Source organism: Sporomusa acidovorans (assembly GCF_900101845.1).
Taxonomy (GTDB): domain Bacteria; phylum Bacillota; class Negativicutes; order Sporomusales; family Sporomusaceae; genus Sporomusa; species Sporomusa acidovorans.
The window spans coordinates 57,672-147,047 of sequence record NZ_FNAM01000007.1 but is presented as its reverse complement, the minus strand read 5'-3'; the positions used below and the strand labels follow the sequence as shown (position 1 = coordinate 147,047).

Genomic DNA, 89,376 nt, shown 5'->3' with positions numbered 1-89,376 from the left:
GGAGCCGACCGTGCTGCCGATTTCGTCTTTGACTTGTTCGTTCAGGGTCGTTTTGGTCGACTGCGTGCCGATCGTAAAACCCAGGCCGCCGCCACTGAAGAGGCCGGATTTTTTTACTTTCTTGTAATGCTCGTCGGCGCCGGTTTCCTGGGTGGAGGTAATGGTTACGTCGTTATCCGCTTGGAGATTGACATCGTTGGTGGCGACAACGTTGCTGCCCTTAACCGTAAGATCTTTGCCGCTGGTAACATGGACTGCTTCACCGGAGATGGTGCTGCCTTTTACTTCGTTGGTTAAGGAATAGTCGAGCTTATCTGTGGTTTTCGATGATAAGAAGCCGCTTTTTTTCTTATGGGATTGCACGAGGGATTCGTGTTTTTCGGTGACGGCGGTAACGGCGACATCGTTGTCGGCCACAAGCGTCACAGTGCCTTTATCGCTGGTAAGGCTGCTGCCGGCAATGGTAATGCTGCCGCTATTGGGATTGGCTGTACTGCTGTTTGCCGGATTTACAGCCGCAACAGTAATATTGTTGCCGGCCTGCAGGCTGCTGCCGATCACGGTTTCATCGTCCGTGCGGGTGCGTTTCCAATTGCTGCCGGAACCTACCTTTTTATCTTCCAGGGTTTCGTCTTTGACGGCGGTAAGGTTAATATTGCCGGCGGTCGATTGGAGCGTAAGATTCTGCCCGGCCGCTACCTGGGCACCACTTAGGTTGAGATCCTGCTGGCTTGTCAACGTTACGTTGTTGCCGGCTGTAATGCTGCTAACAACATTGGCCGTTGTTTCTTTTTGGTAAAAATTTTTCCTCCAGAAGCCGGTCTTTTGGTCTACGCTCTCTTTATCTTGCACTGAGTTCATGTTAATGTTTCCCAGCGAAGAGGTAATGGTAACATCTTTGCCCGCTGCCACTTGAACGCCGCTCAGATTGGCATCCTGTCGGCTTGTCAGGCTTAGATTGTTGCCGGCTTGAATGCTGCTGGCTATGTTGGTAGTTGCGTCATATAGATAGTTTTTCGCCGTAGTTGTATCGGTTGTGACGGTGGCACCGGCGGTTAAGCTGCGGCCGGCGTCGAGAGTTAGATCTGTTCCTGCCGAGATTTTTGCACCGGTGATGGCTATGTCCCGGCCGGCAGTAATGTTTACATTGCCGAGCGAACTGATTGTCGCCATTTGCCCGGCTATTGTCCGGATGTCGTTACCGGCTGCTACGTTTTCGCCGGTTTTGGCGACATAGGTGGTTGTCTCATTTTTGATATCGCGGCCGGCAACAAGATTAACCTGTCCACCGCTGATGGTACTGTTTTGATTGACAATATCCTGATCGGCCGTGATGCTGACGTTATCGCCCGTAATAATTGCGCCGCCCGCAGTGAGACTGCCCGTATGGTTGGGGGCCAGATAGACGACCGGCACAAGCACTTTCTGCCCCTGGACTTCCTGTTCCACCAGCCAGACCATATCGGAAGTAAGCTGGGCCATTTGCTCAGCCGATAGGGCCACGCCGACCTGGAGGTTGAACTTTTGGGCGTAGGTAACGCCACTTTCCAGCAATGCTTTGTATTGATCCTGAGCAGAGGAATAACCGTTCAATACTTGTTTTCCCGTCAACTCGCTAATTTGATCACGAACCAATTTCTGCTGATAAAAGCCATCGCCGATTTGCTTCAGTGTTTTGCTTGGGTCTAGGCCCAGCCGCTGCAACATATAATCGCTGGAAATAAAGCTTTGATAATTGGCAAAACGGGGATCTGTTTCTACTAAATATTTACTGCCCGGTTCGCTGTGAATTGTATAAAGGCCGTTAGTAGGCAGGGTAATATTCATGCTCGGTTGCTTCGCTACCTCTGCTACCGTGGCGGCGTGCCCGGCGTCTCCCACCGTTGCCTGGGTATTTACAGGCGTATTACCTGGCTTCACGCTTACTCCATTTTGTTCCAAGGCCGTACTGCCTGGTAAAGCGGCATTGCCGCCTGTTTCTTTCTCAATAGTAGAAAGCGGGCTATGCTGGCCTGTTTCACCTACTGTTGTCTGGTTACTGACAGGCGCACTGCTTGGCTTCACGCTGACTCCGCTCTGTCCCAGGGCCGTACTGCCCGGTAAACCTGTATTGCCGCCTGTATCCTTCTGAATTTCAGATAGAGTGCCATACTTTCCGGCTTCGCCTACGGTTGCCGGGTTGTTTACGGGCGTATTGCTTGGCCTCACGGAAGTACCGGTACTCTGACCTAAATTGCTGCCACCCTGTAAATTGGCATTGCCTAATACGGTTTGAATCTTGGACACGTTGGACTGCTGGGTAGTTTGTAAAGTGGAAAAATTGCCGCCGGTAACGTTGGTGGGATTCTTCGTGATGTTATTGACGCTTGGCCCGTTAATGATGACCTGTTGGCCACCGCCGAAGATGGAGGAGTAGCCGGATAGCTGTTCGTATACCGAGTCATCATATTGCCGAAGAATTTTATTGTAATATGTCCCATCCGTTATCCAATCCTTGGAACCTTCAAAAGCACCCTTCGGACCTGTACCACTAGTATTGCCAACGCGATTATCCCAATAGGTATCAGCTAAATGACGGGTTGTTATTCTTACTCGTCCCTGTGATAGATTATTGAGGATACCGCTAGCTTCAAGTGTCCCTGCAGCAATGATTGTACTATTGTTATTGTTCACCGTTACGCCTTGCAATAAAATGTTTCGACCTGCTCTTATCTCACCTGCAGGCGAGTCATCTATGAAGTATGTTTCGGTAGTGGTTTCTCCAAGTAACCATGTAGGTGCTCTGTTTCCGTATTGGTCTAATGCTCCAGTATTATTATTACTAATTTTTTTTGCAGCAGTCGAATCTAATAAATCAGTACATAATTCTTCCTTGACATCGTTATTATTGCCCCCCAGGTGGTAGGCAACTAACACCACTTTATCAACAGCTGACGCGTATATTATCTTAGATACAACCTTTTCCCCCACTTCCAAAACTCGCTTCTTATTCGTAATATCATTCGCATAGATTGATATATTCCCGTCAGCTTCAATCGTAGCCGACTGATTAAGTACTGAGTTAGTTCTATCCAGCGGTTGTCCGTTGCTATCGCGTCGCGCACTGCCGGCGATGGTGATATTGCCCATGCTGTAGATATTCGCCCCGTCCTTATTTTCCACAGAACCAGCGGCGTTCAGGTTCATCTCGCCGGTAGTAGCCAGAATGGCCGCATCGCCGGTATTTTTGATGGTGTTAGCTTGTACGGTCAGGTCATTGGCCGTTACCGTACCGGTATTGTTGACATTCTGGGCCTGTACCACTACCGTGTTCCCGTCAAACCGGCCACTGTTATTGACATCGCCTGTTGCGGCAATCGTTAATCCCGTTCCGGCCGACAGGGTAGCGCCCGCATTGTTGGTAACCGCAGCGGCGTTCAGGCTGGCATTGCGTACCGCCGTAATCGTACCTTGATTGGTCAGCGTACCGGTAACGGCTAGATGCACATCCCGGTTGGCCTGCAGTTGGCTGCCGGCTTCCTGGGTAAAATCACTGTTTACCGTAAGATTCACGTCCTGCCCGGCCGTTAGCTTGCGGTTGGACCCGGTCAGATTTTGGGTAGTAAGGTTCATATCCTTGCTGGCGGACAGGGTGCCGTTAGCGGTTTGAATCGTCTTGGCCTCCACGGTAAGGTTCCCGGTAGCCCTAATGTTGCCGTCGGTGTTGTTTAACGTTGAACTACTTTGCTTGAGCTTCAGATCCTGCTGGGCCAATAATTTGCCGCCGGTATTGTCAATTCCCTGACCGGCGTTCACGGTTAAGGTTCCTTGGGCTAAGACCTGACCATTCTGATTGGTTAGGCTAGCAGCGGTTAGGCTGAGATCGCCGTTAGCGCCAATCAGTCCGTTGGTGTTGTCAATGGCCTGGTCAACGCCAATGGTTGCCCCGCTCTGATCCAGGCTTAGGATGCTGCCGTTTTGGTTAGCCAGTGCTCGGGCTGTAAGGTTCAAGCCTTTCGTGGCCTGAATCAGCCCCCGGTTGTTGGTAAGTGTTGCCTGAGAAGCAATGTCGACCGTATCCCCGGCAAGAAAGCCCCGGGTATTGGTGATGGCCGCTGCCTGCAGCGCCAGTTGTCGCTGGGCGATGATCGAGCCTTGGGTATTGTCAAAAAACCCCTGGCTCTTAATATCTGCCCGGCCGTTGCCGGCAATCGTACCATTACTATTATCCAAGCCATTGGCAGCGATGATGGTAAGAAGACCGGTGCCGGCATGTTGGAGCTGACCACTGCTATTCAGCAGCGACTTGCCTTGCAGGGTTACTGCATCGCCGTTGGTAGCTATGGTGCCGCCGGTATTGTCAATGGTGTCGGCGGCAATCAGGTTGGTGGCGCCGGCGCCGGTCTGGGCAATATGGCCGTCATGGTTATCGATGGTATTGGCCGTAATCGACACAGTGCCAGCCACAATCCGGCCTTTATTGCCGGTTGCGTCCGCAGCGTTTTGGACATTGCCGGCGGCCTTCATGGTTAAAGCATTTCCGGTTTCGATGGTGCCGCCGCTATTGTTGATATCACCGGTTGTAGCTGTAATACCGGCGCTGCCGCCGGCGTAGGTTCTACTGCCGGTAAGCTCTAAGGCCTCACCGGTAATGGTCAGATTGCCGCCAGCCAGGGCCTGTCCCCGGCTGGCAACGGCACCGGCAGCCGTAATGGTGAGATCGCCGGCGTCGCCAACGCTGCCATTGCTGTTAATCCCAGCCCCCAGCGCGCCGGTCGAGGCCACTTCGTTGGCCGCGATCGTTGTATTGTGGCCGGCAGCCACTATGCCGCTGTTTGTAAGCATCTGTACAGCCTGAATGCCCACATTTCCCTGCGCGTAGATAGTTCCCTGATTGCTGAGGTCGCCGTGAACCAAAAGGTTTATATCGCCCGTACTGTTCAGTTGACCGCTGTTTGTAAGGCTATTGGTTTCTACTTTTACTACATCGGCATTCACACTGCCGCTGCTGATTACCTGTAACGCGCTTACAGAAACATCTTTGCCGGCTAGCTGACCGCGGTTAGCTACCTTGCCGGCCGTCGAAAGGGTCAACGTACTTCCTGTCGCTAGGGCGGCATTCGTGTCATTGGTAAGAGAACTGCCTACTAGTGTGGCGTTTCTGACCGCTATCATGTTCCCCTGATTGATCAGCGCACCGCCAGCAGTTACGTTCAAGTCGCGGTTGGCCTTAAACTGACCGCCGGCACTGTTGGTCAGACTGCCGGTCACGGTTATGGCTATATCCTCACCGGCCAGTGTCTGACCGTTGCCGTTCAGACTTTGCGCGGTGAGAATGATATCCTGGTTTGCCGCCAGATTACCGGCGGTATTATCGACGGCCGCCGCCTGAATTGCCAAATTTCTGCCGGCAGTGATTGTCCCTGCCGTATTGCTCAGATTAGCCCCAGCCTGTTTAAGACTTAGATCCTGCCCGGAAAGAATGGTGCCGCCGGTATTGTCGGTGTATTGTTCACTGGTGAGTATCAGGTTATTTTTGGCAGTGATCCAGCCGCCCTGGTTGCTCAGGCTTTGGCTTGTAATGTCGACATCGCCGTTGCCGCCCAGCAGACCGGAATCATTTTGCAGACTCTCTGTTACCTGGATTTGGGTGTGACTGGTATCCAGGTTAATGATTTTGCCACCGGTATTGTTGAGTGACCGGGAACTCAGATTCAAGCCTTTGCCTGCCTGCAGAATGCCCTGCCGGTTGTTCACGGCGCCGGCGGCTGTCAGGGTTACTTGATCGGCGCCGGACAAGGTGCCTTGTTCATTGTTGACGGCGCCGGCCGTGATCTTCATTGCTTTTTGAGCGATAACCGTGCCCTGGGTATTGTCTATGGTTTGCCCTTCCAGGCTGGCGCTGCCGTTGCCGGCGATGAGGCCGTTTTTGTTTTCCAGGGCACCGGTTGTTTTGATGACCAAAGCCCCGGTGCCGGCGTGCTGGATTTGTCCCCCGTTATTTTTGATTTCATTGGCTGCCAGTGTCAGGGACGCGCCGTTGGTGGCCAGGGTACCGCCGGTGTTGTCGATGCTGGTTACCTTCAGGCTGGTAGCTTCCGCACCAAGCTGCTTCATGCTGCCGCCTCTATTGCTGATACTCTTGGCGGTAACAGCCACTTTTTCGGCAATGATCTGGCCCTGGCTGCCATTGGCCGCCGCATCATTCTTTATGGCGAAGCCGGCGTTTACGGTTAAGGTACGGCCAACTTTTATGCTGCCGCCGGTATTGTTGATGTCGCCGGCTGTGGCCGTGATGTCGGCTAGGCCGCCGGCGGAGGTTCTGCCGCCGCTCAGATCCAGGCTGCCGCCGCTCAGGGTGAGGTTGCCGCCGGCCAAGGTCTGCCCCTGGCTGGCAACAACGCCGCCAGCGGTAACGGTGAGATTGCCCGCGTCGCCAACGCTGCCGTCACTGGTAATCCCGGCACCCAGCGAGCCGGTCGACGCCACTTCGCTGGCCGCGATAGTTAGGTTGTGGGCAGCGGCCAGCACGCCGCTATTGGTAAGGGTATGTACATCCGTAATATTCGTATTTTCTTGCGCGTACATGACGCCTTGGTTAACGAGGTCCCACTGAACCTGCAGGTTCATAGCGGTGGTACTATTCATTCGGCCACTGTTTTTCAGGCCGTTAACCGCTATTGTTAACGCAGCGGCACTCACGGTGCCAGCGTTAGTTGCCTGTAAGGCACTTACTGAAACATCATGTCCCGCTAACTGGCCGCTGTTATCGATAGTGCCGGCAGCGGCAAGGGTCAGGCTGTCGCCGGACGCCAGGACGGCGTCGGCCTCATTCGTGATAGAACCGCCCATCAGAGCAGCGTTCCTAACGGCCGTGATGCTTCCCCGGTTTGTCACCGCACCGCCGGCATTAATGTTCAGGTCGCGGTTGGCTTGGAACTGGCCGCCGACGCTATTGGTCAGACTGCCGGTTACGGTTATGGCTAAGTCCCCGCCGGCCAGCGTCTGGCCGTTACCGTTCAGGCTTTGGGCTGTGAGGGTGACATCGTTATTGGCCGCGATATTCCCCTTGGTATTATCCACGGCCGCCGCCTGGATTTGCAGAATGCCGCCGGCGCTGATTGTGCCGTCCTGATTGGTCAGGTTAGCCCCACTTTGCCAGAGGGTGATATTCTGACCGGCAGCGATGGTGCCGCCAGTATTATCGGTGGTTTGTTCACTGGTGAGGGTTAGGCTCTTTTGGGCAGTAATCCGGCCGCCCTGGTTGCTCAGGCTTTGGCCCGTAATGTCGACATCACCGTTGCCGCCTATGAGGCCGGAACCATTTTGCAGGCTTTCCGTTACTGTTATTTTCGTATGACCAGTGTCGAGATTAATGACTTTGCCGCCGGTATTAGCGAGTGACCGGGAACTAATAGCCAAGCCTTTGCCTGCCTGCAGAATGCCCTGCCGGTTGTTCACGGCTCCGGCGGCTGTCAGGGTTACTTGATCGGCGCCGGTCAAGGTGCCTTGCTCATTGTTAACGGCGCCGGCCGTGATCTTCATTGCTTTTTGAACGATAACCGTGCCCTGGCTATTATCAATGGTTTGCCCTTCCAGGCTGGCGCTGCCGTTGCCGGCGATGAGACCGTTTTTGTTTTCAATATCACCGCTTGTTTTTATGACCAAAGCCCCGGTGCCGGCGTGCTGGATTTGTCCCCCGTTATTTTTGATTTCCGCCGCTGCCAGTGTCAGGGATTCGCCGTTGGTGGCCAGGGTGCCGCCGGTGTTGTCGATGCTGGTTACCTTCAGGCTGGTTGCTGCCGCACCAAGCTGCTTAATGCTGCCGCCTCTATTGCTGACGTTCTTGGCAGTGACGGCCACTTTTTCGGCAACGATCTGGCCCTGGCTGCCATTGGCCGCCGCATCATTCTTTAGGGCGACGCCGGCGTTTACGGTTAAGGTACGGCCAACTTTTATACTGCCGCCGGTATTGTTGATGTCGCCGGCGATGGCCGTGATGCCGGCTAGGCCGCCGGCGGAGGTTTTGCCGCCGCTCAGATCCAGGCTGCCGCCAGTAAGGGTGAGGTTGCCGCCGGCCAAGGTCTGCCCCTGACTGCTAAGGGTGCCGCTAGCAGTAACGGTGAGGTTACCTACGTCACCAACACTGCCGTCACTGGCAATCCCTGCACCCAGCGAGCCGGTCGACGCCACTTCGCTGGCCGCGATGGTTAGGTTGTGGGCAGCAGCCAGCACACCGCTGTTAGTAAGGGTATGTACATCCGTAATGTTGGTATTTCCCTGCGCATACATGACTCCCTGGTTAACGAGGTCCCCCTGAACCAGCAGGTTCATATTGTTGGTGCTGGTTATCCGCCCGCTGTTTGCCAGGCTGTTGGCCACTGTTTGTAACGTAGCGGCACTCACGCTGCCGGTGTTGGTTACATGTAAGGCACTTACAGCAACCGCCTTGCCGGCTAGCTGACCACTGTTAGCGATAGTGCCGGCAGCGGCAAGGGTCAGGCTGTCGCCGGACGCCAGGACGGCGTCGGCCTCATTGGTGATAGAACCGCTTGCTATGTTGGCGTTTCCGACAGCTGTGATGCTTCCCTGATTCGTCACCATACCGCCGGCATTAATGTTCAGGTCGCGGTTAGCTTTGAGCTGGCCGCCGCTGCTATTTACCAGATCGCCGGTCAGAGCTAGGGTAATATCCTGGCCGGCGACCGTCTGGCCGCTGCCGGTTAGGTTTTGGGCAGTGAGGGTAACATCTTGGTTGGCCGCCAGTTTGCCGCCGGTATTGTCCACGGTCGCCGCCTGGATTTGTAAAGCCCCGCCGGCAGTTATTGTGCCGCCGCCATTGGTCAGGCTGGCCTTACTTTGGTTGAAATGAATAGCTTGCCCGGCAGAGATTGTGCCCCGGGTATTGTCGGTGCTTTGCCCGCTTGTAATCGTAAGGTTGTTGTGGGCGATAATCCGGCCGCCTTGGCTTGCTACGTCGTGCGCTGTAACGTGTACATCGCCGTTGCCGCCGATGAGGCCGGATTGGTTTTGCAAACTGTCCTTCACCGTTATAGTGGTGTCACTTGCGTCAAGGTTGATGATTTGACCGCTCGTGTTATTTAAGGCCTGGGAGCTGACGGATAGGCTTTTACCCGCCTGGATGATGCCTTGTTGATTATGAATAGCGCCGGTGGCTGAGAGGCTCAGGGCATCAGCAGCGGCTAGGGTTCCCTGGGTATTGTCCACAGCAGCGGCGGTGATTGCCAGCTCTTTTTGGGCGGCAACCGTACCCTGGGTATTGTCGAGGTTCTGGCTGCTAACGCTGGTTTGGCCATTGCTCCGGATGGTACCGTTATGGTTGGTCATGTCACCGCCGGTGTTGATCATCAGCTTGTCGGTCCCGGCATGCTGTATTTTCCCCTGGTTATTTGTCACGGTATTGGCTTTAAGGCTAAGGGAGGAACCGTTGGTGGCGACGGTGCCTTCGGTATTGTCGATCGTATTGGCGGCAATAAGGTAGGTGGCACCGGCACCGGTCTGGGCAATACTCCCGCCCTTATTGCTAATGCCAGCGGCCGTTATGGCGATGTTGCCGGCCGTAATTTGACCGGCGGTGCCGTTCACGCTTTTATCGTTGGTGACCGAACCGGCAGCGCTCATGGTTAAGGCCCCGCCGGCCTGTAAGGCCGCACCGGTATGGTTGATATTCCCGCTGGTTGCGGTGACGGCAGCCGCCTGGCCGGCGTAGGTGTTTGCGCCGCGGTGGTCGATTGCCGCCCCGGTTTCGGTGAGGTTGCCGGCGGCGATGTTGTTGCCAGTGGCACTTACTGTGCCGGTGGCAGCAAGATTCAGGTCACCGCTGGTGCCGACGGTGCCGTCGCTACGGAGGCCGGCGGCCAAGGTGCCGGTGGACTGCATGGTTTGCGCTGAGATTTGGGTGTTTTGCCCGGCAGCCAGTACGCCGGTATTGGTTACGGTACTGCCGGTAACGCGGGTGTTGCCCTGGGCGTAGGTTGTCCCCTGGTTCGTGAGGGTGTCGGTTGTATTTATCGTGAGGTTGCCAGTGGTGTTAGTGGGGCCGCTGAGGGTGATTTTGCCTTCGTTGGTGAGGATAAGGTCGCCCGCAGCCGATAGCGTTCCCCGGCTGTTGACGCCCACACCCCGTTCGGTGCCCACGAGTTTGATTTTGTTGGCGTACATGCCGCCTAAGGCGCTGACGTCAAGGGCCACTTGGGGCTGGTCCCCTTCGCCGGCAACCGTTTGGGGCTTTAGGGTGTTATAGGCTACGTTGTTGCTGCCGGTCACAACGTTAAGTTCTTTGGCCCAGATGCCGGCGTTGAAGTTGACGGCCCGGCTGATGAGGTCAACCCGGTCGGCGCCGGTGGCGTCGATGCCGGTGCCTTGAACGCTGATCTGGCCCCTGGTAACACGAAAGGCGTCCAGACTGCCGCTGCCGCCAAAGACGGGCACACCGGTGGTCAGGACGCCTCGGTTAGTATTAATGAAGCCAAAGCCATTGCCGACGATGCCGCTCCGGTTGGCGATGATGACATCGGCCCGCTGGCCGGCGACTTCGAGATAACCGCGCAGGTTACTGATGTGATTGCCGGTGACTTCGTTAAGGATGAGGCGGGCGGCGCCGCCGGCCAGGTTAGGGTTGCCCTGGATGTAGCCGGCGAGCTGGGTTGTGGTTAGTTTGAAGGAGTTATTGAGAATAAGGCCTTTCGCTGTTATATCAAATTGTTGATACAGATTGCGCGAGACGCCGGCCGCGGAAGGCGTGTTGATCTGTATGACAGGCGTTCCGTTCGGCGCACTGTCTACTACCGGCCGGTTATTGGCCGGCGCCTGGGGATCGGCTGCAACCTGCGCGGCCGCACCGACGGGCTGCAGGCTGAATACGGCCAAGGTGAACCAAGCGATGAATTTGTTTAAATTTCTCTTCCCTGATGAAAAACCAATCATATGATCTCCTCCATGAGATATGATTTCCCGCTATTTATAGCTGATATATGAATTGGAAGCCGCAAACATGGTGCGGAACGTCGAGGCCGGACGGCCGTTTAAGGGGAACGCCGAGGAATACATCGTATTGGGCGCCGCCCAGCTGGCCGCGAAGGCCCAGGCTGGAGCCAATCAGGCTTTTACCGGGGGCTTGACCGGCAGAGGTCCCGCTGATCTGTCCGATGTCTAAGGCCAGGTAGACTTCCTGGCCGGTTTGCTTTACGGGCACACTCAGTTCGTTGCGCAGATACCAGCCGTTTTCGGCGGCCAGGGTCTGTTCGCCGTTAAAACCCCTTACGGTGTAGCGGTTGCCGATGCTGAGGAATTCGGCGGCATACAGCCTGTCTTTGGTGTATTGCCCGTGCAAGCTGGCGGTGTAGCTGGCTTGGGTCTGGCCGAGGGTAACGGGGGTGGTCAGACTGGCATCCAGGGTCCAGATGTTGTAACGGGTGGTTGGCTCGCCGGGATCACTGGCATAGGGGTCGTCCTGGGCCCCCAGCCAGGGCACGCCCCGCTTGTAGGCTACTGTGTAGTCGAGCACGGCCTGGCCGTTGTACTGCTTATGGTTGAAGGCGAACTGAGCCGCGGTGGTTCGGCGCCGCTGAATTTCGATTTCGGTATCGTCAATGAAGGAGTTGCTTATGGATTTGATCAGGCTGACGGCCAGTGTGTTTTTCTGGGTCTGGTCGCGGTAGATTAATTTTTCGGCTTTGATTTCAAGGTTGCGGCTACGGCCGGAGGACACGAAGGTCGTTCCCTGGCTCTCAATAGTCTGGTGGTATTTATAGGCGTAACCGGTCACGGAATAGGTCCAGTAGCCCTGGGGAAAGGAATAGCTGAAGCTGTCGCCCCGGGTGCCGTACCGGTCGCCTTTGTTTTCGGCGTCATGGTTCAAGGAAATGTTGAATAGGTCGTTGCTGCCCAAGAGGTTATCCAGAGAAAAGGTTGCTGCGGCTTGCAGCTTGCCGGTGGCTTTGCTGCCGGAATCGTCTAAGGAAAGCGCTATTTTCCACGGCTTTTTCCGTTTGACGGTGATTTGCACAATGGATTCGCCAGGCTTGTCCCCGGGCAAGAGCTGCATTTCCGCGTCTTGCGAGGGAAGGCGCTTCAATTGTTCGAGTCCCTGTTCCAGGTCGCGCAGGTTGAGAATATCGCCCGGTCTTGCCGGAAAGGCGCTTTTCCAATCCACCCGAATCGTGGGATCAGCTAGCTTGAAGTCCTTTATGGTCCCGGGAACTACCTGCAGAGTGAGTACACCAGATGATATATCCTGTTGCGGGATCAGTACCCTTGTTGTAACATAGCCGCGGTCAATGAAGGCGTTGGTCAGGTTTTTGACAATGATGTTGATCCCCTGCCAGCCAATTTTCTGACCCTGATACTTGCCGGTGAGTTCTTTTATCCAGGGAAACTTCCCCGTTTCGTCGCCCGCGATATTAATGGTATGAATCAGGAAGCTGGGCGTTTCCACCGGCAAAACGACGGCGGCTGGGCCTGTTTTTTCTTTTTGCAGGAAAACATCTTTTTTTTGCTGGCGCAGGCTGCGTTCCTGGTCTGCCTGACGCGCCTTGCGGTTTTGATCTTCGATATCGGTTCGAGTAGGCGGTGCCGCCCAGGTGAGGTTTGTGGCGGTAATGAGGATAAGTAGAATCCCCAGGCCTAGCTTGATGCATTGTTTATACCGGGAATCATTCATTTGGCACACCAGATTTCCTAGATGAAATCCAATAAAGATCCCCAGCTGTCAGGGTGTTCGTAACGCTCCACTGCTGGCGCCCTTGACTTGTGCTTTTACTAACACCCTGCCTGTAAACCTTTATTGGCTACTATATGTTTCGAAAAGAAAAAAGTAGTGATTATTGATTGCAATTAATAAATTCCATAAAGCTCACTATATGTATATATTTCCCTATAAGTCCATAAATTCCCTCCGATTTTTTGCTAATTTTATAATAAATTCTTTATATTTCCATGACTACTGCTATTCATACGCGTCTCACGTACCAAGCTAAGCCAAAACAAAATCCGTATTCCACTAATCGGGAAATACGCGGATTGATTATTCACCTTCGGTTACACCCGGCTTGTCCGATAATTGACTCAGCCCTCTCTCCCAGTCGAATTTCCGGGTAAAAACTTGGTAAGCATAAGAAAATCCGCTTGCTAAACACAATAATAACGGCCTATACTATTCTAGCAGACTTATAAGATAATGTTACGATAACGCGAGGTAAAATAGATGAGCAACCATCCCGATTTTCCCTGGGAACAACAACACTTAGCCGAAACCATCCAAGCTATGAAACAAATCATTAACGATCTTGAAAACGACATGGAGGACCGTGTCCATAAAATCAACCAGTCGCTCTCCAAAAAAGATGAGGTGAGCGCCTATGTTCACTCGCTGATGAAAAGCGACCATGCCGTTAAAGCCGCCGATATCGCCAAGGCAATGGACACGCCTTATTTTGGCCGGGTAGATTTCCGGGAGGATGGGGCTGAAGACTTTGATCAATACTACATTGGCCGGACGAAAGTAGCGAAACTGGATATTGAAAGTGTCAAAGATATTTTGGTATTTGACTGGCGTGACCCGGTGTCCACCATTTTTTATGAATGCCAGGACGGACGGGCCAGCTACGAAGTGCTGGACCGCTACACCTACACCGGTGATGTCAGGCTGAAACGACAGTATAAAATTGAAGACGGCTCGCTGCTCTCCATGTCGGAGGACAATCTGTTGAGCAAAATCATGTCCCGCCAACAGGAATCGCTTATCGCCGACCCTTTTCTCTTGGAGCGGCTGTTAACCGGGGCCGGTGACAAGCTTAAGGATATTGTGACTTCCATCCGTGCCGAACAAAACCAGATTATCCGGGAACCGCTCAATCAAGTGACCATCATTCAGGGGGTAGCCGGCTCCGGCAAAAGTACGATCGGGCTGCACCGCTTATCCTACCTGCTCTATAATGAAAAACTCAATCCGGCAAAACTGGTCATTGTCGCGCCAAACAAGATCTTTCTTGACTACATCTCAGAATTGCTGCCGGAAATCGACGCGCAGGACGTCAGACAAACGACTTTTGCCGATCTGGCAGCAACCATTATGCAAATTGAGCCGGTTATCAGCCGCACGGCAACACCAACAGCCACTCAGGCCGCCCTGGCGAAATGGAAAGGCACCCCGGAATTAATTAAAGTCATGGAAGCATTTTTGGACAAAAAGCTGGAAAAGTTTTGTGTACAACTAAAAGAAATCCGGCTGTTTGACGATCAGTTGATTATTACCAGGGAGCAGCAGTTGGCAAAGGTGCTTGAGGGGGCGACCGTACCCTATAACGAACGGCTGGGATCATTGCAAAAATACATCCGGTTCCGGGTTAAAAACTTTATCGAAGTCTACGAAACCAAAACCAGGCGCGGCCAGGCAAGGGCAGATGAAAAAACGGCAGCCCGCTATGCTGCCGAAGGCGAGAAGTTTATTGCGCAACAGTTTGCCAAATGGCCGGTGCTGGACCTATTGACCGGCTATAAGGAACTGTTTCGCGACAAACAGGCGTGGCGCAAGGTTAAGCCCCACGGCGTCCCAGTAGAGGCTCTCTTGTCCCATACACTGGCGTTACTCGCAACCGGGCATATCGAGCGGGACGATTTAGCGCCCCTTTGCTATCTCAAATACCTGCTTGACGGCTTTGCCCATGTCGAAAAGTTCGATCATATTGCCGTAGACGAAGGCCAGGACAGCAATCTGTTGGAATACATCATCCTCTCCCGTCTGTCCCGCAACAGTTCCTTTACCATCATGGGGGACATGTCCCAGGCCATTCACACCGACCGGGGACTTGCCAGCTGGCAGGAATTGCTGAAAGAAGTGTTCGCCACAGCCAAATGCCGCTATTATGAAGTAAATTTCAGCTACCGGTCAGCGAAAGAAATCGTCGATTTATTTAATAAGGTTCTCCCTACCGGCCGGTCAAAAGCTATCCCCGTCTATGAAATTGGCCGGCAGCCGGTCATTGAACAAGCTTCTTCACCGCTTACAGCCCTTAAGCGTCTTCCTGAAGTTATCGAAGAATATCAAAACTTGGGTTGCAAATCCATTGGCCTTTTAACCAAGCTGGAAAGCGACAGTCAGAAGCTCTATGAAAGCCTGCAACAGACCGCTCCCCATCTTACCAGCCTGAATCTGATCACCGGCAACGCTCTCAATTACCAGGGCGGCATCACCGTGGCTCCTATCCTGCTGGCCAAGGGCCTCGAATTTGACGGTGTTATCATCTGGAACGCTTCCGCTAAGAAATTCACTGCCGATTTTCATGATGCCAAACTCCTGTATGTGGCCTTGTCCCGCGCTATGTATTACCTTCATATCCTCTATCAGGGAAACCTTTCCCCGCTGCTTACATAAAAGCAGTTATAACGAGAAGACATGCAAGCGGTTACCCGAACCGTTTACATGTCTTCTTGTTTGTTGAGTCTGCCGGCAATATACGCTTGCATGTTTGCCTTGATCTCGCTACATTCTGCCGTATCAGGCAAGGCTGCCAGTTGTCTGTTCAGCTGTCCCTCTGCCACCAGTTGCCGTAAGGTCCAGTCAAAATTAATATCATAAAACCAGCTCAGACGAATCAGACGTTTGTCAGCCATGGTCTTTACGTCCGTATAGGACAGGCAGCCACCGATCTTTAGCTGTTCCAGCATTTTAGGAGAATAATCATGATTGGCTGCCACCGGCGGTAAAATCCGGAAGATGTCCAATTTATCGGCATCACGGATGATCTTTGCCATTAATTCATTCTCCGGCGTTGTCGACGGAATGAGCATTTTGTTATGAATTCTAATGGCAAAATCGACAGTGGCTTGCTCGGGTTCTGAAAAATCCTTTATTATTCCCGTTTCAGCCAGCAATGCCGCACCGACGTCCCCATGATCAAAGGAATCGGAATCCACAAAGGTACGGTATTCCGTAACCTGCCGGAAGCGGGCCAGATCGTGGAATAGCCCAATAACTTCGGCCACCTTCCTTTGCCTGCCGGTAAGAGCAAGCCAGTCGGCGAGTTGAACGCTATTTTCCGCCACAGCGCGGCTGTGTTTTTCCTTCAGCAGTACGCGCTCCATGATGTATGTGTCGTCTGTGTAGTAACCTTTGATATATTTTCCCAACCATTCATATAAATAGCAAAGATCATTCACGCTAAGCTCTCCTCCAATATTATCCGACCTTAAAGCATATAAACTTCTATTATACTATAGCATACTTGTTGACAAAAAATCCCGCCGGTGCGGGATTTTTACCGTTAAATCACGTTCAGATTGCGCATAACTTCAATAAATTTTGTCGTATCGATCGGTTTGGCGGCGTAGGCTTCACAACCGGTGTTAAACGAGTCGTGCACCATTTCCGTGTCATTCAGTGCTGTCGTCATAATTATTTTTGCCCGCCGGTCCCCGGGAATATTCTGTTGGTCTTCAAGCTGCCTGATTACTTTAAGAGCTTTTATCCCATCAACTTTCGGCATCATGATGTCCAGACAAATTAAATCATAGGGCTGCTGCAAACTGTGAGCCATCATAAAGGCCTCAATTGCCTCCATGCCGTCAACCGTTAAATCGCACTCGCCATATTCTGAAAGAAACTTATACATAAACGTTCTGCTGGCTAAGTCATCTTCAGCTATTAATATTCTCATGGCCATCCCCCCCTTATAGTTTATATGCCGCTTAGTTTTTGCAGAGAATTCACTTCCTGCATCATCTTCTCCGCCAATACTCCCGCTTGTTCCAAATGCCCCCTTCTAAGATCAAGGGCAATCCGGAAAGCCAAATTTTTGATAGCATCCAGGCTGTATTGACTGGCCAGAGCTTTGATTTCCAGAGCATAGGCTTCCACTGCCTGGACATCGCTAAACATAGCCGCAGCCTGCAAGCCGGATATTTTTTTCGTCAGTTCGCTGAGAGCGGCCGGTGCAAGCGGCATGGCATCCGCTTTATGTAGCAGGGCGTTAATTTCATCATCTGCTGCTTCACCGGCTGTGTCAATTCTTTCAATAATCGCAAACAGATCATCAAATTGCACCGGTTTGGCAATATAGTCATCCACGCCCAGCGCGATAAACCGCTCTCTGTCGCCGGGTAAAGCATGGGCAGTAATCGCAATAATATGAATATGCCGGCCTGTTTCCGCTTCCAGGCGGCGAATGGCTGCCGTGGCTTCCAAGCCGTCCATATCCGGCATTTGGATATCCATCAAGATCAAATCGAAGGTCAGCCGCTCATACAATTTTACAGTGGCAGTGCCGGTATTGGCAATGGTAAAGGTATGCCCCATCTCTTTAAGCAGCAAGCCGATGACGGCCTGGTTCAGTTCGTGATCTTCCGCCAGCAAAATTTTGCGCGGCTTTTTCGTCCGGCGCTTTTGCACCGGTTTGTTGACTTGCGGTTTAAAGTCGTTCTTATGGCAGCTTTCAAATTCTATCGTAAAATTAAATATGCTCCCCTGTCCTTTTTGGCTTTCCACCCAAATCTTTCCCCCCATAATGTCTACCAGTTGTTTGGATATGGCTAATCCCAGACCAGTCCCGCCGTATTTTCTGGTATGAGAGCTATCGACCTGACTAAAACTGCGAAATAAGAGTTTCGTCTCTGCCGGCGAAATCCCAATCCCCGTGTCCGCAACACTAAACAAAATCTTAACCTTGTCATTATCCCCAAGGTTGCTAACAGTCATATCAATAGAGCCTTTATTGGTAAACTTAATGGCATTACTAACCAGATTATTGATGATTTGCTGCAAGCGCAGCGGATCCCCGATAACCAGGAAAGGAACATTATAGGCGATTTGGCAGGTAAGTGTAAGCCCTTTGCCCGCAGCCCGCACCTTGTGCGGCTTAAGAGTCTGTTCAATAACTTCCCGCAAATTAAAGCCGACTTTTTTCAGCGCTACTTTGCCTGCTTCGATTTTGGAAAACTCTAATATGTCGCTGATAATATTCAGCAATGAGTCCGCACATGATTTGGAAATCAGCAGGTTCTCACGCTGGCCGGGAGTAAGTTCACTCATCAAAGTTAAATCAATCATGCCGATAATGCCGTTTAGGGGAGTTCTGATCTCGTGGCTCATATTGGCCAAAAACTCGCTTTTGGCCCGATTGGCCGCATAGGCTGCCTCGGCAGCCTCCTTCAGGCTCTGCTCCAATTCTTTATATTTCGTTATATCATCAATAATAATAACCGCCCGTTGTTCGTTGTCAATAAAAGCGGGAACAATGTTAATCCGGAACCACATCGTTTCCTGACCGTGTGTCGCCAGCGTCAGCTTGGCGTCAAAATCACCCGCGGCCCGGCCTGTGGCAAATACTTCTCTCAATGCCCTGCGAATCGGGCAAAATTCGCAATCAGGGCTATAGCCGCAGCCGCGTTCATCCATATAGCTATTACTGCATTTCAGACTTCTGCCAATTTGGCCACCTGATTCAACCCAGTTAAACTGCCGGGCAAAAGCCGGGTTGACTTCCTCAATTTGGGCTTGTTCGTCTACAATCAGCATGCATGACGGCACAGCATCAAAGATGGTTTTGAGCTTTCGCCTTTCCTCTGTCAGTTTTTGTTCCACCTGCTTAAGGCGGGTAATATCCCGGAAGACGACAACGGCCCCCTGCAGTTCGTCCTGGCTGTCTTTGACCGGAGCCGTATTGGCCGATACATACCATTCGCAGCCGTCTTTAGCGACTAAAACAATGTTATTTATCAAGCCTACCGGCCCATCCGCACAAATGGCCCTGGCAAACGGATCGTCAAACTGCTCCCTGGTTTCCCTATTGATTAATTGGAACACTTCTGTCAGTGAACGCCCGACAGCTTCTTTTTCCTGCCAGCCAGTCAGCCTTTCCGCTGCCTTATTAATAAAAGTGATTGTGCTATCCTTACCCGTAACAATTACGCCATCGCCGATACTGGCTAAGGCAGCGGCCAAATCCCGCATAAACCTGCACCTCCTCCGTTACGGCAAGAATGAATAAATAAGTTGGGGAATAGCGGACAATGCGCCTTGCTTCTCCACTGCCCCCAGTTCCCATGCAACCTTCGGCATCCCGTATACTACCGAAGTTTGTTCATCCTGCCCAATAGTCCGGGCACCGCCTTGGCGCATCTTTAAAAGGCCTTTAGCGCCATCCTGCCCCATTCCCGTCAGCAACACCCCAATAGCGTTCTTCCCGGCTTCCCGGGCCACCGATTCAAACAGTACATCCACTGAAGGGCAATGCCCGCTCACCTTGTCACCGGCCGCACACTCCACCCCGAAGCCGCCACTGACTTTGACAAGACGCATATGTTTATCCCCCGGCGCAATTAAAACCCGGCCGCGGCCGAGCCGGTCGCCGCTTTGCGCCTCCTTCACGTCCAGCAGCGTTAAGGCATTCATGCGTTCGGCAAACAACCGGGTAAATACCGGCGGCATATGCTGCACAATCACCATTCCCGGCATATCGGCCGGCAACTTTTTTAAAATACTGAAAATCGCTTCTGTTCCGCCGGTAGAAGCCCCCAGCGCAATGATGCGGTCGGAACTGCCTGCCTGCACCGGTTTGGCGGCCGGTTGAGCCGGCAAAGCAGGCTTCTTGCATTGGGCTACTTTGGCAATCGAGGCCACTTTAATTTTCGTTTTCAGTTCATTAATGACCACAGCCGGAGCCCGGCCGCCCTTGGGGTCAGGCTTTACGACAAAATCCACGGCCCCGGCCGCCATGGCTTCAAAGACCTTATCGCTGATCGCACTGATCATCACCACCGGCAGCGGGTACTGCGGCAGCAACCGCTGCAAAAACTCCACGCCGCTCATGCGTGGCATTTCCACATCCAGTGTCATAACATCCGGCTCAAACTCAATAATTTTATCTCTGGCGTCATACGCGTCAACCGCCGTAGCCACTACCTCAATTCCCGGGTCGGCAGCCAGACTGCGCGCCAAAAACTCCCGAAAAACCAGCGAATCATCGACAATTAAAACTTTTATCTTTTTTCGGATCACAATACCCACCTCCACCAGGCTTGCGGTATATCCCGGGAGCAATATAGTCATATCCGCTTTCCCCACGGTGCAGCGATTCAGAATGACCCACAAACAAATATCCGCCCGGCTCGGTGAAGTTAAAAAACTTACCAATAAGCTCACGTTTGGTTTGGTGATCAAAATAAATCATGACATTCCGGCAAAAGATTACATGAAACTTTTTCTTAAAGGGAAATACCGGCTCCATCAGGTTGAATTTGCGGAAAATAATCTCGCTTTGGATGCTGCGGCGAACTGTTCGTTCGCTTTCATTACGTTTTTCAAAATATTTTTTCTCCCAGGCCGGCGGCAATCCGGTCAGCTCATTGTTCTGGTAAATACCGCTTACGGCTTTTTCCAAAACCCGGCTTGCAATATCTGTCGCGAGAATGACTTTATTCCAGCCCGGAGTGCCGTCAAACGCGTCGGCCAGCAGCATGGCAATCGTATAGGCCTCCTGGCCGCTGGCGCAGCCGGCACTCCAGATCCGTAAATCCTTATCCCTGACAGTGGCTGACAGATAGGGAAGCACTTGGCTGCGCAGGTACTCAAAGTGCTGGTTTTCCCGCAGGAAAAAGGTATGGTTGGTCGTAATCCGGTCAAGCAGTGTCGCCACCTCGCTGCCGCTTTTATCGGCCATGATTTGCTGATAGTACTCGGTAAAACTGCCGATATTCTTTTTCACCAATACCCCTTGCAGCCGCCCCAGCAGCAATTGTTTTTTCTCATTTCCTAAGTTTATCCCATAATTGGCATGAATAAAATCGGCCAATTGGCGGAATTCCTGTTCATCAATTCCTATCATTGTCAGTACTTGCCAAACTCGTTATCACTTAATACAATTTTGACTTTCGATTTGGGCATGTCCGTCTGCCCGCCCGCCTTTTGTTTATCCAGCATATCCTGGATCAATTTCAGGGTTGCCGGGTCTACCGGACCAAGGCCACCGGCCACTGCCGTTCTTTTCACTTTAAACTTACCGACTAAATCTTTAAGAGTATCGGCCTGAGCCGACAATTCCTCGCTGGCGGCGGCACTTTCCTCGGCGGTAGCCGAATTGCTTTGTACAACCTGGGAGACCTGGTTGATAGCCTGGTTAACCTGGGAAATACCGCTGGCCTGCTCATTAGAAGCGGCGGCAATCTGCCCGACAAGCTCGGCAACCTGCTCAATATCATGAACAATTTTGTTTAAAGATGCCGCTGTTTCTTGCGCAATTTGGGTTCCCAGATTGGCCTTTTGGATTGAACCTTCAATCATAACAGTCGTTTCTTTGGCGGCATTGGCACTTCTGGCGGCAAGATTCCGCACTTCCTCGGCAACAACAGCAAATCCTTTGCCGTGTTGACCGGCACGAGCGGCCTCCACGGCGGCATTGAGCGCCAGGATATTGGTCTGAAAGGCTATCTCGTCAATAACCTTAATAATTTTGGAAATACTGGCGGCCGATGAATTAATATCCTCCATCGCGGTAAGCATATGCTGCATTTTACTGTTGCCCTGCTCAGCGTTTTCCTGGGTGGTAATCGCCAGTTCGTTGGCTTGGTTGGCATTGACCGCGTTTTGCGTTGTTTGCGCTGCAATCTGCTCCATAGATGCGGTCACTTCTTCAATGGAACTGGCTTGTTCTGTAGCCCCCTGCGACAAGGCCAGGCTGGAAGCCGACATTTGGCGTGAGCCTGCCGACACCTGCGCGGATGAGAGGTTGATGTTGTTGATCACTTCATTAATATTGGCAGCCATTGTTGTAAAGGAGCCGGCCAACATGCCGATTTCGTCTTTGCTGGTTATATTTACAGCGACATTAAGATCGCCCTCGGCCATCTTCTTCATTTCACCGGCCAAGGCCTGCAAGGGCCGGCTGACAGTAAGCGCAATAGCCACGCCCAGGCCGAGCGCCAGCGCAATGGCCACGGCAATAATGACAGTCAACACAACCATGACTCTGTTGGTTTGATCAATGAGTTCTTTACTGACCTGCCGCCCCAAGTTAACCTTATCCTGATACAGCTTGTCTACCAATTCATCAATGGCATTGACAATACCGGCACCTTCGTTGCGCATGACAATAACCGCCTGGTCTTCTTGATTAGCCAAGGCCAATACCATTACCTTATCTCTGACAAGCCTGAACTTTTCTATATTGTCTCTGAGCTCTTTAAATTCTTCCCTTACCTGATTACCCTTAATGCTTTTTTCAAACTGGGGCAGACGTTCGTCAATTTCTTTGTCCAGTTCTTTTATGGCCGCCACATTCCTGCTCCGGTCAGCCGATCCCTTTGCCAAAAGAATATCCCGCAAATGACTGCGGCTTTGTTCAAGCGCCACTCCCAGCTGTCCGATATTGGCGCCGGCAACGCCATAGTCCTCGTATAACACCACATATTTTTCCTGCACATCTTTGATATTGTAGATACCAATAAAGCCGACAATTCCGGCCAGCAGCGCCACGGCAATAAACGCAGCCACCAGTTTATTCCTAATCTTAAGATTGTAAAACCATTGCATAAACCTAAGGCCTCCCCCGATTTTTCATTATTCAAAATACTCTCGTTACGCTAACGGCAGACTGTCTGTCTCGTCTTGGCTCAGCAACTGATCGCAATCCAGCAGCAGGCGAACCTGTCCGCCGACTTTGCCAATTCCCTTAATATACTTATTCTGACTGCCCTTCGCGCCTGCCGGCGGCAGTACAATATCATCCGCGGGGATTACGGTAACTTCGGCTACCGTATCCACAATCAAACCAACTGTAACCTCTCTTAGGTCAATCACAATGATGCAGGTCCGGTCAGTATACTCTTGGGCCGCTTTTTTAAAACGCAGCCGCACATCCATGACCGGAATAATCTTGCCGCGCAGATTAATAATGCCTTTGACATAGGCCGGTAACTCGGGCACTGTCGTAATTGCCTGGATTCCGCCAATAATTTCAATCACATGTCTAATCTCAATGCCGTAATATTCACCGTCTAATACAAAAGTTAAATACTTATCCTGCTGCGAGTCAGCTATTTCCATTTCCAGGTTATCAGCGTCAGCCATATTCTCCCCCCTGCTTGTGTCCAATTTTTGCCGACAATTAAGCATAAAATAACGCCGGAATATCCAAAATCAAACTGATGCTGCCGTCTCCCAACAACGTACAGCCTGCCAAGCCCTTGGCCTTTTTTATATAACCGGGCAATGCTTTTACAACCACAGGCTGTTGTCCCAGCAATTCATCGGCAAATAGCCCGATACTCCGTCCGTCGTTCTCAACTATAATCATAATTCCTTCATCCAGCAAGGTCTGACCGGTAGCGGTGTTATAGTGCTCATAGAGCTTAATGACCGGCAGGCATTGCCCCCGGATAAACAGCAGTTCCCGTCCATCGGGGTCCTTAATGATATTTCCCGCTTGGGGACGGAAGGATTCCCGGATCGCCGTTGTGGGAATCGTGTAGCGGGATTGGCCGACTTTTACCGTCATCCCGTCAATAATAGCCAGTGTCAACGGAATTTTAAGTGCAATGGACGCTCCTTCACCGGGTGTGCTTTCCACAATAATTGTACCGCCAATCTCTTCCACATTCTTAGTAACGACATCCATCCCCACTCCCCGGCCGGAAAGCTCGGTGACTCCCTCTTTGGTGGAAAACCCGGGCAGAAAGATAAAGGAATAAATTTCCTTATCTGTTAATTCCTTTTCCGGTTTGGTTGTTAGACCGGCGGCATACGCTTTGGCCAAAATCTTTTCCTTGTTTAGGCCACGGCCGTCGTCCTTTACAATGATCCACACATCATTGCCGGAGTTTTTGGCCTCCAACGTGATGGTTCCGTTCTCCGCTTTCCCGGCCTGACGCCGTTCCGCTGCCGACTCAATCCCGTGGTCGACAGCATTGCGGATCAAATGCATGAGGGGATCTGATATTTTTTCGATAATGTTTTTATCAACCTCTGTATCCTCGCCTACCAGCGTAAGTGTTACTTGCTTGTCCAGTTTTTTACCGGCGTCGCGGACAATTCGATTCATCTTTTGAAAAGTCGCCGTCAGCGGCATCATCCGTATAGACATAACCACAGCCTGCAATTCACCGACAATTTTGCGCAACTGCCGGGATGATTTGCGAAAATTGTCGAGTTTGAGGCTATTGATGTCAGGGTTCTGCGTTACCATCGCTTCGGCAATGACCAATTCGCCAACCATATCCATCAGTTTATCAAGCTTGGCAACATGAACACTGATCATAGTCTGCTTCAGGCTGGCACACCCGGGTTCCTGATCAGTGGCTTTGTTTTCCGCCGCCAGTTTTGCCGCATATTTTTCCGGCACCTGAAGTTCATGCTCATCTAAAATAATTTGTTTAGGCCGCCCGGGAAACACAGACTTTTGTTCTGCCGCCGTTTCGCTAATTTCCAGCGTCTTGACAAAAGCTGTCCCGGCAAAAAATTTTTTCATAGCGTCCTGCGGCTGAGTGCTTTTAAACCGGATTGTAAAGCCGCCTTCCCTGATCATCTCGGCGGTAGCATTATTTTCAATAATATCAGGCGGTTCGTAAACAATATCTTCGGCCAATCCTTTTAAATTATGCACAAGGGCAAAGGCGCGAATATTTTCCATTTCACAGCCGTCTTCAAAAAAAACAACCGCGTTATAGGCTCTGCTGTCGCCTGTTGCTTCCGGCTTGCCTGCAGGTATGTAGTATTTCTGCGGTTTAGACTCATTCATTTTTTCGCCGTCGGCCAAATCCGGAATATTCCCGGTATTGGCCTTCAACTCGGCTAAGTATTGGCTGATTTGCGGTGTAATATGACTGGCGTTGCCATCGCTGGCCTGACCCTGATCGACTTTAACCGTCTCGGTCTTGAAGAAATCAATCCCTGCCAGGACAATATCAGTCAGCCGGGAATAATCAAGACAAACCGAACCATTTTCCCGGATAAAGTAAAACAGGTCTTCTAAAGAATGCGCCAACGATGAAACTTCATTGAAAAGCATCATCGCCGCCGAACTCTTAATGGTGTGCATAATCCGGAAAATTTTATTAATCGCATTAGTGTCAAAGCAACCTAATTTTTCACTGTCTAAAACGGCCTGCTCCAATTGTTCGACCTGCTGCAATGTCTCAAAGATATACATATCCAGCATGGGCTCGCGTTCAGACTCTCCCAAAGGTTAACCCCTCCCTGACAAAACTAAACGGCTTGTAAGGTTTGAACAACATGCTCTTCCTTAAACGGTTTGACAATAAATGTTTTTGCACCGGCAATGATGGCATCTGTTACCATGCATTCCTGTCCCATGGCTGAAATCATAACAACTTTCGCAGCCGGATTAAGCTTCATAATCGCCTTAACGGCATTGATGCCGTCCATCTCCGGCATGGTAATATCCATCGTAACAAGGTCAGGGTTCAGCTCAACAAACTTTTTGATTCCATCCAGGCCGTCCTCGGCAACACCCACAACATCAAAACCGTTTTTCTCCAGCATCATCTTTAGGGACAAGCGGATAAAAGCTGCATCATCAACAATAAGTACCTTTTTCAATGTTATTCCCCCTCATTTTCTTTATGGCTTTTTTTGAATTTCAACTGCGGCAAACAACCTTTCCAATAAACTTAGCACTGTGTCTTTTACCGCAAAATTGTAATCATTGATCCGCCACCTGAGTATGGTTATCTGACAGGTGCCCAAAATAATCTCGGCAAATTCTTTGGGCGTATAGCCCGCAGTAAGCTCCCCTTTTTGCTGGCCGACTGCCAAAATTTCGGCTACAGCCTTGAACCTGTCGGCAAAAATGCTTTCTACTTTATCTTTGGTCTCTTGGTTATAATGCCGTAACGGTTCATAAGAAAATAAGAGTGCCGTAAGCGCCCGGAAATTTTCGTAATACTCGACAAAACTCTTAATATAGAAAATGATTCGCTGCTTGGCGGAACCATCCATTTGCTGCGCTGAATGAAGAATCGCCCGGTCAAATTTGGAAAAATACTTCAGTACCTGCATCACAATGTCATCTTTGCTTTTGAAATGCCGGTAAAGCGCAGATTCGCTTATTTTCTGGCGACTTGCCAGTTCTTTTGTTGATAGCGCCTGCAATCCCAGCTCATCAATAATTTCAATGGCACTGAGAACTATGGCGTCCTTTCGTGGTAAAGTAAATCTTTTCATTGCTTTCTCCTAGGTAAGTGAATACACACTAACTTAATAATTTTATTATATTTTAGGAAAATAATAGAGTCAATGTAATATAATGTTGTTTTTTATCTTTTTTTGAAAATTAACAAAAATTTTAAAAAGATCTACCCACAGGTACGCCTAAAAAACTTAGGCTTGCCCAATCTTTTTTTTTATGGTATGCTAATAAAAATTGAATATTGAAGAGTGATGACAGGGATAGTACCGTATTATGCCTTACCTTTTAGAGAGCCGGCTAGGGTGAAAACCGGCGGAAGACAGTATGGGAATGCCACCCTTGAGCTGCAGGCTGAAATAAGTAAGTCTGACCGTGCCTGGCGTTAACAGGATCAAGCGAGCCTTTATGGCTAATTTAGGTGGTACCGCGGGAACTATAATCTCGTCCTTTTTAGGGACGGGATTTTTTATTTTACACAAACAGGGAGGATCATTTGTGAAAGAATCATTAAAAATATTGTTAACACAGTTGGAAAAAGACTGTACCCAGCCGGTTGAGCAACTGGCCGCCTTACTGCAAAAGCCCAAAGAGGAAGTTGCCGCCTTGATTAAACGGCTGGAAGACGAGAAAATTATTGTTAAATATCAGCCCATCATCAACTGGGAAAAGGCCGGCGAGGATAAAGTAACCGCTATTATTGACGTTCGCATCACCCCGCAGCGCGAAGTAGGCTTCGACGCCATTGCCGAGCGCATCTACCGCTTTCCGGAAGTGGTTAATCTGTATCTCATGTCAGGTGCCTATGACTTAAGCGTTATGGTCGAAGGCCATACACTTAAGGAAGTCTCCAGATTTGTAGCTACCAAGCTATCTACCATCGACGGTGTCATCAGCACGACCACCCACTTTATGCTTAAGCCTTATAAATATGCAGGGGTTATCATCAATGACCGTGAAGACGATCACCGGCTGGTGGTGTCGCCATGAGTTGGGCCGAGCGTCTGTCACCTGTTGTCAAATCCGTCCCGCCTTCCGGCATCCGGCGATTTTTTGACATTGCCGCCGAAATGAAAGGCGTCATTTCGCTGGGAGTCGGTGAGCCGGACTTTATCACTCCCTGGCATATCCGGGAAAGTTGTGTACATGGGCTGCATAAAGGTTATACGGCCTATACCTCCAATTATGGGCTTTTAGAACTCAGAGAAGAAATCGCCCGCACGATTTACGACAAGTATCAGGTCACCTACGACCCGCGCACCGAGGCTTTGGTAACGGTTGGTGTCAGTGAAGCCCTTGATCTGGCAATCCGGGCCATCATCAGCCCGGGTGAGGAGGTTCTCATCCCGGAACCCTGTTATGTTTCCTACAAAGCCTGTGTCACTCTGGCCGGCGGTCAACCGGTACCTGTCCCGACAACGATGGAACACGAATTTCGCGTAACTGTGGCCCAACTGGAAAAGCTGGTAAGTCCCCGGACCAAAGCCCTGTTAATCGGCTACCCCAACAATCCGACCGGTGCCATTATGCCCAAGCAGGAATTACTGGCTATTGCCCAGTTTGCCAAAAAACATGATTTAATTATAATTTCGGATGAAATCTACGCCGATTTGACTTACCAGGGTATGCACACTTGTTTTGCCAGTCTGCCGGCAATGCGTGACCGTACCATTTTATTAAACGGCTTTTCCAAGGCTTATGCCATGACCGGCTGGCGAATCGGTTACGCGTTAGCCAATCATGAATTTATTGCCGCCATGAACAAAATCCATCAGTATACCATGCTTTGTGCGCCGATTACCGCCCAGCTCGGAGCCATTGAGGCCCTCCTGCACGGCACGGAAAAAATGGAAAGCATGGTGGCTGAATATAACTGCCGCCGCCAGCTTATGCTGGAAGGATTGCATGAACTGGGACTCAAATGTTTTGAGCCCAAAGGAGCATTCTATATTTTCCCTTCAATTAAGGAAACCGGCTTAACCTCGCTGCAATTTGCCGAAGACCTGTTAAAGACCGAAAAAGTGGCTGTCGTTCCCGGTGACGCATTTGGCGAAAGTGGTGAAGGCTACATTCGCTGCTCCTACGCTTCCTCAATCAGCAATCTGTCCCATGCGCTTGAGCGCATTGGCCGGTTCGTTAAAAAGTTCCAATAACAATAAAATATTTCCTAATAATCCCAGCCAAATTATCTTTTAACCAAAGACACTGCCGCCGCATACAATGGCATCAAACCAGCACCAATAACTAAATTACATCAAAGGGGGTACTTATATGGGCTGTGGGTTTGGCGGCGGCAATAGCAGAATCATTTTAATCATTATCATCATTCTCCTCTTATTATGCTTTGCTGATGAAGATTCCTCAACGTGTTAAAAAATTACTTACCAGCGGCCGCTGCCTCCCTTTGGGGGAGCGGCCGTCGCCCTGTAAGCCTTTTGCTTTACCGGCTACTAAATAGAAACAGGCCCGGCAAGCCAAACGAAAGAAGGCTCCCGTGGGAGCCCTCTTTCGTTTGGCTTGCATTAACAGTATAGGTAATAAAAACCTATAATTTATATTTATTTTTGTTCCAGAACGGAAGCCGTCGCCGCAATTTCCTGGCATTTTGCCGTTACCTGCTGAACGGTCGCAGAGATATTGGTAATTTCATTGTTCACAGTATCAACTTTCTTTTCCAGTTCATCAGCAATATTCATAATTTTGGCAACCTGCTGCCTGATATCTTCTTCACTGTGCTTAGTTGATGTGACGGCTGTTTTCGAACGATCTGCCAACACCCGTACCTCGTTGGCCACCACAGCAAAGCCCTTGCCCAGTTCACCAGCCCGCGCCGCTTCGATGGCGGCATTAAGCGACAAGAGATTCGTCTGACTGGCAATACCGACAATTTCATCAGAAGCCTGTCCAAAATCGGCTAGCTTGGTTTCTACTTCACCAATACTATCTCTAAGTTCAGTGGCTGTTTTAAAAATATAATGCATTTCGCCACCGATATTTTCAATACTTTTGGCATTTTCACCGCTTCCTACCGATACCTCGTTAATCGCATCTGTAATATCCCTGACATGGGCTTTAAGCAATTCGGCAGAACGCGCCCGCTCTTCGCTCAGAGATTTTACTTTAGTCAGCATGGTTTCCACTTCACTATGACTTTCGGCTAACTGTTTTTTCTCATTTTCTACCTCTTTGCGATTATAATCAATACAGTTGTTTACATGGTTATTGCCGCTGGCGACCGCTTTGGCGAAATCCCGGCAATTCCCGAATCCACAAGCATAACAATTTACTTTGCGGGCCTCTTCCGTAGTTTTGTGCAGCACAGTAAAAATAGGTTCAAGGTCGGCATCATCGGCGTTTTTGAGTATTTGTGACTTATCTTCGTACCGCCGCACAAAGTCGGCAAGGGTAAGTTCCTTATCAAACCGGGTAAACAAATCATACGATTTTTTCAGTAATTTCGTTTGTGTGTGTTCCTTGATTTTTTCCTGTTTCAGTTCATTCATGCGATAATCGATATCATCGATAGGCATAACTTTATTGGTGCCTGTCCCCAGATTGCAGCCACAACTACAGTTTAAAATATCGACAAGCAAAGGTACGGGTTTTGCTTCCCGTATCCGCTTAGCGTATTCATCAAGATAATGATAGGTATGACCCGGACCCTCAATCTGCCTGATCCATGCGTCCCTGGTATTAAATTCCACATTTTCCCGCAGGCCGCCCGGACGGCTGAAGGTCAACCCCAGACCGCAGTTCAGTTCTTCAAAATCAACCTCCGGAAAAGCCGCCAGGTTAACACCTTTTTGGAGCAAATATTGTTCGAGCTTCGCATAAGTAACATTATATTGTACTAATTCGGCAGTATCTTTTTCATTGATTTCATCTATTTTACCGATACAGGGAGACAGAAAAACCAGTTTATTTTTAATATTCTTATATTTACGCAGATAAACTGCGGCACACATCATCGGGCTGTGAATCGGTGCCAGATTGTTCATCAGCTCCGGCCGGAATTTTTGCACATAATTAACGATAGCCGGACAAGGCTGGGCAATCACCGATTGTAACTGTTGCTCTTTAATTGCCTTTAAATAAGCCCAGGTGGTAATATCTGCGCCAAAGGATACATCATAAACAGCCTTCACTCCCAGCGACTGCAAATAGCCGAAAAGCCGTTTATAATTAGCAAAATTAAAACGAACGGCAGGTGCAGCGAGCAGCGAGATACTTGTACCTTGTTCAAGGTCGGCAAAAAAGCGTTCTGTATCATCCTTATAGTCTCTTGCCCCGTGATCACATACCTCAAGACATTCACCGCAATGAATACAGCGGTTCTGATCGACCCGCACCTTATTTTGACCATCCACTGAATAGGCAATGTTTGCTTTGGTCGGGCACTTGGCAATACACTTATTGCAGCCGGCACATAACTCTTCATTGGTTAATAAGATATCGCTGTTCATCCTTATCACCTACGAGTTCGTTAAATTTATCACTAATTCATATTATAACTGTCCTTACCCATAAGTCAATCTATTTTTTGTCTTATTTGTTATAATATTACAAAAAAATTAGCTGATTGACTTAAACCAACAAAAAGCTTCCTATTTTATCAAGGATTATGTACAATCGCCGCGAATATAGTTGTTGAGGTGTTTACGGTGGATTTGACAAGCCTATGTGTAACGATGATACAATTATTCGAAAATATTGGGGCGATGGCTGCTGTTATCATTATTGTATTACCTTTGTTTCCGGCTATCGTTTATTCCAAAAAAGAGGACATTAATCTGTCCGGGGTTGCATTTTTTTCACTCATTGCCGCTATTTCGTTTATTCCTACTTACGGAACGCATACTATCCCATTAAATTTAAGCATAATACCCATTTTACTTGTAGCCTTGCATATCGGTTTTTTTGAAGCCGTGATTGTTGCCTTGGTCAGTACTTTACTTTCCTTGACACTGGGCAACGGCATGCTAACAGTTTGGACCATCGGGGCGTCTTTATTCGGCATTATCGGCGCTTTTGCGTTAGAACGTTTTGTCAACTCCCCCGCTTACTTAAGAACTGGTATATTGACTTTCATAAACTGCCTCTATACCATAACATGTTACTATTTGAATATTACTATTGGCGGCGATAATTCCGACTTACCGGTTTTTAGCCAATTATCTACCTTAGGTCAATTGCTTACCCTGCTTGTCCTGCCGAATACGGCAGGCATTCTTCTGTTAAACTGGCTGACCCAGCACCTGCAAAACTATCATCAGCTTAATACTCAGGTTGCACAGGATGAATTAAAATTCCGCAATTTAGTGGAAAATTCGCGCATTGGCATCTATATTATCCAGGAAAACCGACTGGTCTATGCCAATCGTGGCGTTATGGCCATTACCCGCTTGTCATACAGCGAGCTGCTGGAAATTGAGAATATCTTTGATTACATTCAACCAATTGATCACACGTTGTCGGCCGAGAATACTAAAACCAGCAGGACCGGCAAAATCAATAGCAACCATTATGAAGTACGCTTGGTTAACGGTGATTTTTACCGTGATGTGGAAATTAACGGCAGATATGTTACCTTTGAGGGTAAACCTGCGTTCATTGGTACGATGATCGATATCACAGACCGCAAGCAGTTCGAAAGCGAATTACATGAAAAACAGGAGCGAATCCAGGGTATTCTGGCAACGATACCGGATATTGTTGCCGTTATCAACAAAAGTGGAATTGTCTGCGAAATACTTTCCCACCGGCAATTCGCTGCTCCGCTAACAGCCAAACCCGCCCTGGGAAAATCCGTTTATGACATTCTTACTTCTTCTTTCGCGGAAAAAATTGTCAGAAATATTGACACGGTGTTACGTTCCCGGCAGACTGTTTCCTTTGAGCACACTACCGATAACTGGGCCGGAGAAATTCATTTAGCGGCGATTAATGAGGATGAAATCGTATTCATTCTCAAGGATGTCACCAAATATAAACAGGCAGAGGAAAACTACCGCCGCAGTACAGAAAAATATCAGACACTGTTTAACAGCAGCAATGATGCCATTTTTGTCACTTCGCCTCCGGATCCGCCTACCAAGTCTTCCCGATTTCTCGAAGTAAATGACGCCGCCTGTAAAAAGCTCGGGTACAGCCGCGAGGAATTACTAAGCCTGACGGTTTACGATATCAGTGAACTCACCTCGCCTGAGGCTGCCGACCAGGCACTTACAGCACTCATGACTGCGGGACATTCTCTCTTGGAAGTCTATCATATTGCCAAAGACGGAACCCGCATCCCGGTGGAAGTAAATTCCCATTTATTTAACCTGTGGGATTCACCCAGGATAATCTCAATTGCCAGAGACATTTCGGAACGCAAGCAAGCTGAGCAGGCCTTACGGGAAAGCGAAGCAAATTTTAAGTATTTGGCCGACCACATTCCGGTGATGGTCTGGTCAACCGATCAATACAACAACTGCATTTTTGTCAATAAGCAATGGCAAAAGTATACCGGCGCCTCCCCTGGCATCGGCATAAAAATTGACTGGGAAACTTATATTCATCCCAAAGATAATGCATTCATCCAAACGGTATTGCCGGACGCCCCGGACAACCAGCCAAATTCCTTCTGCTCCGAACACCGCATGCGGCGCGCGGACGGCGAATACCGCTGGATGCAAACCATTGGCATTCCCCGGTTTAATTCTGACCATACTTTTACCGGCTATATCGGCTGCTGCCTGGACATCCATGATAAGAAACATGCCGAAAACGTACTCACCCACTCTTACCGCCGCCTGGAAAAAAACGTAGAGTCCCAAGCCCGCCAATTAGCCAATACCAATGCTGCCCTGGCCCAGGAAATCTTCGTCAGGCGCGCTATGGAAAAACGTTACCGAAAATTATTCGACAGTGTACAAGATGCCATCTTTGTTTGGAAAATTACCCCGCAAAGTTTGCCTGGCACGATTATCGAGGTGAATGACATTGCCTGCCGCTGGCTGGGTTATTCCCGGGATGAATTGCTGTCCCGCACAATGATGTCCATCATGTCCTCACAATCGCAAACCCTTGCCGCTCCCCGCATGGAAAAACTGTTAACCCTGCGGCAGGCTATTTTTGATTATGATTATCTGGCAAAAGACGGCAGACTTGTTCCTACAGAGGTAAATTCTCATTTATTCGCGCTTAATGGTGAACTTGTGGGGCTGTGTATTGCCAGAGACATTTCCGACCGTAAACAGGCGGAAATGGAGCTCTTAGCGGCCCGGAACAGAATCAGCAAAGCGGAAAAACTGGCTTCTTTAGGCAATATGGCTGCCGGCATTGCCCATGAGATTAACCAGCCTTTAAACTCAATAAAAGTTACGGCAGACAGTATTTTGATGTGGTCCAAAGAAGACAAGTCCTATCATTTGGAGGAGTTCTTGGAGGATGTGCAAACCATTTCCACGCAGGCAACGCGGATTGCCAATATTATTAAATATATTCGCGATCTCATCCGCAGTCATCAGCAAAAAAGCAGCCAGCATTTCGATATGACCCAGGTTATTCAAAATGCGGTTGCGATGCTGACTCCCCAGCTAAATACCGCCGGTGTCGTCCTATCGCTTGATCTTACTGAGGAACCGCTTAAACTTTTAGGCTCACTGGCCTATATGGAACACGTTATCCTTAATCTGATGAACAATGCCTTGGAGGCACTGGAATCTTCCCCTCAGGTTTACAAAGAAATAGAAATTCAATCACGCCTGGAAGACAAAATTATTGTTCAAATCTCGGATAATGGTCCGGGCATTCCCGACGCAATCAAACAAAAGCTCTTCACCCCGTTTTTCACCACCAAGGGTAACGGCATGGGCCTGGGATTGGCAATTGTAAAATCTGTGGTTACTTCTCACGGCGGTCAAATATCGGCCATAACCAACGAAAATGGAGGAGCTACTTTCCGTCTTGTATTTCCGCTAATTGAGGCAGAAAACCTAAGTATTGACAACGCAAAGGAGGATAATGCTAGTTGAATATTTTATTAGTAGACGACGATACTGGCAGCCGCACGTCTGTGAGAAAATTTTTACGTCGTCAGGGCTATGAAGTCACCGAATGCAGTAACGGCGAAGAGGCGCTTGCCGCCTATGCGGAAGAAAATTTTCCGATGATCCTGACCGATATAAAGATGCCAGGCATAACCGGTATTGATTTGTTAAAACGTATTAAGGAATTGCCGAGCGGTTCGTATACCGACATTGTTTTATTTACCGGCCACGGGTCAATGGAATCGGCTATTGAAGCCTTACGTATGGGCGCCTTCGATTATCTCTTAAAACCGATCAACATTCAGGAGTTATCGATTATTGCGGAAAAAGTGGCCGAACACCAGGGCTTGCTGCGTGAGAACAGACGGCTTACCGACCATTTTGACCAGGAAGTGCAGGCCGCTACCCAGGAAACTACCAAAGAAATTTCCCGCTTGCGCCAGCTTGTTGCCCAGTCGGAAGGAATCGGCAAAATCGGGGTCTTTGATCCGGCAATGGAAAACATTTATAAGCAGGCACTCCTTTACCACCAGGATCGTTCGATTCCGGTTTTAATTCAGGGTGAAACCGGTACCGGTAAAGAAATGGTGGCCAAGCTTATTCATTATGCCGACTTCAACGAAACCACGCCATTTGTTGATATAAACTGCGCGGCTCTAACCCCGACACTGTTCGAGAGTGAATTATTCGGCTATGAAGCCGGTTCTTTCACAGGCGGGTTGTCCAAAGGACAAAAAGGAAAGCTGGATCTCGCCGTCGGCGGTACGTTATTTTTGGATGAAGTTGGCGAGATGCCCATAGAAATGCAGGCAAAATTATTGCGGGTTTTACAGGAAAAAGAATATTACCGGGTAGGAGGCTTAAAAAAAATCAAAGCCGATGTCCGTATTATCTGTGCAACCAACATTAACCTGGCTCAGGCCGTGGAGGAAAAAAGTTTTCGCCGGGACCTGTTTTATCGCCTTAATGTGGGACAAATCCTTATCCCGCCGCTGCGTGAACGGCCGGAAGCCATTGTGCCCTTGGCCGAAATGTTCTTGCACCGTTTTTCCACCCAAAAAGGGAAAAAATTCAGCCGCATAAGCGACCAGGCGGCTAAAGCCCTGCTTAGCCATTCCTGGCCGGGTAATATTCGCGAATTGCAAAATGTTATTGAATGGTCGGTTTTTATGTTTGATGATACGGAACTATGCAGCAGACACCTGAATATTGTAGACAGCGGCAACTGCACTCTCCCTGCCGTAGAGGAAGGAACCATCCTTCCTGAAGCACCGGTGATTCTGCCGCCGGAACCCTTCAACCTGGAAGAATATATAAACAATATTATTTACGCCGCCCTAAAAATGCACAAAGGCAACAAATCAGCAGCAGCAGCCTATTTGGGACTATCACGCCGTTCTTTCTCCTATCGGGCTGAAAAGGTGCTTCAGGATACATAAGCGGTATTTCTTGCCAAGCGTCACAAGATACAAGATAAAAGAGAGTCGAAAACATGATTTCGTTTCGACTCTCTTTTATCTTATCTTATACGAGTAATACCGGCGCATGAATTATTCCGGCAAATAACCTTTCGCAACCGCTGTCTGGATCGTCTCAGCAACAAGTTGACCCAATTCCGGGGCTATTGTTCCCGTTCGCTGATTCCGTTCATATACCTTAGCACTAGTTATGCCGTGTTCTTTCCACGATTTGCCCTGTGTATGGCAATGCAGCAGCAGTGGCTGAAGCCTGTCCAGTGCATCGGCTAGGCAAGCCTCCGGACTGCCCCTATGCTCAAACTCCTCCCATAAGGAGCGAAATTCCTGGGCCTGATCGGCGGGCAGCAAACCGAATAGCCGATCGGCAGCCTTCGTTTCCCGCTCATTTTTATCCAGTCCGGCCTGCTGATCAAAACAATAGGTATCGCCGGCATCAATCTCCACAATATCGTGAATAAGAACCATTTTCAGTACTTTGAGTACGTCAATCTGGTGACCGGCAACATGCTCGGCCAAGAGTACGGCCATAACGGCTAAATGCCAGGAATGTTCCGCATCTGTCTCATGGCGCTCACCGCCAATTACATAATTTTGCCGATAAATCTGTTTTATTTTATCCACTTCCACAATAAAATCAATTTGCTGTCTTAGTCGATCTGTAATCATACTATCCCTCTTCCTTCAGTCAATGATTCTGTGAACACTCTAACGGCTTAACTCTGTTTTATTCCCGAAAAGGCATAATTTTCCCTGCCAAACAATACACACTCGACCAATTTATCCAGGCTTCATCCCCACTTCTCAACAACACAAAGCGTATATAACCCCTTATGATCTGACGATACTATTGTAAAAAGCAAGCAGCCAAAGGAGGCTACATAAAATTTGGAAAAGTTCAGAGAGCTGGGGATTAGTGATGTAACAATTCGTGCTCTTAGCGATATGGGTTTTGAAGAGCCGACACCTATTCAGGAACAGGCGATTCCGCTGTTGCTTTCCGGCAAAGATCTAATCGGCCAGGCGCAGACCGGTACCGGCAAAACAGCGGCATTCGGTATCCCTTTGCTGGAAAATATCCAAAGAAACACGGGCACTATTTTCGGAATTGTCCTAACTCCCACCCGTGAATTAGCCATCCAGGTGGCCGAAGAGCTGAATAAGCTTGGACAATTTTCGCAGGTGCGTACGCTGCCCATCTATGGAGGGCAGGATATTTACCGTCAAATTAAAGCCCTGCAACGAAAACCGCAAATCATTGTTGCTACTCCCGGTCGCTTAATGGATCATATGGAACGCCACACGGTTAAGCTGACAGATATAAAAATGGTCGTTTTGGACGAAGCCGACGAAATGCTCAACATGGGATTCATTGAAGATATCGAAAAAATTCTGAGGGCTACGCCTGAGACTCGCCAGACATTACTCTTTTCCGCAACCATGCCCCGCCAGATTCAAAATTTGGCCCAGCGGTTCTTAAAAGACCCGGCTCTTGTCAGCATTAAATCCAAGGAAGTTACGGTTCCGCTGATTGAACAATATTATATGGAACTGCAGGACCGTCAAAAATTTGACGTGTTCTGCCGCCTCCTGGACATTCAGGCGCCGGAACTGTCTATCGTTTTTGTGAGAACCAAACGCCGGGTGGATGAGTTGTCCGAGGCTTTGAAAAAGCGGGGTTATTCGGCTGAAGGCATTCACGGCGACCTCACCCAGGCCAAGCGCGATTCCGTCCTGCGGCAATTCCGGGAAAGCACCATCGATATTCTCGTCGCTACCGATGTAGCCGCCCGCGGCCTGGATATCAGTGGCGTCTCCCATGTCTATAACTTTGATATCCCTCAAGATCCGGAAAGCTATGTCCACCGGGTCGGCCGCACCGGCCGAGCCGGTCAGACCGGCCTGGCCATGACTTTCGTCATTCCCAGGGAATTGGAACATTTACGCTCCATTGAGCGAATCACCAAACGAAAAATTGTCCGGATGCCTGTTCCTACCGTAACAGAAGCCATCGAAGGCCAGCAGCGTTTAGCAGTGGAAAAGCTGCTTAATCAAATCGAAAGCGGCGGACTTGATCAATATCGGAGCCGTGCCGAAGAATTGCTTGCCGAAACCGACTCTGTCTCCCTGCTCGCAGCCGCGCTCAAGCTGTTGACTAAGGAACCAGATACCACACCTATCAAAATTACCGAAGAAGCCCCGTTGCGCATCCGCACTTACGGCGGCAAGCGCAAGCCGCAGGAAAATAGAAAGAATCCCCCGCCAGGTGCCAAGCCCCGCTATAAGGCAGGCGGATTTAAAAAATAAATATTCGGCCCAAAGTAGACATAAAAAACCAGGAAACGCAGAACCTGCGCTTCCTGGTTTTTAGTTCATGACAAAATTATCATTGAAAATAACGAGTAGCTCCTTACGTTGGCACAATATATTGTTTACGTCATTTCCATTCATAGCTAGGCGACCAGCCACAATTGCGTGACGCCTGCTCGGCAGCGGTTTTGACTTTATTGACTAACTCTTCTTTGCGCGCATTCATCCTGCTAGCGGCACCGGATATACTAATAGCAGCCACAACTTTTCCTGTTCTGTCACGAACAGGCGCCGCAAAACAAACAAGCCCCTCCTCAGATTCTTGCTGGTCCTCACCATATCCCTGCTCGCGGATTTCTTTCAGGTGCTCCTTAAGTTGATCACGATCCGCAATGGTGGTGGCTGTATACGGTTGCAAATGCACATTTTGTAAATACTTTTCGACTTCGGCATCTGCTAAGAACGCCAAAAGAATTTTTCCTGTGCCGGTAATATAGGCAGGCATGCGCGAGCCGATAATAGAGGACATGACTGCAGGGTTACGCCGTACCTGATCAACGAAAGTTATCTCACCCCGACTATACAAAGCCAGATGAGTTGCTTCACCTGTCTCACTGCTTAGTGCTTCAAGACACGGGTGACATTCTTTGATTATATTTAGCCTTGACAGCTTGTTAGCCCCAATGTTCACGATTTTCATGCCAAGTTTATACTTTCCCGTTACGGGATTTTGTTCAACAAAAGCACGATTTTCTAAAGTAGAAAGCAGGCGGTGGGCGGTGCTTCTTCCCAGACCAAGCAACTTGCTAACATCAGTCACACCTAGTTCCGCAACATTACCGGAAAACAACTCTAATATTTGAAGCGCATTATCAACTGATTGCAAAAATTTTGCAGGCATATTTACCTCCGACAATGATTATTGAATACTAACTAATAAGATGTACATATCATGCTGTATAATTCTGTATTAAGGTAAATATTCCTTCCTCACCACTATCTGGAATTTCATGAATATTTCGCCTGCCGGGCGGCTGTCAGCTACGCACGGCGCAAATCCTGGACATATTGAATAATTTCGCCTGCCATCTCATTGCTCATTAATCGTACTGTTTTAATTTCGTCAGGTGTTATGTTGTCAAGATGAATCCCGCAGCAAACCACAACATTGGCGGCAACCGCCGTTGCCAAACGCGCCGCTAAGTCACGGGCCATACCATCTTCTTTATGCCCTAATAATGTAATAGTAGATACTGTGGTAGTCAGCTTGCCAGCCTCAATCATACTTTCTCCTACCTGAGCTACTGCGACAGCCCCCAAATGAGAACGGTCGCCCCCGGTTACAGTCAAACAAAAATCTGTTCCCAGCAACGTCAACTGAAATTGTAAATATATGCGTCCATTTTGACGCTTAAGCAGCTTTATCTTGCTCACTCCTTACTGTATTTTCTGTAAACGTACCCAAACAACAGGGTAACCCCGCCTACATAGGGTTACCCTGTTCTCCGAAGTGTAACTTTTAATAGAAAAACTCAAGTCTAGTCATATAGGTTTTGCCAAGATCATTGGAAGACAAACCGGTCAACTCTCTGTTCTTAATTTTGAGATCCTGACCTTCAATGGTCCAAACTACATTCTTGCTTATCGTATTTTGAAAAGCTACAAAGAAACCTTTAATATTGTCCGTACCTTTGAGAACTGTCGAATATGGATCTGTAGCATAGCTGACTGCCTGAGCATCAAATCCGCCTGCCCCGTTCGGAACTACGCCGGCATCAATACTGCGATAGGAAACCGACCAGCCGAAATCACCTTTTTTCTTATAGTCTACCAGATATTTCGCCCCATAAAAGATCGGCGGCTGTTTCGTAGCGCTGGTAAGCTCGACAGCCCAGCCCTTAGGGGATGAGGGAAGATTTTCTACTCCCTTAAGGCTGGTTGAAACATATTCACCGATAAGCAGGCAATCTCCCAGCTTGGCGTCAAAACCCGCATTCCATCCTTGGGATTGCTTAAAAAAACCAATATTCGTATTTAGAGAACCTGTTCCTGTAGAAGTGCTGGTACCGGGAACCTCAGACCAGAAGTAGCCGGCTTTCCAGCCCAAATTACTGCCCGCTCTGCCGGAAAGTTGAGCAGTTGTCACGGTATTGGCGTCACCGCTGTCGCCTAGGCCATTACCTTGGTTAGTATTACTTTTGACGTTATTTACCGATCCGGTAAATACCACATTACCGAAACTTTTATCCACGCGAACACCGTCAACACCCAATGCTTTGCTAAAAAGTCCGTAAGTATAAGAATCATAGGGAAAGCGGCCAATACGAACTTTATCCAGGCCAAAAACATTCTTTGCCGTTACAGCAAGCATATCGAAAGCAGCATTACTTCCGTCAGGATTATTATTGTAATTACCGGCTTTACCGGTTGCGATAATCCGTGCAGTCCATGAAACATCATCATTAATGGTTCCCTGGAATTTGACGCGTTGCCGGAAATCGAAACGGTCTGATCCTCTTAAACTAGTTCCGCCAGCTTTCGGAGAATTTCCCATATAGCGGAACCGCGTCTCACCACTTACCCATGTGTTTGTCTTGGCTTCAACCTTAGCCACCCGTGCCCCCAGGCGGTTAAGCTCGGCGGCAAACTCCGCCGATAATTTATCGATTACCTGTTTATTATCCTCATCGGCTTTTTCAAATTTGTCCATCGCTTTGGCCACAATAAAAGCAAACTCATACCGGCTCATCGTTCTGTCGCCTTGGAAGCTATTGTCGCCATAACCGTCCACAAGTCCGGCTTTGGCCAGCTTTGCCACCGCGGCATACGCCCAGTGACCGGCGGGAACATCGCTAAAGGACTGAACTGTGGCGGCCTGTACATGGCTGGTCACTGGCAAAACACCGCTAAAACTCAACGACAAAGCCACCAATGGCATAGCCAGCAAAACCTTACCCTTTTTACTCATCATCTGAATCACTCCTGCCCATTTTTATCATGCTGAATTAATCTTCTCCCAATAGAGTCGGCGCAAACCGCCGTACATCCACTTCTTTAAATTTTGCCCGCTGAAAACGCTCTTTCAGATCATAGGGCACCGTACAGTCAAAGATCACTTTGCAAGAAATCCCTGTGTCGCGGATCGAAGTGCTGAACTCCGGAACCTGCGACGGGTCCAGAGGGTGACAACGAACACCGGGAATAAAGACCGTACTGACATCCCCCTGATAGCGGGTATTTAAGGCCCATAAAACATCATTGCTGTCAAAGGGGTCCACATCTTCATCCACCAGGAACACATGCTTTAATTCGGAGAAGGCGGCAAATGCCAGTAGCGCCGCCTGCCTTTGCCGCCCCTCGTCACTGGGGACGCTCTTTTTGAATTGCAATACGGCCATATATTTTCCGCCCCCGGCCGAATGCGCGTATACATTGAGCAGCCGGCCCGGCATAGCCCGTTCCACCATCTGCAGAATACTGGCTTCGGTCGGAATGCCGGCCAAATTGACATGTTCTTCACTGGGACCTATCACCGTTTGCATAATGGGCTGCTTGCGGTGAGTCACCGCTTTTACCTTGATAAGCGGTATTGCCGGATTGGCCGGCCCGGTATAGCCGGGAAACTCCGGCATAGCTTTGCCGCTCATAGTCTGCCGGTCTTCCCTGACCCGGACGTTAGGCAGTAATTCTCCCTCAATGACAAACTCCGCATTGGCAATGGCCTTTGCCTGCACAGTCAAACAATCTGCCAGTTCAACCGGGCGTTTGCGCACACCGCCGGCAAGCGCCAGCTCATTATACCCCAGGGGCGTAGTGGGCGGCTCAAAACAGGCACAAATTTCAATCGCCGGGTCTACGCCAATACTAATCGATAGCGGCAAAGGCTGGTTGGCAGCTTCCGCTTTTTTACGAAACACATCCAGGTGGCGTCCTGGTGCAAAATACATGGAAATTTCGTCAGCACTCTGGATGCACAACCGGTGGATGGTAATATCGGCATCACCTGTTTCCGGATCAGAAGCATAGGCCATGCCAATGGTAATATAGGGACCGGCGTCTTCTTCCGTATTAGTTGGTGCCGGTACGATCTTACGCAAGTCAAAACCCGGTTCATCAGCACGATGCACAATCTCCTGGCATATGGCTTTCTCCCGGGGGATTGTCACCGGGGCCAGGGGTTCTTGTAGCGCTTCCATGAGACAAAAAGCCAGTTTTTCCGGCGTAGTATCCAGCAGGGTTGCCACCCGCTTGCGGCTGGCGAGCAGTCCGATCAATACCTGAATATTATTAAAGCCCTTGACATGATTGAAAATCATGGCCGGTCCCAAACGAGTCGGTCGCGCAACCGTACCGCCGGCTCCGATATAACGATAGACACCTGCCAGCTCGGCCTGGGGGTCCACGGGTTCATCGGTATAGAGAAGTTCACCCGGCTGCTGTTTCAATCGTTCTAGGGCCGAACGTAAATCAAAGATTTGTATATTTTCTTGCCTAACCATCTAGTAACTCCTCCAAATATTTTAAAGACTGGTACCCGCCTGCTACTTGCCGGTGGCAGCGGCAATCATGGCTTTCACATTTTCTAATTTGGCATTCGGCGGTACGGTACAGCCGGACGCAAGAATGAAGCCTGACCCCATATCGTTAATCAGCTTAGTACAATAATTGTATACCTCATCAGGCGTACCCAATGTCAGCAGGGCGGCCGGCACATCTCCCTTGATGCACATGTGATCTCCCAAAACTTCTTTGATCTTGTAAATATTGGTGACACTGTCTGATTCGAAAATACATTTTGCTTTCGGCAATGACCGGAAATAGGTAAGATCACGTTCCCAATTGCCGTCAATATGAATATCAACAAAGGCGCCTTCTTCCACAATGGCCTCCACAATGGCCTGCAAATATTTCCACACAAATTTTTCCCATATTTTAGGAGAATAGAATTCACTGGCGCCCCGCGCCGGCGAAATAAAGACGACAAGGGGCTTATTCTCACGCACATACTGCCGATAGTCGGCCACTTGGCCGGCTAAAATCACGTCCAGGACAGCTTCTACTTTATCCGGCATTTTGAATAAATCGCGCATAAATTTTGCCATCGACCGTCCACCGCTAAGATACTCATTAACCGTAAGTCCTTGCTTGCGGGAGTATACCAGATAGCCGGCGTCTTCAAACCTTTTTATCATCTGCGGCATCGCGGCTACCTCTGCCAGCATGGCTGCAACCGGGAGGTTCAGGCGGTTAGCCAGATAATCCTGACTAAACGCTTCCCAGCCTTTGTCCAAAATAGTGTCATAGTCTTCCACCGTCATCATTTCCTGCTCGTCAAGCTGCCAGAGTGTATGGTCCGGCAATTCACGGCCCGGCAGTTTCATTTTCGTGAAAAATTGGAGTGGAAATAGTTTAGCGGCACTAAAAGCGGCATTTGTTCCGTCCACATCACCCAGGCGCTGGATAGATTTGAACATAGTCTCATGCGAAACGTTCACATGCAAGCAAAAGTCGGATAATTTTACCCCCATCTGGTTAGCGTGAAAAGCATCTGCGGTCAGTATAATCGGCGGCCTGTCCGTTTTTTCTAACGCAATTGCTTTTTTCAACCGCTCTGTACGTTCTTGCAATAATTCTGCAGCTGGTTTCATTCTTACCACTCCTCGTAGAAAAATAATACCTTGGGGCAGCCTTAAGCTAACTTACTGAAATCATTCCTGCAACGGCTCCTTGATGGTCAGTGACATCAGCAGGCTGAGTAAGCCGCACGCTCCGAGAAAGATAAAAACAACATCAAATGATTTATACACATCCAACAGGTAGCCGCCGATCATCGGCGAAAAGAAGCCGCTCAGATTGCCGATCGATGTAACAATGGCGATGGCGGTCGGGTAAGTGGCCCCTGTCGTAAATCCCATCGGATAGGCGAAATAGCAAGGCCAGGCTAAATTGATAAAAAAGCCGGTCAAAAACAGGACAATAAACAAGAGCGTAGTGTCATTCGGCACATGAATCAGCGCAGTCAGCATAACAACCAAGCTTATCGGTCCAAACATCATCAGCGGCTTGCGCCGTTTATCGAGTAATTTGTCGGCAATGACTCCACCCAGGAAATTTCCGGCCGCCGCCCCAATCCATGGAGCGGAAGCAATCCAACCCATTTTTACCAGCGAAAATCCCTTAGCACTGACTAGATACAACGGTATCCAGGTCATAAACCCATAAGTCACAAACCCTATGAAAAAATACGTCACCGCCAGCCCCCAAACATTCCAGGACCGGAAAACTTCAGCCGCCGTTACCAGCTGGGTTACTTTTTTCCTGCTGATAATCTTATCCAGCCAGCCCATTGATTTACCTGCGGTTGACCGATTTGCCGCCTGGGTATGTCTAGAGCTGAAGTATTGCGGATATAATCTACCTCGGCCTGATTGCAATAAGGGCTCTCTTCCGGACGACTGTGAACAAAGAGATACCAAATAATTGACAGAATAATCCCCGGAATAGCAAACCAATAAAATACGTGCCGCCAGCCGTAATTCACCATGATCCAAACCGCAATCGGCGGTATCGACATTAAAGCCACTGATGAGGCCCCCATGAACACTCCGGCGGCGGTTCCCTGTTCTTGCGGCGGATACCAGTTTTTAATAGTTGCTGAACCGCCAACCGGACTCGGGCCTTCACACAGACCAAGACCTAGCCGAAACCATTTCATCATGACCGCATTGGCCGATGTACCAATCAGGTAGGTAAAAATAGAAAATCCTAAAATGGAGAACGATACCATCCCCCGGGTTCCATGCTTGCCCATAAACAAGCCGCCCGGTATCTGCGTAATGGCATAACCGAGAAAGAAAAAGCTCATCAACGAACCTGCTTCGAAATTGCTTAGGTTGAATTCTGCTTTAATCATTGGCAGCACAACCCCGAGATTTGTACGATCAGCAAAGTTAATCAAATAAAACAGGAAAATAACCGCCAGCACAACCCACCGATACCTGGTCTTCCGTTCCACAGTTGTATTAATCGTGGTCATCGTAGTACCGTTTGACATTTTTTCTCCCCCTTAATGATTGATCCTATGGCTAAGGGTTTTATCTCCGTATCCCGTACTGTGGTTATGGGTTATTTACTAAAGCCCTGACTCTTGCCAAATTTACAGAGACTGCAGTACGGACAGAACAATGGAATTAAGTTTGTTCTCCGCCGAATCACTTCTGGAAGTTGCAATGATGGGAACTTTGCCCCCTGCTACTACCCCGGCAGTCTGATAACCGGCAAAGTACCGCAATGATTTATCCAGAATATTGCCTGCGCCTAAATCAGGCATCAGCAAAATGTCGGCATAGCCGGCCACCTTGCTTTCAATCCCTTTATGCCGGGCAGCCGCCAGCGAAACCGCATTATCAAAGCCCAACGGCCCGTCGACAATGCAGTTTTTAATTTGTCCCCGCATGTTGGCTAACGTCAGCATAGCGGCGTCACTAGTGGCCTGAATATCCGGATTGACCAATTCCAGCGGGGCGATTACCGCTACCTTGGGCTTGTCAATACCGAGCTTGTGGCATAAACTCACGGCATTTTGCATGATTTTCAGTTTTTTTGAATAATCCGGCGCAACATTAATGGCACAGTCCGTAACAAGCATCAAACGGCTCGCCTGCGGGTAATGGAAAACAGTAATCTGGCTAATAAGCCCATTTTCAGCAATCAGTCCCAGACTTTTATCCAATAGGGCCTTCAGGAATGTACTTGTTTGCAGTAATCCTTTCATCGGCATATCCACTTTTTTTTCCGCAACCAGCACGGCCGTATGGCGGGCAGCCTGAACCTCGTTCTGTTCATCCACAATCTCCCATTGATCCGTTTTCTCACCTAACTGTTCCAAATAACTCCTTATTTTGCCGGCATCGCCAATCAGAACGGCGTCGAGAATTCCTTCCCGCCGGGCGGAAACAACCGAGGTCAGTACGTCGATATCATGAGCAGCCGCCACAGCCGCTTTTTTGATAATATGCTTGTCCTTAAGCCAGGTCAACGCGCAGTGGAAATCAGTAAACAATTTTTATCCTCCTTTCTACAAAGACTTAATCGGTTCATTACCCCGTATAGCTTCCAAGGCACCTAATGCCAGCGCATCCATTTCATTTTCACCAGGATACAACGTTATCGGCGCAATAAAACCAACTCGCTCTTTGATTTTCGCCATGATTTTTTGGGAATGAGCAATGCCACCGGTGATGACAATGGCGTCAACCTTGCCTGCCAGCACGGTAGCCATCGCCCCTATTTCCTTACAGGTCTGATAAATCATTGCTTCCAGGCACAAAGCGTAATAGTCGTCGGTAGCCGCTTTCACTTCTATCGTGCGCACATCATTTTCCTTAAGATAGGCGGTTAACCCCCCCTCGCCATTGATCATTTTTTGGACTTTTTTATAGCTGTAACGGCCGGAAAAACACAAATCGACCAGCGCTCCCACCGGCAGGCCGCCGGTCCGGTTAGTGGAAAATGGCCCCTCGCCGTCAATCCCGTTGGTAGCATCAATCATTTTTCCCTGACGGTGAACAGCAACCGTAATTCCGCCGCCCATATGGGCGATAACCAAATTTAATTCCTCATATTTTCTACCGTTATCCCGCGCATACCTTTTGCCGGTAGCCCGGTGGCTCAGGGCCTGAAATCTGCTTTGACGCGGCAACTCGGGATGACCGGACAGACGGGCAACCGCGGTAAATTCATCCGTCACCGGCGGATCAACCACTACCGCTAACAGTTTATTTTCTGCCGCCATTTGGTAGGCGATTTTCGTACCGATATCAGCGGGGTGCCTGCCATATAGGCCGGAAGCCTGCTGGGCCAGCATCGTTTCATTAATACGGTATACACCGCCTTCCAGCGGCTTGGAATGACCGCCCCGGCAGCTAATAGCGTCTAACTCGCTTACCTGGATTCCTTTATCCTTGAGAAATGCTTCGATGGCCGCACGGCGGTAATGGTCCTGGTCCATCATATCATCAAAGGCCGCTAATTCGTGGACCGGGTGTTCCAGCGTTGTTTTCAGCTTGCATTCTTTGTCTTCATAATAGGCCAGTTTTGTTGAGGTTGAGCCAATGTTGACGACCAGAATTTTGTATAGTTTCAAACAAGTTCACCTCTTGCCAATTTTCTGATTTTTATTGAGAAAGCGCTGCATTCCCCTGGCCTGTTTAAGGTCAAGGAGAATACACGCTTGTAAACTTCTTCCGAATCAGTCAGCAAATTCACCTATTCAACAGTTGCTCATAATCGCCCGTTACCATCGCCTGCAGTTTTTCCACCTGGCTGGCAGCGGCACCACTAAACCGTTTCTGCAATTTCAGGTATTCGGTTACCGGCTTTGGTTTACTAACCGGCACCGTAACCGTATACTCTACCCCGTTAACAATTTCATAAAGCGGCCAGCAGAGGCTTTGTACGGCCATTTTAGCAACCTCAACCGTATGTTCCGGTTTTGATCCCCAGCCGGTTGGGCAGGGAGCATGCACATGAATATAGGCCGGTCCTGTCGCAGTGGCAGCTTTAGCTTTTTCCATTTTTTTCCTCAAGTCATCCACATACCCGACCGAGGCAGTAGCCGCATAAGGAATTTTATGTGCCGCCACAATGCCCACCATATCTTTGCGATAGACGCCCTTGCCGCCCGGAGTCGTCGTCGTCCAGGCCGCTAACGGCGTAGAACCGCTGCCCTGAATGCCGGTATTCATATAAGCCTCGTTATCATAGCAAATGTACAGTATTTTGTCCCGCCGCTCCAGAGCACCGGACAGCGATTGCAGGCCGATATCGACCGTGGCGCCGTCACCGGCAAGGCCAAAGACCTGAACGTCGCCGCGCCCCTGCATTTCAAAGCCGGCTTTAATACCGGCGGCGTAAGCGGCAGTGCTTTCCAGATTACCCTGGAACCCAGGTATTTTGGTTACTGTTTCCCGGCCATAACCGGAAAAGAGGGCTGCGCAGCCGGGCGGGATAACCACAACGCTATTGGCGCCCATTACATCAAAAATAATCCGTGCCGCCAATTCAAGGCCGCAGCCGGCACAAGCGCTCACACCATGGGCGATTAAGCCTCTGGCTTCTGATTTCATCACTAACATCTTACATCACCTCCCGAATCGTCATGGCGTTTTCTCTGGTATCAAGCCAATCGACAGCTTGCGTCATTTTGTTACTCAACAGCTTTTCAAAAGCTGTTGTAAAAGTTGCCGGCGAAATATCGCGTCCCCCCAGTCCGGCAATAAAGCCTTGCACCGGCTTGCCGCCGAGAGCTGCCCGGACTTCGGTAGCTACCGGCGCCACTTGCGCACCATAACCGGGACTGCGGTCCATAACCCCGACTACGGCGGCAGGCGCTACTGCCTGTTTGATCTGTTCAACCGGGAACGGGCGGTATGAGGTAATTTTCAAAACCCCAACTTTCTTTCCCTGGGCCCGCAACTGATCCACAACATATTTAGCGGTACCGGACATGGATCCCAGCGTCACCAGGATGGCTGCGGCATCCGCGCACCGATAAGGCTCAATCAGGGAATATTCGCGGCCAAATACATTCTTAAATTCACTCATAGCCTCCGTTAACACCGCCGGCGCCTGCTGGAAACCTACGGCCTGCTGATATCTCATTTCGCTATAATCAAGCGTAGGCGTCAGATTATTAATAAACATGGGATCATTGGGATCAAGGTGAAAATTATGACAAACATACGGCGGCAAATAAGCATCGACAGTTGCCTGATCCGGCAGCAAAACTACATCGCTCATATGTGAAAGGAAAAAACCATCCAAACAGATCATGGCCGGTAGTTGAACCCGTTCATCTTCTGCCGTCCGGTAAGCGATAAAAATAAAATCCAGTACTTCCTGGGCACTTTCCGCGTAAAGCTGCATCCAGCCATTATCTCGTTCCGCCATGGCATCCTGATGATCGCACCACAAGCTCCAGGGGCTAACCAGGGACCGGTTGACTACCGGCATAACGATCGGCACCCGGCAGCCCGCCGCTACCCCCAATACTTCATGCATAAGCGCCAAACCAACAGAAGAAGTTGCCGTCCCCGCCCGGACGCCGGTAAGCTGGGCGCCGATTGCACAGCACATAGCGCTGTGCTCTGATTCAACCCGGATATACTTAGCAGCTAGTTTGCCTTGAACGGTAAAATCGGCTAATTTTTCGGAAATCGGACTTTGCGGCGTAATCGGATAAGCGGAAATTACTTTTACTTTTGCCAACCTGAGCCCCTCTGAGGCGGCTCCGTTGCCATCAATCAATACTCGGGTATTCATAGCTTGCAAACACCTTCCTCCGGTATCATGGTAATACATTGCTTCGGGCAGACATTGGCACAAATGCCGCACCCTTTACAGTAATCCCAGTCAAAACTAACGCTTCTCTTGGCTTTTTCAACGCTGACAATATCAGCCGGACAATGTTTGCCGCAATTGCCACAGAAAACACAGACATCAAGATTAACATCCGGACGCACCGACCGCCAGACACCTGTCTTCGTGGCCACAAATTCCAGAGCAACCGGCCCCAAAAAATATTTTTTAGTTTTTCCGCAAGCCGGCATAGGCTTTGTTTGCTGCTTCTGCATTGATATCACCAGCCTTTCCAAATATTTTGCGTATCGCCTGTATGGCAGCGTCTAATCCAACCAGACCGGCGCCAGCCATGGCGCCCAGCATCGCCGAATTAGGGATATCTCTTTTCAAGGTGTCAAGCGCAATTTGTTTAGCGCCAACATAGTACACTTGATGCTTGGCAAACGGATATTCCGGCAGCACGCATTCATGATTAATAATAAAAACCGTGTTGGCATTAGTCCCAACCATAACATCAATCCCTTTGTCAATAACCGACAAATCAAAAATAACAACATAATCCGGTTCATAGACAAATGACTTGGTTTTAATAGGTTCATCACTGACAATTAAATCAGAGTATACGGGAGCGCCGCGCCGTTCATGTCCATACGCCGGTATAGACTGGGCGTGTTTTCCTTCGCCAATGGCTACAGCTTCCGCAAATATCTTAGCTGCGGTAACAACCCCCTGACCGCCAAGGCCGAAAAGTTTGATCTGCTTCAAATTCGTTCCCTCCTAATGAATTCATTTTAACTACTCCAGGCATATAGCAAGTAAAAATAGCTATCCATTATCGCCTCCCTAGCTGGTAAAAACATTCTATTTTAGAGAAGTGTGACGTTACCCTGTATCCTTTTTTCAGGTACAAGGCTGACACTCCCTGTGTCAGACAACTTGACTTCCCCAAAAGCGCATACTTTCATTTTTCAAGAGATATTTGGGATTCATAATTACTCATACTAATGAGAGCCAAACAAACATTTGTCCCTTTATACGGGATTCAATTCCTCTAATAGATCATTATTAAATTACAATGAAGTTAGGACTCTTAAGCACATAAATTCTTCCTTTGCTTAATTCTTCTTACCAACTCTGCCAACCGTTAATTAATGCAAAATCCAAGTCACTTCATTTTCCCTCGCAGTTTGCCAAAGTTCCTCTATGCGGTATTGAATTCCTCTGTATGTAAATAATCCATTTGACTATTCATGACCTCCTCCATAAAAATATAGACTTTCTTGCTTTTCTAAGTTTTTGAACTGGAATTATTATTGTTCCTACATGCGGTATATATTTCTTTTATATGGTAACACTTCGGCATAGTTTTCCTAAGTCCTGCATAAAAATTATAATTTTTAATATTTTTTAATATTTTCATTTTTCTATCTTCAAAATTCACTTATGATAAATAACCAACCGTTCAATTAGGCCAAAGCCGGATATCCCTGAATCAATGACCATTCAACCTGTCAGGGCAATATAAATCCACTTTTTTGTGCCATAGCAGCAGAGCAGATATCCTGTAATAAAAAACCAGGAAGCACAGAATTTTTTTCTGTTGCTTCCTGGTTTTTTTATTGCACGGCAAAATTTCCGTTTTTAAATACCAATACATTCTCGCCGGCAGCCGTTGTTCCGGTTATCTCCAAATCAGCCGTTCCCAGCATAAAATCAACATGTACCATGGAATCGTTTACCCCGGCTTGCGCCAGTTGTTCACCGGTCATTGTTGTTCCATTTTCGATGCAAATGGGATAGGCTTTGCCAAGTGCCAAATGGCAGGAGGCATTTTCGTCAAACAAGGTATTGTAAAATAGGATATTGGAGTTTGATATGGGTGAATCAAACGGCACGAGGGCTACCTCGCCCAGATAGTGCGAACCTTCATCTGTTTCTACAAGTTTTTTTAATACCTCTTGTCCCTGCTCAGCCTTAGAATCAACAATACGTCCGTCTTTAAAGGTTAAAGAAAATTTATCGATCAATGTGCCATTATAATTAAGCGGTTTTGAGCTGACGACCACACCATTTACACCTGTTTTTTGGGGAAGGGTAAAAACTTCCTCGGTCGGCATATTGGCGACAAATTCCGTGCCATCGGCCGTATACTCCGGACCGCCAAGCCACAGATGCCCTGCCGGCAGTTCCACTTTCAAATCCGTTCCCAGCGAATTTTTATAATGAAGCAAGCGGAATTTATACGAATTTAAATAATCCAGTCTTGCTTTCAACTGACGGCTATGTTCCTTCCAGGCCGCAACCGGATCAGCCGTATCCACCCGAACAGACTTTAGAATAGCTTCCCACAATTTTTCTACAGCCTCTTCGTCCGCCATCCTTGGAAATACCTTTTGGGCCCAGGCCTGAGTAGGTATTGATACAACACTCCAGGCGTTTTTGTTGCTCATCATGCGCTCGCGATATTCCTTGAGTGCCGTATTGCTGGCCTTTTGCACTCTAACCACCCGTTCAGGATTTACCTCCTTAAGCAACTCAGGGTCGGAGGCGGCAATACTGATAAAGGCAGCTCCTTGGCGCGCATAAAAAAGGTAAAACTCTTTCTGCCATTCCGGAAACTCGTCAAAAATTTCATCAGGGGCCTGTAAAAACTTGATCTTAGCAGATAGTTCATCCTTCCAATTCATGACGACTTCTCTCGCACCGGCTTTATAGGCGGTTTCGGCAATCATTCTGGCAAAAGGGGCGCACTCCAGCGGCGATGAAATGACAAGTGTTTGTTTTTGTTGAATATTTATCCCGGTTTTCACTACAAGCTGAGCATACTTTTCCAGCAGGTTATTATTCATATTGACTCCTTTCTGTCACCTTCAATATCTGTTTCCCTTCCTTATTCTTAACACATAGTATTCACTTTATCATGAGAAATGACTGATGTACAGGTTAAGAAAAAGAGCGATTTCTTATGATTTTTAGAAGACCCGGCTAACGCCGAGCCTTTGGCGAAAGCGCTAGCCGCTGGTTGCACTTATGTCACAGAATTCAATTATAAATTCTGTTTGACCAAAGAAAAAAACATTATTGTACCGCTAAAGATACAATAACGTTTTTCGTTGAGCGTTCTTTACTTAATGGCCGCAGCAGCCGCCGTGACCTTGATGCTGCTGGCCGCCGCAAGCATGTTTAACGCCGTTTTCTAACTTCATTTTTTTCATACTGCCGCATTGCGGGCAAGCAATCTCATAACCATGTTTACCGCCTTCGGTACAAGGAACTTCCTCCCAAACGTGATGACACTCCACACACTCAAAAACCCGGTTTTTCATAATATAGTTTCCCCCTTCAATCATAATGGCCCTGCCTTCCACAAGGGCTGTCGCAATTTTAATTCTGGCAGAATGCAGAATTCTTTGAAATGTTGGTCTTGACAGTCCCATAAGGGACGCGCAGATTGCCTGTTCGTAGTCTTTGATATCTTTCAAGCGAACTGCTTCCAGTTCTTCCAGTTGCACAATCACCGGCTTCCCGCCTGACTCACCCTGCGGAAAAAATTTTCGGCAAATTGGCTCGCCAGCAATTAAGCCACAACAACGTTGCCTGGCCACACGCTCCCTCCTTATTCGGGCATATGCTCATTTATAATTATACCCAATTATCCAAAAAATTCAATAGCAAAAAAAATTTAATCCCACAACCATATACAACGTACCTTACTTTAGCGGTAAACAATTTTCCGCAGTTTAGGCGACAAGAGCAGCGCCACAACGATCCCTACACCGGAAGTCAATAGTGAACCCGGTATATTGCTAAAGGCGATTGCTAAGCTGCCAGTTACCTGCCACCAGGCCACTATGTAACCGCCCAACGTCCAAGCCGCGGCCAGTAGGCAACCAAGCACGGCGCGCCACATCCAGCTATGCCCTGTTTCCCGGATTACCGGTGCAGGCCACAGACCTTTGGCAACAAAACCAATAATCAATCCGGCAACGCCCTTGATCACGAAAGACCAGGCCGTATAGGGGGAAAAACCCATGAGAAGATCATAAAAGGCTGAGCCGATAGCTCCTGCCAAACCGGCATAGACCCCGCCAAAACAAATACCAACCGTATATAAAAAAGCGGTTCCCAGATGAACCATCGCGCCTACACCAAACGGAATCTTCAGCGAAGTAGCCATGGCGCATATGGCGGCCAGCACACCGCTATACACAATATCCCTTGTCGTTAACATCCGTTTATTCGCCATAAAACTTCTCTCCCTTTGACACTCCGCACGGCTGAAGCCGTGGGATTCTTAGGTGATTAAACGCCAGTTCATTTCTGATAGGCGAGTATGGCCCCAAGTTCAGGGCTATGCCATTAGCCCGTCCTAGAGCAGTGCCATTGGCACTCTAGGCTGATAGACTGTTACCATCTATCACAGGTGCAGATATGATATTTAAGGCTCCGACTCTATCCCGGTGGCCTCTGAATCCGCAACCGCATGTATACTTTCTGTCGCTGGCTTTGTTCAAAGCACCACATACTGGACATTTCTGGCTAGTGTACTGGGGATTGACGTATTCTACCTTGATTCCGGCCTGAATTGCCTTGTATTCGATGAAAGTAGCTAAACGATAGAATGACCAGTTATGGAGGTTTTTCTCGTTTTTACGGCTTGTTCTTGCCGTCTGGCGTATACCAGAAAGTTGTTCAAGGCAAATGGTTGAAACATGATTTTCTTTCGCAAAAAATCAACAATTTGGCGACTGATTTTATGGTCCTGGTCTTTCATCCAGCGTTGTTCTTTGTCGTGGCGTTTCTTGATCGCTTTTAGCTTCTTCAATTTGCCTAACTTGCGGCGTGCGGAACGATGTTTGCGCTTAATGAATTTGTTTTGACGGCCATTGCCGAAGAATTTAGTTTTGCCGTCCTGTGTGACGGCAACAGCTGGGATTTTAAGGCCAAGGTCTATGCCCATAGCCTGGTTGCCCGTGGATTCAGATTCTGGTACTTGAATTGCGATTTGTGCTATGTACTTGCCGGATTTCTGGCTGATTCGCAGACTGCCTAGCTTATTTGTTAATAGCCGTTTGGGGTAGTCGGTTAGGATTATGGGCACTTCAATACGTTTGGATTTGTCATCAATGAGAACGGGGAAAGACAGAAGCTGGTCTTTGATGCAATAGTTCTGGTTGTTCCAAATAGCTACTGGTTTTTTGAGGATGGATTGTTTTTTAGTTTTTTGGTACTTATGAAAAACACTTTTAGCGTCTTGAATCGCCTGGTTCTTTACTGCGCTTGGCAGTTCGGCATTGACGTTCTTTGAAGTGTATTTTAGGTCTTTTTCAGCAGTTATATAGTCTGAAACAATCTGGTTGATTAAGCGAATGTACTCTTTTGTTGTGGAGTTGATCAATTGAAATTGTTCTTTAGTTGGTAGTATTTTTGCTTGTACGGTGATTTGCACTTTATCACCCCCTTGTCTTTTGTTCGGCGATGTACCGGGCTATGGTTTCACTGGATACGTTTCCAGCCGTAGAACAGAAGAATGAACGTGTCCAAAGACTTGGCAAGTGCCGCAGGTGTTGAAATTCCTGCCGCAGTTGTCTTGATGTCGCTCCTTTCACTTTTGCCATGATATCCGATGGACTGATTGACGGTGGGGAGTTTAAAAATAGGTGTACGTGTTCCGGCATAACTTCAAGCGCAACAATGATGAAGTCATTTTCCTCGCAAATTCTTTGCAGAATTTCGCGGAAACGTTTTTCGACTTCGCTGATCAGCACTTTACGCCTGTACCGCGGGCAGAAAACAAAATGATAGTTGATTAGAGAAACGGTGGTTTGAGTTCTTCTATATTCTTGTCCCATATTTATATTGTATCAGTTATTACGTTATACTACAACAAAGAATTACGCGAAGCTGCTTTCATCCCACGGTTAAAGCGGTGGGCTTTCAGCTACGTTGCTGTAAAATGATCACTTAAAAGCTGTCATTACGCTTTTGCCAGGCTTGACACAACCAAGGCAGGTATTTTTCCAGCATGACACCCTCTCGTCTGGGTGTACCCGCTTCATAAGTGGTTTTAACCGTCATTGCTATAAAATCAGCCGCCAGTTGTATCGCCGCGGGTACAGGACGTTGCGCCAAGAGGGCACCCGCCAAAATACTGGCAAAAATATCGCCTGTCCCTGGATATTTGACGGGAATGTGCTCGCTGACCACCTGCGAAAAAGTGCCAGTACTCCGTTCATAGGCAATATTCATCAATTGCGCGCCCGCAGTGGGAATTCCTGTCACAACTACAATGGAAGGGCCAAAACCGGCCAGCCGGACCAGCCATTCTTGCAGTACAGCGCCATCCACCCCCTGTTCTTCATAGGGTTCGCCCAATAAAAAACAGGCCTCCGTAAAGTTAGGCGTAATGATATCAGCTTTACCGACAAGTCGCTGCATATGCTCGCGCATTTGCAGTGTATAAACCGAATAGAGCTTCCCCTCATCCCCCATTACCGGGTCAACCAGAACCATGGGTTTAGTTGCTGAAAATTTTTCGATAAAATCAGCGACCGTATCAATCTGCTGCTCTGAGGCTAAGAAGCCGCTATAAATGCAGTCAAAGACAATTCCTTCCTTTTGCCAATGATGATAAAAGTAAGGCATACGCTCCGTAAAATCGCAAAAGGAAATTTCGTTAAACCCCCCCAGGTGAGTACTGAGCACCGCTGTCGGTAATGGGCACACTTGCATACCAAGGCAGGATAATATGGGTATAATGACTGTTAAAGAACACCGTCCGAAGCAGGACATGTCGTGAACGGCTGCAATTCGTGGAACTCGTGATGTCATGGTCTCTCCCTTCAAAAAATTCACAGCAGGGCCTAGCGAAGCCCATTTTTACAGCATATAATATAGGTTTACAAGCAGGGCGCCAGTAAAATCGGAGTTCAACTATTACCAGCGAATGTTACTGCCAGCTTGACCAATTATCGTTTTTTCTATAGATTCAGATTTTGTCTTCTTTACTCAAGCAAAATTCGACTATTCCCCGGGAAATTATACCTCTTTTACCGCATCTTCTTCCATATTTTTTTGTCTTGCTTTCTCAAAATTCATAACAACAATTGCCAACAGGGTCAATGCCCCTCCGGCCATCTGAATAGGCAACACATTTTCACCGAGAATAAAATAGCCGCTGATTACGCCAACCACGGGAACTAAGTTAAGATATAACGTGGTAATGGCAACATCCAACTGTTTGAGGACATACATATAAAACAGATAGCCAAGCACCGAACAGCATACCGACAAAAATAAAATATGCCCCCATGCCTGTAAAGAAAATGCGTGCCACTCATTTCGTTCGGTGAGAGCCAGCGGAATGAGAAGCGCTGTGCCAATTATCGTCTGATACGTGGTCATGCACATTCCTGAATATTTTTTCTGCAGCGATCTGCTGGCAAGTGTATAAAAGGTCCAGGAAAGCATCGCTCCCACCACCAGTAAATTTCCCACGAAATTGGCGGATTTTAAGTCCAGTTCACCGTTGGCTGTAACGGAAAAATAGGTACCAACAATCGCAATAGCGATTCCCACCAGTTTGAGTACCGATACCCTGGCGCCAAAAAACAAAATATCCAGGCCAATGGCCAAAATAGGAATGATAGTGACTATAAGTGAGGCATTGGCGGCTGTCGTCAGTTTTACGCCGATGTTCTCAAAATAAAAATAAAGTGTAATGCCCAGGCAACCGGCTAAAGCCATCGGCAACCGGTCGGCTTTAGCCAGTTTTGCCTCAGGTTCAAGCCGTTTTAGCAGTCCCCACAATAAGACTGAGGCAATTATAAACCGAATGGCCGCCATGGTAACAGGCGGCACTTCGGTTACCGTAATTTTGATACTTACATAGGATATTCCCCAAAAGAGAATCGTCACGGCCATTAATAAGTTGGCCAGTATGTATTTCTTATCTCCTAACCCCGTGTTGGTTTGCATTTCTCCCATATTCTCCCGCATAAATAACACCTTCCTGCATTTTTTTCTATCCTATCATCCCGGATTGCAGGTGTATTGTAAAAAATTGATTTCGGGCAGTAGTTCACTGCTCACTCAACTCGCCTTGCCACCAGCTTCTTCCGCTATACCTTCTTTGACCGCTGACTGGATACTTTGCAGTTGCGTCAACAACATGCCTGCCAGCATAAGCGCACAACCGACCAGTTCCCTAAACCCCAGACGTTCGTCAAGCAGCAAAAAGCCGCCCAAAGTGGCAAAAACTGTTTCCATACTGAGAATAATGGCGGCATGCGCCGGCGGCGAATACTTTTGCCCAACGATTTGCAGCGTATAAGCAATTCCCACAGAACCGAAACCGCCATAAAGAATAGGGATCAAGGCTCCGCTTAATCCTTCAAGGGTTACCGTTTCCAATAAAAACGCCGTGCCCAAACTCAAAGAGCCGCAGGTAATACACTGAAACAAAGATAACTGTAATGCATCCACACGTCCGGAAAAATGGTCAATCAGTAAAATATGCGCCGTCCAGAATAAAGCACCCACTAGCTGCAGGAAATCACCATAAGAAATAAAAAAACTTTCCTTGACACACAGCAAATACAAGCCGGCCACCGCTAACAGGGAACTAAACCAGATGCTTTTACCGGCACGTTGCTTGAGAAATATCCCGAAAATCGGCACAAGTACAATATACAGACAAGTGACAAAAGCAGCCTTGCCTGCGGTTGTATACATAAGTCCAATTTGCTGCAGTGAAGCTGCCGTAAATAAAACCAAACCGGCTAAAAAGCCGGGCAATAAAGATCCCCTGGGGACGGTTTGTCCCGATGATTGCGGTTTATTACGAAAGTAGAAAATCAGGGGCAATAAAGAAAAACTGCCTAACAGAAACCGAACGCCGTTAAACGTAAACGGACCGACATGGTCCATGCCTACCCGCTGCGCTACAAACGCAAATCCCCAGATTGCAGCCGCAAGCAACAGCAGCATATTTGATTTTAACGCACTCATAAATTCCAAACTCCTTTAGCAAAAGGGTATTATTTCAATATTACCACCAAATTAAGCATTCGTCCAGTTAGCAACCCCGGCTTACCTTTCTGCCTGTTCCTGCATAACTGTCATTTCCCTGGCTGCTGCCATGAAAAAACACTGGTAAGGTAAAACAGCTTCATGCTATAGTAGAACTATAGTATAGTAAGGGAGGCAAGCGACAAGTTGACTAATAAACCGCTAAAAAGCGATACGATTCTCAGACAGATGAGTGACCAGCAATACGAAAAAAAAGAAATGGACGTTGATGAAGGCCGGATTAGCTTCTTTATTTTTCAGCTTGCTGAATATTTATTCGCTTTCCCCGACAGCCATGCTCGCCAGATAGTTCCTTTCACGCAGCTAACCTGGATTCCCGGGGCAAATGCCTTTATCCCGGGTGTGGTGAATATAGGCGGCGACATAGCTGCTGTACTTGATGTAAAACAAATCCTGGGAATAGCTAAACCAGGGCAGGAAGCAACCGGCGCTTACCTGGTGATGCTACGTTCAGGCGACGAACGAAACAGTATTCTGATTGATAACATTATCGACGTTGTCGAAGTGCCTGCCTCGCAAAACAAGCCGATACTGCCAACGCTTAATGAGCATATCAGACAGTTTGCAAGCAGTCAGTTTGATTATGATAATCAACCGGTCACTGTTTTGGACGCTGTCATGATTATAGAGAAAGTCAATTCATAACGGGGCTGCCACAATGGAACAAAACGAACTTCAATTATTGATTGTCTCACTAGGAGCTAACCGTTATGGAATCGACCTGGACCAGATTGCCCATTTGCAAAATGCTGATGCCGCTCTACCTGCCGTAAGTTTAGCAGAATTACTGGACACAACTTCGCTTGCGTCCTGCAGATATCCAAAAATACTGCTTATCAAGCACAAGTTGCAAACACCAATTCTTATTACCGAACCTGATGAGATTGCAACCTGTAACATCGGCAGTATTTGCAGTCTGCCTGCTATGTTAACCGGTTCTGCAGAAAAAAAAGGCGTATGGGGCTTGTTGCCACAGGAACGCGACCTGATCATACTCATTGATTTTTACAAAAACCAATCGTTTATGCATATGCACTTTACGGGCAGCACTGGCAAACAGGTATAACGTAATTTATTCAACAAGGAGGGTATAACCATGAACTGCAGCCTAAAAGGTAAATTAATCGGACTTACGGCTCTTTTTCTATGCTGTCTGGTCGCAGTACTGTCTTTCGTTTCTGTTACCGGTACCCTTGAACGCGGCGAGATCCGCGTACAGGAATATCGGGAACTGCTTTATAAACAAAAAATCGACAACATGAAAGATCTTGTGGAAGCCATTTCCAGTGCTATTTCTTTCCTGCCGGAAGAAGAGGCAAAACAATTTGTCCGCAATGTCCGCTATGGGGATGACGGTTACTTTTTAGTCATCAATATGAACGGCAGTATGGCTGTGCATATTGACCAAAGCTTGGAAGGCCAACCGCTAGCAGTAATCAAAGATGCCGATAACCATGTTTTTTGGCCGACCCTGCTTGAACAATGCCGTGAAAACGGAGAAGGCACCATTCAGTACACCTGGCTTAATCCCAAAACCGCGAAAGTAGAATCAAAATTGTCCTATGGCAAAGTTATCGGTAAATGGAATTGGCTTGTGGTAACGGGTGAATATCTAAATGACGTAGAGTCCGCTATGAATAAAGAAAAAAATGATATTCAGCAGGAAGTACGGAGCACCATTCAACGGTATTTGCTGATAACGGTTTTTGCCCTGGTACTGATTATCATTTCCGCCATATTCTTCATCAACCGCTACATAACTAAACCGTTAGCCGGCGCCATCACCAAAGTAAATACCTATGCAGCTAAAATAGACGAAACCGTTACCAATCAGGCCAGCTTCTCTATTGAGCTCTCCTCCTCGGTCAGTGAGATATCCGCAACCATGGAGGAATTTTCCTCATCTGCCGTTCTTATTACGAATCACAGCCAGGGTGTTGCCGACAGCGCTGCGCAAACTTTGGAAAAAACCCGTCAGGGAGTTGCGGAAGTGGATGCCCTAATGGCAAAAATGAAAGAAATTTACCATGATAACCAGGTAAATATCAAAGAAATTGTGGCATTAGGTCATAAATCAAATGAAATAAACAAAGTCAGAGAGTTGATTAACGATATCGCCAACCAAACCCGGCTGATTGCCTTTAATGCTGCTTTAGAAGCCGCCAGCGCGGGTGAAGCGGGAAAACGCTTCGGCGTAGTTGCTCTGGAAATCAGGCGTCTGGCAGACAGTGTCATGGCGTCAACCAAAGAAATTGAAATAAAAATTAATGAAATCGTAGCGGCGGTAAGCCGGCAAGTGGTCGCTTCGGAAAAGAATACGAAAGAAATTGAAGAGGGAATGGCTTATTCGGAACGCACGGTTTCTATTATTTATGATATTGAGCATGCGGCGGATCAGACGACAGATGCCGTCCAGCAGATTGTTCTCTCTATTCAGCAGCAGCAGACAGCGGGTGAACAGGTACTAACCGCGTTAAGGCAAATAAAGCAAGGGACAAATGACCATACGGCAGCCATCCAACAAACCAAAAATATTAGTAAGGAACTGACGAATCTGGCCGAAGACTTGGAAGCTGTCGTCGATGGCGGCAAAAAAACTACGGCGGCGAATCAAATCGGCGGGTAGGCGGAAACGTTATGAAAACTCCCAAGAACGTTATTGAAAAACCTAGCATCCAGGCAGCGCATTATCTGCCGTTTATCCGCAAAATCAAACTACTGGTCGGGGTCAAAGTCATTCGCCATATCAGCCGCAGGAAACAGCTAAAATCGCAAACTGCCGCCCCAAAAGATCAAATAAACCGGCATGTCAAAGTAATAGCCATTGCCTCTTCCTTAGGCGGCGCAAGGGTATTGGAAATCATTCTTTCCCAGTTGTCTGCCGATTTTCCGGTTCCCATCATAATCGCCCAGCATATTTCCGAAGGTTTTGCCGAAGCTTTGGCTGACTGGCTTGACCATAAAACCCCACTTACCGTAAAAGTCGCCTCGCAAGCGGAGCCGCTGGCCGCAGGCAAAGTATTCATTGCCCCGCCGGAATACAATGCGCAGGTGACGATAAACGGCACCATTGAGCTTTCGCCTTTTTTCCCTGGACAAATTTATCATCCCTCCTGTGACAGGCTGCTTTCTTCTATCGCCCATAAGTACCGTGAGGCGGCGGTGGGCATCATTCTGACAGGTATGGGGCAGGACGGGGTTAACGGAATGCAGGCCATCAAAGCAGCCGGCGGAATTACCATCGCGCAAAATGAGCAAACTTCACTGATCTACAATATGCCCAGACTGGTAATTGAAAGCGGTTTAGCCGATTATATCGCCGCCGCCAATGATATTTCGTCGATATTAACCAAGGTAATAGGTTATGGTTAGGAAGGCAACTGAATTACGATGTATGAGTTAGAAAAAATCAGTTTGTTCATTAACAAACAATATGGTCTGGAATTTCGTCAGCAACGGTTAAAGCTATTGCAAGAAGCTATCCAAATGCGGATGAAAACCTGCAGAATGACTAGTATTGGCGATTATCTGCAGCTCATTGAACAACAGCCAAAGGAATTATTACTCCTTGTAAATCTTTTAACTGTTCACGAAACTTATTTTTTTCGCGAGCCTTCGCATTTTACTATTTTAAGCCGGGAACTCATTCCCCAGTTAGTAAAAGCTAGGAGTCCCTATCCATTTCTTCGTCTAATGAGCGCCGGTTGTTCAACAGGCGAAGAAGCCTATTCGCTGGCAATAGCTGCTCTGGCTGTGCCTGGGGCGGGAATTGACTGGGACTTTGAGGTCATTGGCATAGACGTTGATGAAAAAGCCATAAAAAAAGCACAAGCCGGCGTTTATGGCTTATATTCTTTCCGTTCCTGTCCCAAAGCTATCCGGGATAAGTACTTTTATCGCGTAAAGAAAGAACAATTTATGATTAAACACGCTGTTAAAGAAAAAATACGGTTTGAGACATTAAACTTATTTGAACAAGCTTATCCTGACTGGATGCCAAGTTTGGATATTATATTTTATCGGAATGTTTCCATTTATTTTTCTAAAGAACAGCGGAAAGCACTCTTTCAGCGTTTGGCCGATTTGCTGAATATTGACGGTTGCTTATTTCTAAGCTGCACGGAAACTTTATACCATAATAATAGAAAAATTCCATTAATCAAAAATGGCGAAACCTTCTACTATCAGAAGCAGGCTGGCAACTCGCTGCCTGGTCAAACTGTCGCCAGAATGCTCCCCACAACAGGCAGACAACCTACAGTTAACAAACAGTTGCGACCAGCTTTCCCATCACTACGAAAAAAACAAATTTCTAAAATTATCCCTCATTGCCGCTGCGCCGGTGTAACAAGGACTAAGACGCTCTCTTCTACGGATAGTAAGGGTACTCGCTGCCGGCAACTGTTTGCCGCAGCGCTGGATTTGCTAAAATCCAAACAATATAAGGAGGCACTTAACCGTCTCGACGAAATCGTTGCCCTCGATTCCTCTTATGTTAAGGCCTATACCTTGAAAGCTACTATTTTGCTTAATCAAGAGCAGCTTGAAGCTGCCGTACAGTTTTGTCGGCAGGCACTGTCCATAGATTCTCTTTGCCTGGAAGCCTATCTGTTGTTGGGCATGGCAACAAAGCTTGCCGGACAACCGGTTGAAGCAATGCAACGGTTTAGAGAAGCGATCTATGTAGCTCCCGAATGCTGGCTGGCTCACTTTTATTTGGCGGAAGTCTATCAACTCCAGGAAGAAGACACTTACGCCCAACGGGAATATGAAATAACTATAAAAATACTTAAGCAGGGCAACTTTGTAAAACATGGTTTAAGTTTTTTTTCAGTTCCTTTTCAACAGGACGACTTTATTCAGCTATGCAAGCATAATCTGGCAAAATTACAAAATTAAGGCTCACAAACCCTTACAGAAAGGAGGAGTATCCGGTTATGGCACTAGATATGAAATTGTTCACAGCAAAATTTGCCGCGGAAGCGGCCAAACATTGCGATCAGCTTGAAAAAGAACTACTTATGCTGGAAAAGGATGGCTTCTCCAGAGAAACCCTTAATTCGGTTTTTCGCAGTGCTCACACAATAAAAGGTGCCGCCAGAATGCTAAAATTAACAACCATAGCGGAAGTGGCCCACCGGATTGAAGATGTTTTGGAACAACTGCGCAATGGGCAAATACACCCGTCCGGCGAAGTCGTGGATCTTTTATTAAAGGGCACCGACGCTACACGCGAATTAATTGTTGCTGCTGCCACGACGGACAGGCCATTACCGGACATTCTGCCGCCAATTTGTTCCGAATTGGAGAAAATGATTAAGAATGAAGCTTCCAGCAACCTGCACTATCCAGAGCAAAGGGTTTCCCTGCCGTTGCCTGAGAGTAATGCGCCGCCTCCCCTGGGCGCTTCGTCCCCGCCCCATGATCATTTCGTGCAGATCCGTGCCGAACGATTAGATGAATTGGTCCAACTCATGGGGGAAATGATTTCTTTTCAATACCGCAAACAACAACAACTGTCACGTTTACAAGATACCACACGTTTATCGGCGGCAAGTCTAACATTAGTAACAGCGCAAACCGAACAAGCGCACCCGGAACTGACAGAACGGCTGACCACACTGCACAGGGAATTAATAAAAATGCAAAACTTCCTAAACAATGACACGGTTGTTGAAACCCGGTTGATCGCGGACCTCCAGGAACAGTCCTTGAAAATGCGGATGCTGCCGCTCTCAACGATCTTTACTAAAATCAACCGTGCGGTTAGAGATCTTACCCGCACGACCGGTAAAGAGATTGAATTTCAGGTTGCCGGCGGCAATACTGAGCTTGACCGAAAAATTATTGAACAGTTGGGCGACTGCTTGCTCCATATGGTCCGCAATGCGGTTGATCACGGAATTGAGCTGCCAAACGACCGGGTTTTGGCAGGCAAAACAGCGCGGGGGGTAATTCGCCTGTCCGCCTATTACAATTCAGGGGGAGTTACCATCAGCCTCGAAGATGACGGTGCCGGAATTGATGTAGCCACCATCAAAACGACCGCCGTTAAGAAGCGCTTGTTAACAGAAACGGCTGTGAATAAATTGACTGATACGGAATTGCTGGATTTGCTCTTTGTACCCGGTTTTAGCACCAGTCCCATTATTACGGACATATCCGGGCGCGGGGTTGGCATGAATATTGTCAGACAGACGATCACGGAAACCCTTAAAGGGTCGGTAAGTATCCGGACAAAACCGGGAAAAGGCACGACTTTTCACCTCAATGTTCCCATTACGCTGGCCTTGTCACGCCTCTTGCTGATTGCCGCCGGCAGTCATACCTTTGCCTTGCCGGCTTACACGGTTCAAGAAATCATCCTGTTATCTGCCGCAGAGGTTATCCAGGTTATCAACAAACGGGCGTTTTATATACGGGAACAAATTGTCCCGTTAGAAGAGCTGGGAGCTATTTTGAATTGCCCGGAAAGTGTGCCGCAGGAACGAACCGAGTACCTGATTGTCTTACTGTCCTCCGGTGCGGAAAAATTGGGACTGATTGTAGATGCCGTCATCAATGAAGCCGACATGGTGATCAAACCCTTACCCTCTTCGTTACAACATCTTGCCCTGCTGTCCGGATTTACAATCGGCAGCAACGATGAGGTAATCAGTGTACTTACTGCTTCTGCACTCATCAAGCAAGCCCGCGAAACAAATTCAGCTGCGAGCACTCTATTAAAACCAGCCCCGCAAAAACACAGCAAAACCGTTTTGGTTGTCGATGATTCTGCCAACACCCGGGAAATTGTCCAAAATATCCTGGAATCCTATGGCTACCAAGTCGATTTGGCGGAAAACGGGCAGGCAGCTATTGAAAAAACTGGCAGAACAGTATATGATGCTGTTGTAACTGATGTCGAAATGCCGGGAATTGACGGTTTTAGCCTTACATCGCAATTGCGCCAGGATGAACGTTATCGCCAGATTCCGGTAATCATTGTAACTTCCCGGGAAACGCCGGCAGACAAACGGCGTGGCATTCAGGTTGGCGCCAGCGCCTATATTGTCAAAGGCGCTTTCGATCAAAATAATCTTATTGAAACACTGCAAAATCTCATCGGTTAGTAGGTTGGAAAGGAATAACCATGACTGAAAATAAAAATTCCGGCAAGACTGCCCTAACAAAAATACTGCTGATTGAAGACGATCCTTTTATGCGGGATATGATTGTCTTGCTGCTGGAAACAGAGAATTATGAAGTTACCGGCGTAGAAAGCGGTGCAGAAGCGCTGAAAATGCTGCAGCAATACAACTATGGAGCAATTATCTCCGATATGTATTTACCGGATACTAACGGAATGAACCTCTATGAAAAGGTTCATTCCCTCTATTCTGATCCTACGTTTCTCATTTTAACGAGTGAAATGAACGAAGTCATTATAAAAAAGGCGACCGAACTCGGCATCACCTACATGATCAAAGATGAAAATTTTGCTGAAACACTCCTAGCTGCTCTTACCAAGGATAATCAAGCCAAGCCTATAGATAGTTCGTCAGCCCAATTGCCGGCAAAATTATTGCATGACCTGAATCAACCGCTTAATTCAATAAAAATGACTGCCGGTGGTATCTTGTTTTTATTAAATCAAGGGAAAAAACTGCCTGACGAAGAAATTATGGAGTGTATGAAAAATATATCCTGCCAGGCGGATCTGCTTGCCGGGATTATAAAAAATCTTAGTTCATTAATCCGGTATGGTAACAATCCGCCAATAAATAAATAAGCTATTGTCTATACTCCCCCGGCAAACTTATCGAAAGATAAGGACGCAAAACTATGGGTCTAAGAATCGTCATGATTGATGACTGCCAGGTTGCCATAACATATTGTTGTTATGCTGCACGCGAGCAGTCTTTTTTCTTATTTTCGCCACAAGTAGCCGTTCCTAGATACAACGTGCACAAGCTACACCACCTGCCTGCGCCTGCAAACTTCTTGAATACGGGATATATAAATAGAGAAACAATCTTTATTAACTAGCAAGGGAGGATAGCGCATGAAGATATTGCTGGTAGATGATGAGCGGCATAGTCTTCAGACTATGCTGTGGTTTTTAAGACACCAAGACCACGAAGTAACCGAATGTGCCAGTGCTACAGAAGCCTTAAAAAATTTTTCTCTTGATGATTACCCGTTGGTGCTGACAGATATTCTGATGCCAGGTATGACCGGCATCGAACTGGCTACAGCCATAAAAAAACTGCCCAACGGCTGGAAAACCGATATTGTCGTTTTTACAGGCTATGCCGACTTAAACTCCGCCGTTACCGCATTGCGCGCCGGCGTGTATGATTACCTGACCAAACCGATAAATCCGGAAGAACTGGCCTCTGTCATTGAACGGGTTGCCGAACATCAGGCCCTGTTGCGGGAGAACAAAACCCTGACAGAGCGGTTTCATGACGAGGTACATGCAGCAACGGAAGAAACCCGGCGCGAACTTGTACATATGAAGCAGATTGTGGCGGAAACCATGCTTGGCACAGTAGGCATTTTTTCAGAATGCATGAAAACCATTTACCAACAAGCCAAACAGCTTCACGCTGACCGTTCTATTCCAGTCTTAATTGAGGGTGAGACCGGTACAGGCAAAGAAGTAATTGCTAAACTCATCCATTATGGAAGCAGTTTTGATCCTTTGAGTGCCGCGCCTTTTGTGGATCTCAATTGCGCGGCACTTACCCCGACCCTTTTCGAAAGTGAACTGTTTGGATATGAAGCGGGCTCCTTTACCGGTAGTACAACCAAAGGCGCAAAGGGCAAGCTTGATTTGGCCCGCGGCGGAACGCTGTTTCTTGATGAAATTGGCGAGCTCCCCCCCGATTTGCAGGGAAAATTACTCCGTGTGCTGCAGGAAAAAGAGTTTTACCGGGTAGGCGGCTTAAAAAAAATCAAAACCAATATCCGGGTTATCTGTGCGACCAATGCACCGCTGGAACAAGGCGTTGAACAGGGAACCTTCCGGAAAGATCTTTATTTTCGTTTAAAGGTCGCCCACATTGTCATTCCGCCGCTGAGAAATCGCAAAGAAGAAATTCTGCCATTGGCTACTATGTTTTTGCAGGAATTTTCAAGGCGCAAGAAAAAACATTTTACCGCCATTGATCCGCAAACTTCCAGACTTATGGAAGAATATGACTGGCCTGGCAATGTTCGCGAATTGCAAAATATTATTGAATATGCCACTTTTGCCTATAACGATAAGGAGCTAAAGCTAAAACATGTTATGGGACAACTACAATGCCACCGCGAAACACCGCCGGCTTCTCCTTGCCGTACCGATGTATTGGAGTTGCCTTTTCCCGTACAGGGTTATCCCTTAAAAAAATACACCAATGATATTATCTTAAAAATTTTAGCGGCACACCACAATAACCATTCGGCTACTGCCAAATATTTAGGAATTTCCCGCCGGGCGCTCTCCTACAGGCTGGAAGAAAAGCGCCATAAAACAAAAGAGTCGGAATAAAACACAAGAAGCATGCTAACCCTGGCATGCTTTTTGCATTATTAAAAAGGTGTGTGGTTAATTACCCGCATATCGCTAAATAAATTTATAAGGAGCACGAATCCATTATGGCCCAAGATTCCCCAAAATTACCTCAGGAAAATTTACATACTATTAAGCGTACATTTTTGTCCAAAAATAGTCACAAAAACTTCCCAGGTGAGAACTTTTTGTACGAACGAATTCCCGTAAATTTTGTCATAATACTACGCAAAAAAAATTATTTTGTTACATAGTGGAGTAAATTAATCCTCATTTGTTATGCAACCAGTAAAAAAATAGGAAGCAGGATAGCAAAATTAAGTTAAATTGGCATATTTCTTGCATTTACTAATTATAGAAATGCTTATTCCATCAACCACTTGCCCATACCTAGCTTTGACGGCAGCACATAATCAGTATAATACCGGAGGGAAGTATTTTGACAAGCCAATTTGACGATATACCTATTTTAGAAAAGTACTATGACATTGTAAGAATAATTGATCCTTTGTCCGATGTTCCCCTGCCTCCCGGTAATTCCCATACTGACAAACACAAGTGGGACTGCTGCCACACAGGAAGCAGTTCCATTGCTTGTAATAATTGTGTTGCCTTACAGGCAGTCCGGCAACAAGAAACCTTTTTCAAAATTGAAATGCGCCATGAACAATTTTTTATGGTTACCGCCATTCCCGTAGAGTCAGCCGGACGCACGCTAGCCCTGGAGCTCATAAAATGTGTCAGCGAAAAAGCAGTAGCCAGTTTTCCGCCTATACCGGAAAAGAATACGGATATTTATCGTTCTATCGCCAAACTCAACGATCTGGCCATCAAAGATGCGTTGACCAATATTTATAACCGGAGATATATTGACAAACAACTGCCGCTGGAAGCTGCTCACTCTCTGCAGCGTAATCTACCCTTTTCCGTTATTATGGCGGATATTGATTATTTCAAACAAATTAATGATCATTACGGTCATCCGGTAGGGGACGAAATTTTAAAGCACTTTGCCGCTCAACTACAAAACAACATTCGCAGCAAAGCCGGAGATTGGGTTGCCCGGTATGGGGGCGAAGAATTCCTGATCGTCCTCGGCAATTGCCCGGAATATCAGGCCTATAAAATTGCCGAAAAACTACGCAAAGTGATTGAAGAAACTTTCTTTACCACTTCGGCCGGCACGCTTCGTATCACCGCCAGTTTTGGCGTACATACTTTTTCCGGACAGGAAAACGATCTAAAACACCTGGTTGACAAAGTTGATATCCAGTTGTACCAAGCCAAACAAACCGGCCGGAATTGCACGGCAGCGACAAATATTTCGTGTACCGGACCTCATGATACTGTCAGCTTCAAGATTATAAAAAACTAACAAAGAACACTATTAGGAGGAAAAAGCAAATGAAACAACGTATACCACTCGGCGCTCAGTTGGGCGTACTTATGGGAACTGCCTTAACACTCATGGTTATCCTTTTAGGAGTAATTCTCTATGAATTTCAGTCCACCAGCAACAATTATCAGCTTTTACTATCCGGCACCGTGGCCCGGACCATAGCTTTACAAAGCGCCCAAGACGACTTTCACGAGGGATTGAGCAATCTACGCGGTTATATGGCGTATAGCGATGAAAAATATGCCGTCGAAACCATTAAACTGCTCAAGCAAAGCCAGGAAGCGGTTAAGACATTTACTGCCACCACGACTGTAGCCGAAAGCAAACAGGCGGGAGAAAAACTGCAGGAAGCCATGCTCTCCTATACGGATGACATTAAGCGGGCCATTGCTCTCAAGCAGTCTCAGGATGCCGGCTATACGGCCATCCTGTCGGAAACCCGCCATAAAACCGAAACCGTTAATCAATTGTTCAATGATCTCATGACAGCCCAGAACAATAGACTTAACCAGCGCGTCAGCCAGTTCAATGAACGGCAGGCTGCGGTGTTTAAGCTGGTGATTGGCTCCAGTTCGCTGGGTATTCTTAGCATCATTGCCTTATTGGTCTGGTATAGCCGCCAACTGGCAAGCCGCATCAATAACTTAAGCAGCGACCTGCTGGCCCTCAGTCAAATGGACTTAGCCGGCGATGACTTTCCCCCCAGCCGCAATGATCAAATCGGCGACATGGCCGCGGCTCTCATTAAGATGAAACATGCGCTGCGGGACAATGTTAAGTTAGTCCGACATAGTGCCGATATGCTGGCAGCCGCCAGTGAGGAGTTGTCATCCTCAGTTCACGAACAACTGCAGGTATCGGAAAGCATTGCCACTACCATTACCGATATCGCTGCCGGCGCTGACCGCAATACCAATCAGATTACCGAAATTTCCGCTGTTATTCAACAGGTGGGCGCAGGTGCCGAACAAATGAGTGCCAGTGCTTCTGAAGTTAATCATGTCACCCAGGACGCAGTTGACGACGCCAATCAGGGAATGCAGCTCATTAGTAAACTTGTTGCTCAGAACAATACCGTCGAACAATCCATGACCAACATTACACAAGTATCCGAATCCCTGGTCAAACGCTCTGACGATATCCAGCAAATTGTCACCACAATCCACAATATTGCCGGCCAGACCAACCTGCTGGCCCTGAATGCCGCCATTGAGGCGGCAAGGGCCGGTGAAGCCGGACGGGGCTTTGCGGTAGTAGCGGAAGAAGTTCGCAAATTGGCGGAGCAAAGTGCGGCCGCGACCAGTCATATTGAAGAAATCATTGCCAAAATGACTGACGATATCCAATTTGCCGTTGATGCAGTAGCCAAGGCCAATGCCGAAGTCGTTGCCGGCAAAACAGCCACAGACGAGACCCAGCAGGGATTCCAGGCAATTATTAGTAAGCTGGATCATGTCAAAACCGGCATAGAGCAGATTAGTCACGCCGTGGAAGAAACGGCCCACGGTATGCAGTCAGTCGTCAACAACATCCAAAATATCAGTTCCGTAGCGGAGGAAACCAGTGCCAGCACCCAGACAGTAGCGGCCTCAGCCGAAGAACAAAGTGCCAGCCTGCATGAAGTCAGCTCCAGTTCCGAATCTATGGCGCAATTGGCGGGGGAACTCAATGCACTGGCGGCAAGATTCAAAATGTAAAACTCTTTGACAAATTTTTCATGCTAGGCAGGAAATATAAAAAGCAATCTAGTATATGACTAGGCAGGGGGTTTGACATGCTGAAAGAATATGCATTTAGTTTTGGGGATAAAAAAATTGCCGTTACTCTGCCTGAAGAACAGATTCTTCAGGTCATTGCAGGCAAAAAAGCCAGAGCTATCACCAATGTGCCTGCGGCAGTACAATCGGCCTTACGCCAGCCGATTGATTCACCGCCCCTGCAAGAAGTGGTCCAAAACGGTGACAAGGTTGCGATCATTGTCAGTGATATTACCCGTAAATGGATTAATTATCCCGAATTTTTACCAACGCTTTTGGATGAACTCAACCATGCCGGCATACCTGACAGCAACATTACCTTGGTTGTCGGCCTCGGCTCCCATAGAGAACATACCGATCAGGAGAACCTCATAACGTATGGCCGCGAGACGGCTGCCCGGGTTCAACTTGTCCAAAGCTATGCCCCCGCTGCCGCTGATTTTGTCTATGTAGGCAAAACTTCGGCCGGGGTAGAGACTTATTTGAATCAGCATATTGTTACCGCTGATAAAGTTATCCTTACCGGCGGCATCATTTACCATTCCATGGCAGGCTTCGGCGGTGGACGCAAAGCTATTATGCCCGGGGTTGCCGGCTATGCCAGCATCCAGCAAAATCATAGTCTCTGCTTAAACGAGGTTATTGGTCAGGGCATTCATCCTTACTGTGCGGCCGGTGAACTGCAGCGCAACCCGATGCATAACGATATGCTGGAAATGGTTTCCATGCTAAAACAAGTTTTTTTACTCAACGCGGTGTTCACACCGGAAGGCGAATTTGCCCGTTTTGTAGCCGGTCACTGGCATACGGCCTGGCTGGAAGGCTGCAGGCTGGTCCGGGAAATCTTCGGCGTTCCGTTAAAGGCCAAAGCCGATTTGGTCATTGCTTCTGCCGGCGGCTTTCCTATGGATATTAATTTTTATCAGGCCACTAAAACGACAGAAAATGCCTTCCTGGCTGTCAAAGACGACGGGGTTATCATTGCACTCTTAGAATGCCGTGATATTACGGAACCGCCTGATTTTAGCGGTTGGTTCAATTATAAGTCCCTCTATAACCGTGAAATGGCCTTGCGTAAAGCCTTTACCGTTCCAGGGTTCACTGCGCTCAAAACCGGTCTGGCCGCCAAAAAAGTGCCTCACATTATTGTCACTCTACCGCAAAATAAAGAGTTTATCGAGCAAGCCGGTTTAATTGCCGCTACGACTCTGGAGGAAGCTATTAAAATTGCCGAAAAAATACTGGATCGCCGAGATTATACCATTACCCTTATGCCGCAAGGTGCTAATACGGTGCCAGTATTACCGGAGCAGTAAAACAATATAGAGAAAAATTATAGAGGCGCGGGTCATTATCAGTAAACACAATAAGCTGGCAGGCGATGAATTGTGGTGAAAGGAATACCCGCCGAAGCAAAGGTTCTGCCAACACCTTTTGCTGGTCTTGTATTGAACAAATACTTGACTGTCACCCGGTTCTTAGACCCGGTTGGAGCGCTATATTGCCTGCAGGAAAACAAGTTGCCTGCAGGTAAACGGTTGTGGAGCGCCCACAACCGTTTTATTTTTCTATATAGTATTCAACAGGTGTTAGCAAAATGTAAGCCAATCACCCGCGGCGAAACGATACTAACACTCCGGCAGATCAACATTTTTATTGGATTTGATATAGCGGAAATTTCATTGGGAAAATACCCAGGATAATTGCCTGGTTTATTATAGACCCTGCTGCTTGCGGGGAGATTACATAACTAGGAGGAAACAACGTGCAAAAAAAGGCAGAAGAAATTCGTGTGCCACATACATTTGCTATTATATTTACCATCATCCTGTTAGTTGCGGCTGCTACTTGGTTTGTGCCTGGCGGTGAATTTGACCGGGCAAAAAACCAAGCCGGAAAAACAATCGTTGTTGCCAACACCTATCATCAGGTAGAAAGCAAGCCTCAAGGGATTAAGGAAGTCTTTATGTCGCCGTTAAAAGGTATGGAAAAGGCGGCAAATATCGCCGGTTTTATTCTCATTGTCGGCGGTGCTTTTGCTGTTATTCAGAAAACGGGCGCAATTGACGCGGGAATCATGAAAATGATCCGTACCTTAAAGGGCAAAGAAATTTTACTCATTCCCATTACCATGACCATGTTTTCCATCGGCGGCGCTGTTTTTGGTATGTCGGAAGAAACCATTCCGTTTGTCGGCATCTTTGTGCCGATGGCCTTATTAATGGGGTATGACCGGATAACCGGCATGTGCATGCCGTTTCTGGCGGCGACAACCGGTTTTTCCGGGGCTATGCTTAATCCTTTTACCGTCGGCATTGCCCAAAGCATTTCGGAACTGCCGGCCTTTTCCGGAATTGAGTATCGCACCGTCGTTTGGGTTATAAGCACAATCATCGCGATACTCTTTGTTATGTGGTATGCTAAACGGGTAAAGGCTAATCCTGAGTTGAGCCCAACCTATGAAGAGGATCAGGTTACCCGGGCAAAATTACAGCATCTGCAGGAAAGCGAAGCAACGCTGACAACAGGACAACAGTGGGTGCTGGCTTTGCTGGTAGGCGGTATGGCCCTCATCGTTTTCGGTGTTTTAAAGTGGGAATGGTATATTGATGAAATTGCCGCGGTCTTTCTGGGTATGGGAATTTTAGCCGGGATAGCCGTCAGAATGGGCACTAATGATATCGCCGAAGCTTTTATCAGTGGCGCTAAGGATTTGGTAAGCACCGCCATTATTGTCGGCCTAGCCCGCGCCATTGTTGTCATAGCGACCGACGGCAAGATTATTGATACCATTTTAAACGCCATGGCCGCGCCCCTTGCCGGTCTGCCGGCATTAGTCTCCGGGTACGCCATGCTTGTCGTCCAGGTAATCATTAACTTTTTTGTCAGTTCCGGTACCGGACAAGCGGCATTAACCATTCCGATCATGTCTTCGCTGGGTGATTTAGTCGGGATAACCAGGCAGACCACAGTGCTTATTTACCAATTTGGCAATGGTTTTACCGACATGATTTTCCCTACTTCCAGCGTGCTGATGGGTTGCCTGGGCATGGCCGGTATTCCCTGGTCGAAATGGGCCAGATGGGTATTGCCGCTGCAGGTGGTTTTCTTTATTATGTGTCTACTGGCAATCACACCTGCCATTTTAATAAAATGGGGTCCGTTCTAGGACAAGCAAGGAGCTGATAATGTGAAAAATCAAATCATGCAAGAACTCGATCATGTGCAAGACGCCTTATTTTCCCTCAGTGACTCAATCGGCCGCAATCCAGAACTCGGAACGCAGGAAGTTCAGTCCGCCGCCAAACTTACCGGATTACTTAGGGAACACGGCTTTACCATTGCCATGAATATTTGCGGCTATCAAACAGCATTTAAGGCTGTTTACGATTCAGGTAAACCGGGCCCGGCAATCGCTTTCCTGGCTGAATATGACGCCTTGCCGGAAATTGGCCACGGTTGCGGCCATAATATGATTGGGGCCATGGCGGTCGGCGCCGGCATTGGTCTTAGCAAGGTACTCGCCGATATTGGCGGCAAAATTATGGTTTTGGGAACACCGGCGGAAGAAACCATGGGTGCTAAAGTAATTATGGCCCGTGATGGCATACTTGCGGATGTAGATGCAGCCCTCATTGTTCACCCCCATAATAAAACTCATGCCAGCGGCGTATCCTTGGCCATGGATGCGCTGCAGTTTGAATTCCGGGGACAAACCAGCCATGCCGCGTCCGCCCCGGAAAAGGGAATTAATGCCCTTGACGCCGTTATTCAAACTTTCAATGCCATAAATGCCTTGCGTCAGCATGTCCCGTCAGACGTGCGGATTCACGGCATTATTACCAAAGGCGGCGTAGCCGCCAATGTTGTGCCAGACTATGCGGTCGCCCAATTTTACGTCCGGGCAAGAAAACGTAAAACACTTGATCAAGTAGCTGAAAAAGTAAAAAACTGTGCCCGGGCGGCAGCGTTGGCCACCGGTGCTACACTAACCGTCAGCAATTATGAACTCTCTTATGACGATATGAACACCAATCAAAAATTATCTGCCGCCTTCAACGCCAATCTGCTGTCAATCGGCGAAGCCGTCATCAATCCACCGCCGGCAACCTTTGGCTCGATTGATATGGGCAATATCAGCTATGTTGTCCCGGCCATTCACCCCTACGTCGGTATCGGTGATGAAACCTTAGTTGCCCATACGGCTAAAATGGCGGCAGCCACCTTTACACCAGCCGCCCATCAGGCCCTGTTGCGTGGTGCTAAGGCCATGGCCTTAACCGGCTACGATATCCTTACCAATAAAAACTTGCGGGCAGAAATGAAACAAGAATTTGAGCAAAGTTTGCAGTAGAGGTTGGGCAAACTTCTGTATGCGGAATTTATAAGGGTTGTGGTGAAAATTGATTCACCACAACCCTTTTTACTGTTCATCAATAACCACAGCCCAGACGCGAAACGGACCATGCACCCCGATCGACAAATCCATTTCAATATCGGAAGTGCGGCTGGGACCTGTAATAAAATCCACGGTGGACGGCAGATCGCCTTGCCCTCGCCGTTCTATAAGGTTTCTCATGACGACAGACATGGTAGGCACAATATCCGACTTCTTCATTACGGCAATATGGGACGGTGGCAGTAAACTCACAGACCGTCCGGAATGGGCGCCGTTGAAAAGTGCCAGTGTGCCTGTATAGCCAATGGCATAATGGGCCCAGGTAATCCCGACATCGGCCTGCTCGGCACTCGCGATCAGTTCGCGCCGGGCTTTTTCCGTATTCCAATATGTGGTTTTTACTTCCAGACGGGAAAATTCAATATAGTCAAGGAGTTGCGGATGATCCCAGACGATTGCGGTTTTCGCATTCAGCAGCTTCAGCCACAGCCGGATTTGATTGGTTGCCTCATTCCTGTCGTGCACAACTGCCACTTTACCGGTCAAAGCCTCCAGATTGGTCTTGAATAGTTCGAGTGGCTGCTCCTTTTCAAATTGTTGCTCCCGCCAAAAAGCCGGAGGGCCTGCCTCCCGCCGCGCCGGCGCTTCTGCAAGCACCTTATCCCGCCCCAGTGCGTTAGCTACTGTTTGTAAAAACAGTGTTTCCTGGGCAATATCTTCATGAATCTCTGTCATATGCTCACCTATTTCTTGCGTTTTTCCCAGCGCTCGCGGAAGGTCGTGTCGGCGGCCGCCCGCATATAGCGTGAGTTGGTCCAGTTCGAAAGCAAAGGTAATTGCGCACTAATATAGCCATTGTTGACAAGCGGCTTTTGTCCTATGGAAGCTGCTTTCATGGCAAATTTATAGGTGCCGGGCAACTTAAAAAACCGCTTCCACATACCGAAAGCAAACTTTTCAAATACATGGGTATGGCCGGCACTCACACGCCGCTGCCGCAGCTTGAACAGTAAATCCTGCAGCGGAATTTTGGCCGGACAGACGCTGGTGCAGGCGGCGCATAAAGTCGAGGCATAAGGTAGTTCACCCCAGAACTCAAAGTCATTTTCTAACAGCGGGGTAATGACCGAACCAATTGGCCCGCCATAGACCGACCCGTAAGCATGGCCGCCAATTTGCCGATATACAGGACATACGTTGAAACAGGCGCCACAGCGGATACAATGAAGAGCCTGCCGGTATTCTTCATCTGCCAGCATCCGGGAACGGCCGTTATCGACAATCACTACATGGAATTTTTCGCAGCCATCAATATCCCCCGGCCGGCGCGGGCCATTGATAACCGAAACATAGCTGGTCAGCTTCTGGCCGGTGGCGTTGCGCGGCAGCATGGACAATACGGTTTCCAGATCTTCAAAAGTCGGTACGATCCGCTCCATCCCCATCACACTGATAACAACATTAGGCAGGGCTGTTGTCAGCCGGGCATTTCCTTCATTCGTAACCAGCGTGATGGAGCCGGTTTCGGCAACAGCAAAGTTGCAGCCGGTAATACCGATATCGGCACTCATAAATTTGCCGCGTAAAACTTTACGGGCAAATGCGGTTAACGCCGGGGTTTCAGGTTCTACCTGCTCGCCGGCTACCTGCGAAAATAACTCGGCAATCTGATAGCGGTTTTTGTGGATGGCCGGCACAATAATGTGGGAAGGCGTTTCACCGGCCAGTTGCAGGATATACTCGGCCAGATCGCTCTCCACCACTTCCATGCCGGCTGCTGTCAGTGCCGGATTCAGATGAATTTCCTCTGTAACCATGGACTTGGATTTTACAATTTGTTTGGCCTGATACTGCTTGCAGAGAGCGGTAATAATCTTGCGCGCTTCCTCGGCGGTTAGGGCAAAATGAACCTGACCGCCTGCCTTTCTAACATTCTCGGTCAGGGTTTTCAGATAATAATCCAGGTGACTGATGGTATGCTGTCTGATAAGCCTGGTCTGTTCCCGCCATTCCTCCCAGTTGGGAAGTTCACGGGCGGCTTTATCCTTATTGCCGCTTAACCGGTCAACTGCTTTACGCACTGCCTGCCGCATCTGATCATCCTTTAAAGCCTTGACTGCTCTGTCCCGCAGGTGAAGTACCGGTCTTTCACTCACGTTCTCATCCCCTCATCTAAGAGTTCGGCAATATGTATTACCCGCACATTGGCCTGTTGTTTTTTCAGCCTGCCGTCAATATTCATCAGGCAGCTTAAATCCACACCAACAAGTACATCGGCTTTGGTTTCCAGAATATTTCTCGCTTTTTCATCCACCATAGCTTCCGATATTTCGGGCAACTTCACCGAAAATGTTCCGCCAAAACCACAGCAAGCCTCTTCGTGCGCCAAAGGTACATAATCAATGTCTTTTACGTTTTTCAGCAGAGTGCGGACATATTGATCCGTGTTTAAGAACCGGCGGGCATGACAACTGGAATGATAGGTCACCCTGTGCGGAAACCTTGCTCCCACATCCTCTTTTTTTAGCACTTTAACCACAAATTCACTAAACTCGTAAATTTTAGCGATTAAATCCTTGGCTTGCCGGTATTGCGCGGCGTTGTGTTCAAATAAAAGCGGATAATATTCTTTAACCGCAGTGATACAGGACCCGGCCGGCGCAACCACGTATTCACTGTTTTGGAAGATAGTAAGCATTTTTTCAGCAATTGGCCGGGCATCTTCCCAATAACCGCTGCTAAGTGCCGGCTGACCACAGCAGGTTTGCGCCGGGGGAAAATCCAATGTTACCCCCAGCTTCTCCAACACCCGCACCATCGCTTCCCCGACATGGGGATACAAACTGTCACAAATGCAAGTAATAAATATGGATGCTTTCATTTCCTGGGACCTCCAACATATAAAGTGAGATCGCTGCAATCATATATAGTTTGCGCAGCTTATCCAGCATTATCCTGAGTTTTTTTTATCCTGATGGTGAATAATAGAAACGGATAATTTGAAGGCTCAGGAGGGTTATATCATGACATGGACGCAGGAATATGTCCCATTAGCCAGTACTTTCTTATCGGCCTTGGCGGCAGCCATTCCGATCATTATCATTTTTTATTTATTGGCTATCCGCCGTTCCCCCGGGCAAGTTGCCGGCATAACCGCACTGATCGCTGCTTTTCTGGTGGCTGTGCTTATCTATAAAATGCCTGTAAGTACCGCTTTCCTATCTGCCTTGATGGGAATCGCCTACGGTATTTTTCCCATCTTTTGGATTGTACTGACTGCCATCTTTATCTATAACATGACGGTGGAAACAGGAAAATTTGACATACTTAAAAACTCGATCGCCACGATCACAGATGACCGTCGCCTACAGGCCCTGCTTATCGCCTTCGCCTTTGGTGCCTTTTTGGAAGGCGCGGCGGGCTTTGGCACACCTGTGGCCATATCTGCCGGCATGCTGGTAGGACTTGGCTTCAATCCGTTATATGCGGCCGGCCTTTGCCTGATTGCCAATACCGCACCGGTTGCCTTTGGCGGTATTGGGATTCCCATTATCGTAGCCGGGCAGGTTACCGGTATTGATACGTTTAAAATAAGTCAGATGGTTGGCCGGCAACTGCCTTTTCTTTCGGCAATTATCCCCATTTGGCTCATTGTACTGATGTCCGGCTGGAAAGCAACCTGGGAAGTAATGCCTGCCTGTCTGCTAGCCGGTCTGTCCTTTGCCAGCGTTCAATACCTGTCGGCCAACTATCTCGGCCCTGAACTCCCGGATATTCTCTCCTCCCTCGCCGCTATTTTGTCATTAACCATTTTTCTGAATGCCTGGAAACCTGCCACTATTTGGCGCTTTCCCGGCGAACAAGCCAGCAAAGCTAAAGCCACCACCCTCCCCGCCTATTCGGCCGGAGAACTGATTACCGCCTGGGCACCCTTTATCATTTTGACGGTTATGGTTATTTTATGGGGACTAAAACCGGTTAAGGCTATCCTTGACGCCCCCACGCTATCTATCTACGTTCCCGGCCTGCATAATGCCGTAACGCAGGTTGCCCCCATTGTCAAAGCACCGACACCCATGTCGGCCGTATATAAAATCAACTGGTTAAGTGCCGCCGGCACAGCGTTATTTATTGCCAGTATTCTGTCGGCGATGGTATTGGGCATCGGCCCCGGACAGTTTTTCAGCATTCTTGGCAAAACCTTTAAGCAATTAACCAAACCCCTTATTACCATCCCGGCCGTTCTTGGCCTTGCCTATATTATGAATTACTCGGGAATGAGCTCAAGCCTGGGACTGTTTTTAGCAGGCACTGGATCATTTTTCCCCTTTTTCTCCGCCTGGCTTGGCTGGCTGGGGGTATTTTTAACAGGATCAGATACGTCGGCCAATGCCCTGTTCGGTAACCTTCAGTCTGTTACCGCTCAGCAAGTAGGCGTTGACCCCACTTTAACGGTTGCCGCCAATTCCTCCGGCGGCGTAACCGGCAAAATGATTTCCCCGCAAAGTATTGTCGTAGCAACTGCTGCTACCGGCCTGGTTGGCAAAGAAGGCGATTTATTCAGCTTTACCGTCATGCATTCCATTATTCTGGCTATTATCGTGGGAATCATGACCTATTTGCAAGCCTACATATTATCCTGGATGATTCCCTGACATAAGGCTTGTGCCAAGTCGTTCCGGACGCCGCTAGAAGCCGCCTGTACCTCTTTAGGGAGTATAGGCGTGCTTACCTATTACCAGGAAATGGCCATATTTTCTGGCAATGCAAAAAATCAGGCCCAGCCTAAAAATAGGCTGGGCCTGATTTTCTCTATCTTAAATTCAGGACAGCATGGGTAATTCTCGCACCATCTGCTCAAAAAAAATCTATAGAAAGAGGTTCGATGATGTTGTTGCCCTGCAAAAAACAATTTGGTCAAAACAAAAACTGGATCCTTGAACACATCAAGAGTCCGGTTTTTGATCCTGCCCAGACATATCGCTGCCTGTTAGCGTTTCCTTTTGGCAAAAGTACTATCAGAATCTCTCAGGAATGACTTCCAGCCAATAGCCGTCCGGATCGGAAATAAAATAGATGCCCATTTCTTTGTTTTCGTAGCAGATACAGCCCATGGCTTTATGATGATTGTATGCTTTCTCAAAGTCGGGAGTCGTAAAAGCTAGATGAAACTCATTCTCGCCCAGGTTATAGGCTTCCTTACGCCCCTTAATCCAGGTCAATTCCAGTTTATGCGGCGTCTGCCCATCACCCAGGTAAACAATTGTAAAATTAGGCTTTTCAATGCGCCTGGTTTCCGTCAGTTGCAAAGCCTCTTTATAAAAAACCATACTTTTTTCCAGGTTTAATACATTGATGTTGTTGTGCGCAAATTTAAAATCCACAGAGCTTCACTCCTTTATATAATATATTAGTTATCCTGGTCGTTTTTGTGATCCGCTTTGCCACATTTTTTTTAGAAAGGCCTGGATATCCTGGCGGACTACCACGCCATGGCCGGTGCAGAAAAATTCCGGCCGATATTCCAGCAATCTGCCCAGCCCCAGCATAAATCTGTCCAATCCCGGCTCACCGGCTGCTGCCTGCCCGGCAACATAATCGCATGAACCTTGTTTGATCAAGTTGCTGTTCGTAACTAATTCGCCTTGAGGTAAGCTTTCGCCAAAATAGCAAAAAAAATCGCCGACAAATAACGCCCCTGACAGCTGATCATAAATAGCGACCGAACCCGGCGAGTGGGTGTTGACCAACACGATTTCTAAGCCGTCAACCCCTTCGGCGGCAAACGTAAATTCCCCGGGGAGCGGCACATAAGTCATAAACTCGGCAGCCAACTGCGCCGGCAACATAGGTTTATCGGCAGGATGAACATACTTTCTGGCCTTGTTGAATAAAGCCGCCCCCTCGGCATGATCATGATGCCCATGGGTTAGCAGTACATCTGTTACCCGGTCGGGAGTGATCCTTATTCTAGCCAGTGCATCGACAATGGCAGATTGATATTCCGGCAAGCCGGCATCAATAAGAATAAGCTGTCCGCTGCGCCGCAAAACATAGCAATTTGTATATGACCGTACATCCCAGGTATGTGTGTCTTCTACAGCAATCACATAGGCCCCTGCCGTCAATTGGGACAGTAAATAATTCATGATCTTCCCAGCCTTTCAAACAGACAATACTTTATCATTCCTGCTATTACTCTTATTATAGCCGGTATTATTTTCCTGGCAAGCCAGTTTTTCAAAAATAGACAATTCCGCCAAAATACCGGTAAAAAAATAACGGTGACAGGCATCGTTAACCTGCAGGAAAATAAACTTGCTAGGAGAATACCCTTAGTAAAATAACCTATCATGATGTTCCATCCTACTATTGAACTGCAACGTTAACCAAGAACATAGCAAACTCCTATCTGCTTATTAGAGGCAGGTAGCACATATACAAAAAAATACAAAATAAGGAGATGGAACAATGCAAGCAGAATCTTTTTTTAAGCGCTATGGCCTGGCGCTCGGATTCCTGGTTTTATTAGGCATTCTAGCCATTCCTACACCGGAAGGGTTGCCGGTCGCAGGTCAAAGAATGCTCGCAATTTTACTATTTTCCGTTATTGTCTGGATGACTGATTCAATTTCCTATCCGGTAAGCGCTGCCGTGATTATGGGATTAATGGCATTGCTGCTGGGAACAGCACCGGATGCTGCCAAACCAACAGCCATTTTAGGAACAAGCAAAGCACTGACTATGGCCTTGGGCGGTTTTAGCAATACCGCATTCGCCCTGGTGGCCGGCGCCTTATTCTTGGCGGCTGCCATGACCCAAACCGGACTTGACAAACGGATCGCCCTAGTTGTATTGTCAAAGATCGGCGCAAAAACCAACCGCGTACTGATTGGCGTCATTCTTGTCGGTTTTACACTCAGCTTCTTCGTTCCCAGTACAACGGCCAGGGTTTCCTGCATGGTGCCTATCGTGATGGGTATTATTGCCGCGTTTGGTGTTAATCTTAAAAGCCGTTTTGCGGCAGTAATGATGATTGCAACCGCTCAGGCCGACAGTCTGTGGAATGTGGGTATTAAAACCGCGGCTGCCCAGAATATGATTGCCGTTGGATTTATCAAATCCCAGCTTGGAATTGACATTTCCTGGATTGATTGGTTTATGGCCGCTGCGCCTTTCTCAGCCATTATGTCCGTAGTTCTTTATTATGTCCTCATGAAACTTATGCCGCCTGAAACCAATGAAATTGCCGGCGGCAGTGAGGCCGTGCGACGCCTGCTTACCGAAATGGGACCCATGAAAACCTCTGAGAAAAAACTGCTGGTTATGTCCTGCATTCTTCTGTTTTTGTGGGCCACTGAACAGGTTCTTCACAAATTTGACACCTCGACAACCACTATTGTGGCAATTGCGCTTATGCTGTTGCCCGGAATTGGTGTTATGACCTGGAAGGAAGCACAACCGAAGATTAATTGGGGGACAATTATTTTGTTCGGAGTGGGAATCAGTCTGGGATCCGCCCTTCTTTCCACCAAGGCGGCTGCCTGGCTGGCAAAAGTAATTGTCAATATGATTGGCCTGCAGGCAATGCCTGCCTTAACCATTCTGGCCGTTCTGGCTGCTTTCCTGATTATTATCCATCTCGGTTTTGCCAGTGCAACTGCTTTGGCCGCAGCAATGATTCCGATCGTTATCTCTATTCTGCAAAGTGTAACAACCCCCGGCATCAACATTGTAGGCATGACCATGATCCTGCAGTATGTCGTCAGCTTCGGGTTCATCCTGCCGGTAAACGCGCCGCAAAATATGATTGCCTATGGGACAGAAACCTTTGAAGTCAAGGACTTTATCAAAACCGGTATTCCATTGACCATTATTGCTTATGTACTGATTCTCTTGCTGGGTGCCACCTATTGGAGATGGCTCGGTTTAGTATAATAGACTTTCTCTAAAAAAATCTGCCTGTATCGATCAATACACAGGCAGATTTTTTTACATTTTCAGAAAGGTTAACCTTTCTGATAAGTAAGAGCGACTAAGGCTTCTGCCGGCGTCCTGAAGGACTGACACAAGCCGCCCCTTTTCTATCCTTTAGGCTTGTAGGGCAGCGCCTGCGGCGGCGGATTTAAAAAAACTTCCCGGTCGGTCATTACCTTGACGGTAATTCCCAGCACTACCGCGACATCAAACCGGCGGGTACAGCGGCGCGGCCGTTTATGCGGCTTACAATGGTGATCATAATCATCCTCACAGCAAGGCTTGCATGGCTGTTTTTTGTAGGGCTTATGCTGGTGATGGCATTCTTCCAGATAGTCACAGCCACCACAGTCATCATAATCATCGTCACAGTCATCATAATCATCGTCACAGTCATCATAATCATCGTCACAGTCATCATAATCATCGTCACAGTCATCATAATCGTAATCGTCGTCACAATCGTCATAATCAGGGCCTTTCTTTTTATGCCAGTGAGCTCGGGTATACTCATCACAATCATAATCGACATACTCTACGATAACACTGGCATCAGCCTCCATGCCCCGCCGCGCACCCCGGATATCGGCATAAGCGGTAAAGCGGACAGGCCACACCTCCACCGCATGCACCGGCTGCCGCGGCCTACAGGCAACATACAGGGCCTTAACTTCAAATTGGCCTCTGACAACAACCTTATTAGGGATGACATCGACATCGGTAATCCGCAGTTTTTTTACAAACACATCGACAATCTGTTCAATGGCGGGTTTGTGGCGCGGCACCACCACATGCACGTCAATCGATTTCTGAACCTGTCTCTCTCCCAGCACCTGCTGAACGACAATGGTTTTCGGACCATACCCTAATGTGCATTTTTCCCAGGGCTCTATATGTGTCATACTATTCCTCCTTTCCGCATCTTATAACATATATATGCGAATGAAAGGGGGAAAGCGCCATAAAAAAGACATTGATTATTTACATTTCGGGTTTGTTTGGCGGAAACTGAGGCGACTTGGTATAGGACTAGAGATTATTGGTATTTTGCTTACTAATATGTGAATGCTAAAGTGTAGATACGGCATTATCTAAATCTCAAAAAATTTGGAGGTATGCCTGGTATGAACAGCAGCCTGCTAAAAGCGTTAATTACGATTGCCCTTGGCGCCGCACTCTGGTTTATCCCGGTACCGCAGGGACTTAAACCGGAAGCCTGGCAGCTTATGGCCATTTTTGTTGCTACTATTTTCGGCTTTATTCTTCAGCCGCTGCCAATTGGTGCCGTGGCCCTAGCAAGCGTAACGTTTACAGCCCTTGCCGGTGTCTTGAAGCCGGCTGAAGCCATCAGCGGATTTTCCAACACCACGATCTGGTTGATTGTCGCCGCCTTTTTGTTCGCCAAAGGCTTTATCAAGACAGGCCTGGGACGCCGTATTGCTTTCCTTTTGATCAAGGCCATCGGCAGCAGTACCCTTAAACTAGGATACACACTGGTACTCAGCGACCTGATTATCAGCCCGGCCACGCCGTCAAACACGGCCCGGGCCGGCGGCATTCTCTTCCCAATCGTCCGCAGTCTTTGCACGGCCTTTGGTTCCGAACCAGGCCAAAGTGCCCGCAAAGTAGGCAGCTTTCTCATGCAGACAGCCTATCAGGGCAATACCATTACCGCTCATCTGGATGGGCGCCCTTGTCGGTCTGGCTGATTATCTTTCCAAACTTGGCTTTATCCCCTGGTTTGCCAAAACCATAGCAGGCAGCATTGCCGGTATCCCCTGGCTGCAAGCCTTCCTTATCCTGACTATCGTTTACCTCTACGCCCACTACGCCTTCGCCAGCCTGACCGCTCATATTACAGCTATGTATCAGGCCTTTATCGCGGTAGCTGCGGCCGCCGGCGCTCCCCCTTACCTGGTTGCCCTGGCACTGGCGTTCATGTCCAACCTCTGCATGTCGCTTACCCACTATGCCGCCGGCCCGTCCCCCATTTACTTTGGCGCCGGCTATGTCGAACAAAGTACCTGGTGGCGGCTTGGATTTATGGTATCCGTTATGAACCTAATTATCTGGGTAGGCTTAGGTTCGATGTGGTGGAAAGTACTCGGCCTCTGGTAACTATCTATAATATTTAATCTAATCCAAAATATATTCTGTTAGATCAAGTTGGTCCTCACCGGGAATGCGGATTCGTTCAAAGCGTCCCGCTGGCGCATCAAGGGGGACGGTAGCATCAATCCCCATCTTATCACAAACACCATCGTCAGTAGATGGATCAAGCTTATTACCTGCCGCCCGCTCAACAATAAATACATCCCGCCCGGCTTGTGAACGTGTTGCAATGGCCCATTCTACATCTTCCATATTAAAAATGTCTACATCCTTATCGACCACCACAACATGTTTTATTTCATGACTGCTGCTCAAGGCCGCGAAAATAGCGTTTTTTGCTTCTCCTTCGCTTTTTTTATCGATTTTTACTACCGCATGATACCGGCATGTTCCCCCTGCGGTCAGATGAACGCCCAGAGTCGTGGGAACCGTATTTCTTATCAATTGCAGCATTCCTCCTTCCCGCGGAATAGCCCCTAACAGACAGTGCTCCATAGTTGCCGGTACGATTGTATGATAAATTGGATTCTTACGGCTTGTCATGGCAGTTAGTTCAATCACCGACTTCAAGGACGCTGGTCCGTAATATTTCGGATATTCCCCGAAAGGCCCTTCCATCTCACGAACATTAGGCAGCAGCCGTCCCTCAAGAACAATCTCTGCCTGAGCAGGAACCTCTAAATCGACCGTCTCGCATTTTACGAGTTCCAGTGGTTTGCCGTACAGTCGTGAAGCAATCGTAAATTCATCAAAACCAAGTGGCGCCAACGCTTGCGATGCCAAAAGCAGGATTGGATCAACGCCGATAGCGAGTGCAATTTCCAGCGGCTTATTCTCCGCTTCCGCTTTTTGGTAAAAATTATGCAAGTGCCGCGGGAGGATTAAGATGCCTAATCGATTAGCACCGGATACCTGTAAACGGTGTATAGAAACATTTCTGGCACCAGTTTCCGGATCTTTGGCAATGAGCAGTGCCGCTGTAATATAGGCGCCACTGTCTTTCTCATGATGAATAGGAATGGGAAGTTTGGCAAGATCCACATCAAAAGTAACAAATTCTTTTACCGGCGCATTTGCTTTGTCGACCAGAACACATTTCATAGGATTTTCCTGGGCCTGCGCGAAATGTTCCGCAACCTGGTGAACCTCCACTCCCATAGCTTTGGCTAATAGTGCGCGACTACCTCCAAATCCGGTAACCACAGGCATACTGCCGCCGGTATTAACAAATTTTAAGGCATACTTGCCGTCAGCTTTTTTCCCAAGGGCGGCAAGTTCGTGTTTTAGATCTACCTGCTTGGTTACAGTTTTTAAAATTTTTTCTTGTTCAAGAAGTGTCAACCAATCTCGCAACGAAGTACAAATCATATGAACGCTCCTCTTTGATAATAAGATCTTTTATTTTTTTATACATATGGTTACTATACCTTAAATTGTGCCACAACCGTTTGCAGTTCTTCCGCGGCCTGCGCCAATCCCTGACTAGCCGCCGAAATTTCTTCCATAGAAATTAATTGGTCCCTCGTTACCGCAGTGACGCTTTTTGCCGCTGCTGCGGTTTCCTCGCTCACCTTATTAATACTGTGCACGGACAAAACAAGTTTCTGGCTTTTTTCCGCCATTTGATCAATAGACTCGGTAATTTCACGAACCTGGAGAGATAAATTCTCAATGGCATCCACGATGACATTGAACATATCACCAGCCGATTTTGCAACATCAACCCCTGTTTTTACGCTATCACTGCTTGCTTTGGTTGCAGCAATCGCCTTTTGCATCCCTATTTCGTTTTGCTGAATAAGGTCGGTGATTTTTTGCGCCGCTTGATTGGAATCTTCCGCTAATTTGCGGACTTCCTCCGCAACTACCGCAAATCCCTTGCCGACCGTTCCCGCCCTCGCCGCTTCAATAGCCGCATTAAGTGCCAATAAATTGGTTTGTCCGGCTATTGACGAAATCAGGGTAACAATCTGGCCGATTTCCAGCGATCCCTGTGCCAGTTCGCCTATTGTCTCCTGGACAATTTCCGTTTCTTCGCGAATGGCTTGCATTTGTTCGATCGTCATATTAGTTGCTTTGCGGCCATCCTGGGAAGATTGATTGGCATTGACGGCAATTTCAGAAATTTCTTTACTTGTTGCCGCTATTTGCTGAATGTTTGCCGACATAACTTCCACGGCCGAAGTCATACCGGCAACTGCCTCCACCTGTTGATCCGATCCCTTTGTTATCGAGGCCATGGAGTCCGCCACATGACTGGATGCCGCAGTTGACTGCTGGGCATTGGCAGTCAGTTGTTCGCTGGAAGCCGCAACAACCTCGGCCTTTACCTGAACTTTCCCAATCAAATTGCGCCACTTATCGGCCATGTCCTCAAATGTTCTGGATAATTGACCGATCTCATCTTGCGAGTGCATATTCAGTTTTCTATTTCTTAAATCACCCTCGGCCAAAGCCAGTGCTTCATCTCTTATTTTGGTGATAGGACCGGCAATTTTTGCACTAATCAGGATAACGGCAGCTACGCCTAACAACAGGCAAACAACAGTTATCCCCCATAATATAAATTCCAGTGTCCTGACCTCATGATTTACTTCTTTTTCAGGGGCCGAAACGATCATGGTCCAAGTCTGGCCTCCCGGAAGTTCAATCGGGGCAAAAAAACCGATATAAGGAATGCTGCTGTCAAAATTATATATTCCATGTACCACTTTTTTGTTATCACTGGCTTCCTTAAAAAGCGCAAGCTGACGGTCGTCCAGTTCGCTAACGCCAAAGTTCCATTCCGGTTTAACCTTTTTTTCCCGTAAGTTTAATTTGCCAACAAGCTCCGGCTGCTTGGCATTTGCAATCACCATGCCGGAATAGTCGGCAATCATGCCATAACCGCTGTCCTTGAATTTAAGGTCCTGAACAATATTACTTAAGTTGGCAAGCGAAACAGTGCCTACCAATACCCCGGTCATGTTTCCGTTATTCAAAACAGGCACCGCAATCACTATGGATAACTGTCCTGAAGCCTTTAAAACCAGAGGATTCGAGATGACAATTGCTTGATTTTTGACAACTTGCTGAAAATAATCACGATCGCCAAGATATACGGATTCACCATTAAACCGTACCGAATTACCATCCATAAAAATGAAATTAAAACCGTTAAATTTGCCAATTCTTTTTTGAGCCTCAGCCATTGCCCCAACAATCCGCTGTCTGTCAGTTCCTTGCCGGATGTATGGATTGCTGGATATTTCCGACATAAACACGACCAATTCATTTATAGAAGCCTGGACCCGTTTTGTATAATCCGTACTTAACGTCGTTGCCGTTTCATTAACGCTGGCAATAAGCATTTGCTTGGAAAAATAATAACTTAACCCAGACATCGTTCCCAAAGACACAAACATGAGCAGCAAAATAAGAATTAATAAGCGCACACGAATACTGGATCTATTAATTCCAAATAAATTTTTTATAACAATCCCCTCCGGATATGCACCGACCAAAAAGGACTAAATCTTAAAATAACAGGCGAAGCCGTACATCTTGATCAACGCCAAAAGTCACTTCGCCTATTATCATAAGTTCAATTACTGCTGCATTAACAAATTATCAAACGATATTTTATTTGCTCGATGCCATATGCTTGATGATCTCATACGAATGATTGACCTGCTCCTGGAATGTTACATAATCAGCGTCAACCAAGTGGGCAAACCGCCTCATGAGCTTAGTAAACTCTTGAATAGGCAATGGATTGTTTACTTCATGCGTCAAAGTAATCACACCATTTTCC

The 89,376-nt window shown here is 48.1% G+C and carries 66 protein-coding genes, 1 pseudogene, 2 riboswitches and 1 other annotated feature (1 of these 70 cut by a window edge); of the genes and pseudogenes, 22 read left to right on the top strand and 45 right to left on the bottom strand.

From position 1 onward, the window contains the following. Together BLR65_RS07490 and BLR65_RS07485 are read right to left on the bottom strand one after the other, a co-directional pair. A partial coding sequence (locus BLR65_RS07490; protein ID WP_093793565.1) for a two-partner secretion domain-containing protein occupies positions 1-10,926 on the bottom strand: 10,926 nt, incomplete at its 3' end. 34 nt (positions 10,927-10,960) lie between these two features. Beyond that, a complete protein-coding gene (locus tag BLR65_RS07485; protein ID WP_093793564.1) occupies positions 10,961-12,661 on the bottom strand; it encodes a ShlB/FhaC/HecB family hemolysin secretion/activation protein in 1,701 nt (566 codons plus the stop codon). Positions 12,662-13,204: 543 nt separating this feature from the next. Between BLR65_RS07485 and BLR65_RS07480 the strand changes: the two genes are divergently transcribed. Beyond that, complete coding sequence (locus tag BLR65_RS07480; protein ID WP_093793563.1) at positions 13,205-15,373, top strand: HelD family protein; 2,169 nt, start codon at positions 13,205-13,207, stop codon at positions 15,371-15,373. 44 nt (positions 15,374-15,417) lie between these two features. On the opposite strand, the gene BLR65_RS07475 is transcribed toward BLR65_RS07480, so the two are convergent. The 10 genes from BLR65_RS07475 to BLR65_RS07430 form a co-directional block, all read right to left on the bottom strand. After that, the gene (locus tag BLR65_RS07475; protein WP_093793562.1) at positions 15,418-16,158 is read right to left on the bottom strand and encodes an HD domain-containing protein; all 741 of its coding nucleotides are present in this window, start codon (positions 16,156-16,158) and stop codon (positions 15,418-15,420) included. A 104-nt stretch (positions 16,159-16,262) separates the two neighbouring features. Next, a complete protein-coding gene (locus BLR65_RS07470) occupies positions 16,263-16,655 on the bottom strand; it encodes a response regulator (protein WP_093793561.1) in 393 nt (130 codons plus the stop codon). Between the two features lie 20 nt (positions 16,656-16,675). Beyond that, complete coding sequence (locus BLR65_RS07465; protein ID WP_093793560.1) at positions 16,676-18,946, bottom strand: ATP-binding protein; 2,271 nt, start codon at positions 18,944-18,946, stop codon at positions 16,676-16,678. 18 nt (positions 18,947-18,964) lie between these two features. After that, on the bottom strand, positions 18,965-19,993 hold the full coding sequence (locus BLR65_RS07460) for a protein-glutamate methylesterase/protein-glutamine glutaminase (protein ID WP_245692554.1): 1,029 nt from the start codon (positions 19,991-19,993) through the stop codon (positions 18,965-18,967). Beyond that, the gene (locus BLR65_RS07455; RefSeq protein WP_093793558.1) at positions 19,956-20,819 is read right to left on the bottom strand and encodes a CheR family methyltransferase; all 864 of its coding nucleotides are present in this window, start codon (positions 20,817-20,819) and stop codon (positions 19,956-19,958) included. The genes BLR65_RS07460 and BLR65_RS07455 overlap by 38 nt, the downstream gene beginning before the upstream one ends. Before the next feature lie 2 nt (positions 20,820-20,821). Continuing rightward, positions 20,822-22,522, bottom strand: coding sequence for a methyl-accepting chemotaxis protein (locus BLR65_RS07450; protein WP_093793557.1), 1,701 nt, complete (start codon positions 22,520-22,522; stop codon positions 20,822-20,824). Between the two features lie 45 nt (positions 22,523-22,567). After that, the gene (locus BLR65_RS07445; protein WP_093793556.1) at positions 22,568-23,059 is read right to left on the bottom strand and encodes a chemotaxis protein CheW; all 492 of its coding nucleotides are present in this window, start codon (positions 23,057-23,059) and stop codon (positions 22,568-22,570) included. A 37-nt stretch (positions 23,060-23,096) separates the two neighbouring features. Then, positions 23,097-25,169: a chemotaxis protein CheA gene (locus BLR65_RS07440; protein WP_245692552.1), complete on the bottom strand. Its 2,073-nt coding sequence runs from the start codon at positions 25,167-25,169 to the stop codon at positions 23,097-23,099. Positions 25,170-25,192: 23 nt separating this feature from the next. After that, entirely contained in the window at positions 25,193-25,546 is a 354-nt protein-coding gene (locus tag BLR65_RS07435; protein ID WP_093793555.1) for a response regulator, read from the bottom strand. Between the two features lie 21 nt (positions 25,547-25,567). Continuing rightward, positions 25,568-26,170 carry a TetR/AcrR family transcriptional regulator gene (locus BLR65_RS07430; protein WP_093793554.1) on the bottom strand — a complete coding sequence of 201 codons (603 nt, stop codon included), beginning with the start codon at positions 26,168-26,170 and terminating at the stop codon, positions 25,568-25,570. A gap of 207 nt (positions 26,171-26,377) precedes the next feature. Next, positions 26,378-26,587 (top strand) — a binding site (T-box leader). A 43-nt stretch (positions 26,588-26,630) separates the two neighbouring features. On the opposite strand from BLR65_RS07430, the gene BLR65_RS07425 reads away from it, so the two are divergent. After that, the gene (locus BLR65_RS07425; RefSeq protein WP_169716967.1) at positions 26,631-27,122 is read left to right on the top strand and encodes an Lrp/AsnC family transcriptional regulator; all 492 of its coding nucleotides are present in this window, start codon (positions 26,631-26,633) and stop codon (positions 27,120-27,122) included. Continuing rightward, positions 27,119-28,285, top strand: coding sequence for an aminotransferase class I/II-fold pyridoxal phosphate-dependent enzyme (locus BLR65_RS07420; protein ID WP_093793552.1), 1,167 nt, complete (start codon positions 27,119-27,121; stop codon positions 28,283-28,285). Before BLR65_RS07425 ends, BLR65_RS07420 begins: the two co-directional genes overlap by 4 nt. Positions 28,286-28,690: 405 nt before the next feature. Here the strand turns inward: BLR65_RS07420 and BLR65_RS07415 are convergent, their stop codons facing one another. Next, positions 28,691-30,595 (bottom strand): [Fe-Fe] hydrogenase large subunit C-terminal domain-containing protein, encoded by a 1,905-nt coding sequence (locus BLR65_RS07415; protein ID WP_094607941.1) that lies wholly within the window; start codon positions 30,593-30,595, stop codon positions 28,691-28,693. 225 nt (positions 30,596-30,820) lie between these two features. Here BLR65_RS07415 and BLR65_RS07410 point away from each other — a divergent pair, with 225 nt between their 5' ends. Together BLR65_RS07410 and BLR65_RS07405 are read left to right on the top strand one after the other, a co-directional pair. Next, positions 30,821-34,150 carry a PAS domain-containing sensor histidine kinase gene (locus tag BLR65_RS07410; protein ID WP_093793551.1) on the top strand — a complete coding sequence of 1,110 codons (3,330 nt, stop codon included), beginning with the start codon at positions 30,821-30,823 and terminating at the stop codon, positions 34,148-34,150. Continuing rightward, positions 34,147-35,604, top strand: a complete 1,458-nt coding sequence (locus BLR65_RS07405) for a sigma-54-dependent transcriptional regulator (protein ID WP_093793550.1) — start codon at positions 34,147-34,149, stop codon at positions 35,602-35,604. Before BLR65_RS07410 ends, BLR65_RS07405 begins: the two co-directional genes overlap by 4 nt. A gap of 111 nt (positions 35,605-35,715) precedes the next feature. Here the strand turns inward: BLR65_RS07405 and BLR65_RS07400 are convergent, their stop codons facing one another. Further along, positions 35,716-36,309, bottom strand: coding sequence for an HD domain-containing protein (locus tag BLR65_RS07400; RefSeq protein ID WP_093793549.1), 594 nt, complete (start codon positions 36,307-36,309; stop codon positions 35,716-35,718). A gap of 219 nt (positions 36,310-36,528) precedes the next feature. Between BLR65_RS07400 and cshA the strand changes: the two genes are divergently transcribed. Further along, on the top strand, positions 36,529-37,947 hold the full coding sequence (cshA, locus tag BLR65_RS07395; RefSeq protein ID WP_281241503.1) for a degradosome RNA helicase CshA: 1,419 nt from the start codon (positions 36,529-36,531) through the stop codon (positions 37,945-37,947). 130 nt (positions 37,948-38,077) lie between these two features. Here cshA and BLR65_RS07390 read toward each other — a convergent pair whose 3' ends face one another. The 22 genes from BLR65_RS07390 to BLR65_RS07295 all read right to left on the bottom strand — a co-directional run bounded on the left by BLR65_RS07390 (position 38,078) and on the right by BLR65_RS07295 (position 58,320). After that, the gene (locus BLR65_RS07390) at positions 38,078-38,851 is read right to left on the bottom strand and encodes an IclR family transcriptional regulator (protein WP_093793548.1); all 774 of its coding nucleotides are present in this window, start codon (positions 38,849-38,851) and stop codon (positions 38,078-38,080) included. Positions 38,852-38,991: 140 nt separating this feature from the next. Next, on the bottom strand, positions 38,992-39,384 hold the full coding sequence (gene lpdD / locus BLR65_RS28990) for a prenylated flavin chaperone LpdD (RefSeq protein WP_143122522.1): 393 nt from the start codon (positions 39,382-39,384) through the stop codon (positions 38,992-38,994). An 85-nt stretch (positions 39,385-39,469) separates the two neighbouring features. Continuing rightward, a complete protein-coding gene (locus BLR65_RS07380; protein WP_093793546.1) occupies positions 39,470-40,921 on the bottom strand; it encodes an S-layer homology domain-containing protein in 1,452 nt (483 codons plus the stop codon). Between the two features lie 34 nt (positions 40,922-40,955). Further along, entirely contained in the window at positions 40,956-42,449 is a 1,494-nt protein-coding gene (locus BLR65_RS07375) for a UbiD family decarboxylase (RefSeq protein WP_093793545.1), read from the bottom strand. Positions 42,450-42,491: 42 nt separating this feature from the next. After that, the gene (locus tag BLR65_RS07370; protein ID WP_093793544.1) at positions 42,492-43,598 is read right to left on the bottom strand and encodes a uroporphyrinogen decarboxylase family protein; all 1,107 of its coding nucleotides are present in this window, start codon (positions 43,596-43,598) and stop codon (positions 42,492-42,494) included. Between the two features lie 60 nt (positions 43,599-43,658). Continuing rightward, positions 43,659-44,297: an MFS transporter gene (locus tag BLR65_RS30785; protein ID WP_245692550.1), complete on the bottom strand. Its 639-nt coding sequence runs from the start codon at positions 44,295-44,297 to the stop codon at positions 43,659-43,661. Next, on the bottom strand, positions 44,258-45,004 hold the full coding sequence (locus BLR65_RS30780; protein ID WP_245692548.1) for an MFS transporter: 747 nt from the start codon (positions 45,002-45,004) through the stop codon (positions 44,258-44,260). The genes BLR65_RS30785 and BLR65_RS30780 overlap by 40 nt, the downstream gene beginning before the upstream one ends. A 102-nt stretch (positions 45,005-45,106) precedes the next feature. Next, positions 45,107-46,012: a bifunctional enoyl-CoA hydratase/phosphate acetyltransferase gene (locus BLR65_RS07360; RefSeq protein WP_093793543.1), complete on the bottom strand. Its 906-nt coding sequence runs from the start codon at positions 46,010-46,012 to the stop codon at positions 45,107-45,109. A 15-nt stretch (positions 46,013-46,027) separates the two neighbouring features. Further along, on the bottom strand, positions 46,028-47,095 hold the full coding sequence (buk, locus tag BLR65_RS07355) for a butyrate kinase (protein WP_093793542.1): 1,068 nt from the start codon (positions 47,093-47,095) through the stop codon (positions 46,028-46,030). A 118-nt stretch (positions 47,096-47,213) separates the two neighbouring features. Beyond that, entirely contained in the window at positions 47,214-48,086 is an 873-nt protein-coding gene (locus BLR65_RS07350) for a thiamine pyrophosphate-dependent enzyme (RefSeq protein ID WP_211285215.1), read from the bottom strand. A 1-nt stretch (position 48,087) separates the two neighbouring features. Next, positions 48,088-49,272 carry a pyruvate ferredoxin oxidoreductase gene (locus BLR65_RS07345; RefSeq protein ID WP_093793572.1) on the bottom strand — a complete coding sequence of 395 codons (1,185 nt, stop codon included), beginning with the start codon at positions 49,270-49,272 and terminating at the stop codon, positions 48,088-48,090. After that, entirely contained in the window at positions 49,269-49,559 is a 291-nt protein-coding gene (locus BLR65_RS07340) for a 4Fe-4S binding protein (protein ID WP_093793541.1), read from the bottom strand. The genes BLR65_RS07345 and BLR65_RS07340 overlap by 4 nt, the downstream gene beginning before the upstream one ends. Beyond that, the gene (locus BLR65_RS07335; protein ID WP_093793540.1) at positions 49,537-50,076 is read right to left on the bottom strand and encodes a 2-oxoacid:acceptor oxidoreductase family protein; all 540 of its coding nucleotides are present in this window, start codon (positions 50,074-50,076) and stop codon (positions 49,537-49,539) included. The genes BLR65_RS07340 and BLR65_RS07335 overlap by 23 nt, the downstream gene beginning before the upstream one ends. Before the next feature lie 851 nt (positions 50,077-50,927). Further along, a complete protein-coding gene (locus tag BLR65_RS07330) occupies positions 50,928-52,160 on the bottom strand; it encodes an aminopeptidase (protein ID WP_093793539.1) in 1,233 nt (410 codons plus the stop codon). A 279-nt stretch (positions 52,161-52,439) separates the two neighbouring features. Continuing rightward, a complete protein-coding gene (locus BLR65_RS07325; protein ID WP_093793538.1) occupies positions 52,440-52,916 on the bottom strand; it encodes a DUF134 domain-containing protein in 477 nt (158 codons plus the stop codon). Positions 52,917-53,026: 110 nt separating this feature from the next. Next, complete coding sequence (locus tag BLR65_RS07320; RefSeq protein WP_093793537.1) at positions 53,027-53,557, bottom strand: ECF transporter S component; 531 nt, start codon at positions 53,555-53,557, stop codon at positions 53,027-53,029. 145 nt (positions 53,558-53,702) lie between these two features. Next, positions 53,703-53,990: a transposase gene (locus BLR65_RS30775; RefSeq protein ID WP_245692560.1), complete on the bottom strand. Its 288-nt coding sequence runs from the start codon at positions 53,988-53,990 to the stop codon at positions 53,703-53,705. Then, positions 53,921-54,760: a transposase gene (locus tag BLR65_RS07315; protein ID WP_245692545.1), complete on the bottom strand. Its 840-nt coding sequence runs from the start codon at positions 54,758-54,760 to the stop codon at positions 53,921-53,923. The genes BLR65_RS30775 and BLR65_RS07315 overlap by 70 nt, the downstream gene beginning before the upstream one ends. A 4-nt stretch (positions 54,761-54,764) precedes the next feature. After that, positions 54,765-55,163: an IS200/IS605 family transposase gene (tnpA, locus tag BLR65_RS07310; protein WP_093793536.1), complete on the bottom strand. Its 399-nt coding sequence runs from the start codon at positions 55,161-55,163 to the stop codon at positions 54,765-54,767. 112 nt (positions 55,164-55,275) lie between these two features. After that, on the bottom strand, positions 55,276-56,142 hold the full coding sequence (locus BLR65_RS07305) for a pyridoxamine kinase (RefSeq protein ID WP_093793535.1): 867 nt from the start codon (positions 56,140-56,142) through the stop codon (positions 55,276-55,278). Positions 56,143-56,349: 207 nt separating this feature from the next. Next, on the bottom strand, positions 56,350-57,309 hold the full coding sequence (locus BLR65_RS07300; RefSeq protein ID WP_093793534.1) for a DMT family transporter: 960 nt from the start codon (positions 57,307-57,309) through the stop codon (positions 56,350-56,352). A gap of 93 nt (positions 57,310-57,402) precedes the next feature. Beyond that, positions 57,403-58,320 (bottom strand): DMT family transporter, encoded by a 918-nt coding sequence (locus tag BLR65_RS07295; RefSeq protein WP_093793533.1) that lies wholly within the window; start codon positions 58,318-58,320, stop codon positions 57,403-57,405. Between the two features lie 207 nt (positions 58,321-58,527). On the opposite strand from BLR65_RS07295, the gene BLR65_RS07290 reads away from it, so the two are divergent. From BLR65_RS07290 to BLR65_RS07225, 13 genes are all read left to right on the top strand, one after another. After that, complete coding sequence (locus BLR65_RS07290; RefSeq protein ID WP_093793532.1) at positions 58,528-59,046, top strand: chemotaxis protein CheW; 519 nt, start codon at positions 58,528-58,530, stop codon at positions 59,044-59,046. Positions 59,047-59,059: 13 nt separating this feature from the next. After that, positions 59,060-59,467, top strand: a complete 408-nt coding sequence (locus BLR65_RS07285) for a hypothetical protein (protein ID WP_093793531.1) — start codon at positions 59,060-59,062, stop codon at positions 59,465-59,467. A gap of 30 nt (positions 59,468-59,497) precedes the next feature. After that, positions 59,498-61,027, top strand: a complete 1,530-nt coding sequence (locus tag BLR65_RS07280) for a methyl-accepting chemotaxis protein (RefSeq protein ID WP_093793530.1) — start codon at positions 59,498-59,500, stop codon at positions 61,025-61,027. A gap of 11 nt (positions 61,028-61,038) precedes the next feature. Continuing rightward, on the top strand, positions 61,039-61,773 hold the full coding sequence (locus BLR65_RS07275) for a CheB methylesterase domain-containing protein (protein ID WP_093793529.1): 735 nt from the start codon (positions 61,039-61,041) through the stop codon (positions 61,771-61,773). Between the two features lie 18 nt (positions 61,774-61,791). Beyond that, the gene (locus tag BLR65_RS07270) at positions 61,792-63,300 is read left to right on the top strand and encodes a CheR family methyltransferase (RefSeq protein WP_093793528.1); all 1,509 of its coding nucleotides are present in this window, start codon (positions 61,792-61,794) and stop codon (positions 63,298-63,300) included. Positions 63,301-63,338: 38 nt separating this feature from the next. Beyond that, positions 63,339-65,513 (top strand): hybrid sensor histidine kinase/response regulator, encoded by a 2,175-nt coding sequence (locus BLR65_RS07265; RefSeq protein WP_093793527.1) that lies wholly within the window; start codon positions 63,339-63,341, stop codon positions 65,511-65,513. A gap of 20 nt (positions 65,514-65,533) precedes the next feature. Continuing rightward, positions 65,534-66,172 carry a response regulator gene (locus BLR65_RS07260; protein ID WP_093793526.1) on the top strand — a complete coding sequence of 213 codons (639 nt, stop codon included), beginning with the start codon at positions 65,534-65,536 and terminating at the stop codon, positions 66,170-66,172. A 10-nt stretch (positions 66,173-66,182) separates the two neighbouring features. Beyond that, a riboswitch (cyclic di-GMP riboswitch) is annotated at positions 66,183-66,270 on the top strand. A gap of 175 nt (positions 66,271-66,445) precedes the next feature. Beyond that, positions 66,446-67,918 carry a sigma-54-dependent transcriptional regulator gene (locus BLR65_RS07255; RefSeq protein ID WP_093793525.1) on the top strand — a complete coding sequence of 491 codons (1,473 nt, stop codon included), beginning with the start codon at positions 66,446-66,448 and terminating at the stop codon, positions 67,916-67,918. Between the two features lie 460 nt (positions 67,919-68,378). Next, positions 68,379-69,314 (top strand): GGDEF domain-containing protein, encoded by a 936-nt coding sequence (locus BLR65_RS07250; RefSeq protein ID WP_093793524.1) that lies wholly within the window; start codon positions 68,379-68,381, stop codon positions 69,312-69,314. A gap of 29 nt (positions 69,315-69,343) precedes the next feature. After that, positions 69,344-71,035, top strand: a complete 1,692-nt coding sequence (locus tag BLR65_RS07245) for a methyl-accepting chemotaxis protein (RefSeq protein ID WP_093793523.1) — start codon at positions 69,344-69,346, stop codon at positions 71,033-71,035. Between the two features lie 77 nt (positions 71,036-71,112). Then, a complete protein-coding gene (larAH10, locus tag BLR65_RS07240; RefSeq protein ID WP_093793522.1) occupies positions 71,113-72,411 on the top strand; it encodes an NPN-dependent 2-hydroxyacid racemase, LarAH10 family in 1,299 nt (432 codons plus the stop codon). A gap of 12 nt (positions 72,412-72,423) precedes the next feature. After that, positions 72,424-72,602, top strand: a riboswitch (Lysine riboswitch). A gap of 258 nt (positions 72,603-72,860) precedes the next feature. Further along, positions 72,861-74,264: a YfcC family protein gene (locus tag BLR65_RS07230; protein WP_093793520.1), complete on the top strand. Its 1,404-nt coding sequence runs from the start codon at positions 72,861-72,863 to the stop codon at positions 74,262-74,264. A 21-nt stretch (positions 74,265-74,285) separates the two neighbouring features. Further along, entirely contained in the window at positions 74,286-75,449 is a 1,164-nt protein-coding gene (locus tag BLR65_RS07225) for a M20 family metallopeptidase (RefSeq protein ID WP_169716968.1), read from the top strand. A gap of 69 nt (positions 75,450-75,518) precedes the next feature. On the opposite strand, the gene BLR65_RS07220 is transcribed toward BLR65_RS07225, so the two are convergent. From BLR65_RS07220 to BLR65_RS07210, 3 genes are read right to left on the bottom strand one after another with little or no spacing between them, the layout of a single operon-like run. Beyond that, on the bottom strand, positions 75,519-76,229 hold the full coding sequence (locus BLR65_RS07220) for a LutC/YkgG family protein (protein WP_093793519.1): 711 nt from the start codon (positions 76,227-76,229) through the stop codon (positions 75,519-75,521). Positions 76,230-76,237: 8 nt separating this feature from the next. Next, positions 76,238-77,650 carry a LutB/LldF family L-lactate oxidation iron-sulfur protein gene (locus BLR65_RS07215; protein ID WP_211285217.1) on the bottom strand — a complete coding sequence of 471 codons (1,413 nt, stop codon included), beginning with the start codon at positions 77,648-77,650 and terminating at the stop codon, positions 76,238-76,240. Further along, complete coding sequence (locus tag BLR65_RS07210) at positions 77,647-78,375, bottom strand: (Fe-S)-binding protein (protein WP_093793518.1); 729 nt, start codon at positions 78,373-78,375, stop codon at positions 77,647-77,649. Before BLR65_RS07210 ends, BLR65_RS07215 begins: the two co-directional genes overlap by 4 nt. Before the next feature lie 142 nt (positions 78,376-78,517). On the opposite strand from BLR65_RS07210, the gene BLR65_RS07205 reads away from it, so the two are divergent. Then, positions 78,518-80,149: an L-lactate permease gene (locus BLR65_RS07205; RefSeq protein ID WP_093793517.1), complete on the top strand. Its 1,632-nt coding sequence runs from the start codon at positions 78,518-78,520 to the stop codon at positions 80,147-80,149. 363 nt (positions 80,150-80,512) lie between these two features. On the opposite strand, the gene BLR65_RS07200 is transcribed toward BLR65_RS07205, so the two are convergent. After that, a complete protein-coding gene (locus BLR65_RS07200; RefSeq protein ID WP_093793516.1) occupies positions 80,513-80,878 on the bottom strand; it encodes a VOC family protein in 366 nt (121 codons plus the stop codon). 30 nt (positions 80,879-80,908) lie between these two features. Beyond that, positions 80,909-81,643: an MBL fold metallo-hydrolase gene (locus BLR65_RS07195; RefSeq protein WP_093793515.1), complete on the bottom strand. Its 735-nt coding sequence runs from the start codon at positions 81,641-81,643 to the stop codon at positions 80,909-80,911. A gap of 322 nt (positions 81,644-81,965) precedes the next feature. Here BLR65_RS07195 and BLR65_RS07185 point away from each other — a divergent pair, with 322 nt between their 5' ends. After that, on the top strand, positions 81,966-83,432 hold the full coding sequence (locus tag BLR65_RS07185; RefSeq protein ID WP_093793513.1) for a DASS family sodium-coupled anion symporter: 1,467 nt from the start codon (positions 81,966-81,968) through the stop codon (positions 83,430-83,432). A gap of 146 nt (positions 83,433-83,578) precedes the next feature. Here BLR65_RS07185 and BLR65_RS07180 read toward each other — a convergent pair whose 3' ends face one another. Next, the gene (locus BLR65_RS07180; RefSeq protein WP_093793512.1) at positions 83,579-84,373 is read right to left on the bottom strand and encodes a DUF3794 domain-containing protein; all 795 of its coding nucleotides are present in this window, start codon (positions 84,371-84,373) and stop codon (positions 83,579-83,581) included. Positions 84,374-84,595: 222 nt separating this feature from the next. Here BLR65_RS07180 and BLR65_RS07175 point away from each other — a divergent pair. Beyond that, positions 84,596-85,589: pseudogene (locus BLR65_RS07175) on the top strand (SLC13 family permease). An 18-nt stretch (positions 85,590-85,607) separates the two neighbouring features. Here BLR65_RS07175 and BLR65_RS07170 read toward each other — a convergent pair. From BLR65_RS07170 to BLR65_RS07160, 3 genes are all read right to left on the bottom strand, one after another. Next, a complete protein-coding gene (locus tag BLR65_RS07170) occupies positions 85,608-86,951 on the bottom strand; it encodes a UbiD family decarboxylase (RefSeq protein WP_093793511.1) in 1,344 nt (447 codons plus the stop codon). A 53-nt stretch (positions 86,952-87,004) separates the two neighbouring features. Continuing rightward, positions 87,005-89,017, bottom strand: a complete 2,013-nt coding sequence (locus BLR65_RS07165) for a methyl-accepting chemotaxis protein (protein ID WP_143122521.1) — start codon at positions 89,015-89,017, stop codon at positions 87,005-87,007. Positions 89,018-89,204: 187 nt separating this feature from the next. Beyond that, positions 89,205-89,376: the 3' end of a thiamine pyrophosphate-dependent enzyme gene (locus tag BLR65_RS07160; protein ID WP_093793509.1), read on the bottom strand. It continues 1,106 nt past the right edge of the window; only the last 172 of its 1,278 coding nucleotides appear in the window; its start codon lies beyond the right edge, outside the window — the gene reads right to left on this strand; its stop codon occupies positions 89,205-89,207.

What these genes read in the sequence shown, in the direction of transcription:
- BLR65_RS07295 (WP_093793533.1), bottom strand. Translation starts at nt 58,320, where the DNA reads ATGAGTGCGTTAAAATCAAATATGCTGCTGTTGCTTGCGGCTGCAATC.
- BLR65_RS07415 (WP_094607941.1), bottom strand. Translation starts at nt 30,595, where the DNA reads ATGAACAGCGATATCTTATTAACCAATGAAGAGTTATGTGCCGGCTGC.
- BLR65_RS07480 (WP_093793563.1), top strand. Translation starts at nt 13,205, where the DNA reads ATGAGCAACCATCCCGATTTTCCCTGGGAACAACAACACTTAGCCGAA.
- BLR65_RS07430 (WP_093793554.1), bottom strand. Translation starts at nt 26,170, where the DNA reads ATGAAAAGATTTACTTTACCACGAAAGGACGCCATAGTTCTCAGTGCC.
- BLR65_RS07320 (WP_093793537.1), bottom strand. Translation starts at nt 53,557, where the DNA reads ATGGCGAATAAACGGATGTTAACGACAAGGGATATTGTGTATAGCGGT.
- BLR65_RS07400 (WP_093793549.1), bottom strand. Translation starts at nt 36,309, where the DNA reads ATGATTACAGATCGACTAAGACAGCAAATTGATTTTATTGTGGAAGTG.
- BLR65_RS07255 (WP_093793525.1), top strand. Translation starts at nt 66,446, where the DNA reads ATGAAGATATTGCTGGTAGATGATGAGCGGCATAGTCTTCAGACTATG.
- BLR65_RS07275 (WP_093793529.1), top strand. Translation starts at nt 61,039, where the DNA reads ATGAAAACTCCCAAGAACGTTATTGAAAAACCTAGCATCCAGGCAGCG.
- BLR65_RS07270 (WP_093793528.1), top strand. Translation starts at nt 61,792, where the DNA reads ATGTATGAGTTAGAAAAAATCAGTTTGTTCATTAACAAACAATATGGT.
- BLR65_RS30785 (WP_245692550.1), bottom strand. Translation starts at nt 44,297, where the DNA reads ATGGGCTGGCTGGATAAGATTATCAGCAGGAAAAAAGTAACCCAGCTG.
- BLR65_RS07450 (WP_093793557.1), bottom strand. Translation starts at nt 22,522, where the DNA reads ATGCAATGGTTTTACAATCTTAAGATTAGGAATAAACTGGTGGCTGCG.
- BLR65_RS07245 (WP_093793523.1), top strand. Translation starts at nt 69,344, where the DNA reads ATGAAACAACGTATACCACTCGGCGCTCAGTTGGGCGTACTTATGGGA.
- BLR65_RS07375 (WP_093793545.1), bottom strand. Translation starts at nt 42,449, where the DNA reads ATGGTTAGGCAAGAAAATATACAAATCTTTGATTTACGTTCGGCCCTA.
- BLR65_RS07390 (WP_093793548.1), bottom strand. Translation starts at nt 38,851, where the DNA reads ATGCCTGCAAAATTTTTGCAATCAGTTGATAATGCGCTTCAAATATTA.
- BLR65_RS30780 (WP_245692548.1), bottom strand. Translation starts at nt 45,004, where the DNA reads ATGTCAAACGGTACTACGATGACCACGATTAATACAACTGTGGAACGG.
- BLR65_RS07470 (WP_093793561.1), bottom strand. Translation starts at nt 16,655, where the DNA reads ATGAGAATATTAATAGCTGAAGATGACTTAGCCAGCAGAACGTTTATG.
- BLR65_RS07455 (WP_093793558.1), bottom strand. Translation starts at nt 20,819, where the DNA reads ATGATAGGAATTGATGAACAGGAATTCCGCCAATTGGCCGATTTTATT.
- BLR65_RS07370 (WP_093793544.1), bottom strand. Translation starts at nt 43,598, where the DNA reads ATGAAACCAGCTGCAGAATTATTGCAAGAACGTACAGAGCGGTTGAAA.
- BLR65_RS07280 (WP_093793530.1), top strand. Translation starts at nt 59,498, where the DNA reads ATGAACTGCAGCCTAAAAGGTAAATTAATCGGACTTACGGCTCTTTTT.
- BLR65_RS07285 (WP_093793531.1), top strand. Translation starts at nt 59,060, where the DNA reads ATGGAACAAAACGAACTTCAATTATTGATTGTCTCACTAGGAGCTAAC.
- BLR65_RS07180 (WP_093793512.1), bottom strand. Translation starts at nt 84,373, where the DNA reads ATGACACATATAGAGCCCTGGGAAAAATGCACATTAGGGTATGGTCCG.
- BLR65_RS07380 (WP_093793546.1), bottom strand. Translation starts at nt 40,921, where the DNA reads ATGATGAGTAAAAAGGGTAAGGTTTTGCTGGCTATGCCATTGGTGGCT.
- BLR65_RS07170 (WP_093793511.1), bottom strand. Translation starts at nt 86,951, where the DNA reads ATGATTTGTACTTCGTTGCGAGATTGGTTGACACTTCTTGAACAAGAA.
- BLR65_RS07260 (WP_093793526.1), top strand. Translation starts at nt 65,534, where the DNA reads ATGACTGAAAATAAAAATTCCGGCAAGACTGCCCTAACAAAAATACTG.
- BLR65_RS07210 (WP_093793518.1), bottom strand. Translation starts at nt 78,375, where the DNA reads ATGAAAGCATCCATATTTATTACTTGCATTTGTGACAGTTTGTATCCC.
- BLR65_RS07305 (WP_093793535.1), bottom strand. Translation starts at nt 56,142, where the DNA reads ATGACATCACGAGTTCCACGAATTGCAGCCGTTCACGACATGTCCTGC.
- BLR65_RS07340 (WP_093793541.1), bottom strand. Translation starts at nt 49,559, where the DNA reads ATGCCGGCTTGCGGAAAAACTAAAAAATATTTTTTGGGGCCGGTTGCT.
- BLR65_RS07195 (WP_093793515.1), bottom strand. Translation starts at nt 81,643, where the DNA reads ATGAATTATTTACTGTCCCAATTGACGGCAGGGGCCTATGTGATTGCT.
- BLR65_RS07345 (WP_093793572.1), bottom strand. Translation starts at nt 49,272, where the DNA reads ATGAATACCCGAGTATTGATTGATGGCAACGGAGCCGCCTCAGAGGGG.
- BLR65_RS07185 (WP_093793513.1), top strand. Translation starts at nt 81,966, where the DNA reads ATGCAAGCAGAATCTTTTTTTAAGCGCTATGGCCTGGCGCTCGGATTC.
- BLR65_RS07220 (WP_093793519.1), bottom strand. Translation starts at nt 76,229, where the DNA reads ATGACAGAGATTCATGAAGATATTGCCCAGGAAACACTGTTTTTACAA.
- larAH10 (WP_093793522.1), top strand. Translation starts at nt 71,113, where the DNA reads ATGCTGAAAGAATATGCATTTAGTTTTGGGGATAAAAAAATTGCCGTT.
- BLR65_RS07485 (WP_093793564.1), bottom strand. Translation starts at nt 12,661, where the DNA reads ATGAATGATTCCCGGTATAAACAATGCATCAAGCTAGGCCTGGGGATT.
- BLR65_RS07465 (WP_093793560.1), bottom strand. Translation starts at nt 18,946, where the DNA reads ATGCGGGATTTGGCCGCTGCCTTAGCCAGTATCGGCGATGGCGTAATT.
- tnpA (WP_093793536.1), bottom strand. Translation starts at nt 55,163, where the DNA reads ATGGGACAAGAATATAGAAGAACTCAAACCACCGTTTCTCTAATCAAC.
- BLR65_RS07330 (WP_093793539.1), bottom strand. Translation starts at nt 52,160, where the DNA reads ATGAATAATAACCTGCTGGAAAAGTATGCTCAGCTTGTAGTGAAAACC.
- BLR65_RS07445 (WP_093793556.1), bottom strand. Translation starts at nt 23,059, where the DNA reads ATGGCTGACGCTGATAACCTGGAAATGGAAATAGCTGACTCGCAGCAG.
- BLR65_RS07265 (WP_093793527.1), top strand. Translation starts at nt 63,339, where the DNA reads ATGGCACTAGATATGAAATTGTTCACAGCAAAATTTGCCGCGGAAGCG.
- BLR65_RS07205 (WP_093793517.1), top strand. Translation starts at nt 78,518, where the DNA reads ATGACATGGACGCAGGAATATGTCCCATTAGCCAGTACTTTCTTATCG.
- BLR65_RS07420 (WP_093793552.1), top strand. Translation starts at nt 27,119, where the DNA reads ATGAGTTGGGCCGAGCGTCTGTCACCTGTTGTCAAATCCGTCCCGCCT.
- BLR65_RS07300 (WP_093793534.1), bottom strand. Translation starts at nt 57,309, where the DNA reads ATGCGGGAGAATATGGGAGAAATGCAAACCAACACGGGGTTAGGAGAT.
- BLR65_RS07350 (WP_211285215.1), bottom strand. Translation starts at nt 48,086, where the DNA reads ATGTTAGTGATGAAATCAGAAGCCAGAGGCTTAATCGCCCATGGTGTG.
- BLR65_RS07410 (WP_093793551.1), top strand. Translation starts at nt 30,821, where the DNA reads ATGATACAATTATTCGAAAATATTGGGGCGATGGCTGCTGTTATCATT.